The sequence below is a fragment of the Arthrobacter sp. 754 genome (assembly GCF_040548695.1).
Lineage (GTDB): Bacteria > Actinomycetota > Actinomycetes > Actinomycetales > Micrococcaceae > Arthrobacter.
In genome coordinates this window covers 338,491-450,872 of the sequence record NZ_JBEPSC010000004.1, presented here as the reverse complement: position 1 = coordinate 450,872, position 112,382 = coordinate 338,491, and the positions used below count along the sequence as shown (strand labels likewise).

112 protein-coding genes, 1 tRNA gene and 2 pseudogenes (2 of these 115 only partly in view) are annotated in these 112,382 nt (G+C 65.7%); 65 read left to right on the top strand and 50 right to left on the bottom strand.

The genetic code is table 11. From position 1 onward, the window contains the following. The 12 genes from folP to ABIA70_RS14235 form a co-directional block, all read left to right on the top strand. A protein-coding gene (gene folP / locus ABIA70_RS14290; RefSeq protein ID WP_354148208.1) for a dihydropteroate synthase crosses the window boundary here: on the top strand, positions 1-876 show its 3' portion. The gene continues 45 nt to the left of window position 1, outside the view; the window shows 876 of its 921 coding nt (coding positions 46-921); its start codon lies off the left edge, out of view; it ends in the stop codon at positions 874-876. 13 nt (positions 877-889) lie between these two features. Next, a complete protein-coding gene (folB, locus tag ABIA70_RS14285) occupies positions 890-1,279 on the top strand; it encodes a dihydroneopterin aldolase (protein ID WP_354148207.1) in 390 nt (129 codons plus the stop codon). Then, on the top strand, positions 1,276-1,812 hold the full coding sequence (gene folK / locus ABIA70_RS14280; protein WP_354148206.1) for a 2-amino-4-hydroxy-6-hydroxymethyldihydropteridine diphosphokinase: 537 nt from the start codon (positions 1,276-1,278) through the stop codon (positions 1,810-1,812). The genes folB and folK overlap by 4 nt, the downstream gene beginning before the upstream one ends. A 2-nt stretch (positions 1,813-1,814) precedes the next feature. Beyond that, on the top strand, positions 1,815-2,351 hold the full coding sequence (locus ABIA70_RS14275; protein ID WP_354148205.1) for a DUF3180 domain-containing protein: 537 nt from the start codon (positions 1,815-1,817) through the stop codon (positions 2,349-2,351). Continuing rightward, a complete protein-coding gene (locus tag ABIA70_RS14270) occupies positions 2,332-2,844 on the top strand; it encodes a PH domain-containing protein (protein ID WP_354148204.1) in 513 nt (170 codons plus the stop codon). Before ABIA70_RS14275 ends, ABIA70_RS14270 begins: the two co-directional genes overlap by 20 nt. After that, positions 2,841-4,412 (top strand): PH domain-containing protein, encoded by a 1,572-nt coding sequence (locus ABIA70_RS14265; RefSeq protein WP_354148203.1) that lies wholly within the window; start codon positions 2,841-2,843, stop codon positions 4,410-4,412. Before ABIA70_RS14270 ends, ABIA70_RS14265 begins: the two co-directional genes overlap by 4 nt. Next, positions 4,405-5,295 carry a Rossmann-like and DUF2520 domain-containing protein gene (locus ABIA70_RS14260; protein ID WP_354148202.1) on the top strand — a complete coding sequence of 297 codons (891 nt, stop codon included), beginning with the start codon at positions 4,405-4,407 and terminating at the stop codon, positions 5,293-5,295. The genes ABIA70_RS14265 and ABIA70_RS14260 overlap by 8 nt, the downstream gene beginning before the upstream one ends. A 1-nt stretch (position 5,296) precedes the next feature. Further along, a complete protein-coding gene (locus ABIA70_RS14255) occupies positions 5,297-6,226 on the top strand; it encodes a 4-phosphopantoate--beta-alanine ligase (protein WP_354148201.1) in 930 nt (309 codons plus the stop codon). A gap of 255 nt (positions 6,227-6,481) precedes the next feature. Then, complete coding sequence (locus tag ABIA70_RS14250; RefSeq protein WP_354148200.1) at positions 6,482-6,703, top strand: hypothetical protein; 222 nt, start codon at positions 6,482-6,484, stop codon at positions 6,701-6,703. Between the two features lie 84 nt (positions 6,704-6,787). After that, entirely contained in the window at positions 6,788-7,045 is a 258-nt protein-coding gene (locus ABIA70_RS14245) for a hypothetical protein (RefSeq protein WP_354148199.1), read from the top strand. A 247-nt stretch (positions 7,046-7,292) separates the two neighbouring features. Continuing rightward, the gene (locus tag ABIA70_RS14240) at positions 7,293-7,988 is read left to right on the top strand and encodes a GAF and ANTAR domain-containing protein (protein ID WP_354148198.1); all 696 of its coding nucleotides are present in this window, start codon (positions 7,293-7,295) and stop codon (positions 7,986-7,988) included. A 9-nt stretch (positions 7,989-7,997) separates the two neighbouring features. Next, on the top strand, positions 7,998-8,708 hold the full coding sequence (locus ABIA70_RS14235; protein WP_354148197.1) for a GAF and ANTAR domain-containing protein: 711 nt from the start codon (positions 7,998-8,000) through the stop codon (positions 8,706-8,708). A 47-nt stretch (positions 8,709-8,755) separates the two neighbouring features. On the opposite strand, the gene ABIA70_RS14230 is transcribed toward ABIA70_RS14235, so the two are convergent. Continuing rightward, a complete protein-coding gene (locus tag ABIA70_RS14230) occupies positions 8,756-9,037 on the bottom strand; it encodes a hypothetical protein (protein ID WP_354148196.1) in 282 nt (93 codons plus the stop codon). Positions 9,038-9,163: 126 nt separating this feature from the next. On the opposite strand from ABIA70_RS14230, the gene ABIA70_RS14225 reads away from it, so the two are divergent. Together ABIA70_RS14225 and ABIA70_RS14220 are read left to right on the top strand one after the other, a co-directional pair. Continuing rightward, on the top strand, positions 9,164-9,784 hold the full coding sequence (locus ABIA70_RS14225) for a TetR/AcrR family transcriptional regulator (RefSeq protein ID WP_354148195.1): 621 nt from the start codon (positions 9,164-9,166) through the stop codon (positions 9,782-9,784). 124 nt (positions 9,785-9,908) lie between these two features. Further along, positions 9,909-10,475: a type 1 glutamine amidotransferase domain-containing protein gene (locus ABIA70_RS14220; protein WP_354148194.1), complete on the top strand. Its 567-nt coding sequence runs from the start codon at positions 9,909-9,911 to the stop codon at positions 10,473-10,475. Positions 10,476-10,493: 18 nt separating this feature from the next. Here the strand turns inward: ABIA70_RS14220 and ABIA70_RS14215 are convergent, their stop codons facing one another. The 4 genes from ABIA70_RS14215 to ABIA70_RS14200 form a co-directional block, all read right to left on the bottom strand. After that, positions 10,494-11,666 carry a glycerate kinase gene (locus ABIA70_RS14215; RefSeq protein WP_354148193.1) on the bottom strand — a complete coding sequence of 391 codons (1,173 nt, stop codon included), beginning with the start codon at positions 11,664-11,666 and terminating at the stop codon, positions 10,494-10,496. 1 nt (position 11,667) lies between these two features. After that, complete coding sequence (gene dctA, locus ABIA70_RS14210; RefSeq protein ID WP_354148192.1) at positions 11,668-13,110, bottom strand: C4-dicarboxylate transporter DctA; 1,443 nt, start codon at positions 13,108-13,110, stop codon at positions 11,668-11,670. Between the two features lie 109 nt (positions 13,111-13,219). Beyond that, positions 13,220-14,317, bottom strand: a complete 1,098-nt coding sequence (locus ABIA70_RS14205) for a tartrate dehydrogenase (protein WP_354148191.1) — start codon at positions 14,315-14,317, stop codon at positions 13,220-13,222. A gap of 132 nt (positions 14,318-14,449) precedes the next feature. Continuing rightward, positions 14,450-15,361, bottom strand: a complete 912-nt coding sequence (locus tag ABIA70_RS14200; protein WP_354148190.1) for a LysR family transcriptional regulator — start codon at positions 15,359-15,361, stop codon at positions 14,450-14,452. A gap of 147 nt (positions 15,362-15,508) precedes the next feature. Here ABIA70_RS14200 and ABIA70_RS14195 point away from each other — a divergent pair, with 147 nt between their 5' ends. Beyond that, on the top strand, positions 15,509-17,005 hold the full coding sequence (locus ABIA70_RS14195; RefSeq protein ID WP_354148189.1) for an MDR family MFS transporter: 1,497 nt from the start codon (positions 15,509-15,511) through the stop codon (positions 17,003-17,005). A gap of 41 nt (positions 17,006-17,046) precedes the next feature. Here the strand turns inward: ABIA70_RS14195 and ABIA70_RS14190 are convergent, their stop codons facing one another. Genes ABIA70_RS14190 through ABIA70_RS14175 form a run of 4 tightly spaced genes read right to left on the bottom strand, consistent with a single transcriptional unit; the run spans position 17,047 to position 20,878 of the window. Then, positions 17,047-18,204 carry an alpha/beta hydrolase family protein gene (locus ABIA70_RS14190; protein ID WP_354148188.1) on the bottom strand — a complete coding sequence of 386 codons (1,158 nt, stop codon included), beginning with the start codon at positions 18,202-18,204 and terminating at the stop codon, positions 17,047-17,049. A 27-nt stretch (positions 18,205-18,231) separates the two neighbouring features. Then, on the bottom strand, positions 18,232-19,065 hold the full coding sequence (locus ABIA70_RS14185) for an alpha/beta fold hydrolase (protein ID WP_354148187.1): 834 nt from the start codon (positions 19,063-19,065) through the stop codon (positions 18,232-18,234). Positions 19,066-19,106: 41 nt separating this feature from the next. Next, positions 19,107-19,970, bottom strand: coding sequence for an alpha/beta hydrolase (locus tag ABIA70_RS14180; protein WP_502917206.1), 864 nt, complete (start codon positions 19,968-19,970; stop codon positions 19,107-19,109). Between the two features lie 23 nt (positions 19,971-19,993). Further along, positions 19,994-20,878 carry an alpha/beta fold hydrolase gene (locus ABIA70_RS14175; protein WP_354148185.1) on the bottom strand — a complete coding sequence of 295 codons (885 nt, stop codon included), beginning with the start codon at positions 20,876-20,878 and terminating at the stop codon, positions 19,994-19,996. Positions 20,879-20,946: 68 nt separating this feature from the next. On the opposite strand from ABIA70_RS14175, the gene lysS reads away from it, so the two are divergent. The 8 genes from lysS (at position 20,947) to dhaM (ending at position 29,261) form a co-directional block, all read left to right on the top strand. Beyond that, positions 20,947-22,479, top strand: a complete 1,533-nt coding sequence (lysS, locus tag ABIA70_RS14170) for a lysine--tRNA ligase (protein ID WP_354148184.1) — start codon at positions 20,947-20,949, stop codon at positions 22,477-22,479. A 2-nt stretch (positions 22,480-22,481) separates the two neighbouring features. After that, positions 22,482-22,688, top strand: a complete 207-nt coding sequence (locus ABIA70_RS14165; protein ID WP_354148183.1) for a hypothetical protein — start codon at positions 22,482-22,484, stop codon at positions 22,686-22,688. A 140-nt stretch (positions 22,689-22,828) separates the two neighbouring features. Next, a complete protein-coding gene (locus ABIA70_RS14160; protein ID WP_354148182.1) occupies positions 22,829-23,158 on the top strand; it encodes a histone-like nucleoid-structuring protein Lsr2 in 330 nt (109 codons plus the stop codon). Between the two features lie 454 nt (positions 23,159-23,612). Next, positions 23,613-26,105: an ATP-dependent Clp protease ATP-binding subunit gene (locus ABIA70_RS14155; RefSeq protein WP_354148181.1), complete on the top strand. Its 2,493-nt coding sequence runs from the start codon at positions 23,613-23,615 to the stop codon at positions 26,103-26,105. A 198-nt stretch (positions 26,106-26,303) separates the two neighbouring features. Continuing rightward, positions 26,304-26,813: an amino-acid N-acetyltransferase gene (locus ABIA70_RS14150; RefSeq protein ID WP_354148180.1), complete on the top strand. Its 510-nt coding sequence runs from the start codon at positions 26,304-26,306 to the stop codon at positions 26,811-26,813. A gap of 110 nt (positions 26,814-26,923) precedes the next feature. Next, positions 26,924-27,925 carry a dihydroxyacetone kinase subunit DhaK gene (gene dhaK / locus ABIA70_RS14145; protein ID WP_354148179.1) on the top strand — a complete coding sequence of 334 codons (1,002 nt, stop codon included), beginning with the start codon at positions 26,924-26,926 and terminating at the stop codon, positions 27,923-27,925. Between the two features lie 2 nt (positions 27,926-27,927). Then, the gene (dhaL, locus tag ABIA70_RS14140; RefSeq protein ID WP_354148324.1) at positions 27,928-28,560 is read left to right on the top strand and encodes a dihydroxyacetone kinase subunit DhaL; all 633 of its coding nucleotides are present in this window, start codon (positions 27,928-27,930) and stop codon (positions 28,558-28,560) included. Continuing rightward, positions 28,557-29,261: a dihydroxyacetone kinase phosphoryl donor subunit DhaM gene (gene dhaM / locus ABIA70_RS14135; protein WP_354148178.1), complete on the top strand. Its 705-nt coding sequence runs from the start codon at positions 28,557-28,559 to the stop codon at positions 29,259-29,261. Before dhaL ends, dhaM begins: the two co-directional genes overlap by 4 nt. Positions 29,262-29,290: 29 nt before the next feature. On the opposite strand, the gene ABIA70_RS14130 is transcribed toward dhaM, so the two are convergent. Continuing rightward, positions 29,291-29,584, bottom strand: a complete 294-nt coding sequence (locus ABIA70_RS14130; protein WP_354148177.1) for a DUF3040 domain-containing protein — start codon at positions 29,582-29,584, stop codon at positions 29,291-29,293. 146 nt (positions 29,585-29,730) lie between these two features. Between ABIA70_RS14130 and ABIA70_RS14125 the strand changes: the two are divergent. Next, positions 29,731-29,914: pseudogene (locus ABIA70_RS14125) on the top strand (YnfA family protein). Between the two features lie 22 nt (positions 29,915-29,936). Here ABIA70_RS14125 and ABIA70_RS14120 read toward each other — a convergent pair. Together ABIA70_RS14120 and ABIA70_RS14115 are read right to left on the bottom strand one after the other, a co-directional pair. Beyond that, positions 29,937-30,287, bottom strand: coding sequence for an ArsR/SmtB family transcription factor (locus ABIA70_RS14120; RefSeq protein ID WP_354148176.1), 351 nt, complete (start codon positions 30,285-30,287; stop codon positions 29,937-29,939). 43 nt (positions 30,288-30,330) lie between these two features. Further along, positions 30,331-31,071, bottom strand: coding sequence for an aquaporin (locus ABIA70_RS14115; protein WP_354148175.1), 741 nt, complete (start codon positions 31,069-31,071; stop codon positions 30,331-30,333). 45 nt (positions 31,072-31,116) lie between these two features. Here ABIA70_RS14115 and ABIA70_RS14110 point away from each other — a divergent pair, with 45 nt between their 5' ends. From ABIA70_RS14110 to ABIA70_RS14095, 4 genes are all read left to right on the top strand, one after another. After that, positions 31,117-31,794: an arsenate reductase/protein-tyrosine-phosphatase family protein gene (locus ABIA70_RS14110; RefSeq protein WP_354148174.1), complete on the top strand. Its 678-nt coding sequence runs from the start codon at positions 31,117-31,119 to the stop codon at positions 31,792-31,794. Between the two features lie 79 nt (positions 31,795-31,873). Beyond that, a complete protein-coding gene (locus ABIA70_RS14105; RefSeq protein WP_354148173.1) occupies positions 31,874-32,293 on the top strand; it encodes an arsenate reductase ArsC in 420 nt (139 codons plus the stop codon). Between the two features lie 28 nt (positions 32,294-32,321). Further along, the gene (trxB, locus tag ABIA70_RS14100) at positions 32,322-33,311 is read left to right on the top strand and encodes a thioredoxin-disulfide reductase (RefSeq protein ID WP_354148172.1); all 990 of its coding nucleotides are present in this window, start codon (positions 32,322-32,324) and stop codon (positions 33,309-33,311) included. 191 nt (positions 33,312-33,502) lie between these two features. Then, positions 33,503-34,864: an FAD-dependent oxidoreductase gene (locus tag ABIA70_RS14095; RefSeq protein ID WP_354148171.1), complete on the top strand. Its 1,362-nt coding sequence runs from the start codon at positions 33,503-33,505 to the stop codon at positions 34,862-34,864. 94 nt (positions 34,865-34,958) lie between these two features. On the opposite strand, the gene ABIA70_RS14090 is transcribed toward ABIA70_RS14095, so the two are convergent. From ABIA70_RS14090 to ABIA70_RS14075, 4 genes are all read right to left on the bottom strand, one after another. Continuing rightward, positions 34,959-35,453, bottom strand: coding sequence for a hypothetical protein (locus tag ABIA70_RS14090; protein WP_354148170.1), 495 nt, complete (start codon positions 35,451-35,453; stop codon positions 34,959-34,961). 37 nt (positions 35,454-35,490) lie between these two features. Continuing rightward, positions 35,491-35,913: a DUF3592 domain-containing protein gene (locus ABIA70_RS14085; RefSeq protein WP_354148169.1), complete on the bottom strand. Its 423-nt coding sequence runs from the start codon at positions 35,911-35,913 to the stop codon at positions 35,491-35,493. Between the two features lie 12 nt (positions 35,914-35,925). After that, entirely contained in the window at positions 35,926-36,357 is a 432-nt protein-coding gene (locus ABIA70_RS14080; protein WP_354148168.1) for a DUF3592 domain-containing protein, read from the bottom strand. An 80-nt stretch (positions 36,358-36,437) separates the two neighbouring features. Then, a complete protein-coding gene (locus ABIA70_RS14075; RefSeq protein WP_354148323.1) occupies positions 36,438-37,355 on the bottom strand; it encodes an iron-sulfur binding domain-containing protein in 918 nt (305 codons plus the stop codon). Positions 37,356-37,607: 252 nt separating this feature from the next. Between ABIA70_RS14075 and ABIA70_RS14070 the strand changes: the two genes are divergently transcribed. Together ABIA70_RS14070 and ABIA70_RS14065 are read left to right on the top strand one after the other, a co-directional pair. After that, a complete protein-coding gene (locus ABIA70_RS14070) occupies positions 37,608-38,282 on the top strand; it encodes a hypothetical protein (protein WP_354148167.1) in 675 nt (224 codons plus the stop codon). Between the two features lie 59 nt (positions 38,283-38,341). Continuing rightward, positions 38,342-38,494, top strand: a complete 153-nt coding sequence (locus ABIA70_RS14065; RefSeq protein ID WP_354148166.1) for a hypothetical protein — start codon at positions 38,342-38,344, stop codon at positions 38,492-38,494. Positions 38,495-38,509: 15 nt separating this feature from the next. Here the strand turns inward: ABIA70_RS14065 and ABIA70_RS14060 are convergent, their stop codons facing one another. Both ABIA70_RS14060 and disA read right to left on the bottom strand, forming a co-directional pair. Further along, positions 38,510-39,178 (bottom strand): alpha/beta fold hydrolase, encoded by a 669-nt coding sequence (locus ABIA70_RS14060; RefSeq protein ID WP_354148165.1) that lies wholly within the window; start codon positions 39,176-39,178, stop codon positions 38,510-38,512. Positions 39,179-39,208: 30 nt separating this feature from the next. Then, positions 39,209-40,285 (bottom strand): DNA integrity scanning diadenylate cyclase DisA, encoded by a 1,077-nt coding sequence (disA, locus tag ABIA70_RS14055; protein WP_354148164.1) that lies wholly within the window; start codon positions 40,283-40,285, stop codon positions 39,209-39,211. Between the two features lie 254 nt (positions 40,286-40,539). On the opposite strand from disA, the gene ABIA70_RS14050 reads away from it, so the two are divergent. The 4 genes from ABIA70_RS14050 to ABIA70_RS14035 all read left to right on the top strand — a co-directional run bounded on the left by ABIA70_RS14050 (position 40,540) and on the right by ABIA70_RS14035 (position 45,924). Further along, positions 40,540-42,201, top strand: coding sequence for an alpha-amylase family glycosyl hydrolase (locus tag ABIA70_RS14050; RefSeq protein ID WP_354148163.1), 1,662 nt, complete (start codon positions 40,540-40,542; stop codon positions 42,199-42,201). 224 nt (positions 42,202-42,425) lie between these two features. Beyond that, a complete protein-coding gene (locus ABIA70_RS14045) occupies positions 42,426-44,039 on the top strand; it encodes a peptide chain release factor 3 (protein ID WP_354148162.1) in 1,614 nt (537 codons plus the stop codon). A 6-nt stretch (positions 44,040-44,045) separates the two neighbouring features. Beyond that, positions 44,046-45,290 (top strand): beta-ketoacyl-[acyl-carrier-protein] synthase family protein, encoded by a 1,245-nt coding sequence (locus ABIA70_RS14040; protein ID WP_354148161.1) that lies wholly within the window; start codon positions 44,046-44,048, stop codon positions 45,288-45,290. Between the two features lie 169 nt (positions 45,291-45,459). Beyond that, on the top strand, positions 45,460-45,924 hold the full coding sequence (locus tag ABIA70_RS14035) for a flavin reductase family protein (protein WP_354148160.1): 465 nt from the start codon (positions 45,460-45,462) through the stop codon (positions 45,922-45,924). An 18-nt stretch (positions 45,925-45,942) separates the two neighbouring features. Here ABIA70_RS14035 and radA read toward each other — a convergent pair whose 3' ends face one another. Together radA and ABIA70_RS14025 are read right to left on the bottom strand one after the other, a co-directional pair. Further along, positions 45,943-47,316 carry a DNA repair protein RadA gene (gene radA / locus ABIA70_RS14030; protein ID WP_354148159.1) on the bottom strand — a complete coding sequence of 458 codons (1,374 nt, stop codon included), beginning with the start codon at positions 47,314-47,316 and terminating at the stop codon, positions 45,943-45,945. Positions 47,317-47,383: 67 nt separating this feature from the next. Further along, complete coding sequence (locus ABIA70_RS14025) at positions 47,384-48,511, bottom strand: FUSC family protein (protein ID WP_354148158.1); 1,128 nt, start codon at positions 48,509-48,511, stop codon at positions 47,384-47,386. Between the two features lie 268 nt (positions 48,512-48,779). Between ABIA70_RS14025 and pstS the strand changes: the two genes are divergently transcribed. The 4 genes from pstS (at position 48,780) to pstB (ending at position 52,896) form a co-directional block, all read left to right on the top strand. Continuing rightward, complete coding sequence (gene pstS, locus ABIA70_RS14020; protein WP_354148157.1) at positions 48,780-49,901, top strand: phosphate ABC transporter substrate-binding protein PstS; 1,122 nt, start codon at positions 48,780-48,782, stop codon at positions 49,899-49,901. 106 nt (positions 49,902-50,007) lie between these two features. Further along, complete coding sequence (gene pstC, locus ABIA70_RS14015; protein ID WP_354148156.1) at positions 50,008-50,940, top strand: phosphate ABC transporter permease subunit PstC; 933 nt, start codon at positions 50,008-50,010, stop codon at positions 50,938-50,940. After that, positions 50,941-52,053 (top strand): phosphate ABC transporter permease PstA, encoded by a 1,113-nt coding sequence (gene pstA / locus ABIA70_RS14010; protein ID WP_354148155.1) that lies wholly within the window; start codon positions 50,941-50,943, stop codon positions 52,051-52,053. Between the two features lie 63 nt (positions 52,054-52,116). Then, the gene (gene pstB, locus ABIA70_RS14005; RefSeq protein WP_354148154.1) at positions 52,117-52,896 is read left to right on the top strand and encodes a phosphate ABC transporter ATP-binding protein PstB; all 780 of its coding nucleotides are present in this window, start codon (positions 52,117-52,119) and stop codon (positions 52,894-52,896) included. 29 nt (positions 52,897-52,925) lie between these two features. Here pstB and ABIA70_RS14000 read toward each other — a convergent pair whose 3' ends face one another. The 3 genes from ABIA70_RS14000 to ABIA70_RS13990 form a co-directional block, all read right to left on the bottom strand. After that, complete coding sequence (locus ABIA70_RS14000; RefSeq protein ID WP_354148153.1) at positions 52,926-53,942, bottom strand: inorganic phosphate transporter; 1,017 nt, start codon at positions 53,940-53,942, stop codon at positions 52,926-52,928. A gap of 1 nt (position 53,943) precedes the next feature. Then, positions 53,944-54,561 (bottom strand): DUF47 domain-containing protein, encoded by a 618-nt coding sequence (locus ABIA70_RS13995; RefSeq protein ID WP_354148152.1) that lies wholly within the window; start codon positions 54,559-54,561, stop codon positions 53,944-53,946. Positions 54,562-54,842: 281 nt separating this feature from the next. After that, entirely contained in the window at positions 54,843-55,502 is a 660-nt protein-coding gene (locus ABIA70_RS13990) for a hypothetical protein (RefSeq protein WP_354148151.1), read from the bottom strand. A 216-nt stretch (positions 55,503-55,718) separates the two neighbouring features. Between ABIA70_RS13990 and ABIA70_RS13985 the strand changes: the two genes are divergently transcribed. Next, positions 55,719-55,791, top strand: a tRNA-Lys gene (locus tag ABIA70_RS13985). A gap of 280 nt (positions 55,792-56,071) precedes the next feature. On the opposite strand, the gene ABIA70_RS13980 is transcribed toward ABIA70_RS13985, so the two are convergent. Next, the gene (locus tag ABIA70_RS13980) at positions 56,072-56,929 is read right to left on the bottom strand and encodes an ANTAR domain-containing protein (RefSeq protein WP_354148150.1); all 858 of its coding nucleotides are present in this window, start codon (positions 56,927-56,929) and stop codon (positions 56,072-56,074) included. Between the two features lie 481 nt (positions 56,930-57,410). Between ABIA70_RS13980 and arfA the strand changes: the two genes are divergently transcribed. The 6 genes from arfA to ABIA70_RS13950 all read left to right on the top strand — a co-directional run bounded on the left by arfA (position 57,411) and on the right by ABIA70_RS13950 (position 63,339). Next, positions 57,411-58,907: an arabinosylfuranosidase ArfA gene (arfA, locus tag ABIA70_RS13975; RefSeq protein WP_354148322.1), complete on the top strand. Its 1,497-nt coding sequence runs from the start codon at positions 57,411-57,413 to the stop codon at positions 58,905-58,907. Between the two features lie 58 nt (positions 58,908-58,965). Then, the gene (locus ABIA70_RS13970; RefSeq protein ID WP_354148149.1) at positions 58,966-59,541 is read left to right on the top strand and encodes an HhH-GPD-type base excision DNA repair protein; all 576 of its coding nucleotides are present in this window, start codon (positions 58,966-58,968) and stop codon (positions 59,539-59,541) included. Positions 59,542-59,569: 28 nt separating this feature from the next. Continuing rightward, on the top strand, positions 59,570-60,574 hold the full coding sequence (locus ABIA70_RS13965; protein WP_354148148.1) for a LacI family DNA-binding transcriptional regulator: 1,005 nt from the start codon (positions 59,570-59,572) through the stop codon (positions 60,572-60,574). 32 nt (positions 60,575-60,606) lie between these two features. Beyond that, positions 60,607-61,044 (top strand): SRPBCC family protein, encoded by a 438-nt coding sequence (locus ABIA70_RS13960; RefSeq protein ID WP_354148147.1) that lies wholly within the window; start codon positions 60,607-60,609, stop codon positions 61,042-61,044. Positions 61,045-61,229: 185 nt separating this feature from the next. Next, entirely contained in the window at positions 61,230-62,828 is a 1,599-nt protein-coding gene (locus ABIA70_RS13955) for an AMP-binding protein (RefSeq protein WP_354148146.1), read from the top strand. A 70-nt stretch (positions 62,829-62,898) separates the two neighbouring features. Beyond that, a complete protein-coding gene (locus ABIA70_RS13950; protein ID WP_354148145.1) occupies positions 62,899-63,339 on the top strand; it encodes an SRPBCC family protein in 441 nt (146 codons plus the stop codon). On the opposite strand, the gene ABIA70_RS13945 is transcribed toward ABIA70_RS13950, so the two are convergent. Continuing rightward, positions 63,277-64,872, bottom strand: coding sequence for a carboxylesterase/lipase family protein (locus tag ABIA70_RS13945; RefSeq protein WP_354148144.1), 1,596 nt, complete (start codon positions 64,870-64,872; stop codon positions 63,277-63,279). The genes ABIA70_RS13950 and ABIA70_RS13945 overlap by 63 nt on opposite strands. Positions 64,873-64,981: 109 nt before the next feature. On the opposite strand from ABIA70_RS13945, the gene ABIA70_RS13940 reads away from it, so the two are divergent. Beyond that, positions 64,982-65,176: a hypothetical protein gene (locus tag ABIA70_RS13940; protein WP_354148143.1), complete on the top strand. Its 195-nt coding sequence runs from the start codon at positions 64,982-64,984 to the stop codon at positions 65,174-65,176. Between the two features lie 36 nt (positions 65,177-65,212). Here the strand turns inward: ABIA70_RS13940 and ABIA70_RS13935 are convergent, their stop codons facing one another. Both ABIA70_RS13935 and ABIA70_RS13930 read right to left on the bottom strand, forming a co-directional pair. Next, entirely contained in the window at positions 65,213-65,497 is a 285-nt protein-coding gene (locus tag ABIA70_RS13935) for a DUF427 domain-containing protein (protein WP_354148142.1), read from the bottom strand. Positions 65,498-65,545: 48 nt separating this feature from the next. Further along, a complete protein-coding gene (locus tag ABIA70_RS13930; RefSeq protein ID WP_354148141.1) occupies positions 65,546-66,013 on the bottom strand; it encodes a DapH/DapD/GlmU-related protein in 468 nt (155 codons plus the stop codon). Positions 66,014-66,316: 303 nt separating this feature from the next. Here ABIA70_RS13930 and malQ point away from each other — a divergent pair, with 303 nt between their 5' ends. Then, positions 66,317-68,554: a 4-alpha-glucanotransferase gene (gene malQ / locus ABIA70_RS13925; RefSeq protein WP_354148140.1), complete on the top strand. Its 2,238-nt coding sequence runs from the start codon at positions 66,317-66,319 to the stop codon at positions 68,552-68,554. Between the two features lie 113 nt (positions 68,555-68,667). Then, positions 68,668-69,594, top strand: coding sequence for an SDR family oxidoreductase (locus tag ABIA70_RS13920; protein WP_354148139.1), 927 nt, complete (start codon positions 68,668-68,670; stop codon positions 69,592-69,594). Between the two features lie 10 nt (positions 69,595-69,604). Here ABIA70_RS13920 and ABIA70_RS13915 read toward each other — a convergent pair whose 3' ends face one another. Beyond that, positions 69,605-72,721, bottom strand: coding sequence for an alpha-amylase family glycosyl hydrolase (locus ABIA70_RS13915; RefSeq protein ID WP_502917205.1), 3,117 nt, complete (start codon positions 72,719-72,721; stop codon positions 69,605-69,607). 393 nt (positions 72,722-73,114) lie between these two features. On the opposite strand from ABIA70_RS13915, the gene ABIA70_RS13910 reads away from it, so the two are divergent. Next, entirely contained in the window at positions 73,115-73,966 is an 852-nt protein-coding gene (locus ABIA70_RS13910; protein ID WP_354148138.1) for a putative protein N(5)-glutamine methyltransferase, read from the top strand. A gap of 242 nt (positions 73,967-74,208) precedes the next feature. Here the strand turns inward: ABIA70_RS13910 and ABIA70_RS13905 are convergent. From ABIA70_RS13905 to ABIA70_RS13855, 11 genes and pseudogenes are all read right to left on the bottom strand, one after another. Continuing rightward, positions 74,209-75,447: pseudogene (locus ABIA70_RS13905) on the bottom strand (IS256 family transposase). A 206-nt stretch (positions 75,448-75,653) separates the two neighbouring features. Then, entirely contained in the window at positions 75,654-77,489 is a 1,836-nt protein-coding gene (locus ABIA70_RS13900) for an HNH endonuclease signature motif containing protein (RefSeq protein WP_354148137.1), read from the bottom strand. 679 nt (positions 77,490-78,168) lie between these two features. Beyond that, positions 78,169-78,687, bottom strand: a complete 519-nt coding sequence (locus ABIA70_RS13895; RefSeq protein WP_354148136.1) for a YtxH domain-containing protein — start codon at positions 78,685-78,687, stop codon at positions 78,169-78,171. Between the two features lie 111 nt (positions 78,688-78,798). After that, positions 78,799-79,065 (bottom strand): GlsB/YeaQ/YmgE family stress response membrane protein, encoded by a 267-nt coding sequence (locus ABIA70_RS13890; RefSeq protein WP_108599113.1) that lies wholly within the window; start codon positions 79,063-79,065, stop codon positions 78,799-78,801. 134 nt (positions 79,066-79,199) lie between these two features. Further along, positions 79,200-80,033, bottom strand: coding sequence for an aldo/keto reductase (locus ABIA70_RS13885; protein ID WP_354148135.1), 834 nt, complete (start codon positions 80,031-80,033; stop codon positions 79,200-79,202). 28 nt (positions 80,034-80,061) lie between these two features. After that, positions 80,062-82,617, bottom strand: coding sequence for a rhamnogalacturonan lyase (locus ABIA70_RS13880; protein WP_354148134.1), 2,556 nt, complete (start codon positions 82,615-82,617; stop codon positions 80,062-80,064). 122 nt (positions 82,618-82,739) lie between these two features. Continuing rightward, positions 82,740-82,964, bottom strand: a complete 225-nt coding sequence (locus ABIA70_RS13875; RefSeq protein ID WP_354148133.1) for a helix-turn-helix domain-containing protein — start codon at positions 82,962-82,964, stop codon at positions 82,740-82,742. After that, positions 82,964-83,455 carry a DUF2975 domain-containing protein gene (locus ABIA70_RS13870; protein WP_354148132.1) on the bottom strand — a complete coding sequence of 164 codons (492 nt, stop codon included), beginning with the start codon at positions 83,453-83,455 and terminating at the stop codon, positions 82,964-82,966. Before ABIA70_RS13870 ends, ABIA70_RS13875 begins: the two co-directional genes overlap by 1 nt. Before the next feature lie 95 nt (positions 83,456-83,550). Beyond that, the gene (locus ABIA70_RS13865; RefSeq protein ID WP_502917204.1) at positions 83,551-84,609 is read right to left on the bottom strand and encodes an NAD-dependent epimerase/dehydratase family protein; all 1,059 of its coding nucleotides are present in this window, start codon (positions 84,607-84,609) and stop codon (positions 83,551-83,553) included. 2 nt (positions 84,610-84,611) lie between these two features. Next, complete coding sequence (locus tag ABIA70_RS13860; RefSeq protein WP_354148130.1) at positions 84,612-85,574, bottom strand: aldo/keto reductase; 963 nt, start codon at positions 85,572-85,574, stop codon at positions 84,612-84,614. A gap of 53 nt (positions 85,575-85,627) precedes the next feature. Then, positions 85,628-86,449: an aldo/keto reductase gene (locus ABIA70_RS13855; protein ID WP_354148129.1), complete on the bottom strand. Its 822-nt coding sequence runs from the start codon at positions 86,447-86,449 to the stop codon at positions 85,628-85,630. 193 nt (positions 86,450-86,642) lie between these two features. Between ABIA70_RS13855 and ABIA70_RS13850 the strand changes: the two genes are divergently transcribed. Beyond that, the gene (locus ABIA70_RS13850) at positions 86,643-87,545 is read left to right on the top strand and encodes a helix-turn-helix domain-containing protein (RefSeq protein ID WP_354148128.1); all 903 of its coding nucleotides are present in this window, start codon (positions 86,643-86,645) and stop codon (positions 87,543-87,545) included. 48 nt (positions 87,546-87,593) lie between these two features. Here ABIA70_RS13850 and ABIA70_RS13845 read toward each other — a convergent pair whose 3' ends face one another. After that, positions 87,594-87,806 carry a dodecin gene (locus ABIA70_RS13845; RefSeq protein WP_354148127.1) on the bottom strand — a complete coding sequence of 71 codons (213 nt, stop codon included), beginning with the start codon at positions 87,804-87,806 and terminating at the stop codon, positions 87,594-87,596. A gap of 95 nt (positions 87,807-87,901) precedes the next feature. Beyond that, on the bottom strand, positions 87,902-88,615 hold the full coding sequence (locus tag ABIA70_RS13840; protein ID WP_354148126.1) for a FadR/GntR family transcriptional regulator: 714 nt from the start codon (positions 88,613-88,615) through the stop codon (positions 87,902-87,904). Between the two features lie 157 nt (positions 88,616-88,772). Between ABIA70_RS13840 and ABIA70_RS13835 the strand changes: the two genes are divergently transcribed. The 9 genes from ABIA70_RS13835 to ABIA70_RS13795 all read left to right on the top strand — a co-directional run bounded on the left by ABIA70_RS13835 (position 88,773) and on the right by ABIA70_RS13795 (position 97,431). Then, positions 88,773-90,251: a four-carbon acid sugar kinase family protein gene (locus ABIA70_RS13835; protein ID WP_354148125.1), complete on the top strand. Its 1,479-nt coding sequence runs from the start codon at positions 88,773-88,775 to the stop codon at positions 90,249-90,251. Between the two features lie 52 nt (positions 90,252-90,303). Continuing rightward, on the top strand, positions 90,304-91,206 hold the full coding sequence (locus tag ABIA70_RS13830; protein ID WP_354148124.1) for an NAD(P)-dependent oxidoreductase: 903 nt from the start codon (positions 90,304-90,306) through the stop codon (positions 91,204-91,206). 161 nt (positions 91,207-91,367) lie between these two features. Then, positions 91,368-92,834, top strand: coding sequence for a GntP family transporter (locus ABIA70_RS13825; RefSeq protein WP_354148123.1), 1,467 nt, complete (start codon positions 91,368-91,370; stop codon positions 92,832-92,834). Next, on the top strand, positions 92,834-93,685 hold the full coding sequence (locus ABIA70_RS13820) for a class II fructose-bisphosphate aldolase (RefSeq protein WP_354148122.1): 852 nt from the start codon (positions 92,834-92,836) through the stop codon (positions 93,683-93,685). Before ABIA70_RS13825 ends, ABIA70_RS13820 begins: the two co-directional genes overlap by 1 nt. A 59-nt stretch (positions 93,686-93,744) precedes the next feature. After that, positions 93,745-94,149 (top strand): DUF1304 domain-containing protein, encoded by a 405-nt coding sequence (locus ABIA70_RS13815; protein WP_354148121.1) that lies wholly within the window; start codon positions 93,745-93,747, stop codon positions 94,147-94,149. Positions 94,150-94,274: 125 nt separating this feature from the next. After that, entirely contained in the window at positions 94,275-95,618 is a 1,344-nt protein-coding gene (locus tag ABIA70_RS13810; protein WP_354148120.1) for an acyltransferase family protein, read from the top strand. Beyond that, positions 95,615-95,944 (top strand): GNAT family N-acetyltransferase, encoded by a 330-nt coding sequence (locus ABIA70_RS13805; protein ID WP_354148119.1) that lies wholly within the window; start codon positions 95,615-95,617, stop codon positions 95,942-95,944. Before ABIA70_RS13810 ends, ABIA70_RS13805 begins: the two co-directional genes overlap by 4 nt. Positions 95,945-96,059: 115 nt before the next feature. Continuing rightward, positions 96,060-96,599, top strand: coding sequence for a hypothetical protein (locus tag ABIA70_RS13800; RefSeq protein WP_354148118.1), 540 nt, complete (start codon positions 96,060-96,062; stop codon positions 96,597-96,599). A gap of 43 nt (positions 96,600-96,642) precedes the next feature. Beyond that, positions 96,643-97,431 carry an SDR family NAD(P)-dependent oxidoreductase gene (locus ABIA70_RS13795; protein ID WP_354148117.1) on the top strand — a complete coding sequence of 263 codons (789 nt, stop codon included), beginning with the start codon at positions 96,643-96,645 and terminating at the stop codon, positions 97,429-97,431. On the opposite strand, the gene ABIA70_RS13790 is transcribed toward ABIA70_RS13795, so the two are convergent. Continuing rightward, a complete protein-coding gene (locus ABIA70_RS13790; RefSeq protein ID WP_354148116.1) occupies positions 97,388-98,482 on the bottom strand; it encodes an FUSC family protein in 1,095 nt (364 codons plus the stop codon). The genes ABIA70_RS13795 and ABIA70_RS13790 overlap by 44 nt on opposite strands. Positions 98,483-98,687: 205 nt before the next feature. Then, positions 98,688-100,328 (bottom strand): MFS transporter, encoded by a 1,641-nt coding sequence (locus ABIA70_RS13785; RefSeq protein WP_354148115.1) that lies wholly within the window; start codon positions 100,326-100,328, stop codon positions 98,688-98,690. 490 nt (positions 100,329-100,818) lie between these two features. Between ABIA70_RS13785 and ABIA70_RS13780 the strand changes: the two genes are divergently transcribed. Both ABIA70_RS13780 and ABIA70_RS13775 read left to right on the top strand, forming a co-directional pair. Further along, positions 100,819-101,052: a hypothetical protein gene (locus ABIA70_RS13780; protein WP_354148114.1), complete on the top strand. Its 234-nt coding sequence runs from the start codon at positions 100,819-100,821 to the stop codon at positions 101,050-101,052. Positions 101,053-101,131: 79 nt separating this feature from the next. Then, positions 101,132-101,392 carry a hypothetical protein gene (locus ABIA70_RS13775; RefSeq protein ID WP_354148113.1) on the top strand — a complete coding sequence of 87 codons (261 nt, stop codon included), beginning with the start codon at positions 101,132-101,134 and terminating at the stop codon, positions 101,390-101,392. A gap of 160 nt (positions 101,393-101,552) precedes the next feature. On the opposite strand, the gene ABIA70_RS13770 is transcribed toward ABIA70_RS13775, so the two are convergent. Next, the gene (locus ABIA70_RS13770; protein WP_354148112.1) at positions 101,553-104,099 is read right to left on the bottom strand and encodes an ATP-dependent DNA ligase; all 2,547 of its coding nucleotides are present in this window, start codon (positions 104,097-104,099) and stop codon (positions 101,553-101,555) included. A gap of 40 nt (positions 104,100-104,139) precedes the next feature. On the opposite strand from ABIA70_RS13770, the gene ku reads away from it, so the two are divergent. Then, positions 104,140-105,231, top strand: a complete 1,092-nt coding sequence (ku, locus tag ABIA70_RS13765; RefSeq protein WP_354148111.1) for a non-homologous end joining protein Ku — start codon at positions 104,140-104,142, stop codon at positions 105,229-105,231. Positions 105,232-105,315: 84 nt separating this feature from the next. Here the strand turns inward: ku and ABIA70_RS13760 are convergent, their stop codons facing one another. After that, a complete protein-coding gene (locus ABIA70_RS13760) occupies positions 105,316-105,582 on the bottom strand; it encodes a DUF7218 family protein (protein ID WP_354148110.1) in 267 nt (88 codons plus the stop codon). A gap of 252 nt (positions 105,583-105,834) precedes the next feature. Between ABIA70_RS13760 and ABIA70_RS13755 the strand changes: the two genes are divergently transcribed. Beyond that, entirely contained in the window at positions 105,835-106,680 is an 846-nt protein-coding gene (locus tag ABIA70_RS13755) for a class I SAM-dependent methyltransferase (protein WP_354148109.1), read from the top strand. After that, positions 106,680-107,111: an SRPBCC domain-containing protein gene (locus tag ABIA70_RS13750; RefSeq protein ID WP_354148108.1), complete on the top strand. Its 432-nt coding sequence runs from the start codon at positions 106,680-106,682 to the stop codon at positions 107,109-107,111. The genes ABIA70_RS13755 and ABIA70_RS13750 overlap by 1 nt, the downstream gene beginning before the upstream one ends. A 133-nt stretch (positions 107,112-107,244) precedes the next feature. Here ABIA70_RS13750 and ABIA70_RS13745 read toward each other — a convergent pair whose 3' ends face one another. The 5 genes from ABIA70_RS13745 to ABIA70_RS13725 all read right to left on the bottom strand — a co-directional run bounded on the left by ABIA70_RS13745 (position 107,245) and on the right by ABIA70_RS13725 (position 111,956). Further along, complete coding sequence (locus tag ABIA70_RS13745; RefSeq protein ID WP_354148107.1) at positions 107,245-107,523, bottom strand: HPr family phosphocarrier protein; 279 nt, start codon at positions 107,521-107,523, stop codon at positions 107,245-107,247. A 65-nt stretch (positions 107,524-107,588) separates the two neighbouring features. Beyond that, positions 107,589-109,649 carry a PTS fructose transporter subunit IIABC gene (locus tag ABIA70_RS13740; protein WP_354148106.1) on the bottom strand — a complete coding sequence of 687 codons (2,061 nt, stop codon included), beginning with the start codon at positions 109,647-109,649 and terminating at the stop codon, positions 107,589-107,591. A gap of 2 nt (positions 109,650-109,651) precedes the next feature. After that, complete coding sequence (locus ABIA70_RS13735; protein WP_354148105.1) at positions 109,652-110,647, bottom strand: 1-phosphofructokinase family hexose kinase; 996 nt, start codon at positions 110,645-110,647, stop codon at positions 109,652-109,654. Beyond that, complete coding sequence (locus ABIA70_RS13730; protein WP_354148104.1) at positions 110,644-111,447, bottom strand: DeoR/GlpR family DNA-binding transcription regulator; 804 nt, start codon at positions 111,445-111,447, stop codon at positions 110,644-110,646. The genes ABIA70_RS13735 and ABIA70_RS13730 overlap by 4 nt, the downstream gene beginning before the upstream one ends. Positions 111,448-111,698: 251 nt before the next feature. Next, entirely contained in the window at positions 111,699-111,956 is a 258-nt protein-coding gene (locus ABIA70_RS13725; RefSeq protein WP_354148103.1) for a DUF6458 family protein, read from the bottom strand. Positions 111,957-112,166: 210 nt separating this feature from the next. Here ABIA70_RS13725 and ABIA70_RS13720 point away from each other — a divergent pair, with 210 nt between their 5' ends. Continuing rightward, a protein-coding gene (locus ABIA70_RS13720) for an alpha/beta hydrolase (protein ID WP_354148102.1) crosses the window boundary here: on the top strand, positions 112,167-112,382 show its beginning. The gene runs 402 nt beyond the window's last position; only the first 216 of its 618 coding nucleotides appear in the window; its start codon is at positions 112,167-112,169; the stop codon falls past the right edge of the window.

Sequence of the window (112,382 nt, the reverse complement as noted above, 5' to 3'; positions counted from 1 at the left end):
CCGCTGCCCATCCTGCGCAAACCGCGCCCGGCCGCCAGGTTCGCGGACCTGCCCACGGACCGCACCCTGGTCATGGGTATCCTCAACGTCACCCCGGACTCCTTCAGCGACGGCGGGAAGCACGCCACCGCGGACACCGCCATCGCGGCCGGCTTGCGGATGTTCTACGCCGGGGCGGACATCATCGACGTCGGCGGCGAATCGACCCGCCCCGGCGCCGAAGACGTGAGCCCGCAGGAAGAGCAGCGCCGGGTGGTCCCGGTCATCCAGGCCCTGGTCAAGGCCGGTGCGCTGGTCAGCATCGACACCACCCACGCTTCCACGGCCGCTGCAGCGTTGGCAGCCGGTGCCGCCATCATCAACGACGTCTCCGGCCTGACCATAGAGCCTGAGATGGCGGAGCTGGTGGCTTCCTCCAAGGCTCCCTACGTGCTCACCCACCGCAGGGGCGACGCCCGCACCATGAATTCGCTGGCCGATTACCAGGACGTCGCCGGCGAAGTGGTGGCAGAACTGGCCGGAGTCCGTGACAAGCTCTACGCAGCCGGCGTCAGCCCGGAGCAGATCATTGTGGATCCGGGCCTGGGCTTCGCCAAGAACGACGCCCAGAACTGGGAACTCCTGCGGAACCTTGACCAGCTGAACAGCCTCGGGCACAGGGTCCTGGTGGCCGCGTCCCGTAAGCGCTTCCTCGGGACTCTCCTCACGGTGGCCGGCAAATCCGCCGCCCCGGAGGAACGCGACGCCGCCACTGCAGCGATTACCGCCATCAGCGCCTTCCGCGGCGCCTGGGCTGTCCGCGTGCACGACGTCGGACCAAGCCTTGACGCCGTCAAGGTCGCCTCACGCTTGGCTGCTGCACACACCAACCACTAGGGCCGGGGGACCCATGGACAGGATTACGCTGAGCGGCGTCACCGCCGTCGGTTATCACGGCGTCTTTGATTTTGAACGCCGCGAGGGCCAGCCGTTTGTGGTGGACGCCGTGCTGCACCTGGACTTCGCCAAGGCCGCGGAATCCGACGACGTCCGGGACACCGCGCACTACGGCGAGGTGGCGGAACGGATCAAGGACTGGATCATCGGGGAACCGCTGAACCTGATCGAGGCCCTGGCCGTCCGGATCGCCGATTCCCTGCTCAGCGACTTCAAGGTCCAGGCCGTGGACATCACCGTCCACAAACCCCAGGCCCCCATCGAGGTCCCCTTCGGCGATGTGGCTGTCAGCGTGCACCGGACCCGGCAACAAAGTGTCCCTATAAACGGTGAGCTGCCATGAGCGGCTACACCAAGGCGGTGCTGGCGCTCGGCAGCAACCTGGGTGAACGGAACGACACCCTGTCGGAGGCTGTCGCGGACCTCGTGGACCCGCCGGAGGTCCGGCTGCTCGCCGTTTCCCCCGTCGTCCAGACCAAAGCCGTGGGCGGCCCGGCGGGCCAGCCGGACTTCCTTAACATGGTCATCACCGTTGAAACCACGCTGGACCCCGCAGCTCTGCTGAAGCACTGCCAGGCGGTGGAGAACAAGCACCACCGCGTCAGGGAGGTGCGCTGGGGACCGCGGACGCTCGACGTCGACATCATCACCTACGGCGACGTCACCAGCGATGACCCCACACTTACCCTCCCGCACCCTTTGGCGGACAAGCGCGCCTTCGTCCTGTACCCCTGGTCCCTGATCGAGCCGGCCGCCACGCTGAACGGCGAACGCATCAGCGTCCTCGCTGCCCGCGCATCCGACTTCGACGATCTTGCCCCGTTTGACGGTTTCGGCGACTACGACGGCGTCCCCACAGCCGGGGCGGTGGAGTAGCCGTGAAGCCCATCAATCCGTTCCGCCTGATGCTGATCGGCCTGGTCATGGCCGTCGCAGGCTGGTCCGCCACGGTGGTGACCAGCCGGTACAGCATGGCCACCCCCGTCCTTCCGGCCACCGCGCTGGCTTCCATGGGTGTGATCGTTGCCATCACCCTCATTCTTGGCATTAGGATCCTCCGCTGGCGCAACAGCAACCGCGACAACACCAAGAAGAAGACGCCGCTGAATCCGATCCTCGCTGCCCGGACCCTGGTGCTGGCCCAGGCCTGCGCGTACGCGGGCACCGTCCTGCTCGGCTGGCACGCCGGGATCTTCCTGGACCAGCTGCGGATCTGGAACCTCCGCAGCGACCAAAGCATCACCTGGGTGGCGGTCGCGATGGCCGGCGGCGGCCTGGTGATGATTGTGGTGGGCCTGCTGGTGGAGAAGTTCTGCAAGATCCCGCCTGAGGACACCGAAACGCCCGGCGAGGGCAAACGGAGCCCGCGCGGCGAAGCCGCCGGGGAAGGCGAATATGCGTACCGAGGCGATTGATCCCCCCGGCATCATCTGGCAGCGGGTTTCGCCGAAGTACATCACCGTGCGGCTGGTCCAATGGGCCGTCGCCAACCTCGCAGCCGTGGCGGTCCTGTCCCTGCCCCTGTTGCTTGTCCTGTCGGGCTGGTGGGAATGGCCGCCGCTGTGGCTGGCCATCACCGTCCCGGCCGTGACGCTGGTCCTGGCCCTCTGGCGGCTTGCGCTGATCCCGCGCCAGGTACGCGCCATCGGCTACGCGGAACGGGACGATGACCTGCTGGTCCGCGGCGGCATCTTCTTCCAGCGGACCCTGGCGGTACCGTACGGGCGGATGCAGTACGTCGATATCGCGGTCGGACCCGTGGAGCGCGGGCTGGGGCTTTGCACCCTCAAACTCCACACCGCCGCGCCCGGGACCAACGCGCTGATCCCCGGGCTGCCCGCCGCGGAAGGGGCCCGCCTGCGCGAGCAGCTTGCCGCCCGGGGCGAAGCCAGGCTGGCAGGACTGTGACCGCAGAGGTTCCGCAGCCCGATCCGCCTGCAGCGCTGGCGAAAGCGCCCGACGGCGAGTGGCTGCGGGTCCACCCGGCGTCGCCGTTTGTGCGCGGCTGGCTGGCGCTGGCCGCCATTGGCTTCTTCTTCGGGCGGGACATCTTCGAACGCATGATGCAGGGCCGCCCCGTTTTTGAAGAAGACTTCGCCGGCAGGGCACCATGGCTCCTGGCCGCCGGCGGCGCGGTACTGCTGGCAACCGTGGCAGGTTTCATCCTGGAGTGGTACTTCACCAAGTACCAGGTCGCCGGCGGCTACGTCCGGGTGAACTCCGGCTTCCTCTTCCGCCAGCAGCGGCAGGCCCGGCTGGACCGGGTCCAGGCCATCGACATCGTCCAGCCGCTCCTTGCCAGGATCTTCGGGCTCGCCGAGCTCAAGTTCGAGGTGGCGGACGCCGGCGAATCCGCGGTGCGCCTCGCGTTCCTGCGGATGGATGTTGCCCGGCAGCTCCGGGCCGACATCCTGGCGCGCGCCGCCGGGATTGTCCCGGACCCCGAACGCCCGAAGGAACCCGCGCCCGAGGCGCCGGAACATCAGGTCCTGTCGGTGCCGCCGTCGCGCCTTATCGGTTCGCTGCTCCTGAGCGAGCAAAGCTTCGTTGTGGTGGTGGGCGGCGTCGCCTCCGTCATCCTGTCCGCGTTGACGGAGAACCGCGGGTTCTATTTCTACCTGATTCCCGCGGCACTGGGCCTGGCTGCCAGTTACTGGGGCTCCTTCAACAAGGGCTACAACTTCACCGCCGCGATTTCGCCGGACGGGATCCGGCTGCGTTACGGGCTGCTGGACACCCAGGCCCAGACGGTCCCGCCCGGCAGGATCCAGGCACTGAAAGTGGCCCAGTCGCCGCTGTGGCGGATCTTTGGCTGGTACCGGATCCAGGTCAACGTGGCCGGGTACGGCGTATTGGGCAGCAATGGCGAAGCGTCATCGCGAACCACGCTGCTGCCGGTGGGCAAGCTGCCTGAGGTGATGAGCATGCTCTCGCTGGTGCTCCCGGACCCCGGCACCGCGGAACCCGGAAGGGTTTTTGCGGCCGGTCTCAACGGGTTGGATTCCGACGGCGGTTTCGTCACCACCCCGCGCCGCGGCAGGCTGCTCGCACCCATGGGTTGGCGCCGCAACGGATACGCGGCCACGGCTACTGCCCTGTTGATCCGCTCAGGCCGTTGGTGGCGGCAGCTGGTGGTGGTGCCGCACCAGCGGACCCAGTCCCTGGCGTTGCACCAGGGCCCGCTCGCGCGCCGGTTCAGGCTGGCGGACCTCGTCCTGCACACCACGGCCGGGCCGGTGTCGCCGCGGCTGATCCAGGCCGGCCTCGATGAAGCGCGCACCCTTTTCGATGAGCAGGCAGCCCGGGCCCGGCTTGCCCGCAAGCGCCAGACCACCGAGTATTGGCTTGCGCAGGTGGTTGAGCCGTTCCAAACCGCCGGGCCGGTGGTTGGGCCTGGTGACACGCCTGCTTCACCCGCCGTTGGCTCTGACACCCCGCCCATGACACCCCAACAGGAAGGCCCGCAACGTGGCTAAGCCCGGACGCCTTGGCGTCGGAATCATTGGTGCCGGCAAAGTGGGCGCCGTCCTTGGCGCGGCTTTGCGCGCTGCCGAGCACGCCGTCGTCGGGGTTTCAGCGGTGTCCGACGCCAGCCGTGAACGCGCGGAGGCGTTGCTGCCCGGCGTGCCCGTCCTGGAGATCCAGGACATTGTTGAGCGCTCCCAACTCGTGCTCCTGGCCGTCCCGGACGACGCGCTGGCCGGACTGGTTGACGGGCTGGCGAAACTCGGGGCCTGGCAGCCGGGACAGATCGTGGCCCACACGTCGGGCAGGTTCGGGGTGGGGGTCCTCCGCCCGGTACGGGCGGCCGGGTCGATTCCGTTGGCCCTGCACCCGGCCATGACGTTCACAGGCATGAGCCTGGACCTCGCCCGCCTGCTTGACTGCACTTTCGGAGTCACCGCGGATGCCGCGATGCTGCCGATCGCCCAGGCGCTGGTGGTGGAGATGGGTGCTGAGCCGGTGGCCATCGCCGAAGCCGACCGCACCCTGTACCACGCTGCCCTAGCCCACGGCTCGAACCATCTGGTCACCCTGGTGGCGCAGGCGTCCCAGCTGCTGCGGGACGTGGGTGTGGAGGCGCCCGAGCGGATGCTCGGACCACTGCTGCGCGCCACCCTGGAAAACGCTTTGGCTTCCGGCGAATCGGCGCTGACCGGGCCGGTGGCCCGGGGCGACTCGGGGACCGTGGAGGCGCACGCGGAGGCACTGCGCGAGTACGACGCCGGGGCACACGGTGATGTGCTGGAGGCGTACCTCGCCATGGCCCGCGCCACCGCCCGCCGGGCGGAAAGCCGGGGGCTGCTCAAGACCGGCCAGCTGGAGGCAATCCGGGCTGCCCTGGAAGAAGGAAACTGACATGGCCATACAACTGGTGACAACGGCGGCGGAGCTGCAGGACGCAAGTGCCCGGCTGCTGGTGCAGAAACAGGGGCGGTCACAGGGCCTGGTGCCCACCATGGGCGCACTCCACGCTGGACACGCCAGGCTCGCGCGGACCGCTGTTGAGCAGAACGACGTGGTGGTGGCGTCAATTTTCGTCAATCCGCTGCAGTTCGGAGATGCCGTGGACCTGGACAGGTACCCGCGGACCCTTGACGCCGATCTGGCCCTGCTGGAGGAACAGGGCGTGGACCTGGTATTTGCCCCGTCCGTGGAGGAGGTCTATCCCGGTGGTGAGCCTCTGGTGCGCGTGAGCGCAGGCTCCCTGGGGGAGAAGTGGGAAGGCGCGTCGCGGCCCGGGCATTTCGACGGCGCCCTCACGGTGGTTGCCAAACTGCTGCACTACGGCACACCGGGTGCGGGATTGCCGCCGTCGGGTGCCTTCGTCTCGGGCGGCAGCGGGGGACTGCCGTCCTACCGTGCCTATTTCGGGCAAAAGGACGCGCAGCAGCTGGCACTGGTGCGGCGGATGGTGGCGGACCTGAATTTCCCTGTCGAAATCGTGGGGGTGCCCACCGTGCGTTCTGCCGACGGGCTTGCCCTTTCCAGCCGCAACCGCTTCCTCTCGGCGGAACAGCGTGAAGCAGCCCTGGTGCTCTCGCGGGCTCTCCGGCTCGTGGAGGAGCGGGCGAATGCGCACGAACCCCTGGATCCCGATTCGGTACGGGCACTCGTTGAATCCCAGCCGCAGGTTGAACTGGACTATTTTGAAGTGGTGGATCCGCGCACCTTGGAGCCGCTCGCCGAAAACTGCCGTAAGGTGCCGTTCCGTGGGGAGGGCCTGGCGATTATCGCGGCCAAGGTGGGGCCGGTCCGACTGATCGATAACGTCCCGCTCAGCTCCTGATCCCTGTTCGACATCCTGCTGATCCGGTATGCTGACAGTGTTGCCCCGGACCCTGGCATCGCCCTAATTGGCGTACTCCAGGAGGACCACTTTCACCACGGGCACCCGGTATCCCCCCTTTGAATTCCCCCTCGGTTTCTTGTGCTGCCTGGCTTCAGCGTGTCCAATGCAGCCGCATGCATGGCGGGCGAACGCGCGCCTGCATCCCCAATTCCCTCTGGCCTTCCCGGCCTTGAATACCCAGGAGCGAATCCTATGATCCGCACAGTTGAAAACGGACTGTCCTACCTCGTGAAAGTCACTGATGCGTCCGCCTTGGACGACTATCTTAATTCGGCCGTTGACCTGGCCCGCCAGCACGCAGCAGTCACCGGTCTGTGCGGGATCCTCGTGACCCGCCATGCCTATGACACTTACACGGTGGCGGTCAGTGAGACCGTACCTTTCGGCGAGACCCGTGAACGGCAGGACCTTTAGGCGGAGACCTCGATGGTTTACCTGGAAAGCACATTCCGCGTCCTTCCGCGCCCAGTGGATGACGCTGTATTTGATCATGCTGCAGTGGACGACGCTGCAGGCAGACATGCCGCAGTGGACGGCGCAGCCGTGGCGGAAGGGACCCCGGCCGACGGACTCACGCCGATCGGATGGCAGGCCCGGGAGATCATAGACTCCATCCTCAAAGACAGATCCCCGGGCCTGGACGAGGTCCACTGGCGTCTGCGCCGCAATCTGGCCGCCCACCCGGGCTCTCCGGAGCTCGCCCTCCTGGCCCACCTCATGGAAACCACGGAACTGGTTAACCGCGGAACTGATTAGTAACGGAACTGATTAGTAACGGAACTGATTGGCCAATGAGCCCATCAGCCAGGGAACTGGCAACCGGGGGCGCACGGGCATACGGGCCCTGCCTGATGACCTCGTTTGCGCTGCTCAGCGCCAAGGCCCTTGATTGGTGCCCCCGAAAGGCGGCAATAGGTATCCTTGAAGTGACGACTCCGCCGTTCCGGTTCAGCCTGCAGCCGGGTCCCCTCACAGCGGGATAATTCAGGATCAGAGGCCCACCATGGAAAGTGCACCCGGCTTGGCTGCGGGTGAGGATGACGTGTGTGCCCCCTATCTGGAAAAGCTGCCCATCACAGGTGCCGCGGTCTCCCTTTTCGGCGGTTCGGCGACTGAGACCCTGGTCTCCGCGACGGACGAACTGGCTGCCCGACTGGACGAGCTGCAGTTCAACCTGGGGGAAGGGCCGCGCTGGCGGGCCCTGCAGACCCGGTTGCCCGTGCTGCTTCCCGACGCCCAGTCACCCATTGACCATGAGTGGCCGATGTTCCGCAGGGCGATCCAGGGGACACGGGCGGCCGCCCTGTTTGTCTTTCCGCTGACAGTGGGCGCCGTGGACCTCGGCGTCGTTGAGCTGTACCACATCACCCCCGGAACGCTGAGCCGGTACGACCAGGCAATGGCGGCGGTGCTGGCCGGCGAGACCTCCTGGCACCTCCTGCGCAGGATTCTTAATCTCAGTTCCCCCGAGACTGATCCGGTCCTTGAGCCCGGGCTGATGTCGCGACGGGAGATCCACCAGGCCACCGGGATGGTTCTGGCACAGTCCGGCACCACGGCAGCGGAGTCGTTGCTCCTGTTGCGGGCGCACGCCTTTGCCCATGACCTCACCCTGAAGGAGACAGCCGCGGCTGTGCTCGAGGGCCGGCTCAGCTTTGACCCCGCCAACGGTGGGCCGGGGGGACGCGCACTGCAGTAAAATGGCGGCATGGGATTCAGTACGCGCGCCGAGCGCGTCAGCGTGGCGTTCGTGAAGATCACGGACACACTCGTGGCCGACTACGACGTCGTTGACCTTCTCCACACCCTCGTGGAGGAGTCTGTGGGCCTGCTGGACGTGGCCGCCGCGGGATTGCTCCTGGCTGATCCCAGTGGGGAGCTTCAGGTGGTGGCATCCACCAGCGAGGAAAGCCGGCTCGTGGAGATCCTGCAGCTTCGGGCCGGGGCCGGCCCCTGCGTTGAGTGCTACCTGTCCGGTAAGGCAGTGGAGGTGGCGAGCATCGCCAACCTCACTGGCTGGCAGGAGTTCCGTGAGGCCGCGCTCTCGCAGGGCTTCCGCGCGGTTCATGCAGTGCCCATGCGCGTTCACGGCAGGATCATCGGGGCGATGGGTCTTTTCGGGGACCAGGAAGGTGCCCTGACCGCAGAAGACGCGGCCATCGGGCAGGCGCTCGCGGACGTGGCAACGATCAGCCTCATGCAGGAACGGACCATTCGGGAAGCGGTCCTGGTCAACGAGCAGCTCCAGCGGGCACTGAACACCCGGGTCCTGATCGAACAGGCGAAGGGCGTCATCGCCCACACCGCCGGCGTGGACATGGACGAGGCGTTCAACCGGCTACGGAGCCACGCACGGGCCAACAGCCAGAGCCTGCACGTGACAGCCGGGCGCATCGTGGACCGCAGCCTGACCCTCTAAAGGCAGCCTGACCCTGGAGAGCTGGATTGTCGAGCTGGAACCGGCTCTTACTGCAGTGACTCACCCTGGGGATCGCGGTTGATCATCAGCTGCTGCAGGAGTGCGCGTTCGGGCCGGCCGGGGTTCTGGGCCACGCAGCGGCGCAGCCGGGCCCTGGCCAGCTCCTCGCCCGGTGCGGTTCCTGCCAACACTTCATCGATGATTTCCTGGGCCTGCCACCGGAGGGATTCCCGGGCGAACTGCCGGACTTCTGCGGATGCGGCCGCACCTTCAATCCACGGGTCGGACTCTTCGCAGGGTATGAATTCGAACACTCGCTCTGCTGACATCGGGGCCTCCTTGCACCAGGCCGGTGGATTCCTGATGGGTCCCTCGGCGTCGAAGCACTGCGCTGAAAAACACGATACCGCGAGTAAGACTGGTCTGTCTCCCTTCAGGAGTAAACTGTTCCTACGATGAGTCAAGGTGCAGAGTCCGTACAATCGCCTGCTGAAATCCAGGCAGTGGCGGCCCTTCATCCTGCCGATTCCCGGAGCCGGATTCTTGCCGTGGCCTACGATCTTTTCTCCCGCCGGGGCGTGCGCGACGTCGGCGTCAACGAGCTGATCGAGCGCTCCGGCGTGGCCAAAGCGACCTTTTACCGGCATTTCCCTTCGAAGGATTCACTCGTGCTGGCCTTCCTTGCGCAGCGGGACCAGCTCTGGACCATAGAGACGATCGTCAGCCAGGCAAGGCTGCGCGGCACCACACCCACTGAACAGCTGCTCGCCATCTTCGATGTCTTTGGCGACTGGTTCGTGCGCGATGATTTTGAAGCCTGCTCATTCATTAATGTCCTGCTGGAAATGGGCCCCGCCCATCCCCTCGGCCAGGCCAGCATTGATTATCTGGCAAAGATCCGGGGCCATGTGCAGGCCCTCGCGGAGGAAGCGGGGCTGCAGCGCACCGAGGACTTCTCCCGCTCATGGCACATCCTCATGAAGGGCTCCATCGTCTCGGCCTCCGAAGGTGATACCGGAGCGGCGAAGCGGGCCCAGCAGATGGCCGGCTGGCTCATCGAGCACCACCGCAGCTGAAGCCATATAGTCAGCTTGCTTATCACTTGATGCTTTCCTAGGCTGGATGAGTCAGACACTCAACTCTTGAGGCAGCCTCGTGCCCTGCAAGGCACGCCAGGCCGGCCTCACTGAAGGAGGAAAAATGTCAGAACACAGCATCGCAGGCAAGAAGGTTGCCTTCCTGTTGACCGACGGTGTCGAGCAGGTTGAGCTCACCAGCCCCTGGCAGGAGGTAAAGGAAGCCGGCGGGGAACCCACCCTGGTGGCCCTGTCAAGCGGGCGGCTGCAGGGCTTCAACGGCACTGACAAGGGCGATACGTTCACCGTGGACCTGACGGTGGCGGAGGCCAACGCGTCGGACTTCGATGCCCTGGTACTCCCCGGCGGGGTGGTGAACGCCGATCATCTTCGGGTGGACAAGGCTGCCCAGGCCTTCACGCGCCATTTCTTCGAGCAGCACAAACCGGTGGCTGCCATCTGCCACGGACCGTGGCTGCTGATCGACGCCGGCGTGATCCGGGGCCGCAACGTGACCTCGTACCACACGCTCCAGACCGACCTGAAGAACGCGGGCGCCAACTGGAGCGATGAGGAAGTGGTGGTGGACCAGGGCCTTGTGACCAGCCGCAGCCCCAAGGACCTTCCCGCCTTCAACAGCAAGGTGGTTGAAGAGATCTCCGAAGGCCAGCACGCCGGCCAGACCGCCTAGTTCAACAGACCGCCTAGTTCAACGGGCCGCCTGGTTCAACAGGCCGGTCCCGATGTCCCTGCCGATCCTACGGAGCAATGCCGCTGAAAGTCCGGGGTCTTTCGAAGAGTCCTGATCCGTGTATTCGGCCAGCGTGTACACCTTGGCCAGGGACATCTCCGGCCAGCTCTCCCGGGGCAGGAGCGAGCGGCCTGCCACGGCAATGATCGGGCGGATCCCTGCCCGTCGCGCCACAGCGGCGGGCAGTTTTCCCGCCAGCGTCTGCTCGTCGATGCTTCCCTCGCCGGTGATCACCACGTCGCAGTTGTCCTTGCGCGTGTTGAAGTCCAACAGATCCAGGAAGTAATCGGCACCGGAGACCTGCCTTGCCCCGAGCAAAAGGCAGGCGAAGCCGATGCCTCCGGCGCTGCCGGACCCCTCGTGCTCGGCCAGGTCGGCGGCGTCGGTGAATCCGGCGTCGCCCAGCTTGCTGACAAGGTGCTTCAATCCCTCTTCCAGTGTGGCGACGTCGTGGGGCGTTGCACCTTTCTGGGGTCCGAAGACCGCCGGCGCGCCCTGGGTGCCCAGGAGGGGGTTGTGCACGTCGCTGGCAAGGACCAGTTCGGTGTCGGCCAGTTCCGGGAGGGCGGTGCAGCGGACCGAATGGATCCGGGCGAGCGCACGCCCGCTGCCGTAGAGCTGGCGGCCGCCGGCATCGTGGAAGCTGAATCCGAGTGCCGTGAGCATGCCCATGCCGCCGTCGGTGCTGGCGCTGCCGCCCAGTGCAAGGACAATCCGGGCCGGGTTGAGGCTGAGGGCGAAGAGGATGGCTTCACCGAAACCCCTGCTTGAAGCGTTCAGCGGCTCGGGCTTTCCCTCCGGCAGCAAGCCGAGCCCGCAGGTGTTGGCCACCTCGACGAGGGCTGTGACGCCGTCGAACGCGATGCCCGCCTGGACGTGCTGCCCGGTGGGTCCGGCAACCGTGTACGTGCGCCGGGTGAAGCCGGAGGCGACGGCGGCGTCCACGCTGCCATCACCCCCGTCCGCCAGGGGCAACAGTTCGCAGTGGACCGACCCGGGGCCGCCGGAGGAACCTGCGGCGGAACGCAGTCCGGCTGCCAGCGCATCGGCTACCTCGTTGGCGGTGAGGCTGCCTTTGAACTTGTCGGGTGCGATGAGGGCCCGGACGGTTTTCGGGGCGGTGGTGGCCATGTCAGCTGGATTCCGAGTAGGCGGGGCGTCGCCCAGCGGGCTGCTTGGGCGCGTGGTGGCCGGACTCGGCCAGATCGGCGTCGATGTCGGTGACGTCGTCCGCGCGGATTGGTTCCTCGGTGGGCATGGGCTCCACAACCTCGCCGTTGAAGACCCGGCGGGCGCGGTCCGCGTCCAGCGTGCGGTCCCACCAGGCGATGAAGAGGGTGGCCACGGCGTTGCCGGTGAAGTTCACCAGGGCACGGCATTCGGACATGAACTTGTCGATGCCGAAGATGAGCATGATGCCCGCCGCCGGGATGGTGCCGATGGTGGTCAGCGTGGCGGTCAGGGCGATGAACCCGCCGCCGGCCACTCCGGCAGCCCCCTTGGAAGTCAGCAGCATCACGGCGAGCAGGCCGAGCTGCTGGCCGATGGTGAGGTCCGTGTTCGTGGCCTGTGCGATGTAAAGGGCGGCCAGGGAAAGGTAGATCGCGGCGCCGTCGAGGTTGAAGCTGTAGCCGGTGGGCACAACCAGGCCAACAGTTTCCTTTTTCACGCCGGCGTGCTCGAGCTTGCGCATCAGGCCGGGCAGGGCGGGTTCGGCCGTGGAGGTGCCCAGGATGAGCATGTATTCCTCTTTGAGGTGGCGGATCATCTTGAAGATGTTCAGCTTCAGGAAGGCCATGACGGACCCGAGGACCACCACCACGAACAGGATCGAAGTGATGTAGAAGAGGGCGATCAGGCCACCCATGCTGGTCAGGGAGGAGACGCCGTACTTTCCGACGGCGAAGGCCATGGCCCCGAAGGCACCGATCGGGGCGGCTTTCATGATGAAGCCCAGGATCTTGAACATCACGCCGGTCAGGCGCTGCACCCCGTCCAGGACCGGGGCGCCCACTTTGCCCATGGCGTTCAGTGCGATTCCGAACACGACGGCGATGAAAATGATCTGCAGGATGTCGCCTTCAACGAACGGGCCCACGATGCTGTTGGGGATGATGTGGGTGAGGAACTGCCACCACTCCTGTTTCGCGCCGGCGTCAATGAGCTTGGCCGCTGAGTCCGAGGTCTTGATGGAGCCTGCGTCAGCGTTGACGCCGTCACCCAGGCGGAAGACGTTGATGGCCACCAGACCGAATATCATGGCGAAGATGGTGCCGACCTGGAAGTACGTCAGGGCCTTCAGGCCGGTCATCCCGACCTTCTTCAGGTCCGCGACGCTGGCGATGCCGCCCACGATGGTCAGGAACACGATGGGGCCGATGAGCATCTTCATGGAGTTCACGAAGGTGGTGCCGATCGGTTCCATCGCGATGCCGACGGCGGGCGCGAGCCAGCCGACAAGGATGCCGATGAGGATGGCGGTCAGTACCCAGAAGTACAACTCCCGGTACCACCGTGCCTTGGGGGCCGGTTTCCTGGCCGGCGCTGCTGCGCCGGCGGTGGTGCTGTGATCCATAATTCCTACCTCGTTGTGGAACGTCGCTGGAGAGGGTCTTAAGAGCAAGGAAGCGGACGACGGCGGCCGGCGGGCCGCCGTCGTGCGTTTCAGAAAGCGGGCGGTCCGGTTAGACGGCAGCCAGGGTGTGGGTCAGGGCCTTGATGATGGCGTCGGTGACGTCTTCGGTCTTCGCTTCGCCGCCGACGTCGCGGGTCAGGTGGCCGGCGGCGGTGGTCTGTTCGATGGCTGCTTCAACCAGGCGGGCTTCCTCGTGCAGGCCGAAGTGGTCCAGCATCAGGGCGGCGCTGGCGATGGCGCCGATCGGGTTGCTGATGCCCTTGCCGGCAATGTCGGGGGCGGAGCCGTGGACGGGTTCAAACATGGACGGGAAGCGGCGTTCGGGGTTCAGGTTGGCGCTGGCCGCCAGGCCCAGGCTGCCGGCCAGGGCCGAGCCCAGGTCGGAGAGGATGTCGGCGTTGAGGTTGGATGCGACCACAACGGACAGCTCCTCCGGCTTGAGGATGAACTTCGCGCTCATCGCGTCCACCAGGACGCTTTCCGTCTGTACGTCCGGGTAGTCCAGTGCGACGCGGTTGAAGACCTCGTCCCACAGGACCATGCCGTACTGCTGGGCGTTGGACTTGGTCACGGAGGAAACCTTCTTCACCGTGCGGGTCCGGGCCAGGTCGAAGGCAAAGCGCATGATCCGCTCGCAGCCCTTCTCGGTGAACAGTGCTGTCTGCAGGGCCACCTCGTTGCCGGGGCCGCGGCCGCTCAGGTTGCGGCCGCCGAGCCCTGCGTACTCGCCTTCGCTGTTTTCGCGGACAACCACCCAGTCGAGCTCGGTGTCGTCAGCCTTGCGCAGCGGGGACTGGATGCCGGGGAGGAACTTCACTGGGCGGATGTTGGCCCACTGGTCGAAGTTCTGGGTGATGTTCAGCCGCAGGCCCCACAGGCTGATGTGGTCCGGAACGTTCTCCCAGCCGACTGCGCCGAAGTAGATGGCGTCGAAGTCTTTCAGGGTTTCCAGGCCTCTGGGGTCCATCATCTGGCCGGTCTTTTCGTAGTAGCCGCAGCCCCAGGGGAACTCGGTCCACTCGAAGGCGAACTTGCCGCCGGAGTTTTCTGCCAGCGCGTCCAGGACGCGGCGCCCGGCCGAGACGACTTCCTTGCCGACGCCGTCTGCGGGGATCGATGCGATGCTGAATTTCTGGGTGGCGCTCATATGCCTACCTCCTCGTTGAGTTTGTTAGCAGTGAGCCTGTTATGCGGGTCACACTGTTTCTTCCTCTTCAAGTAGACGGGCTGCCGCCCTGGGCGTCCAAGACCAAGATCCGATCCGGCAGATAGGTTGAGCCTATCGATCGGTGGAGGGATCGGGTTGGCCCTGGGTGTGCAGCTCGGCGACCTTCAGGAAGGCCCTCGCCGCCGGGGTCAGGTCTTCCTTCCGGCTCAGGATGGCAACATCCAGGTGCGAGACCGGTTCGATCAGCAGGGTCCGCAGGCCGGCCTTGTGAGCGGTAGGGGCCCACGAGGACGGCATCACGGCATGGCCGACCCCGGCGAGCACCAGCGGAAGGATGGAGGTCCGGTGGGCCACCTCCACCACAATCTCGGTGTTCACCCCGTGCGCCAGTGCGTCGTCGACGAGCCAGCGCATCAGGGATCCGCGCTGGCTGGCGATCAGCCGGTGCCCGCCCAGGTCCCCGCGCTGGATGGACGTGCCCGTGCTGAAGGTGTCTGCCTGCGGATTGACGATGAGGATGAGAGGCTGGCGTTCCAGTTCCAGGACCTGCACGCCCGGCACCCGGATGGGGGAGGACGAGCCCGCGAGCCCGATCTCCGAGCTGCCGCTGCGGACGGATTCGATGACTTCCTCCGGCGTGAATGCCGCGCCAACATTGAGCCGGACCGAGGGGTGCAGGCCGGTGAACCGCGCGATCATCGAGGTCAACGGCTCGATCCCGGGCGAGGGCATGGTGACGATGTCCAGCCGGCCGCTACGGACACCCGCCAGCGCCTTCACCGCTGACTGCGCAGCGTCCAGGTCCCGCATCACCAGCCGGGCGGGACCTACCAGCTCCCTGCCTGCCTCGCTGAGGACTGCCCGGCGGCCGATCCGGTGGAAGAGCGGCACACCGAGTTCCTTCTCCAGGCCGGCGATGGTTTGGGACAGCGAGGGCTGGGCAATGAGCAGGTGTTCAGCCGCCCGGTTGAAGCCGTCGTGGTCAACAACGGCCAGGAAATACTTCAGTTTCCGGGTGTCCACGCCACATAGCCTACGCCGGGCAGGAAAAAATCCCGTGCGGGGGAATTACTCCGGACGGTAGAGTGTTTGAATCTGCAGCGACGATGCTCGCGCGCCACTTCATTCTTAAGCTTGCGCCACTTCATTCAACTCCCTGAGGGAACACCCATGTCTACAGAAGTCTCACCGCACGCTTCCGGCCAGCCGGGCCAGCCCGGCCAGTCCGCGCAGCCGGCGGCACCGAAGACGGCCGCGCCGGAGAAAATGTCCCGCGAATCGGTGACGATCATTGCCACCTTGCTTGTGGCGACATTTGTGGTGATCCTCAACGAAACCATCATGAACGTTGCGCTGCAGCGGCTGATGGTGGACCTGGGCGTGGATGCGCCCACCGTTCAGTGGCTCTCCACCGGCTTTATGCTCACCATGGCCGTGGTCATCCCCACCACCGGCTTCATCCTCCAAAGCCTCTCCACGCGCGCCGTGTTCATGCTCGCCATGGGACTGTTTGCCAGCGGCACCGCCCTCGCAGCGATCGCCCCCGGCTTCGAAATCCTGCTGCTGGCGCGCATCGTCCAGGCCGGCGGCACGGCCATCATGCTGCCCCTGCTGATGACCACCATCCTCACCCTTGTCCCGTTGGCCAGGCGCGGTGCCGTCATGGGCAACGTCAGCATCGCCATTTCCGTGGCGCCGGCCATGGGGCCCACCGTCTCCGGCCTGATCCTGGAGCATTTCACCTGGCGCTTCATGTTCGTCTTCGTCCTCCCGGTGGCTCTTGCGGCCCTTGCCATTGGTGCCAAATACCTGACCAACATCGGCGAGACGGAGAAGACCAAGCTCGACTTCTTCTCGGTCCTGCTTACCGTTCCGGCCTTCGGCGGCCTGGTGTACGGGCTCAGCCAGATCGGCGGCGGACACGGTGGCCAGGCCGGTCCCGGCATGGTGGCCATCGGTGCGCTGGTTATCGGCGTGGCCAGCCTGGCGGTCTTCGTGCTTCGCCAGGTCAAGCTGCAGAAGGTTGAGGCGCCCCTGCTGGACCTCCGCGCCTTCAAGTTCCGCATGTTCACCGTCTCGGTGCTGCTGATGGTGGTGGCCATGATGGCGCTTTTCGGCGGCGTGATCCTGCTGCCGCTCTACCTGCAGGAAATCCGGGGCCTGGGTTCCCTGGAGACCGGTCTCGTGCTGCTCCCGGGCGGTCTGGCCATGGGCCTGCTCGGTCCGGTCATCGGGCGGCTCTTCGACAGGATCGGCCCCCTGCCGCTGACTGTGACCGGGTCCGTCTTGATGGTGCTCGCCCTGTGGCAGTTCTCCATGCTCGACGCCGGCACAGCAGTGTGGTGGATCGTCACCCTTCATGTTGGGCTCAGTTTCGGGCTGGCGCTGCTGTTCACCCCCGCCTTCACCACGGGCCTGAACCCGCTGCCGCCGCATCTGTACTCGCACGGCTCGGCGATCATGAGCACCACCCAGCAGGTGGCCGGCGCCGCGGGCACTGCACTCCTGGTGTCCATCTTTGCAGTGGTCTCTGCCGCATCGGGCCTCGTGGCGGGGATGAGTGCCGCCTTCCTGACGGCGACCGTCATAGCCCTTGCCGCCGTCGTGCTTTCCGCGATGATGCGCAAGACCGAAGGCGCCGGTCCGGGGCACGGACCGGCCCACTAACCCACACCCTAAGGCCCACTTCCAGACCAACGCGGGGTCACTTAATGCCTCTCCGGCCGCCCGGAACGGGCATTAAGTGACCCCGCGTTGTGGTGATGCCAGCCTTCCACCGCGTTTTCCCAGAGCCCGGGACTGATGTTCCACTCCTGCGTGTGCCGGCAAGCCGGGAGTCGGACCAGGCTCACCAGGTCAGGAAAACGGGCCGCGTAGTCCTCGCTGATGCGGATCGGCGTGCTGGCATCGCCAATGCTGTGGAGAATGATCACCGGCACAGGTGGTGCCAAAGAGCTGAAATCCAAGGTCCTGAGGTCCAGCGGCTGGGCCAGCCCGGCAAGCCGGTGCAGCGGCCCGCCGAGGATCCACAACACTCCGGCGGCCAGGGCGGCCGGTAGGCGGCGCACTGCTGTGTGTGAGGAGAGCGTCCGGTGCCAGTCCAGCACGGGCGCGGTCAGTACCAGGCCGGCGATCAGCTCCCGGTGGCTGGACGTGTGGGCTGCGGCCAAGGCCATGGTTGCCCCCATCGACCAGCCCGAGATGATGATCGAGCCGGCACCGTGCGAAGCCGCGTAATCGAGCGCTGCTTCCATGTCCGCCAGCTCGCTGAGGCCGAGGTGGTGTTTGCCGTCCGGTGTCGGGGGAGCGTCAGGGTCCCCGCGGAATGAGATGAGCAGTTGCGCGTAGCCGAGCCGGTGGAAGAGCGGTGCTGTGCGGAGGCCGGTGGCCCGCCGCCCGCCGAGGCCGTGGACGTGGATGACCCAGGGACCCTGGGCCGAACCGGGGATGAGCCATGCGGGAGCAGGCCCCGGCAGCAGCACGTCCTCGAAGGGCAGGCCGGCCGCTTCAGGGTCCGGGTAGACGTAGCCGGACCAGTAACCCGCGGTGTCCCCCTTGAGTCGGCCGCTGTAGATTTTTTCGACGCGGCGGGTGACCGTGCGGGCCTTTTTGTCGCTGGAGGTGACCTGACCGATGCGGGCGTGCCCGGTGCGGTTGTTCCAGTACAGGCTGTAGACGCCGGGAGCCGTGGTGTCCTGGTCTGCATGGAAGGTGACGGTGCCGTCGTCGGTGGCCAGAATCCTCGTGCGCTCCGGGCGCTGGACTATGGGCGTAACCAGACTCCTGGCGGTCTGCAGGCAAAGCGCGCCCGCAAGGGCGCCCGCAGCAAGCACTGAGGCGCCGCCGACGACAGACCGGGTGCTCACTCCGACACTTCAGCCGTGGGTCCGGGGTCAGCCGGCGAAGAACTCGCTGAGTTCGGTGATGAGCTTCTCCGGGGCGCGGAGTACGCCGTCATGGCCGGCGCCCGGCAGGATGGTGTAGCTGGAACCGGACAGGACATCGTGGATCTGGCCGCACGCCACACCGAAGTAGGCCGGGCTCTTCTCGCCCACCACGATCAGGGTTTCCAGGGGCAGTGCCAGGAACGGTTCAGCCGGCATGTCGGCGGCGATGATGGCCTTGATCTCGCGGACGCCGGTGTTCATCAGCTCGCGCTGCTGCTTGCCCACGTGGGTTGCGGCGGTGAGCTTGTTGGCGATGGTGAGCATGGAGAGCGGCATCCGGGAGAACGCACCGCCCGTTTCCAGGCCCTTGTTCAGCACCGCGAGGGCCCGGCCGTCGTCCCCGGCCGCGGTTGCCCGTTCGTACTCTGCGGTCCAGTCCGCCTTGACGCTGTGGTTCACGGACACCGCCGGATCATAAACAGCGAGCCGCTCCACCGGGAGGGTCCGGGCCGCATGCAGGGCCACGGCACCGCCGAAGCTGTGCCCGAAGACGTCGGTGCTGGACGTGTGTTTCATGACCGCGTCCAGGTCCCTGATGTCCGTATCAAGGGTGTAGTCCTCCGGCTGCGGTGAAGATGATCCCCGGCCACGGCGGTTGAATGTGTGCACCGGCCGGCCCAGGGCTGCGCTGAGTTTCTGCGCGAACCTGGTGTAGTCGGCCGCGGTCACCATGGAAGCCGGCACCACCACCACGCCGGAACCGGCCGAAGCCAGTTCCGCGCCCGTGGAGAAGAGCTCCAGTGTGCCGCCGTCGGGGGTCCTGATGTTCTCGCGCGTCATGGACCGAGCCTATCGGAGGTACCTGAGTGCTGGCAGCAGGCTCAGCCCTTGAAGTACTGCGCGATGTCCGTGACCAGCTCGTTCAGCGCGGCCGGGATGGAGCCGTGGAAGCCCTTGGGGGAGAGCTCGAAGGTGCTGCCCGGGACAGCCGCGTGCAGGCGCTGGGCGGTGACCTTGTAGTAGCCCGGGCTCTTGCCGCCCGCCATGAAATGCGTGTTGGCGGGCAGCACGCCGAAGTCCCGGACGTCGTCGGCTTCGTCATAGGCGGCCCGAAGTTCGCCGACGCCGGTAGGCATGAGATCGCGGAACATCCTGTTGACCTTGGTGCGGGACACCAGGACCATCAGGCCGGCGAGGACGGGTTCAGGGATTTTTGAAAGCGTGGTGGCGGGCTGCATGCCCTTCTTCAGCCGGGCCATGGCCTGGCCCACATTGCCGGCGTTGACGGCTGCCTCAAAGTCGTCCAGCCAGGTGGTGTCGAGGCTGCCGTCGATGTTGACGGCAGCGTCATAGACCGCCAGCTTGTCCGGCTCGTGGGCGGTGCCGGCAAACTCCTGGACTGCGTTCAGGGCCACCGAACCCCCCAGGCTGTGCCCCAGGACATTACGGGCGCCGGTGGCGTCCATGACCGTGCGGACATCAGCGATTTCGGTGGCCATCGAGTAGCCGGCAGGCTGTCCGGTGGAGTTGCCCCGCCCGCGCCGGTCGTAAACGTCAACGGCCCAGCCTTCGCCGAGGCCGTTGGCCAGGGCCAGGGAGAACGGGCGGTAAATCAGGGCCGTGAGGAAGGCGCCGCCGATGACCACCACCCGGCGTTCTCCCGGCGCATCTACGGCGCCGTAGCTGTACAGGGCCAGCCTGCCGCCGTCGTGCGTGGGCACTTCCTGTTCTTTCACGCTCCCCATCCTAGGGGTGCGCGGTCGGCCGCTTACCGACGCCGGCCCAGTGGCCGGACCTGCCCGTCGCTGCCGCTGAGGAAGCGGGCCATCCTCACGGCCAGCCCCTTGCCGGGGCGGATCGGTCCTTCATGCAGCTGGCCCGGGACAATCTGGAATTGGATGGACGGAACAGCGGCTGCCAGCTGGCGGCCTGTCGCGGCGAAGTACGCGGGGCTCCAGCCTCCGCTCAGCATCAGGATGGGCGTGGTGAGGGCCGTGAAGTCGTCGAGTTCGGCGTCGGCATCCAGCACTGCCCGCATTTCCTTGACCGCGGTGGGCAACAGCTGGCGCATTTCCGCGCCCAGGTTGGTGCGGGCGGAGAGGATGCTCAGCATCCGCAGGGCGCCGAGGGGCAGGTAGGAGAGGGGGCCGGCTGTGGCGAGGCCCTGCACCAGGTGCGCCCACGCGTGGTTGAGCTGGCCGGCTGCCACGGCGTCCTCAAGCTCGGGACGCCAGCGGTGGCTGAGGTTTCCGGAGAGCGACACCGCGGCGTCGTAGGTCACCAGCCGGTTGATCGGCAGGGTCCGCGCCGCCTGCAATGCCACGAACCCGCCATAACTGTGCGCCACCACGTCAGTGGACCCCGTCTCGCGCAGGACCGCAGCGAGGTCGCTGATCTCGGTTTTCACCGAGTAGTCGTCGGGTTGAGGCGAGGAGCCCGCGCGGCCGCGGCGGTTGTAACAGTGCACCGGCCGGCCCAGCAGGACGCTCAGCTTCCGGGCGAAAGGCCGGTAGAGGGCGTCGGTGACCAGGGTGCCGTGGATGAGTACGACGCCGGGAGGGCCCGCCGTCGTCGGGTCCAGTTCCGCCGGGGTGAGGAAGGAGTGCCCTTCAAGGTGCCCGCCGTCCTCCGTCTCCACCGTCCATTTCTCCACAGCCCGAGTCTATGCCCGGGACGGCCGCCGGAAGTGGGCCACGCGAACGCCCGGTAAACTTGGGGATTGTGACTTCCCAAAACACCCCCGCCCCCAAAAATGCCCCAGAGCCGGTCGACGCCAGCGAACAGATGCGCATCCGCATGGAAAAGCGCGCCAGGCTGCTCGAGCGCGGCACCGAGGCATATCCGGTGGGTGTTGAGCGCACGCACTCCCTCACCGAGATCCGCGAAAAGTACGCGCACCTCGAGGCGGACGACACCACCGGGGACGTCGTGGGCGTTACCGGCCGCGTGGTTTTTGTGCGGAACACCGGCAAGCTCTGCTTCGCCACCCTGCAGGAGGGCGGCGTTGACGGCAAGGGCACCCGGCTGCAGGCCATGTTGAGCCTGGCCAACGTGGGCGAAGAAGCGCTCGCGGACTGGAAAGCGCTGGTGGACCTCGGGGACCACGTTTTCATCAAGGGCGAAGTGATTTCCTCCCGCCGAGGCGAGCTGTCTGTGATGGCCGAGTCCTGGTCCATGGCGTCCAAGGCCCTGCGCCCGCTGCCCGTCCTGCACGCGGAACTGAACGAGGAAACCCGCGTCCGGCAGCGTTACGTGGACCTGATGGTGCGCGACGAAGCCCGCGAAATGGTCTACACCCGCGCCGCGATCACCCGCTCCATCCGCGAATCGCTCTTCCGCCACAACTACGTGGAAGTCGAGACCCCCATCCTGCAGCTGGTCCACGGCGGCGCCCTGGCCCGCCCGTTCGAAACGCACATGAACGCGTTCGACCAGAAGATGACCCTGCGCATCGCCACCGAGCTCTATCTCAAGCGCGCCGTGGTGGGCGGGATCGACCGCGTCTACGACATGGGCCGGGTTTTCCGCAACGAGGGCGTGGACTCCACCCACAGCCCCGAGTTCACCACGCTCGAATGCTATGAAGCCTGGGCGGACCAGTTCGTCATGGCGCAGCGGATCAAGGAGATCATCCTCGACGCCGCTGACGCTGTTGGTGCCGGCCGCACACTCCAGACCGAGGCCGGGGAGATCAACCTCGACGGCGACTGGGCCTGGCTTTCGGTCTATCCCGGACTGTCCGACGCCGTTGGCCAGGAAGTCACGCCGGACACCCCGGTTGAGGTGCTCCGCGCGATTGCCGCCAAGCATGAGGTCAAGGCCGACCCGAAGTGGGACGCCGAGAAGCTCGCTGTGGAACTGTTCGGCGAAATTGTGGAACCCACACTCCTGAACCCCACATTTGTTTACGATTACCCGCCCTCCGCGCAGCCGCTGGCCCGCCCGCACCGCGAGGACGGCCGCCTGATCGAGGCATGGGACCTTATTATCGGCGGCATGGAACGCGGCACGGCCTTCTCCGAGCTGATCGACCCCGTCATCCAGCGCGAGCGGCTTACCGAGCAGTCCCGGCACGCGGCAGCCGGCGACGTCGAAGCCATGCAGCTGGACGAGGATTTCCTGCGTGCGCTTGAATACGGCGCCCCGCCGATGGGTGGCATTGGCCTGGGCATCGACCGGCTGGTCATGCTCTTCACCGGTGCCGGCATCCGCGAAACCATTCTTTTCCCGCTCCTGAAGCCGGAAGGACACTGACCGTGGAATACGTTGCCGTTCTCCTGCCTTCGGTGGTGGTTGGCCTGATTTTTTGGTTTGCGATGAAATCGATCTTTAATGCCGATAAGGCCGAGCGGCAGGCGGAAGCGCGTGCCCAGGCGGAGGCACAGGCCCGGTCAAATGCCCAGCCAGATACAAAAGCCGAGAATCATGCTTCGCCCCCTGTCCGGCCGGACGCGGAATCCTGATATAAGGCCCGCAAACTTCCTGCGGATATCCACAGGAACCATTTCGTGCTTTGACGCGTTGCCATAATAAGGGTCATACTTTTTAGAGGAACATCCTGCTTTTCTGAAAACCCCGAACCTTTCCCAGAGGAAGACTATTAATGGCACAGAAAGTAAACATCGTCCTCGTAGATGATCTGGATGGGGGATCCGCGGATGAGAATGTCCGCTTTGGCCTCGATGGGGTCAGCTACGAAATTGATCTGTCCTCGGCCAACGCGGCCGAGCTCCGTACGTCATTGGAGCGGTTTATAGCAGCAGCACGCAAGACGTCGGCCGGGCGTGCAGCCCGCACCAAAACGGTCATTGCCGGACGTGGCAATGATTCCGCGCAAATCCGGCAATGGGCCCGCGAAAACGGCTACACGGTTAACAGCCGGGGCCGAATTCAGGCCGAAATCCAGGAAGCCTACCAAAAGGCCAATTCCTAGGGGCCGTCCTCCTGCCTTACCCGAAACCCTGTCTTCGCCAGCCGGCGTTGGCAGGGTTTTTTGGTGCATGAATATGGCCGGAGACGCGGTAATTGGAATTAGCGGATTAGGACGGTTCTTCGCAGCCGGACGGCGGTCAGAGGGAAATGGGAAGTGGAGAACAGCCCGAAAAGACGGGTTCCCAGCCACGGCACCAATCTGCTCGGCACTGCCTACGCGATTCGACTTCGTCGGTGTGGATGACCATGACAGGACTGCGCGCTGGTGCCCTACGCGGTGGGTTTCCTGCTCCGGGAAAACACGATTCCGGACGAAGCCGCGACTGTGGAGCCCTCGCGCTGGCCGCCTGTTCCCGTCACACGGGCACCCATGGTTTCCCCTGTGGCGAACACGCTCCACAAGTCCGGGTCCGCCACGTAGCATCAAAGTACGTCGTAGCTAGGAGTGTGGCGAAATGTTTGAGCGATTTACGGACCGTGCCCGTCGAGTAGTTGTGCTTGCCCAAGAAGAGGCACGCATGCTGAACCACAATTACATTGGTACCGAACACATCCTCTTGGGTCTTATCCATGAAGGTGAAGGCGTTGCCGCCAAGGCTCTGGAGTCCTTGAGCATTTCGCTCGACGGCGTTCGCGAGCAGGTACAGGAGATTATCGGCCAGGGCCAGCAGGCCCCGTCCGGCCATATCCCCTTCACGCCGCGCGCCAAGAAGGTGCTGGAACTCTCGCTGCGCGAAGCCCTGCAGCTTGGCCACAACTACATCGGTACTGAGCACATCCTGCTCGGCCTCATCCGTGAGGGTGAGGGTGTTGCCGCCCAGGTGCTGGTGAAGCTTGGTGCAGACCTGAACCGGGTCCGCCAGCAGGTCATCCAGCTCCTCTCCGGCTACCAGGGCAAGGAGACCACCGGCGCAGGCGTCGGTGCCGGACAGCCCGAAGGCACACCTGCCGGCTCGGTGGTCCTGGACCAGTTCGGCCGCAACCTGACCCAGGCTGCGCGCGAGAACAAGCTGGACCCCGTGATCGGACGCGAATCCGAGATGGAACGCGTCATGCAGGTCCTTTCCCGCCGTACCAAGAACAACCCGGTACTGATCGGTGAACCGGGCGTCGGCAAGACGGCCGTCGTCGAGGGCCTTGCCCAGGCGATTGTCCGCGGCGACGTCCCGGAGACCATCAAGGACAAGCAGCTGTACACCCTGGACCTCGGTTCGCTGGTGGCAGGCTCCCGGTACCGTGGTGATTTCGAAGAGCGCCTGAAGAAGGTCCTCAAGGAAATCCGCACCCGTGGCGACATCATTCTGTTCATCGATGAGATCCACACCCTTGTTGGTGCCGGTGCCGCCGAGGGCGCCATCGATGCCGCGTCCATCCTCAAGCCCATGCTGGCCCGCGGTGAACTGCAGACCATCGGTGCCACCACGCTGGATGAGTACCGTAAGCACATTGAGAAGGACGCCGCCCTCGAGCGCCGCTTCCAGCCCATCCAGGTCAAGGAGCCTTCGGTTGCACATGCGATCGAGATCCTCAAGGGCCTGCGTGACCGCTACGAGGCGCACCACCGGGTGACCATCACCGACGGCGCCCTCGCCTCTGCTGCCAGCCTCGCCGAGCGCTACATCTCGGACCGCTTCCTGCCGGACAAGGCGATCGACCTGATCGACGAAGCCGGCGCCCGGTTGCGCATCCGCCGGATGACCGCCCCGCCGGAGCTGAAGGCCATGGACGAGCGCATCGCCAAGCTGAAGATGGAGAAGGAATCCGCCATCGACGCCCAGGACTTCGAAGGCGCAGCTTCGCTCCGTGACAAGGAGCAGAAGCTCATCACCGAGCGTGCCGAAAAGGAACGCCACTGGAAGTCCGGCGGAATGGATGACATTTCCGAGGTGGATGAGGATCTCATCGCCGAGGTTCTGGCCAACTCCACGGGCATCCCCGTCTTCAAACTGACCGAGGAAGAGTCCTCGCGCCTGCTCAAGATGGAAGATGAGCTGCACAAGCGTGTTGTCGGACAGGACGAAGCCATCAAGGCCCTGTCCCAGGCGATCCGCCGTACCCGTGCAGGCCTGAAGGACCCCAAGCGTCCCGGCGGCTCGTTCATCTTCGCCGGCCCCACCGGCGTCGGCAAGACCGAGCTGGCCAAGGCACTGGCCGAGTTCCTGTTCGGTGAAGAGGATGCCCTCATCACGCTGGACATGTCCGAGTACTCCGAGAAGCACACGGTCTCGCGGCTCTTCGGTGCCCCTCCGGGCTACGTCGGCTACGAAGAAGGCGGGCAGCTGACCGAGAAGGTCCGCCGTCGTCCGTTCTCCGTTGTCCTGTTCGACGAAGTTGAAAAGGCCCACGCAGACCTCTTCAACTCGCTCCTGCAGATCCTGGAAGACGGCCGCCTGACCGACTCCCAGGGCCGCGTGGTGGACTTCAAGAACACCGTGATCATCATGACCACCAACCTGGGCACCCGGGACATCTCCAAGAGCGTTGCCACCGGCTTCCAGTCGGGCACGGATACGCAGACCGGCTACAACCGGATGCGCGCCCGCGTCACGGAGGAGCTCAAGCAGCACTTCCGCCCGGAGTTCCTGAACCGTGTGGATGACGTTGTGGTGTTCCCGCAGCTCACCCAGGACGAGATCATCGAGATCGTGGACATGTTCGTGGGCCGTCTCGAGAAGCGCCTCAAGGACAAGGACATGGGCATCGAGCTCACGCCCGCGGCCAAGGTGCTCCTGGCAACCCGCGGCTACGACCCCGCCATGGGTGCACGGCCGCTGCGCCGCACCATCCAGCGCGAGATCGAGGATCAGCTCTCCGAGAAGATCCTGTTCGGTGAACTCCACGCCGGCGATATCGTCGTAGTGGATGTGGACGGCGAAGGCGACTCCGCCAAGTTCACCTTCGCCGGCAATGCCAAGCCGCGCATCCCGGAGATTGCCCCGAGCGTCTAACCAGCATCAACGAAGGCCCCGCCGCTCCACCAGGAGCGGCGGGGCCTTCGTGCGTTGACGGGAGTCGCGGCGGCACCGCAGCCATTTGCCGCTTGCTGCTCCTTCGTCGCTTTGACGCAAGCTACACAAATGCCTCCGGCGCCGCCGCTGTACCGGAGCGCCCCGACCTGGCAGGGCCGTCACCGTAGGATGGATCCTGTGACTGACGCCTTCCATATCCGCCCTGCCCGCACCACTGACGTTGCCTCGATCAAGAGGCTTGTGGCGCCGTTGGCGGAGCAGCGGATCCTGATGGCGAAGGAGACGGTTGCCTACTACGAGAGCCTCCAGGAGTTTCGGATCGCGGAATCCGACGACGGCGAAGTGATCGGCTGCGGGGCGCTGCACGTGATGTGGGAGGACCTCGCAGAAGTCCGTACGTTGGCCGCATCCGACACTTGGCGCGGCAAGGGCGTGGGCCATGTGCTGGTGGAAAGCCTGCTGGAGGAAGCCCGTGAACTGGGGGTGGCGCGGGTCTTCTGCCTCACCTTCGAGGTGGACTTTTTCAAGCGCCACGGCTTCGAGGTCATGGCGGACCAGACTGCCGTGGACCCGATGGTCTACTCGGAGCTCCTGCGCTCCCATGACGAAGGCGTGGCCGAGTTCCTGGACCTGGCCCGGGTGAAGCCCAACACGCTTGGAAACACCCGCATGATCAAGGTCCTGTAGCGCGGGGGGCCCCGACACTCTTCACCGGACGACGCGGGCTACCGGACTCAATGCGGCAATAGTAGGGTCAAAGGGCATCCTCCGGAAGCACCGTCCCCAGGAGTTCGGCCATGAAAAAGCTCATCAATGACCCCCGCGCCGTGGTTGCCGAGTCCGTCCAGGGCTTCGGGCTTGCCCACGCAGGCCTCGTGACGGTCAACGCCGATCCTCTGTACATCACGCGGAAAGACGCGCCGGCGGCTGGCAAAGTGGGGCTTCTTTCGGGCGGTGGCAGCGGCCATGAACCGCTCCATGCCGGATTTGTCGGACCCGGAATGCTCGACGCCGCCGTGCCCGGGGCGGTGTTCACCTCACCCACGCCGGACCAGATCCTTCCCGCGACGCTGGCCGCGAACTACGGCGCCGGCGTCGTGATTATCGTGAAGAACTACACCGGCGACGTCCTGAACTTCGAAACCGCCGCGGAGCTGGCGGAAGCCGAAGGAGTAGGTATCCGCACAGTGCTGGTGAACGACGACGTCGCGGTGGAGGACTCGCTGTACACCGCGGGACGCCGCGGAGTCGGTGGCACCGTGTTGGTGGAGAAAATCGCCGGCGCAGCCGCGGAACGCGGCGACAACCTGGATGCGGTGGCCGCGATCGGTGGCCGCGTCAACAGCAACGTCCGCAGCATGGGCGTCGCGCTTTCCGCGTGCACCGTTCCGCATGCGGGTACACCAAGCTTTGATCTGGCGGAGAACGAGATCGAGATCGGCGTCGGCATTCACGGCGAGCCCGGCCGGCACCGCATTCCCATGGAGGACGCGGACGGCATCACAGACCGCCTGCTGGACCCCGTGCTCACCGACCTCGGAATCGCCGCGGGTGAGAAGGTCCTGCTGTTCGTCAACGGGATGGGTGGCACCCCGCTGAGCGAGCTGTACATCGTGTACCGCCGCGCTGCACAGGTGATAGCCGGCCGCGGAGCCATCGTGGAGCGCTCACTGGTGGGCAACTACATCACGGCCCTGGACATGCAGGGCTGCTCAATCACCGTGCTGCGCCTTGACGATGAACTGACGCAGCTGTGGGACGCCCCCGTGCACACGGCCGCGCTGCGCTGGGGCGTGTGAGCATGGTGCTGGACGCGAACTGGGCCACAAAGTGGCTGACGCTGTGTGCCCAGGCAATGGCGGCAAATCGGGTCTACCTGATTGAACTGGACCGTGCCATCGGCGATTCGGACCACGGTGAGAACATGGACCGCGGCTTTCAGGCCGTCCTGGAGAAACTGGCCGAAACTCCTCCTGAGACTCCCGGTGCGGCGCTGAAACTGGCGGCCATGGCCCTGATGTCCAAGGTCGGCGGTGCCGCCGGGCCCTTGTACGGCACGGCGTTCCTGCGCGCCTCCACCGCAGTGGGCGATGCTCTTGAGGTTGATCCGGAGGCGTGGGCGAGGGCACTGACGGCCGCCCGTGACGGGATCGTTGCGCGGGGTAAGGCCGAGGCCGGCGACAAGACCATGGTGGATGCCTGGACCCCGGCCGCCGAGGCGGCGCAGGCCGCCGTCGCGCGCGGTACCGGCAACATCCTCGAAGTCCTCGTCGCCGCGGCCGAGGCAGCCGACGCCGGTGCCGTCGCCACCGACCCGCTGGTGGCCCGGAAGGGCCGGGCCAGCTACCTGGGGGAGCGGAGCGCAGGGCACCGCGATCCGGGGGCCGCCTCCAGCGCGCTGATCCTCCGTGCCGCCGTCGAGGCCGCCGCGTGACCGTTCGCCTCGTGGTGGTCTCGCACAGCGAAAAAATCGCCGACGGCGCCGCCGAACTGGCCGCCCAGATGGCGCCCGACGTCGTGATCCTCACCGCCGGGGGAACCGGTGACGGCAGGATCGGAACCAGCCTGGAGAAGGTGATGTCCGCCCTGGACGAGGCTGTCGGGGGTGACGGAGTGCTGGTGGTGACGGATCTGGGGTCGGCCGTGATGACTGCCGAATCCGCCCTCGAGCTTGTTGCGGACCCGTCCGGCGTGCGCCTCGCAGACGCGCCGTTGGTGGAAGGCCTGGTGGCGGCCGCGGTGGCAGCCCAGGGCGGTGCAGACCTTGAAGCGGTAAAGCGGGCCGCCGAGTCGGTGTACGGTGGGCCGTCGGGCCCTGACCCGGCGACCACGTTCGCCGCAGGCACCGTCACCGAGGGGTCCGTTACCGGAGAGGGGCCGGATTTCACCGGGGACTTCGAACTTGTGAACCAGGCCGGCATGCACGCCCGTCCGGCCGCGAAAATCGCAGGTGGCCTTGCAGCCCTCAACGCCGAAGTTACCGTCAACGGGGCGGACGGAACGGCGATGACCTCCCTGATGACCCTGGCCGCAGGCAAAGGCTCCGTGCTCCACGTCGAGGCATGGGGTCCCGATGCCGAGCGTGCCGTGAACTACGTTGGGGGCCTGGTCCAGGCAGGCTTCGGAGAGCCCTAGCACCGGACCCAGACGCCCGAGCGGGGTTGTTACTTGACCTGCGGCCGGCGGTGAAGGTTCGGCTTGTGCCCCTCGAACAGCAGGTAGGTGCCGACGCCCATCAGAAGGAAGCCGGCCACGCCGACGGCGATGATCTGGGTGCTGACGCCCGCGATAAGCAAAACAATCCCGAACATTCCCGCGACCGCTCCGAGATAGGCGCTCCGCCTGAACCTTGATCCCACGGAGCCGGATGAGAGCTCCTGGGCCAGTCGCGGATCCTCGGCTGCCAGGCCCGATTCCAGCTCTTCCAGCTGTTTCCGCTCCCGATCTGAAAGTGGCATCGAAACCCCTTCCCGGCGTGCAGTGTCCTCTAAATCCAACATCTGCAGTGTTAGTAATACTGAAAGTACAGCGTCCCTGAGGGAAGTCAAGAGGGCGGTTCCGGAGGTGTCCAGAGCGGCCCCGTCGACGGGCAGGCGCTGCTGGAATCACGACCATCGCCAAATCTGTTCTGCTTTTCATCCTTGCTGCCGCGGCGGAAATTGGCGGCGCCTGGATGGTGTGGCAGCCCTTCCTGAAGGGAGCTCCCGGACCGCTGGGACGTCGTTGGTTCAGTAGTTTGCCTGGCGGGCGTGGCCGTCATCATGTTCGCACCCCGGGACGCGGGCTAACGGTCTACAGGGCCGGCAACGGTCAGAGCGTGGCGAGCAGGCCGGCGGTCTTTTCCAGGGCGCCCGGAACGAGGGAGTAGTACGCCCAGGTACCGCGCTTTTCCCGGTGCAGCAGGCCTGCGTCGACCAGGATCTTCAGGTGGTGGGACACGGTGGGCTGGCCAAGGTCCAGCGGTCCGGTCAGGTCGCAAACGCAGGATTCGCCGGCGGCTTCGGCTTTGACCATGGAAAGCAGCCGGAGGCGGTTTGGATCGGACAGGGCCTTGAAGACAAGCGCCTTCTGCAGTGCCTCCTCAGCGCCAAGGGCGGGCGCAGCCGCCGGGGCGCAGCAGGCTTCTTCCGTCTCCACGGCCAGCACGGGCAAAGAGTTCATCTCTCCATTATGCCCGCATATTGACAGCCATCAATATAGGAGGCTACTGGCTGGCCCGCTCGGCGCCGTGCGGCACGATGACATCGTCAGCGCTCCGGCCCGCCGCCGGGAAAAGGATCACCAGGATGCCCACGCCGAGCGCCGTTCCGACCAGCTGCGCTGCGACAAAGCCGGGTACCGAGCCCGGTGCGATGCCGGCGAACGTGTCACTGAAGATGCGGCCGACCGTGACGGCCGGGTTTGCGAATGCCGTCGAGGAGGTGAACCAGTAGGCGGCCCCGATGTAGGCGCCCACTGCCGGTGCCGCAAGCACGCCGCGGGAGGTGGCGGCGAGGGCGAAGATCAGGAGGATGAGCCCGGCCGTGGCTACGACCTCGGCCAGCAGATGGCCGGGCGTTGCGCGCTCCTTGGCGGAGACCGAGGTGCCCACTTCGAACATTGCGTTTGCGAGCACGCTGCCCCCGACTGCGCCTGCCGTCTGGGCCGCCACATAGGCGGCCAGTTCCGGCAGGGTCAGCCCGGCGCCGCTGCGGCGGCCCAGGAACCAGTCCGCGAGGGAGACGGCCGGGTTGAAGTGCGCGCCGCTCACGGGGCCAAGCATCAGAATCAGGACCGTCAAACCCAGGACGGTGGCCGTGCTGTTCTGAAGCAGCTGCAGGCCGGTGTCACCGGGGGAGAGCTGCTGGGCGGCGATGCCCGAGCCGACGACGATCGTCACGAGCAGGGCCGTGCCGAGCAGTTCGGCGACGGCGCGGCGCCACAGTGGTGGCTGGGTTGAAGTCATGGCACAAGCTTGACGGAAAGAATTATCTCAGTCAAAATTGACTCAATGACTACTGAGGCAAATGACAGGCTCCGGGCACGGGCGGCCAGGCATGCGGCGCTCGCCGATCCGACCCGGCTTCGGATCGTCGACCTGCTGACCCTGGGGGACTTTTCTCCCACGGAGCTTCAGGATGAGCTGGGAATGTCCTCGAACCTGCTCGCGCACCACCTCCGCGCGCTGGAGGAGGCGGGGCTGGCCACCCGCCACCGGTCGGAGGCGGACAAGCGCCGCAGTTATCTCCGGCTGGCAGCCGGAGCCCTTGAAGGCCTGGTGCCGGGCGTGGAGTACAACGCGGGCAGCGTGTTGTTTGTCTGCACCCGCAACAGCGCCAGGTCGCAGCTCGCAGCCGCCCTCTGGCGCCAGGTCAGTGACATTCCGACGGCGTCCGCGGGAACGCACCCTGCGGACCGGATTGCCCGTGGTGCCATAGAGGCCGCCCGCCGCCACGGCCTGGACCTGCCGGACCATCCACCGAACACGCTGGACCGGCGGGCGCTTGAGGAGGGCCTTGTGGTGACCGTTTGTGACAGTGCCCATGAGGAGCTTGCCGGGCGGGGCGATGTCCACTGGTCCGTGCCGGATCCGCTTCGCCTGGGCACCGATGAGGCCTTCGAGATGGCATTCGAGGACCTGGCCCAACGCATCAGCGGCTTCGTGCCCCGGGTGCTGGCCAAATATTGACATCCATCAATGTATTGCCCGATACTTCCGATATCGATAACTATCAATGTTCTTCCCGGAGAACTGAGAGAAGAGACCCGTGAGCACCGAAACCAAAAAGCCCTCAGTCCTGTTCGTCTGCGTCCATAACGCCGGGCGTTCCCAGATGGCTGCAGCATTCCTGACCACCCTGGGCAAGGGTGCAATCGAGGTCCGCTCTGCGGGATCCCAGCCGGCCGACAAGGTTAATCCCGCCGCAGTCGAGGCCATGGCCGAGCTTGGCATCGACATGTCAGCCGAAATCCCGAAGGTCCTCACCACCGAAGCCGTGAAGGAGTCGGACGTCGTCATCACCATGGGCTGCGGAGACGAATGCCCCTACTTCCCGGGCAAACGCTATGAGGATTGGGTGCTCGAAGACCCCGCCGGCCAGGGCGTGGACTCAGTCCGCCCCATTCGGGACGAGATCAAGGGCCGCATTGAAGGCCTGATCGCATCCCTGGCCCCCGCCGCCAAGTAAGCCACTTCCGAGCACCAGGAGACATCCCGTGAGCGAGACCGCAAACACCGAACAGCTGATCATCATCGGGTCCGGCCCCGCCGGCTACACAGCGGCCATCTACGCCGCCCGCGCAGGCCTGAAACCCCTCGTGCTGGCCGGTTCCGTCACCGCCGGCGGTGCGCTGATGAACACTACCGAAGTGGAGAACTTCCCAGGCTTCCCCGGTGGCATCCAGGGCCCGGAACTGATGGACGGCCTCCAGCAGCAGGCCGAAAGGTTCGGCGCGAACGTAAAGTTCGACGACGTCACTGAAGTGACGCTGAAAGGGCACCTGAAGCGCGTGGTCACGGGCGCCGGTGAGGCATACGAAGCTCCCGCCGTCATCCTCGCCACAGGCTCGGCCTACAAGGAACTGGGCCTTGACGAAGAGAAGAAATTCAGCGGCCACGGGGTCTCCTGGTGCGCCACCTGCGACGGCTTTTTCTTCCGCGAGCAGGACATCATCGTGGTCGGCGGCGGCGACTCCGCCATGGAGGAAGCCACCTTCCTGACCCGCTTCGCCAAGTCTGTGACCGTCGTCGTCCGCAAGGGCGAACTCCGTGCCTCACGCATCATGGCCCAGCGCGCCAAGGACAACCCCAAAATCAGTTTCGCCTGGAACTCTGCTGTCACCGCCATCCACGGTGACGGCAAGGTCGCCGGTGTGACGCTGACTGATACGCGGACCGGTGAAGCACGTGAACAGGCCGCCACGGGGATCTTCGTGGCGATCGGGCATGTCCCGCGCACGGAGCTCCTGCACGGACAGGTCGACCTGGATGACGAGGGTTACATCAAGGTCGATTCGCCCACCACGGTCACCAACCTGACCGGCGTGTTCGCCTGCGGGGATGCCGTTGACCACCGCTACCGCCAGGCCATCACTGCCGCCGGCACCGGCTGCGCGGCAGCACTCGACGCCGAGCGCTACCTTGCGGCCCTGGACGATGCCGACAGCATTGCCACGGCCCTGGTGGAGGAACCCACCCACGCCTAAAACGGACACGGGGGAGGAGGTGAGCTTTATGGACACCGGATGCTGCGGTGACTCCGGCTGCTGCGACGACTCTGCCTGCTGCGAGGACGGGCAGGACTGCTGCTGACACCGCTTCCACCTGCCGGCCCCGTGAGGGACCGGCAGGCTTCTCCCGCACGAACCGCCAGACCGGAAGATCTAAAAGAGGAACCATGGATTCGACGAAGAACATGCCCGTTGCCGTGATCGGCGCCGGTCCGGTTGGCCTGGCCGCCGCGGCCCACCTGCTGGAGCGCGGCCTGGAACCGCTCATCTTCGAAGCGGGGCCCACCGCTGCGTCCGCGATAGCCCAGTGGCGCCACATCCGCCTGTTCTCGCCGTGGCGATTCAATGTCGACGCTGCCGCCGTACGCCTGCTCGAATCCACAGGCTGGAAGATGCCCCGGCCCACTGCCCTGCCGTACGGCGGTGAGCTTATCGACAGCTACCTCGCGCCCCTGGCAGCTGTACCGGCAATCAGTTCCCGCCTTCAGACCGGCGCCCGCGTCGTGGCCGTAACTCGGCTGGGCATGGACAAAACCCACACGGCAAACCGCGACACCACACCTTTTGTGGTCCGGGTCCGGCACCGGGACGGTGAGACCCGCGACCACACGGTCGGAGCGGTGATCGACGCGTCCGGAACGTGGTCCCGGCGCAACCCGCTGGGTACCTCGGGCCTGCCGGCCATGGGCGAGGACGACGCCGCAGCCAGGATTTCCCCGCCTCTTCCGGATGTCCTTGGCCGTGACCGCGCCTCCTTTGCCAACCGCCGGATCCTGGTGGTCGGCGCGGGGCATTCCGCTGCAAATACCCTCATCAGCCTGGCTGATCTAGCGAAAGACGAGCCGGACACCAAAATCCTGTGGGCGGTCCGCGGCGACTCCGCGGAGAAGGTCTACGGCGGTGGCGACGCCGACGGGTTGCCGGCACGGGGCCAGCTCGGTTCGCGCCTGCGCCGCCTGGTCGGCGCCGGATCCATCGACCTGCACACTGGTTTCGGCATCGGCGCGTTGAAGGCCCTGGACTCGCACGTCAGCGTTGAAGCCGTGGACGGGCGCACACTCGACGCCGACGTAGTGGTCCCCTGCACCGGTTTCCGCCCGGACCTGGACATCCTTCGCGAGCTCCGGCTGGACCTGGACCCGGCTGTTGAGGCGCCGGTGGAGCTTGGCCCGCTGATCGACCCCGAATTCCACTCGTGCGGCACCGTTCCGCCGCACGGGGCCAGGCTGCTCACGCACCCGGAGAAGGACTTCTACATTGTTGGCATGAAGTCCTACGGCCGGGCGCCCACCTTCCTCCTGGCCACCGGCTATGAACAAGTGCGTTCCGTCGCCGCAGCCCTAGCCGGGGACGTCGAGGCAGCCGACACCGTCCAGCTCGAACTTCCCGAGACGGGGGTCTGCTCCACCGACGCCGGCTCCAGCTGTGACGTTCCCGCTGCCGCAGACGACTCGTGCTGCTCCGTACCGGAAACAGTGAGTCTCGGCTTCCCCACCGGCCTGTCCCACGGCCGCTCCGGCGTGTCCTGAACCTGTCCTGAACCTGACGGGAATCCTGAACTTCTCCAGGCAACACCGAACTTCTGCACCGCATCAGCGGCCGGGCAAAGTCCGCCCCGATGCGCTATTCCGGGTCGCTTTGGCGCAGGCCGTTGGCATCCAGGCTCACCGAAGCGGTGATGAACCGGCCGCACTCCTCCCCGAACGGGTAGGCGGCGCGTGGCCGGAACTGGAGGGTCCGTTCCGGAAGGGCCGATCCGTCCGGTGCAGTCCCCGTTGCCGTGAGGTCCATCAGCTCCTCGGTGAGGGTGTCAAGCATCAGCATCCCGAGCCGTGTTCCGTTCGGCGAAGCCGTGGCTGAGCAGACACCTTCCGGTGTGCAGCCCTGGTCTACAGGGTCGCTGCCGGGACGCAGCTCGACGTCGGACTCCTTGCAGACGCCGCCCTGGCACGCCTTCAGGTGCAGCGCTGCCACCTGGGCGGCGTACTCCCGCGTCACCGTCACGGAAACGACTGTGGCCTGCGCGATCGCGGGGCATGGCGCCGGGACGGGGAAGTGGTAGCAGCCGGTGAGGACCGTCGTCGCCATCAGTGCCGGAAGCACCCAGGACTTGCGCATAATTCAGCGTAGATCCGGCGGGACCGGCGCTGAACTGCTACCAGAGAAGTGACGCAAACATTGTTATGGCCGCGGCGCCGAAGATCACCAGAATGAGACCTGTGGCCAGACGGCCCTTTGCCACGACGAATCCCGGGCGGGTGGACTCGGCCGGGTTGGCGGGGTTGTAGCGCACCGGAATGGCGGTGCCGATGATTTCCTGGTCGGGGCCGTAGATATCGGACTGCCCCAGCCAGCGCTTACCGGCGGTGTCGTGGAACTCGAAGGACGGTGCGAAGCGGTTACGGCCGTTGCTCCCGTGGCCGTCTTTGCCGTGCAGGTTTCCGGTGACAGTGGCCGATGCCTCCACCCACCCGCGGGTGGAGGCGCGCCGTCGATAAGACTCAGTCAACGACATCGCTGCCAGGATCAGGCCAAGGACCAGAAAGAGGCCGGGCAGGACAATGAAAATCAGTTTCACGGAGTCCATGGTTCAGCCCAGCGGGAAGGCGCCGGCAACCCAGAACAGCAGCAGGGCGAAAAGTGCAAAGGCCGGAATCAGGCATCCGATCGCCGCCTTGGATTCGGACGACATCTCGAAGGACTGGTTGGGATTCGCCGGGTTGTAGGCCACCTCCAGGAGCGATCCCGGTACCTGCTGGTTGCGGTGCCACACCTCGGACTCACCGGCGTACAGTGTCCCGTTCGGGTCCGCGAACTGGTAAGTGGGGTAGAAGACCCGGCTTCGGCTGCCGCCGCCACCGCCGTTCGTCCAGCCCCCCACGTTGCCCGTGACGGTGGCCTGCACTTTTGGCCACCCCGCGATCAGCTGTTCATGCCGACTGGTCTTCCGCAGGTTCCTGACGAGCAGGAAAATGGCGGCCGCCACAAACAGCGCCCAGATAATGTACAGCACGATTCTCATAAACATCCCCCGGTTCGAGTCACCTGAAAGTATGCCACCCGGGCGGTCCCGGTCCGTAACGGGTCTTCAGGGGGCGGGTGTCAGGCGGGCAGCCGGTAGCCGTCCTGGTGCAGCTGGGCCAGGCCGTCGCTGACCAGGCCTGCAAGGGCGCGGTCGAGCTGTTCCGGTGCGGTATTGAGCCGGTGCAGTGCGGCCAGCGGCACGCCGATGCCCTCCGGGGCGAAGCCGAGATCAGCCGGCTCCTGCTGGAACATCTCGGCCGGCACGGGCGCCGCGGCGAGCCGGAGCACTGCCATCACGGCGCCGCGGACCTGGCGGTCAGTGCCGTGCCACGCCTGGCCTTTTGGCGTGTACGACGGCGGCGGCTCGCCCGCGGCGAGCCAGGCGCAGGAGTCGCGGACCGGGCAGGCTGCGCACTTCGGCGCCCGGGCCGTACAGACCAGAGCCCCCAGTTCCATGACCGCGGCGTTCCACCGGACCGAGGTGCCGCCGTCGTCCGGCAGCAGCTCTGCCGCGAGCCGCATTTCCGCGGCCGACAAAGCCGGGGAGGGGAGCGCGACGCCGGAAATCAGACGTGCGTGCACGCGCCGGATGTTGGTGTCCACCACGGTCTCGCGGCGTCCGAAGGCGAAGGCAGCAACGGCGGCGGCGGTATAGCTTCCCACACCGGGCAGGGCAATCAGTTCGGCGTAAGTGCCGGGGACCTTGCCGCCATGATCGGCAACAATGGCGGCAGCGGCCGCATGGAGCCGCAAAGCCCGGCGGGGGTAGCCGAGCCGGCCCCAGGAACGGACCGCTTCACCGGCCGGTTCACCTGCGAGGCCGGCCGGGGTGGGCCAGCGCTCAATCCACTCGCGCCAGACCGGCAGGACGCGCACCACCGGGGTCTGCTGCAGCATGATCTCGCTGACCAGGACACCCCACGGCGAGCAGTGCGGTTCCCGCCAGGGAAGGTCGCGTGCGGTCTCGGCGAACCAGCCCGTGATCCTGCCGTGCAAAGCAGTGAGCTGGGCGGTACTGAGCCGGGCGGTCTTGAGCCCGCTGGTGCTGGGCTCGCTGGTGCTGGGCTCCACGGGCGCGGCTGGGGTGAGGGTTGAAGCGTCGATCCCAACACTGTAGTGGATGCGCACTCTAGCGGATGAGCGTGAACCGACGTGTAGTACAGTCCCGGACAAACTGTGACCTTAGCGTTGGCTGAACGCGCGGCGTGGTGGGACGGCGGAGTCCCGGCTGTTCTCTAGCCTAGAAGGATGGGCAGGCAAGGCAATTCATCACCACGCAAGACGGCATCCGGTTCCCGGGGCGGTTCCGGCGCCAGCGGCAAGACGAGCGCCGCCGTCTACCGCCGCCGTCGGCTGTTTGTCGGCGTAGCACTCCTGGTGGCAGTAGCCCTTGGGCTTGGCGGCTTTGCGGTCGCCGGCGCGTTCAACGGCAAGCAGGCGTCCTCGACTGACGGCGCCACCGAGCCGGCCTCCGCGCCCAATGCGGCGCCGTCGGAGAACCAGGCCGGCACCCCGACGCCGGCCCCCACGCCCTCCTGCAACCAGAACCTCGTGACGGTATCTGCGTCCACGGACAAGGCCGCCTACGGACCCGACGAGAACCCGCTCCTCAGCCTCAAGGTCACCAACGGCGGCCCCATGCCGTGCGAAGTGAACATCGGCACGTCGCAGATGGAGTACCTCATCACCAGCGGCGCTGACCGGATCTTCTCCTCCCGCGACTGCCAGGCCAAGAGCGAAGACCTTGTGAAAACCATCGCCCCGGGCGCCAGCGAGACGGCAAACATGCCATGGCCGCGCAACCGGACCCTCGAAGGCTGCAGCCTCATCGAGGCCAAGCCCGGAGCCGGCGGTGCGTACTACATTTTCACTGCCAAGCTCGGCTCCAAGGCCAGCCCCAAGGCCGTTTTCCAGCTCAACTGACCGGGCCGCCGGGCCGTGCCCTCCGGGTTTGACGGATTCGACGGGCGTAGGATTCCGGTATGGGACTAATAATTGCGCTTCTGGTCATCTGGCTTGTTCTGTCTATCGTTGGCTTTGCCGTGAAGGGCCTGATTTGGCTGGCAGTCATCGCCCTCGTCCTGTTTGTCGCCACAGGCGTCTGGGGCTGGATGAAACGCAAAACCAGCGCCTGATCTGAGGTCCTGCGTTCAGCGGCGCAGCAGGTAGTCCGCTACACCGGCGGGGTCTGCCAGCGCCAGGAGATGGCCGCCGGCCACAACATCCGGCTCAATGCCGATGCGTTCGCGGGCCACCCGTCGCTGGAAATCCAGCGGGAAGAACCGATCCGCCGCGCCGACGAGCACCCGGATGGGGATCTTGGGCCACTGCGTGAAGTTGCATACCGAGTCGAAGACGGCACTTGCCTCGCTCCGTTGATGACGTTCCCCGTCAGCCGCCACTTCCGGTGGAACGTCGTGCAGGAAATAGGTTTCTGCGTCGAACCCGGGGCTGTAGCCGTGCGCCGTCGCCGCGGCTTTCTGTGCTGCAGCCCAGCCGGTGTTCTCCCACCAGGCCCCGGGGGTCTCGCCTGGCAGGGGGATCATCGCATTTACCAGGACGAGCTCCCGGACCGAAGCCCTTTCGCACACAAGCGGGGCCGTGAACGCGCCCAGCGACTGCGCGACGAGGACGGCGTCCTGGCTGTCACCTATCGCTTCGAGCACCAGGCACGTGTACTCCGGCAGGCCGGCGCTTTCGTCGTCACCGGGCAGATCGACTGCGACGGCGTGGTGGCCCGCGCCTTGCAGCAGAGGCACGACCCGGCTCCAGTACCAGGCTGCGCCACCCGCACCCGGTACAAGAACGAACCTGCTCACCGAAGTGTCTCCCACGTGCAGGCGCCGGGTCTAGAGGAACCGGTCCAACAGGCTTGCCTCGGCCATGCGGCTCAACCCTTCGCGGACAGTCCGGGCGCGTTGGTCGCCGATGCCGTCCACGGTCATCAGGTCATCGATGGTGGCCGCCATCAGGAACTGCAGTCCGCCAAAGTGATCGACCAGGCGGTCAGCTACAGCCTTGGGCACTGCCTTCAGGCCTGAGAGCAGACGGTAGCCGCGGGGCTGCACCACGGCGTCGAGGTTGGCCTCGCCGCCCGCAAAACCCACGATTCCGGAGATTTTTCCGAGGTCGATCAGCTCGGTCGGGCCGAGGCTGACCAGGGCGCTCACGGCTTTTTCGATGTCCTCAGGGGAGGCATCAGGCCGGGCGTAGTCACGGATGATGACATCGCTGCCAGGCCCGCGGCCCACGGTGAGCTCATCCAGCTGGAGGGACAGCAGCCGGCCGTCCTCGCCCAGTTCCAGCACGTATTGCGAAATTTCCTCGGAGATCCGGCGGACCATCTCCTGGCGCTGCAGGGTGACCGCCACGTCCCTTACCGTCACCATGGCCTCGATTTCCAGCGCGGACAGGGAGCTGGTGACCTGGTCCAGCCGGGAGCGGTAACGCTCCAGGGTGGCCAGGGCCTGGTTGGCGCGGGCCAGGACCTTCTCGGAGCCTTCCAGGACGTGCCGGAGCCCGTTCACGTAGAGCGCGATGATCTGCATGGACTGGCTCACGGAGATCACAGGCACACCGGTCTGGATGGCCACACGCTCGGCGGTGCGGTGCCGCGTGCCGGATTCCTGCGTCTCGATGCTTGAGTCCGGCACCAGCTGGACTGCGGCCCGGAGGATGTTCCCGGCGTCCTTGTCGCAGATGATGGCGCCGTCCATCTTTGCCAGTTCGCGCAGCCTTGTGGGGGAGAAGTCGATGCCGATGTCGAACCCGCCCGAACAGATGGATTCGATGGTCCGGTCAATGCCCAGCACGATCAGGGCACCCGTACGCCCGCGGAGGATGCGTTCAAGCCCATCACGCAACGGAGTGCCGGGAGCCACTCTGCCCAGAGTCGCCTTGAGCGATTCTTCGGGGCTCCGAGCCATATTGTTCCCTTCATAGGTGCAGACTGCCGCCCACGCGTGCGCCGGATTTGCCCTCCGCCGGCGGGACCAAAAGTACTGAGTTTCCCGCAAGCTCAATACTAGAGGTAAGAAAGGGCAACAACCGCACGGTCAAGCCCTAAAGTGGCCCATACGGGGTGCCCCTAAAATGCGCATTTCGGCTTCGGTGGCGGGCTGCCGGCCGGGGCATTTTAGATCGGCCGAAACGAAGAATCGGACAGGGAGCGTGGACGCGTATGGTACAGCATGACCCGGGCACGGCAGTGGGAACCGCAGTGGGCAGCGAATCATCCACCGGCCATCCGGCACCCCCAGAATGGTTGGCGAACGCCGTCATCTACGAGATCTATCCCCAGTCGTTCGCGGATTCCAACGGCGACGGCATCGGCGACCTGCCGGGCGTCCGGGAACACCTGGACTACCTGGAGTGGCTCGGCGTGGACGTGATCTGGTTCAATCCTTGCTTCGCGTCGCCCTTCCGGGATGCCGGCTACGACGTTTCGGACTTCCTCACCATCGCTCCCCGCTACGGGACCAACGAGGACATGACCGCCCTGATCCAGGAGGCCGGGCAGCGTGGAATCCGGGTCCTGCTGGACCTCGTCGCAGGCCATACCTCTGTTGACCACCCCTGGTTCCGCGCTTCAATGAACGACGGATCCGACCACCGCTACGTCTGGTCGGACCGTCCCGGTGATGCTTTTGTGCCCTCGCCCGGACGTCGTGCGGGCTGGTACCTCAAGAACTTTTTCCCCGAACAGCCGGCGCTGAATTTCGGATACGCACGGTTGGCTGAGGACGAGCCCTGGCGGCAGCTGACGGACGCCGCCGGACCGCAGGAAAACAGGGCGGCACTCCGGGAAATCATCGGTTACTGGCTTGACCGCGGCGTGGCCGGGTTCCGGGTGGACATGGCGTTCTCACTTGTCAAGGATGACCCGGGCCTGGTCGAAACAACGGCTTTGTGGCGGGAACTGGCGGTGTGGATGAAGGACGAATACCCGGACGCGGTCCTCCTTCCGGAAAGTGACGAGTGGAGAACGGTCGACGCCGGTGCCCGGGGCGGCTTCGACGCAGACTTTTCGCTCGTCATCCATGAGGAGCACAGTGCGCTCTTCAACAACGGAGGCGCGGGCCTGCTGCCGTGGCAGGAAACCACCGAGCCCTGCTATTTCGATCCGGACGCTGACCCAGCCGAGGGCACCCTCGCCTTCGGGAAGTTCATCGGCCTGTGGAACCACCATCACGACACCAACGGGCCGGACCGCCTTGTGGTGCTGCCTTCGGCCGATCACGACTTCTCGCGGCTCGCCTGCGGGAACAGGACAACCGAGCAGCTTCCCGCCGCGTTCACGTTCCTGCTGACCTGGGGCTCCATCCCGTCCATCTACTTCGGCGACGAGATTGGCATGCGCTACCTGGCAGGGGTTCCCGAGAAGGAGGGCAGCATCTGGACGCCCAAGTACAACCGGGCAGGGTGCCGCACCCCTATGCAGTGGGATAACGCCCTTGCCAACGCCGGCTTCTCGACAGCACCGTCCGAGGATTTGTATCTGCCCCAGGACCCCGACCCGGACCGGCCCACGGTGGCGGCGCAAAGGGAGGACCCGGACTCGCTCCTGCACTTCGTTCGAAGGCTGGTGCAGCTGCGCAAATCAACCGCGGCCCTTGGAACCAGAACGCCCACGAGGCTGCTCGCCGTCGGCTATCCGCTTGTGTACGCCAGGAACGGCACGCACCTGGTGGTCATCAACCCGCTTCGGCGCGCCACGCAGGTTGACCTCAAGCTTCCCGGTGGTTCAACGGCCCGGCACCTTATCGGCAAAGGCGTCCGGATCGACGCCGGCACCGTCCACGCCGACGGCTTCGGCTGCGGCGTGTTCGAACTCCCGGGATAGGCCCGGGATAGTCCCGGAATAGCCCCGGCGGCCCCTCATTCACGGCCCCCATTTCACAGGCTTCGTCCAGCTGCCTGACCGGTGTTAAGCGCCCCGATGGGCGCCCCTTCGGTGTGGGGCCGTTGCTGCGATAAACTTGGAACTTGGCTGTCAGAGAGCCACGCTTTTCCCCGTCAAGGCCCGCCGAGCGCCTGGGGTAACCCCATCGCAGCGAAAGTAGCACCGTGTCCCAAGATGTCCTTAGCCCCGCCCGAGTCCACGAGATTCACAAACAGGCGGCCCGGCGTCGGACCTTTGCTGTTATTTCGCACCCTGACGCCGGCAAGTCCACGCTGACCGAGGCGCTGGCCCTGCACGCGAAGGTGATCGGCACGGCCGGCGCCTCCAGTGGCAAGGCCAACCGCAAGGAAACCGTCTCCGACTGGATGCAGATGGAGAAGGACCGCGGCATTTCCATCAGCTCGGCGGCGCTCCAGTTCTCCTACCGGGACACCGTCATCAACCTGCTGGACACCCCCGGCCACGCCGACTTCTCCGAGGACACCTACCGCGTGCTGGCCGCCGTGGACTGTGCAGTGATGCTGGTGGACGCCGCCAAGGGCCTGGAAACCCAGACCATGAAGCTGTTCGAGGTCTGCAAGCAGCGCAACCTGCCCATCATCACCGTGATCAACAAGTGGGACCGCCCCGGCCTGGACGCACTGGCACTGATGGACGAGCTCACCGAACGGACCGGCCTGCAGCCCATGCCGCTGACCTGGGCCGTGGGCATCTCCGGTGATTTCCGCGGCGTCTGGGACCTCCGCAACGACAGGTTCGCCAGTTTCAAGCGCAACAACTCCGGCGCCAACATCGCGCTGACCGAGTACTTCACCCCTGAGGAAGCCGCCGAGAGCCAGGGCAGCAACTGGTCCGACGCCGTTGACGAAGCCGGACTGGTGATCGAATCCAACTCCGAGTTCGACGTGGAGGCGTTCCACGCCGGTACCGCCACCCCCATCCTCTTCAGCTCCGCAGCCCTGAACTTCGGTGTGAAGGAACTGCTGGATGCCCTCGTCGACTTCGCCCCGCAGGCGGCTCCGCGTCCCGACATTGAGGGCAGCCCGCGCCCGGTCGAATCGCCCTTCTCAGGGTTCGTTTTCAAGGTCCAGGCCGGCATGAACAAGGCCCACCGCGACCACGTCGCATTCATCCGCGTCTGTTCCGGCGTCTTCGAACGCGGCATGGTGGTCACCCAGACCCGGACCGGAAAATCGTTCGCCACCAAGTACGCCCAGCAGGTCTTCGGCCGCGAACGCGAGGTCATCGACGAGGCCTACCCCGGGGACGTCGTGGGCCTGGTTAACGCTTCTTCCCTGCGCGTCGGTGACAGCCTCTTCATCGAGGACGCCGTGGAATTCCCGGCCATCCCGCTGTTCGCCCCGGAGCACTTCCAGGTGGCACGCTCCAAGGACCCCAGCCGCTTCAAGCAGTTCCGCCGCGGCATCGAGCAGCTCGAACACGAGGGCGTCATCCAGGTGCTCCGCTCCGACGTCCGCGGTGACCAGGCGCCGGTCCTTGCCGCCGTCGGGCCCATGCAGTTCGAAGTGGTGGAGGACCGCATGGCGCACGATTTCAGCGCTCCCATGCGGCTCGAACGCCTGCCATACTCGATCGCCAGGATTTCGACGGCGGACGCCATGCCTGCGCTGGCCAACGTTCCGGGCGCCGAGGTGCTTTTGCGCTCCGACGGCGAATACCTTGCCCTGTTCAACGACGTCTGGGCCCTGCGCCGGATCGAGAAGAACCACCCCGATCTGACCCTGGTGCCGATCGGCACGCACAACCCCGCGAAGTAGGCCACGATGACTGCAGTCCAACCCGGTCCGGTTCAGCCGCGTGCCCTGATCACCGGCGCCGGAACAGTGAATCCGCTCGGCTCCAACGTCGCGGAAACCTGGTCCAAGCTGGTAGCCGGGGAGTCCGGCATCGCAGCGCTGGCCGAGGAATGGGCGGAAAAGCTGCCTGTGCGCATTGCCGGTCAGGTCACCACTGACCTCTCCGAGCACCTCACCACCCGCGAGCTCAAGCGGATGGACAGGTGCGGGCAGCTGGCTCTGGTGGCCGCCCGCGAAGCCTGGCAGCAGGCCGGTGCACCCGAGGTCGATCCCGAACGGTTCGCCGTGGTGATCGGCTCGGCCTACGGCGGACTGGGCTCCACCCTGGAACAGGACCGGACCCTTGCCGAATCGGGCCCCCGCAAGGTTTCCCCCCATACGCTCACCCGCCTGATGGTCAACGGACCGGCCGCCTGGGTGTCCATCGACCTCGGTGCCCGCGGCGGAGCCCGGACCCCCGTCAGCGCCTGCGCGTCCGGCGCCGAAGCAATTGTGCAGGGTGCCGAGATGATCAGGTCCGGAGCTGCCGACGTCGTCATAGCCGGGGGCGTGGACGCATCGGTCAATGACCTGGTGATCACCGGTTTCTCCCAGATCCGTGCCCTCTCCAGCCGCAACGGGGAACCGCAGCGCGCATCGCGCCCGTTCGACGGCGGCCGCGACGGTTTTGTCCTCGCCGAGGGAGCCGGGATCGTGGTGCTTGAGAGCGAAGCGCATGCCCGCGCCCGCGGCGCGGCCGTGCTCGGGGCCGTCGCCGGCGGCTCGGTGACATCCGACGCCAACGACATCGTGGCAGCCGATCCTGCCATGCAGCGAAGGGTGATGCAAAAGGCCCTGGCCTCGGCCGAAATGGAAGCCTCGGACATCGGTTTCGTCCACGCCCACGCCACGTCCACACCGGTCGGTGACAGGCTCGAGGCGCAGGCCATCAGCGCGATTTTAGGTTCCGACGTGCCCGTGACCTCCACCAAGGGCCACACCGGCCACCTCCTGGGCGGCGCCGGCGCGCTGGCCGCCGTCGTGGTGGTCCAGGCCCTGCAGACCGGGCAGCTCCCCGGAACGCTGAACATTGAATCGCTCGATCCGGAGCTGAACCTGAACGTCGTCACGGAAACGGTTCACACCCTGGCGCCCGGTTCTGCGCCTGCCGGCCTGGTAAACGCCTTCGGCTTCGGCGGCCACAGCGTCGCCCTGGTGATCACCAAGGCGTAGTTGAGCCCGGAGTACGCTGGGACCGGAGTCAACAACAAGGAGGCTGCGGTGACCAACGAAGCACTCGGGGCCCCGTTCGACACCCACGAACTCCGGCAGGCATTCGGCACGTTTGCCACCGGTGTCACCGTGGTGACGTGCCGATGACGGGGTGCCGCACGGCGCCACAGTGAACGCCTTCACCGCGGTATCCCTGGATCCGCCGCTTGCCCAGGTGACCTTGACCCGCACCTCGCGGGCAGCCCGCTATCTGGAGGGTGCGCCGTTTGCCATCAACATCCTGTCCCTTGACCAGTTGGACGTGGCCCTCCACTTCGCCGGCAGGGTCATGGAAGAGGAACCGGAATGGACCCTGGACGGCGACGTGCCCATCCTGACCAGGAATGCGGCCACCCTTGAATGCCGGCCGTGGAACATCTACGACGGCGGCGACCACATCATCGTGGTGGGGGAAGTGATCGCCCTTGAGGTCACCGGGCGCGAACCGCTGCTCTACATTGGTGGCAGGTTCCACGAGATCGGACGGCTCGCGGACGGCACGGCAGGGGACCGGACGGCTGAGGTGTCCGAGGCGCCCGACGACGGCTGGTTTGCCGGCGCCAGGTCCTTCAAGCCGCTGAGCCACGAACCCTAGGCTCACTTGAAACCAGCCTTACCCGATCAGCAGGCTCAAGGCCTCCGTCAGGTGCTCCACTTCCCGCACCGAGAACCCGGCGGGCACGGGGCCCGGTCCGTTGTGGCTGGCGGGAACCACTGCGTGGGTGAAACCCAGCCGGTGCGCTTCCTGGATCCGCTGGTTAATGCCGGGCACCGGGCGCACCTCGCCCGCCAGGCCCACCTCCCCGAAAGCGATCAGCCTGATGGGCAGCGGTTTGCGGGCCTTGGCGGAGGCAACGGCCAGGGCAACTGCGAGGTCCGTGGCGGGTTCGCTGAGCTTCACCCCGCCTACCGTGGCCACGTAGGAGTCGTCCTTGTGCAGCAGGCAGCCGGCCCGCTGCTGCAATACCGCCAGCAGCATCGATACCCGTGAGCTGTCCAGGCCGCTGGTGGCGCGGCGCGGCTGCGAGTTGGCGCTTTCGGCCAGCAGCGACTGAACCTCGGCCAGCAACGGCCGCCGCCCTTCCATGGTCACCGTGATGCAGGTACCGGAAACGGGCTCCTTGGTGCGGCTGACAAAGAGTCCGCTGGGGTCCGTGAGTCCTTCGATGCCGTTCTCGTTCAGGTCGAAACAGCCGACGTCGTCCGTAGGGCCGTAGCGGTTCTTGACCGCCCGCAGCATCCGGAGACGGGAATGGCGTTCGCCCTCGAACTGGCAGACCACATCCACCAGGTGTTCGAGAAGCCGGGGGCCGGCGATGGAACCGTCCTTGGTCACGTGCCCCACCAGCAGCGTGGTCATGTTGCGCCGCTTCGCGGCAGCGATGATGGACGCGGCCACTTCCCGGACCTGGGAAACGCCGCCTGCGCTGCCGTCCACATCCGCGCTGCTCAGGGTCTGGACCGAGTCGACGATCAGCAGGCGCGGTTCGATCTTTTCGACCTGGCCCAGTGCCTGGCCCAGGTCAGTCTCCGCCGACAGGTAGAGGGAATCGGCGACGGCGTCGATCCGTTCAGCACGCAGCTTCACCTGCGCGGCGGACTCCTCACCGGTGACGTAAAGGACGTCCTGGGCAGTGCGTGCGAATTTGGCGGCAACGTCCAGCAGCAGCGTTGACTTGCCCACGCCGGGTTCGCCGGCCAGCAGGATGACGGCACCGGGAACAAGGCCGCCGCCCAGCACGCGGTCCAGCTCGTCGACGCCGGTAGGCAGGAAAGCCGCCGTAGTGGCGTCCACTTCGGCAATCCGGCGGGCCGGCTCAAGAACGGTGGTCGCCGCCGTCGTGCGTGCCACGGCAGCGCCGGTCTCCTCAACGGTGCCCCAGGCCTGGCACTCGCCGCAGCGCCCCACCCACTTCACTGCCGTCCAGCCGCACTCGGCACATTTGTACGCGGGCGCCTTGGACGCGCGGGAGGTCTTGGTTGCCATGGGTTCAACCCTACTGGCGGGCACCGACATCAACCGCCAGCAGCTGTCCCGGCCCGCGAAGGGAAGCCTAGAGCCCGGGCAGCACGTCCCGGGCCTCATCGGCATTCATGCCTGCCGCCTCCAGGAGGTCCACCATGAGCGGCCGGAACAGCATCACCACGGTCTCACCCTCCAGCCGCTCCACCTCCAGCAGTTTGGGGTGCAGCCGTAAGGCGATCTCACTGAAATCCTGCCGGGCGGTGCGCAGATGGGCGCGGCGGACGCCGTCGTGCGATTCAGCAAGGCCCAGCGACAGTTCATCGATGGCGGCGGCGGTCTCCCGGAGCACGTCGGCAATGTTTTCCGTGGCCTCGTCGGAGAGTGCCGCATGGTTGATGGCGCTGGTCAGCCGGCGGGCAAAAACGCGGCTGTTCCGCAGCGCGAGGTCAATAAAGTCAAGGGACTGCTCCAGCCGGCCCAGCTCGTCCCGGTGCCGGCGGTAGGCAGGCGCCAGGGTGGCCACCTCACCGGAGGCCCGCAGGGACTGCCGCATGCGGTCCACTAGAGGCTGGCAGTTCCGGCCCCGGACCAGCGCGTGCCAGGCCTTCGTGGAGTCACTTTCGATCAATGCGGAAGAGCATTCGCGCAGCACTTCCGCCAGCTCGTGGAGCAGTTTCCGGACATCGCTGCGCGGCTCACGGCGCGGATCCTTGGGGATGAGGACTGTCACCAACAGTGCAAAAAGACCGCCGACGATCGCATCGATGCTGCGGGTAAAAGGCCCGCCGGCCGGGGCGGGCAGCAGCACCACCAGCAGCGATTGCAGCCCCAGCTGTGTGGTGAAGATGTTGCCGCTGTCCAGGAAGCGCGCCAGCAGGATGGACACCAGGAGCACGACGGCGGCAACCCAGATATCGTCGCCCAGCCAGTGGAGGAGCAGGTCACCCACCGCGATGCCGATGGTGCAGCCCAAACCCACTTCCATCACCCGGCGCAGCCGCGGTTCGCGCGAGAAACCCAAAGCTATCAGCGAGGAGGTGGCCGCGAAGAGCGGGCCGGAGTGCCCCAACACATACTGGGCGAACGCGTAGGCGCCCACGGCACACCCGGTCATCTGGATGGCGGGGAACAGGGAGTTGCGGCTGCGGATCAGCCCGGTTTTCATCCGTCCGCGCAGGAACCGCCTGCTTGCTGAGAGTCCTGCTGCTGCGGCCATGCCTTCCAGTCTATTTGCAGCCGCCGTTCGAATTTGCGGCCCTTGCCGACACGCCCTGGTCCACTACGTCCGGAAGTGTGACCTGCGCAATGGTGACGGTGCACATGTTGGCCAATGTCCAATCTCCGTTAACCTTCTGTTCACTCTCGGCCGCCAATCCCTTTACCTGCTGCGCCTAAGTTCGATAAAGGTACAAAACGTACGCATCGCGCTGCAGGGCGTCTCCGGCCCTGCCCGCTACTGAATAACCCTGGAAGGGGTACATCTAGTGAAGGCACTCCGCTTCGGCCGCCACGCGGCTATCGCTGTTATCGCAGCCGGCGCACTCGCGCTTACCGCCTGTGGTTCAGATAACGCCACGGGCAACACGCCTGCGGGCAACCAGACTGCTGCAGGGCCCAAGGTCACCGGCACGCTGACCGGCATTGGTGCGTCCTCCACCGGCGCAGCCATGGATGCCTGGAAGGCCGGCTTCGCTGCCGCCAACTCCGGCGCCACCGTGCAGTACTCCCCGGACGGCTCCGGCGCAGGCCGCAAGGCCATCATCGACGGTTCGGCCCAGTTCGCCGGTTCCGACGCGTACCTCAAGGATGAAGAGCTTGCCAGCTCCAAGACCCAGTGCGGCCCCGAAGGTGCCATCAACATCCCGGTCTACATCTCCCCGATCGCCGTTGCCTTCAACCTCCCCGGCATCACCGATCTGAAGCTCGACGCCACCACCGTTGCCAAGATCTTCCGTGGCCAGATCGCCACCTGGAACGACCCGGCAATCGCTGCCCTGAACCCGGGCGTCACCCTCCCGGACACCAAGGTCACCCCGGTGAACCGCTCTGATGATTCCGGCACCACCACCAACTTCACCGAGTACCTGGCCTCTGCCGCTGCAGAGGTCTGGACCGACAAGGCTTCCGGCGTCTGGCCCGCAACCCTGCAGGGCGAGAACGCCAAGGGAACCTCCGGTGTGGTCAAGACCGTCACCGACACCCCGGGCGCCGTGACCTACGCCGATGATTCGGCAGTCGGCGGCAAGCTGGGCACCGCTTCGATCAAGGTTGGCGAGGAGTTCGTCAAGATTTCAGCCGACGCTGCCGCCACGGCTGTTGAAGCCGGCAAGCCCGTCGAAGGCCGCTCCGCCACCGACGTCGCCATCAAGCTGGACCGTAAGACCACCGCAAAGGGTGCATACCCGGTCGTCCTGGTTTCCTACCACATCGTCTGCACCACCTACCCCAAGCAGGAAACGGTGGATCTGGTCAAGGCCTTCGAAAGCTATGTAGTCTCGGATGCAGGCCAGAAGGCAGCTGCTGACGCTGCGAAGTCCGCACCGCTTTCCCCGGCGCTGTCCGAAAAGGCAGTCAAGGCCATCGAATCGATCAAGGTCAAGTCCTAGTACCTGTCCCTGAACCAAGTTCCCCGCCACGCCGCTAAGGTGGGGCGGGGAACTTGGTTTTTTGCAAGCAAGCTTTTTTGGCACCACCACAACCGAAGGGTCTTCAATGACCGCCACCTCCCTGAGTTCTTCCCAGGGCGCAGGCCGCGCCGGGGATAAGATCTTTTCCGGCGCCGCCATGGCCGCCGGATGCCTCATCCTCGCCGTACTGTTCGGCGTGGCATTGTTCCTCGTAGTGCAGGCCATTCCGGCGCTGACAGCTCCGGCCGCTGAGATCCAGGGCGGTAAGGGCTTCTTCGCCTACATCTGGCCGATCGTCATCGGCACGCTCATTGCCGCAGTCATCGCACTGGTGATCGCCACCCCCATCGCCATCGGCGTGGCGCTTTTCATCTCGCACTTCGCCCCGCGCGGACTCGCCTCAGCCCTCGGCTACGTGGTGGACCTCCTGGCCGCCATCCCGTCCGTTATCTACGGCGCCTGGGGTGCTGCGTTTCTCGCCAGGGAAATCTCCCCGGCCTACAACTGGCTCGCCGAGAACATGGGCTGGCTGCCCATCTTCCAGGGCCCGGCTTCCGCCACAGGCAAGACCATCCTCACCGCGGGCATCGTGCTCTCGGTGATGGTGCTGCCCATCATCACATCCCTGAGCCGCGAAATCTTCCTGCAGACCCCCAAGCTCCACGAAGAGGCCGCTTTGGCACTTGGCGCCACGCGCTGGGAAATGATCAAGATGGCCGTTCTTCCGTTCGCCCGCCCGGGCATCATCAGCGCCGTCATGCTTGGACTGGGCCGCGCGCTCGGCGAAACCATGGCTGTGGCGCTGGTGCTCTCCTCGGGAGCCCTGACCGCCAGCCTGATCACCTCCGGCAACCAGACCATCGCCGCAGAGATCGCCCTGAACTTCCCCGAAGCCAGCGGACTCAAGGTCAGCACGCTGATTGCTGCGGGCCTGGTGCTGTTCGTCATCACGTTGGCCGTGAACATGATCGCCCGCTGGATCATCAGCCAGCACAAAGAATTCTCGGGAGCAAACTAAATGTCCTCCACCCTTACTCCCGTGCGCAGCAAGCGCTCAGCCCTGACCAAGGGCCAGCTGCCCGCATTCGCGCCGTACCTCGTTCTGGCTCTGGCGCTTATTGTCGGGGCCGCAATCATGGCGCTGATCGGATTCAACGCATTCGGCTGGGGCATTCTCTCCGCCATTCTGTTCGCCGCCGGCCTCGTGGGCTGGAGCGCCATCGTCGAAGGCTCACGCAAGGCCAAGGATAAGCTGGCTACCTGCCTGGTGGTGGGCTCGTTCCTGATCGCGCTGCTGCCCCTGATCTCCGTAATCTGGACCGTGTTGGTCAACGGCATCCCTGGCCTCATCTCGCCGGGTTTCCTCACCAGCTCCATGAACGGCGTCACCGGCGTCTACGACAACAAGGCGGTTGAAGAGGGCGCCCCGGTGATCGGCGGCATTTACCACGCGCTGATCGGCACGGTCCAGATCACGCTCGTAGCCACTGTGATCTCGGTGCCGGTCGGCCTGCTGACGGCCATTTACCTGGTGGAGTACGGCAACGACGGCCGGCTGGCCCGTGCCATCACGTTCTTCGTTGACGTGATGACCGGCATCCCGTCCATCGTGGCCGGCCTGTTCGCGGCAGCCTTCTTCTTTGCTGTTGTGGGGCCGGGCACCAAAACGGGCGCCGTAGCCGCTGTCGCCCTCGCCGTCCTGATGATCCCGGTGGTGGTCCGCTCCAGCGAGGAAATGCTGAAAATCGTCCCCAACGAGCTGCGCGAGGCCGCCTACGCACTCGGCGTGCGTAAGTGGCGCACCATCCTCAAGGTGGTCATCCCGACGGCGATCTCCGGCATCGCTTCCGGCATCACCCTGGCGATCGCACGCGTGATCGGTGAGACGGCCCCCATCCTGGTCACCGCCGGGTTTGCCACCAGCATCAACAGCAACGTGTTCGGCGGCTGGATGGCTTCGCTGCCAACGTTCATCTACACCCAGATCCTCAACCCCACTTCGCCGGCGAATCCGGACCCGTCCTCGCAGCGGGCGTGGGGCGCAGCCCTGGTGCTGATCATCCTGGTGATGGTCCTGAACCTCGGTGCGCGGCTGATTGCCAAGGCGTTCGCACCCAAGACCGGCCGCTGACACTTCCCTCCGGAAGCCGGCCCTGTCAAGCTAATTCATATCCTAAGTAAGTGAAGGAACACCATGTCTAAGCGCATCGACGTCAAGGACCTGAACGTGTACTACGGCGATTTCCTTGCCGTGGAGGACGTCACCATCAATATCGAGCCCAAATCCGTGACGGCCTTCATCGGCCCCTCCGGCTGCGGAAAGTCCACTTTCCTGCGCACCCTGAACCGCATGCACGAGGTCCTGCCCGGCGCCCGCGTCGAAGGTGAAGTCCTGCTGGACGGCGACAACCTCTACGGCCCCGGCGTTGACCCCGTGACCGTACGCGCACAGATCGGGATGGTGTTCCAGCGGCCCAACCCGTTCCCCACCATGTCCATCCGGGACAACGTGCTGGCCGGCGTGAAGCTGAACAACAAGAAGATCTCCAAGGGCGAGGCTGATGCGCTGGTGGAGAGCTCCCTGCGGGGCGCCAACCTGTGGAACGAGGTCAAGGACCGGCTGGAGAAGCCGGGCTCCGGCCTGTCAGGCGGACAGCAGCAGCGGCTCTGCATTGCCCGGGCAATTGCCGTCGAACCCCAGGTCATCCTGATGGACGAGCCGTGTTCGGCGCTGGACCCGATCTCCACCCTGGCCATCGAGGACCTCATCAATGACCTCAAGGACCAGTACACAGTGGTGATTGTGACCCACAACATGCAGCAGGCCGCCCGCGTTTCGGAAAAGACGGCGTTCTTCAACATCGCCGGCACCGGGAAGCCGGGCCGGCTGATCGAGTACGGCCTCACCCAGAACATCTTCAGCAACCCCACGGTGAAGGCCACGGAGGACTACGTCTCCGGCCGCTTCGGATAGGCCCATCACCGGCTTCCAGCCTTTGTGAGCTAGTTGCGGCCCAGGGGTGACAACGCAAGGGCAAACACAAAGGCACCTGCCGCGCACGCAAACGGAGTGAGGATCCAGAGTCCCAGGATCTGCATGACGAGCTTCCGGTTGGTCACCGCGAAGTGCTGGTTCTCGCCTGCGCCCAGCACGGACGATGTCACGGTGTGGGTGGTGGACAACGGCCAGTGAAGGGCAATTGCGCCGATGAACAGCATGCAGGCGCTGTAGATCTGGGCCACGGAGCCACGCAGCGGGTCGACTCGGGTGATCTTGTAACCAATGGTGTGCGAGATGCGCCAACCGCCAAAGAGCGTTCCTACGGTGATCATCACGGCCGAAAACATTGCCACCCACAGGGGCATGCTGTCGCCGTCGGAATATCCGGCCGCGAACATGGCAAGCAGCAGCACGGCGCCCACCCGCTGGCCGTCCTGGAGTCCGTGGCCGAAGGCCACGGCGCCGGCGGCGATGGCCTGGCTGCGGCGGAACCGCTGATTCACCACGTTCGGTTGCGCGTACCGCGCCGCCCAGGTGGCGGGAAAAACCATGAGATAGGCCCCCACGTAGGCGACAACGGGCGACAACAAAAGCGGCAGTCCTACCTGGAGGAAGAGTGATTGGTCCACGCCGCCCACCCCCGGCCCTCCCACGGTCAGGCTGGCGAGCCCGGCCCCTGCCAGCCCGCCCACCAACGCGTGGGTGGACGACGCCGGGATGCCTCGCCACCACATCAGCAGGCCCCAGGCTGAAGCGCTGGCGAGGCCGGCCACAAGAATACTGAGGCCGCTGTCACCGGCGGGCAGGTGGATCCAGGTGTGGCTGACGGCCACAGCCACAGTGGCGCTGAGGAGGGCGCCGAGGAAGTTGAAGAGCGCTGCCAGCAGCACACCTACGGTGGGGGTCAGCGCCCGCGTACGGACCGCAAGCGCCACCGACGTCGAGACGTCCCGGAAGCCGTTCAGGAAGGCAAACGTAGCGGTCAGCAGGACCACGACGCCGAAAATCACGGCTGTCACGTCATGATTCCTTGACGATGATGCTGCCTACCTGCGTCGCTATGCGCCGCATGCCCTTAGTGACTTCCACCAGCTGGTTGGCGACGTCGCGGTTACGGGAGTACTGCGCCCACTTCATGTCCCGGATCATGTCGGCCACCCAGATCCTGTGCGTGCGCTCCGCCCGTTTGGCCAGTCTGAGAATCTCGATCCAGTAGTCCTCAAGATCGTCAAGGTTGTTCAGCCGGCGCATGGCGTCCACGGTCAGTTCGGCCTGCCTGCTGATGATCTCCAGCTGGTCCGCGGCCCGCCTGGGCAGCCGCTCCAGCTTGTAGAGGAACACGAGCTCGGCAGCAGAGTCGAGGTTTTCCAGGGCCTCATTGAGCAGCCGGGACAGGGTGTACATGTCTTCGCGGGGGAGCGGGTTGACGAAGCTCGTGCGCATGTGGGTCAGGAGGGCGAAGTGCAGTTCGTCTGACTTTGCCTCGTGGTTGTGCATGTCGTCCACGAGTTTGGCGTGCTCGGCCGCGGGAACGCCCAGGATCTCTGCCATGGTGGCGCTGGCAAGTACGATTTGTTGGGCCATGCTTGAGAGCAGTGTCAGCCCGGCGGGCTCTTGGGGGAAAAGTCGCAGCTTCACGTTGGGGTACCGGTCTCCGGGCGATGTACTGTGTCGGGGGCCGCCCACTTGTGACTTTACGCAGGCCAGCAGCTGTTGCTGATTCTACCGGGCCGTTCCGGGGAGTCCGCATCTGAGCCTGCAAACACGCAGAAAAATGGTGCCGAACCGGATACGCCTCTCGGCGGTAGGCCGCTCTAGGCGGCTAATTGTTGAAGCCCGGGGGTTTCGCGGCTCGACACCAGTTTCAGTGTTCTACGTTGGTTGGCTCAAGTCAACATTGACAGATTCGCCGTCGTGGTTCAGTCGAGCTCACCAAGGCGCCATGCATTTGCTGCGTGTTCCAGGTCTTCCGCCGTCTTTACCAGCTGGTGCGAGTTGCGCGTGAGCTTGCTCGCGTGCGCCTCGTTGCCGTGTTCGGCGCCATCAGCAAGGGTCGCCTGGCCGAGGGCCACCACGCGGCAGAAAGCGGCCGAACGCTCCAGCGCGACGTCGAACTCGCCGTCGAACGCTCCTGAAAGGATGGCGTCAGCCATGGCCCGCATTTCCTCGGCACCCGGCGGTTCAGCGGCACCGGCGACGACGTGTGAGACCTGCGCCGTGTCTTTTCCCGCGCGGAAGTAGACGGAAATCCGTTCCGGGTCCTGGACCGTCGCCGCGCGGATGGCGTACAGCCGCCACAGCGCGCCCGGGAGGGACCGGGCGGGGCTCTCGGCCCACATTTCGGCGATGGCTTCAAGCCCCTGCTCGTCTGCCAGCTTGACCAGCCGCTCGGTGATCACGGGGTCGTCGCTGTCGCGGCCGTGACGCACCAGCGCCTGGGCGGCAAGGTGCGCGGCCTCCGAGACGCGGGCCGGGTCTGCTCCGCCGGCGAAGGGTTCAAAGTCGATGGGCGCGAACGGCTTCGGCTTGTGATGCCTGTTGGCTCCGCCGTAATGACTGGGTCCTGCTTGCTCGCTCATGCCCCCACGCTACTCCTGTGCCGTGCGGGAAATCGAGCATCGCCCCCTACGGATGGCGGGAGGAGACCGGCGGCCGGCGCCATAGTGCGCCGTCCGGGGAGCGGTGAACGCACGACGCCGTCCCGGGCCCGGGTGCCAGAGCGGCCGCGCGCGTGCGGTAGAGTATTTAACGTTCAGAAATGGACTGGGCTGATGGGTCGTTTTGACCGTCGGCTGGGGCCTTTAGCTCAGTTGGTAGAGCATCGGACTTTTAATCCGTGGGTCGTGGGTTCGAGCCCCACAGGGCCCACCCGCGGAGAAGACCAGAGGCATGTTGCCTCTGGTCTTCTCTTTTGAGGCCACAGTTCTTTTCAAGTGCAAGTCCGCAATGTCCGGCGGCGATTTGGATTGTAAGCATGCTGTCTATTATCTTGGTTTCAGCAGCTTTTCATGTTCCCAATATGTGGAGCTGAGAAGAAGGACCCCGTGTAACCTGACTCGTGCCGCGGGGTCCTTCGCTGAGAAGACCAGGGGCGGACCGCCTCTGGTCTTCTCTGGCTTAAGGAAGTAGAGCGCCGCAGCCTTGCGGGTCAGTGCTCGAAATGGGTGTTGGGTGCGCCGCCTGGAAGATTCTCCAGGATGCCCTCTGCCACTTTGCGCAGCTTGATGTTCCGGTGGCTGGACGCCTTCGCGATGATGGCGATTGCCTCGTTGTAGGAACACCTGTTCTGCGCCATGATCACACCGCAGGCGATATCAATAGAAGTCCGGCTTTCCAGTGCGGATTTCAGATCCGAAGCCCTGGTCCTGGCGGCGTCCATTTCCAGGACCAGCCTGAGTCCGCGCGATGCGGCGTCAGCGAAGCTGCGGGCCTCCGCGATCACCTGAAGCGGGAACGCCTGGTCCTCTGCCGCAAAGAACACGAGGGCTGCCTCCGCGCCCTCATCAAGGCGAAGCCGCAAAGCCAGGACGCTGTTGAATCCGGCGTCCCGCAGGTACGGGCGGAACCGCGCCCAGCGGAAGTCAGTGGCCGCATGGTTCATGGCAACCGTGCCGCCCCCTGCGAGGGCTTCGCTCAGGGGGCCTTCCCTGACCTCGTGCTCCAGCCGGGCCAGCCTCGCGGCCTGGATGCCAGTGCCGGCGGTTGCAAAGCCCCGCTTGATCCTGTGCAGGACAAGGCCGCAATCAATCCGCTCTCCGGTGGTACGGCACAGGACGCCCGCGGCCATCTGGACCAGGATCTCCAGGGAATCAGCCAAAGTCTCCGCGCCCGTGGCCAGGTCGGGAATGTAACCGTCAGCCCCGACCGTACCGGCGGCCTCTTGGACAGGGGCCGGAGCAGAACGCTGGGCCGGGTATTGGGTGGACCGCTGGGCGGCGTGGGCGGTTCCGGGACGCCTGCCGGCCGACGTATGCGCTGCAGACGACTGGGAAGCGGAGATCTTCATCGCGGGCCCGCTGCAGACCTGCCGGGGTGCCTCGTGGGAAGGTTCGTTGGGGCGATCAGAGGGCCGGCGACGGCTGGGGGAGAGGCCTTGGTCTCGAAGACCTCCTCGTCGCCGGCCCCGCTCACTTCCGGGACCCCAAGGTCCCGGAAAACGCGCTGGCCAGGGAAAGCCCGGCTGATAAGTGCTGCATTCATACTTCTCACAACCCCCTAGTGAGACATCCAACCCCAGTAAGATCTGCGAGTCTTAGCTCTTAATCGAAGGTAGTCCGAGGCGGTGCCCCGTAAACGCGTAATCGGTACTCGTTTATGAGATTAGGTAGTACTTGGTTTTGCGCCAGCTGTGCGGTCGCCGAGATCGGCGATTTCGAGCCAACTCCTTGACTCAGGCATGGGTCCCACTACGATGGATTTCTATAACGTTGTAAATTCGATTGAACGAGGATTTCAGATGACCGCCCAGGACAACGCCACAGCCAAAAATCACCATCGACCCGGCCTTCACAGTCGGCCCGGTCCGGCGCAGGACCTTCGGGGCCTTCGTGGAGCACCTGGGCCGCTGTGTCTATACCGGAATCTTCGAGCCGGAGCACCCCAAAGCTGATGAGGACGGGTTCCGCACGGACGTCCTGGAGCTGACCCGCGAGCTTGGCGTCTCCACGGTCCGGTACCCGGGCGGGAACTTCGTCTCCGGCTACCGCTGGGAAGACGGCGTGGGCCCGGTGGACCAGCGTCCGGCGCGGCTCGACCTGGCCTGGCACTCCACGGATCCCAACCTGGTGGGCGTGGACGAGTTCGCCAGATGGTCCGTAAAGGCCGGCGTGGAAACCATGATGGCCGTCAACCTTGGCACCCGCGGCGTCCAGGAGGCCCTGGACCTGCTGGAGTACTGCAACATCGACGGCGGCACGGCCTTCTCGGACCAGCGCAAGGCCAACGGCGCCGGGAACGGCTACGGCATCAGAATGTGGTGCCTGGGCAACGAGATGGACGGGCCCTGGCAGATCGGCCACAAAAATGCCCTGGAATATGGCCGCATCGCCGCGGACACCGCCCGGGGAATGCGCATGATCGATCCGGACCTCGAGCTCGTGGCCTGCGGCAGCTCCGGGCCCTCCATGGACACCTTCGGCGAATGGGAACGGGTTGTCCTGACCGAAACCTACGACCTCGTGGACCTGATTTCCGCGCACCAGTACTTCGAGGACTTCGGCGACCTGCAGGAACACCTCTCAGCAGGACACCGGATGGAATCCTTCATCCGGGACATCGTGGCCCACATCGACCACGTGAAGTCGGTAAGAAAGTCCACCAGGGAGGTCAACATCTCCTTCGACGAATGGAACGTCTGGCACATGAGCCGCGGCGAGTCCAAGGCACCCACCGGCACGGACTGGCCAGTGGCCCCCGTCCTGCTGGAGGACCGCTACACAGTGGCGGACGCCGTCGTCGTCGGCGATCTGTTGATCACCCTGCTGCGCAACACGGACCGCGTGCACTCCGCGAGCCTGGCGCAGCTGGTCAACGTAATTGCCCCCATCATGACCGAGCCGGGCGGCCGGGCATGGAAGCAGACCACCTTCCACCCGTTCGCACTCACGTCCCGCCACGCCGCGGGCACGGTACTGCACCTCGCCGTCGAATCCCCGGTGCTCAGCGGCGGCAAGACGCCGGACTTCAGCGCGCTGTCCGCCGTCGCAACGCTCGACGCCGAGGCCGGCGAGGCAGTGGTGTTCGCCGTCAACCGCTCAGCAACGGATGCCCTGAAACTCGACGCCTCGATCATGGGACTGGGCAACGTCCGGATCCTCGAAGCGCTCACCTTCTCGAACAAGGACCCGTACTGGCAGGCAACCGCCGATGATTCGACGTCGGTCCTGCCCGCCGCGAACGTCAGTGTGAAGGCCGACGGCGGCCGCCTCACCGGCGAACTCCCGGCGGTGTCATGGTCCATGATCCGGCTGGCTCTGGAGGCTTAGCGGGCACCAGGCGCCACTCCCATGACGCGGGCCGCCGGATGATGGAAAGATAAGGGCCATGGAACTGCATATCACCGGGGACCCGGCTGCCGACACTCTGCTGAGCAATGATGCGTTTGCGCTGCTGACAGGCATGTTGCTGGACCAGCAGGTGACCATGGAATCGGCCTTTGCCGGCCCTGAAAAGATCCGCGCCCGCCTCGGTTCGATCGAGCCGTCCGTTGTTGCCGCCCAGGACCCGCAGGCGTTCGTCGAGGTGTTCAAGGAACGGCCCGCGGTACACCGGTTCCCGGGTTCCATGGCCGGCCGCGTCCAGGCCCTTGCCGAGACTGTCCAGCGGGACTGGGAGGGCGACGCAACCCTCATCTGGACCAAGGGTCAGCCGGACGGCAAAGAGGTGCTGCGCCGCCTCCAGGCCCTGCCCGGGTTCGGCGAACAGAAGGCAAAGATCTTCCTCGCGCTCCTGGGGAAGCAGTGCGGCCTCCAGGCTCCGGGTTGGCGTGAAGCCGCCGGCCACTACGGCGAGGCTGACGCGTACCTGTCCGTGGCAGACATCGTGGACCCGGAGTCACTCGTCAAGGTCCGTGCCAGCAAGCAGGCGGCCAAGGCGGCCGCAAAGGCGGCCAAGGGCTGACGGCGGGGCCCGGAAGGAAGTAGCCGCAATGGCAGTGACCATGAACGACGTCGCGCGGGCAGCGGGCGTTTCGCTGAAGACCGTTTCGAACGTCCTCAACGACTATGAGTTCATCCGCCCTGCCACGAAGCAGAAGGTCCATGACGCCATCGCGGAGCTGGGCTACGAAACGAACCTGACCGCGCGCAGCCTGCGTTCGGGAAAGACGCGGATGCTGGGGCTGGTCCTGTCGGACCTCTCGGCACCCTATTACGCCGAGCTCGCCTCGAGACTGATGAGGGTGGCTTCCGCACGGGGCTACCGCGTCCTCGTGGAGCAGTCGGGGGCCGCTGCCGGCAACGAGCTTGGTGCGCTCCAGGGGCCGCTGCGGCAACTGACCGACGGGCTGCTCTTTACCCCGCTGGCCCTGGACGCCGACGCCGTTGCCTCCCACCGCGGCAGCAAGCCTGTGGTGATGCTCGGCGAGCACATCATGGATTCCAGGTTCGATCTGGTCACCATGAAAAACGAGGAGGCGGCGCAGGCCGTCACAACCCACCTGCTGGCGGGAGGGCGCCGTCGTATTGCCGTGGTCGGGGCGCACGCCGAAGAATCAGCCGGCACCGCGGGCTTGCGGCTCAACGGTTACCGAAAGGCGCTGGACAAGGCCGGGATCCCTTTCGATCCGGCACTGGTGGCGCCGTGTGAATGGCGGCGCGACGGCGGGGCTGCCGCCGTCGCGGGCCTGATTCAGGGCGGCGTCGCGTTTGATGCCGTGTTCGGCCTGAACGACGCCCTGGCCCTCGGCGCCATGCACGAACTGCTCATCCGCGGGGTGGACGTTCCCCGGTCCGTGGCCGTAGCGGGCTTTGACGACATTGACGAGGCGCGGTTCGCTTCGCCGTCGCTCACCACGGTCTCACCCGGTATGGACGAGATCGCGGAGAGGTCGATAGGCCTGCTGCTCGACAGGATCGAGGGGCAGGAGCCGGCCGAAGTGGGAGTCCACATCGAAGCAGGATTTGTACTCCGGATACGCGAATCGGCCCCGTGAAAACCAGCGATTGCAGATGAAAGCAGAAACCCGTGGTTGATGTCCAGGCCGAGACCGTGATCAACCGTCCACGGCTGGAGGTGGCGGGGTACGCCGCTGACCCCGGCAACGCGCCGGATTGGTACGGCAATATCGCATCCGTGCGGTGGGAGACGGAGCCGCCGCAGAGGCTTGGCTCCCGTGTGGCTTTTGTCGCGCACTTCCTTGGCCGGACGCTCGAATACACCTATCAGTTCACGGAATTCGTCCCTGGTACATCCCTGACCATGCAGACCGCCCAGGGGCCTTTTCCTATGCAGACCACTTACACGTGGCAGGACGCCGGGGAGGGCCGGACGCGGATGGTGCTGCGCAATACAGGCAGTCCTGCAGGGTTTTCCCGCGTGGCCGGTTTGGTGATGGCGCCGATGATGCGCCGGGCAATGCGGAAAGATCTCGCCAAGCTGAAACACCTGCTGGAATCCCGCTGAGTCCAGGGATATCCGATCGGAAGGTTGTGAATCATCGATCGGGCTTGCCCGCGGCATGGCGCCCGCTGACGCCCGCCTTTGGTGAGGTCCTAGGATGGGGAAGGTAACGCGTACCTTCCCGTCAATGGCGCCGGGCCAGCCCGGACGGCTGGCCTCCCGGCTGTCAACGTCCGTAGGAGTCCTCCATGTCTGCACCAGCCCTCAGTGTCGAGGCCGCCATCAGGATGTACGCGGGGGAAGGTGCCTGCGCCGCCGAGCTGTTGTGCGACGGACATGAACCTGACGCCATCGCGTTTACCCTCATCGAGGCGGACCTTGCGCATGAGGACATCACCTACGGGCAGTTGCGTGAGCGTTCCGAGCGCGGGGCCGCGGCGCTTGCCGGGCTGGGAGTCGGGCCCGGTGACGCCGTCGCCACGCTGATGGGCAAATCGGCTGACCTGGTGGTGATGCTCCTGGCGATCTGGCGGCGCGGGGCAGTCCACGTCCCCCTGTTCACGGCGTTCGCCTGGCCCGCCATCGAACTTCGACTGAACGCCTCCGGCGCCAAAGTGGTCATCTCCGACGAGGACCAGCGGGGGAAGATCCAGGACACCGCCGCTGCTGTGGTGGTCGCCGGGGACCGTGTGGCCGGGAGCGACCTTTCCCTGGGCAGGCTGCTGGCATCCCACGAGCCGGGCATCGCGGCCGAGGCTGTCGGTGGTGACGGCACGTTGGTGCTCATCTTTACGTCCGGGACCACCGGGGCGCCCAAGGGGGTTCCGGTCCCGGTCCGGGCACTGGCGGCCTTCCGCCAGTACATCGAATACGGCCTGGATGTCCGCGAGGACGATGTTTTCTGGAATGCCGCGGACCCTGGCTGGGCCTACGGGCTGTACTACGGAATTCTGGGCCCGCTCGCTGCGGGCCGCCGCAGCCTGCTGCTGCACGCCGGGTTCTCCCCGGAACTGAGCTTCGCCGTCCTGGAACAGTTCAAGGTGACCAACTTCGCTGCCGCTCCCACCGTTTACCGGACCATGCGGTCCAAGCCCGCAGCGGCAAAAAGCGTCCGCCTCCGCCGGGCGTCCTCCGCAGGGGAGCCGCTGACGCCGGAAGTGATCTCCTGGGCCGAGGACACGTTCGGCGTCCCCGTCCGGGACCACTACGGGCAGACCGAGCACGGGATGATGATCATCAACGCCTGGCATGATGACCTGCGAAGGGAGCTACGCCCGGGCTCGATGGGCCATCCCCTGCCGGGCTGGACCTGTGCTGTGCTCAAGGACTCCGCCAACGAACCGGCCGCCCCGGGGGAGATGGGACGCGTGGCGGTGGACACTGCCAACAGCCCGATGATGTGGTTCACCGGCTACCGTGACGCGCCGGAGAAAACGGCTGAGCGTTTCAGCGAGGACGGCCGCTGGTACATCACCGGGGATGCGGGCATGGTGGATGAGGACGGCTACTACTACTTCTCCTCCCGGGACGATGACGTGATCATCATGGCCGGCTACCGGATCGGGCCGTTCGACGTCGAAAGCGTCCTCTCCCAGCACCCCGCCGTGCACGAGTCAGCGGTCATCGGGGCGCCTGACGAGCTCCGGGGCGAAGTCCTGGAAGCCTACGTGGTCCTGACCGGCGGCACCTCGGGTGACGATGCCCTGGTCACGGAGCTGCAAAACCTCGTCAAAACCCAGTACGCTGCCCACGCCTTTCCCCGGCGCATCCACTTTGTCGACGAACTCCCGAAAACACCTTCCGGCAAGGTACAGCGCTTCATCCTGCGCCAGCAGGCCCGGTCCTGAAACTCCCTCGCAAGGTGGGCAGCCTACTCTGCTCGTCGCCAAGATCCGCCCGGGTTCCTACACTGGGTGAATGATCACAGTCGCCGGATCCATCGAAACGAAACTGTCCCCCGAGAAGGCCTTCGCCTTTCTTGCTGAATTTGAGAACACCAGCGAGTGGGACCCCAGCACGCCGGTGATGGACAAGCTCACTCCCGGCCCGGTGGCGGTAGGCCACCGGTACCACGCCGAATCCGAGTTCCGCGGCAAGCGCCAGTCCCTCGAGTACCAGGTGATCGAACTGACCGGCCGCCACATCAAACTCCGCGGTGAGAACAAGACCGTCACAGCCTACGACTCCATCGACGTTGGCCCCTCCGGCCAGGGATCGCTGGTCACCTACACCGCCGAATTCGAGATCAAGGGCCCGGCAAAAATTCTCCAGCCCTTCCTTAAGCCCGCTTTTATGTCACTGCGGGATCCGGCCCTGAACGGGATCCGGGACACCCTGAACTCTCTCGCCGCCCGCTGAGCCCAGCCAGAACTCCCGGAGCGACCCGCGCGGATCGGCTTCGACGCCGGGCCTCTCGTCAAGGATCATGGTGTGCCGGTCCGGCGATGAATATTTCGGCCATTCCGGCAGCCCCTCCGCGTCCGGAGCGCCTGCACGGGCGAATGCTGCCCACGCCGTGCTCATTGCCCGGCTCAGGCCGGTCGGCGCTGTTCCGCCGGTCAGGAACCTGGCTTCGCGGTTGCCGGTCTGCCGGAACACAAACGGAATCTCCAGGGCATGGCAGGCACCCAACCTTCCTCCCAACGCGGGGCTGGGCCAGGTGAACAGGTAACTGAAGGTGGCGCCGGCCGATCCCTCGCGGGCATCCAGCAGCCGGTTGGTGGGTTGGCGGTACTGCACGTCGGCCAGGCAGGCCTCCAGCTGTTCCCGGCCATCAGGATCCCTCCCCAGGCTGTCGGCAAGGGCGGCCGCGAAGCCGGGACGGGCTCTGGCGGGATCCGGAAAGTGTCCGGTGACCACCAGCTCCACCCGGTCCTCAAACAGCGGCGGGTCACTGGGAAAATCCGGGCGCATTTCAACAGCAAACGAACCCTCGTTGAGGTTGGTCCCCACCAACAGGTCCACGGCCGAACTCCGGCCGTGCAGGACGGCGTCCAGCGGCGGTTCCGGCAGGGACGGCGTCCCCACTGTGGGCTGGAACGGCAACGGCACGCCGAAGCTGTGCGGCGCGGCGGCGTCCGTGAGCGCTTTCTGGGCCTCGAGGAGCTGCGCGGCCGGCAGGGTGAGCAGCTCGGCCGCTCGTGCCTCGTCCAGTCCGCACAGCCGGAGGAAGTCCCGCGCCACCTGCGCGGATCCGGTGGCGGTCCTGAACCTCTCGGCCGTGCCGCTTTGCATGATGGCGCGGCGGAACAGCCCGTCCGACGCCGGCATGCCCAGGAGGGTGCCGACGGCCGCTGCCCCCGCAGACTCACCGAACACGGTGATGTTGGCCGGATTCCCGCCGAACGCGGCGATATTCGCCACAACCCACCGCAACGCTTCCAACTGGTCCAGGAGCCCCGCGTTGGACGAGTCCTCGTACCCGGGTCCCAGCAGCTCCGGCACATGAAGGAATCCAAACGCGCCCAGCCGGTAGTTGAGGGCAACCACCACAACGTCCGTCGCGGCAGCCAGCGGCCCGCCGTCGTGCATGCTGCCGTTGTTGGATCCGCTGAGATAGGCGCCGCCGTGGATCCACACCATCACCGGCCGCCCGGCGCCGTCCGGTGCGGGGGTCCACACATTGAGGTTGAGGCAGCGGGCCTCGTCCCACAGGTCGGCAAAACCGGCCGACGGCGGCGTGAAGTCATCAGGATTCTGCGGCGCCATGGCGCCGGGTGCGGTGCAGTCGCGGACACCTTCCCAGGAACGGACCGGGACCGGCGGGAGGAAACGGCCTTCGCCAGCGGGGGATTCTGCGTACGGAATGCCCCGGAAACAGTGAACCGGAAGGCCGTCAGGGGCTTCGAACCTGCCGCGGACGCTGCCCAGAGGAGTGGCTACGAGACTCATGCAAGTTCACCCTACTCATAGTTGAACGGGGGTGGGTTGTTTCTGCTGTTCGACTCCACGGGGGAGTGTCGGCGCCCCGCTGGAGTCGGGCTGGATTATGCTCTCTGGCGTGGAAACTGCGGGAATTGAAGTCGACGGCGCGACAGCCGGGATACTTGCGGCCGAGATACCGGTGCTGGCCGGTCAAGCCAGCATCGAAGAGCTGCTCCCGGGGGTGCCTGGCGTCCCTGCACCCTGGGCATCACCGGTCGCCTCTGCTGTTGACCCAGTAGTGGCCGAGGACAGCCAGCCGGCGCTCTTCTGACAGGACGCGTCTGGCCGCGTGCCTGACGCGCAGCGCCTACTCTTCGATGGTTACACCCCGCCAGAAGGCGACGCGGTCCTTGATGGACGCCGCAGGTTCCTTGGGATCGGGGTAGAACCACGCGGCGTCGCTGTTCATTTGACCGCCGACCTCCAGCGTGTGGTAGCTCGCCTGGCCTTTCCAGAAGCAGACAGTGGTTTTGTCGCTGTCCTTGAGGAAGGTGGCGTTGACGGCATCGCGCGGAAAATAGTGGTTGCCCTCCACCATCACCGTGTCCTCGGATTCGGCAATGACCTGTCCGTTCCAGATTGCCCTGACCATGGAGTGTTCCCTTCGTTGATGAAACCCCCGCCGACAGGCAGGGGGAACTTATGCGGCCAGGCGGCCTTTGGACTTCCGTGCCTGGCGATGCTCGGCAGAGGTTCGCGCCGCCGTCGTCCGCCCGGCAGGGCGTGATCCGGCCACAATTTCGCTGCCATCGGGAACTGTACTGTCCGCGTGGAGATGGATTCCATGCTCAACCAGGACGCCGGAGCCGATGCGCGAATGGCTGCCGATGTGTGCCCGGCTGCCGATTACTGTGCCACGGCCAATGCGTACGCCGTCGCCGATTACCGTCCGGTCACCGATCCTTGCTTCCCGGTCGATCCAGCTCCCGTGCCCTACCCGGCAGCCGGAACCGATGTGGGCGCCATGCTCCACATAGGTCATCGGCCCGATGCGGGCGTTCTCGGCAACCACGGCTCCCGGTGCTACGAGTCCGCCTCCATTGGCATGGCGCATATACCGGGTGACCTTGCCGGCGTCGTCCTCAACTGAGACAAATTTCGCGTTCATTCCATTCCTTGATCAAACCGCGGGTGTATTGCCCGCATTTGGGTTAACGTCCTGCAACACAAACGGATTCCCTCAGGGCAGCGGCCGGTTACCCAGGCGCACCCGTAACAGTCATTCGTGGCCGGGACTCTGCTGGATGGCCCGTCACCCAAGGTGGGGCTGCGCAAGTCCTTTTCACCGGCCTACCGTTGCCCTGCAATAATCGGACCTACGGTTGCCGGGGAGTGAAAACCCAGGTGCACCAGGTAGCAGGCACGCAACAAGGTAAGTTCAGGCCCATCCCACCAGACGAGGCGGACATCCATGAAGGCTCCAGACCAGCAGCACACCCAACTCTCCGGCACGCCAGGATCCCCTGGGCCGGTTGGAACGGCAGGTCATGAGCCCTTGGACCATCAACTGCTTCAGCGCCTTGCCGACGCGCACGGGGTGGGCACATCGTTCCAGGGCTGGGACGGGCTGCCGCACAGCGTAGCGCCCGAAACCCTGGTCAAGGTCCTGGCATCGCTCGGCGTCCAGGCCCAGACAAACAACCTCATTGAAGCCGCCCTGGCCGAGGCCGAACTGGCGCCCTGGCGGCGGATGCTGCCGCCCGCCGTCGTCGTCCAGGAAGGCGAAACGGCGCTGGTTCCCGTCCACGTCCCGGACGGCGCCACGGCACGCCTGAACATCGTGCTTGAGTCCGGGGCGGGGGTGGTGGAAGCCGCCCAGCAGGACATCTGGGTGCAGCCACTGGACGTGGACGGCGTACCCACCGGCCGTGCCACCTTCGCACTTCCGCACCACCTGCCGCTCGGCTGGCACACACTTCAGGCAGAGTCCGACGGCGTCACGTCCGAGGGTGCGCTGGTGGTGGTCCCGTCGCGGCTCACCACTGCCGGGCCGCTGCTGGAGCGCCGTGGCTGGGGACTCGCCACCCAGCTGTATTCCGTGCGGTCCAAGCGTTCCTGGGGCGTGGGCGACTTCGCCGACCTCGCGGACCTGGCCACCTTGAGCGGCCAGCGGGGAGCCGACTACGTCCTGGTCAACCCGTTGCACGCTGCCGAACCTGTCCCGCCGGTCCAGCCCTCGCCCTACTCCCCGTCCACGCGCCGCTTCTTCCATCCGATCTACATCCGGGTGGAGGCCATCCCCGAACTGGCCTACCTCAAACCCCGGAAGCGCGCCGCGGTGGACAGGCTCCAGGAGCAGGTGCAGGGCCTGAACAGGGACGGGGACCGGCTGGACCGCAACGCGGTCTACGCCGCCAAGCTTCAGGCCCTGGAATTGCTGTACCACGCACGGCGCTCGCCGGCGCGGCAGGCGGCGTTCGATGAGTTCTGCCGGATCTCAGGGTCCGGCCTGGAGGACTTCGCACTTTGGTCGGCCATCCGCGAGGACCTGGCACCGGAAGATCCGCTGTGGAAAGACCCGGACTGTGCCCTTGGCTCTGCCGAAGCCGAGTCCCTGCGGTCCAAGCTCGCGGACCGGATAGGGTTCCACCGCTGGCTCCAGTGGATCTGCGACGAACAGCTGGAGGCCGCGCAAGTGGCTGCCCGCCGGGCCGGGATGCGGCTGGGAGTGGTGCACGATCTGGCCGTGGGCGTCGACCTGAGCAGTGCCGATGCCTGGACTCTTCGCGGCGTCCTGGCGCCGGGAGTCAGCGTGGGCGCTCCGCCGGACATGTACAACCAGCTCGGCCAGGACTGGAACCAGCCACCGTGGCACCCGGGCCGGCTGGCCGAGGCAGGCTACGCTCCGTTCCGCAACATGCTCGCCAGCGTCCTGCGGCACGCGGGCGGCATCCGCGTTGACCACATTCTGGGCCTCTTCCGGCTGTGGTGGGTCCCGGCCGGCAACTCCCCGCGGGAAGGCGCCTATGTGCGGTACGACCACGAGGCGCTGATCGGGATCCTGGCGCTTGAAGCCCAGCGGGCCGGTGCAGTGGTGATCGGCGAGGACCTCGGAACCTTCGAGCCGTGGGTGCGGGACTACCTTGCCGCCCGCGGCATCCTGGGAACCTCCATCCTCTGGTTCGAGAACGACGGCGACTCGCCCCTTCCGCCCGAACGGTACCGGACGCAGGCCCTCGCCAGCGTGAACACCCACGACCTGCCGCCCACCGCGGGCTACCTCGCGGGTGACCACGTGGGCCTCCGGAGCCGACTGGGCCTGCTGGAACGGTCCGAGGCCGAGGAACGGGCCGAACATGTGGCCACGCTTGAAAAAATGATGGGCCTGCTGCGGGAACGGGGCCTGCTGCCGGAGGGCGGCGCTGCGGTCAGTGGTGGGGCAGGTCCGGCGGTGACCGAGGAACACACCATAGAAGCGCTGCACCGCCTGCTGGCCCAGTCGCCGTCGGTATTGCTGGGTGTGGCACTGGTTGATGCGGTGGGGGAGCGCCGCGTACAGAACCAGCCGGGAACCACCGAAGCGCTGTATCCGAACTGGCAGGTCCCGCTGGGCGATCCGGACGGCCGGGCCGTGCTCATCGATGACCTGCCCACCAATGCCCGGTTCAACTCGCTGCTGGCCGCGGTGGACGAGGCATTGCGGTCTTAAGGGGCTGGCGGGTCTGTCTGCCTGGGACGACAATGTGAACACGGCGGCGTCGGTGATGGTTGGCCGCCCCACCGGAGATGCTGAGGCGCGCGCGTTCATAGGAGGAACACCCCATGGCAGACGGACCCGTACTGGTGGTGGGCGGCACGGGCATGCTGGGCAGCCAGGTCGCCACCGAGCTGCTCAAACGCGGTAAGCAAGTAAGGGCGCTGGTACGTCCCGGCTCGGACGCTTCCCGGCTTGAGGCCGCGGGCGTGGACATTGCCCGGGGCGACATGCTGGACGCCTGGTCGCTGCTGCGGGCCATGGAGGGCGTTGACGCCGTGATCACGTCGGCCGCGGGCTACACCAGGCACCGCAAAGGCGACACCCCCAAAACCGATTCCGTGGGGAACTCAAACCTGGCCGAAGCAGCGAGCCGCTCAGGCATCCGGAGATTCGTCTTCACCAGCATCCTCACCTGCGATCAGACGCCCCAGGTTCCGCATTTCTGGCACAAGAAACTGACGGAGGACAAGCTGCAGGAACTGGGGGTCCCGTTTGTGGCACTGCGGCCGGGGGCGTTCCTGGACCAGGTCACGCGGTTCGGCGGTGACCCCCTTAGCAAGGGGCGCCTCATGTGGATGGGCTCCCCGCAGATTCCGCTGACGTTTGTGCTTACTTCCGACGTCGCCGCCTACCTTGCAGAGGCGGTCGACCTTCCAGGCTTGGAAGGGCAGCGTATCGACATCGGCTGGGACCGGGCATTGGGGATGCAGGAGGTCGCGGACATCATGGGCAGGCTCTCAGGCCGGCCGGTCCGCGTCCGGTCCATTCCCCTGGGTGTCCTGCGGGTGGCGGGGACCCTGCTGGCTCCGGTCAATCCCATGGCGAAGGACGCGGCCGCCATGATGGAGTGGTTCCAGTCGGGCCGGTACGTCGCCGACACTGCTTTGCAGCGGCAGTTCTTCGGCGAGCCTCCAACTGCCGAGGTTGCCATCAGGCGGGTTGTCGCGGGCCTGGGGCATACGCTTCCGCACCCAGGCCCGCGACGCCGCTAGTCTCCTCGGGCTAGTCCACCGTGAGCAGGTGGGTGAAGTGGTCGTACCGGAAGGTGACCGCTCCGCCGTCGTGCTTGTAGGTGATGTTGCCGCCGTTGGGCACGCCGTCAGCGCCATAGTTCTCTGTCCAGCCGCGGTTCAGCGCCGCCTTGAACTCATACGTGCCGGCCAACAGGTTCGTCACGGCCAGCTTCCAGACCATGGTTGTCGGGTCCAGGGTCAACTGCGCCTGGTCGCAGGTGGGGTCCCAATCGGCCGCACACCCGAGTTCGTCGTCCAGGCTGCCAGCAATGGCCACCGCCTGCGGCTGTTGTGAGGCGTAGACCGCACTGAGGACATGCGTGCTGTTGTCGTAGCGGAAAGTGACTGGCCCGCCAGGGTGGTCCAGGACGATGTTGGCCCCGCCGGGAACTCCGTCCGCGCCATAGTTCACATCCCAGTTGCCGTTGAGCGCCGCCTTGTATTGGTACCGCCCGGCGTTCAGGTTCACCGTCAGCCGCCAGATGTGGTCCGCCGGATCCAGTGTCATGAACGCCGCTTGGCAGGTCGGGTCCCAGTTACCTGGGCAGCCCATCTCCAGGTTCAGGTCGCCGGCAACTGTCACCGAGTCAGGCTGCGGGGCCTCGCCCACAAACACGGTCCGCGGCTCGCTGGCCACGCTGAAGCCGGGCCCGGTCATGGTCGCCCGGTACTGGACCTGCGTGCCATCCGCCAGGTCCAGCGGTGTCAGGTCATCCGTTACGGAGTACACGGGTGAGGAATCATCGGAACCAACAGCAGTCCAGGCGCCGCCTGCCACACTGCGTTCGAAGGACACCACGTGGCTTGCCTTTTCGGGGTCCGCGGTGGCGCTCAGCTCCACGGCACCTTCGACGCTGCTGCCCTCCACGGGCTTCTGCAATGTCAGGATGGGGGCGGGAACTGCTGCTGCGCGGGACTGGCTGGTAGCGGTGTGGCCGCCGTTGTCCAGTACGGTGGCCCGGTATTCGAGGGCGGTGCCGGCATCCAAGGCCGCAACGTCGTGGAACACCTGGTACGGGGCGGTGTCATCGGTGCCGATGGGCGCCCAGCCACCGCCTGCCGTTTTCGCCTCGAAGGTGACCTCATAGAACGAGGCACCGTCGACGTCGGCCGTTACCTTGATCCGGCCGTTGTCCGCGGGTGCCGCGGCAGGTTCCTGGAGGGCGACGGCGGGTGCGGCTTTCGAGTGCGGAATGCGGCCCGAGGACTGGTAGACCACTGCCGACAGCGGCGGAACGGTAACAGTCAGTTTCCCCTCCGCTGAGGTCTTTACCTCGGCGGCGCCATCGCCGTAGATCTTCGTGTAACTGCGCTTGCCGATGTAGGTGGGAACGTCCGCAGTCTGTGGCTGCTCGCTGTTGTTCAGGGCAACAACGTATTCCCGCTGTTCTTCCGCGTCAGTGCGGGAGAACGCGTAGATGCCGGAGCTTCCGGACGCGTACCGGTGCTGGTGGGCGCCGTCGCGCAGGGCAGGGTGTTCCTTGGTCAGGGCAGCGAGCTGGCTGATCTTGGAGTACAGCGGGTGGGTGGCATCGAAGTTGTCTGTGGCATGGGTGGCGTTTGTACCCAGCAGGTCGTCGTCGAGATATTCCGGCACCTGGCTGGCGAAGAGCGTCTGCCGGGCGTCCTGGTCGCCGCCGGGGCCGGTGAAGCCCTGCTCGTCGCCGTAGTAGATCACCGGATTTCCACGCGAGAAGTACATCAGCTCGTGGGCCAACTGGTCGCGGGCCACCTGCTCCGAGTCGTTTGCGCCCGGGTTGTCGGCGGCGATGAAGCTGCCGATCCGGCCCATGTCATGGTTGCCCAGGAACGTGGGCAGCTGGTAGACGTTGGAATCGGCGTCCGTGTACCAGTCGTCGCCGGCGAAGAACGACTCCAGGGAACGGGTGTCCTGGCTCTTGGAGGCGAAGTTGCGGGCGGCGTCCTGGAAGGGGAAGTCCAGTACGGCCTGCATCTGGTTGCGGGTGGTGAACTGCGACGTGAAGCTCTTGGTGGTGTCGAAGACCTCGCCGAACATGAAGAACTCGTCCTTGCCCTGTTCATGGGCGTAGTTGAGGACGTCCGGGCCGAACTCCTGCCAGAACTCGTTGTTGACATGCTTCATGGTGTCGATCCGGAAGCCGTCAACGCCGAATTTGCCGATCCAGGTCTTGTAGATGTCCTCCATCCCTTTCACCACGGTGGGGTGCTCGGTGAAGAGATCGTCCAGGCCGAAGAAGTCGCCGTAGTAGGAGTCCTCGCCCTGGAAGGTGGTGTCGCCGCGGTTATGGTAAAGCGTTACATCGTTCAGCCAGTTGGGAACCTTCAGGTTCTTTTCCTGGGCGTCCAGGACGGGCGTGTAAGGGAAGGATTCTTTGGCGTCGAGCTTCGGAAAACTCTCCGAGCCGGCATAGTCACGGTCGTCGAACTCCACCCTGGCCGCCGTCTTGTACGGTTCGGCGTCCTTGGAGATGTAGGACTTCCGGGCGCCTTCCTCGTAGCCGATAACGTCCGCCGTGTGGTTGGTGATGATGTCGAAGTACACCTTCATGCCGCGCGAGTGCGCCTCGTCGATGAGGGCCTGCAGTTCGTCGTTGGTGCCAAGGTGGGGGTCGATCTGGGTGAAGTCGGTGACCCAGTAGCCGTGGTAGCCAGCCGACTTGTCCTCCGTCTGGACGGCTTTGTTCTTGAAACTGGGGGTCAACCAGATGGATGTGGTCCCAAGGCCTTGGATGTAGTCGATCTTGTCCAGCAGGCCGGCCAGGTCTCCACCGTTGTAGAAGCCCTTCTTGGTGGGGTCGAAGCCGGACACCATTGGATCGGTGCCCAGCCCTCCGGTGTCGTTGGCGGTGTCCCCGTTGCTGAACCGGTCCGCCATGACGAAGTAGAAGTTCTCGTCCGTTACCGGAGCGCGGAGGGAATGGAGGGCCGACGACGTCCCGGAATTCGGGTCTGGCGCCTTGGGGTCGGGTGCCGCCTGGGCGGGGAGCACCGCGGTTGCGGCGGCGACGGCCGCTGCAAGGATGCCGGCTCCGGCGCGAAGGAGTGGTGCGCGTTTGGATGCCGGGCGGCTATGGGCGCCTGGCTGGAGGCTTGGGGTGGAGCCTTTGAGGGTGCGGGTTTTCACGTCAGGAGAGACCTTCCTGGTAGCGGCGTTGCTTTACAGGCTGTGGTTTGTTCGGTGGCCGCTTACATGGTTTTTGGGCCATCCGGCGGTCGGGGATTCGATACGGCTTACAGGGCGATGTGTGATCGCCGTTACTGTGAACCACGTCAGACTGTAAACGCTTGCATCCAATAAATCCAGTCTTTTGATAACGGCCTCCAAGGGTTAGTCTGCCGCCGCCCATGAGTGCACGCCTCCTGGTGGGAGTGTCGGTTAGCATGGAGTTTCCGCTAGATAGGGAGGGACGTTTGGTCCAGATTCGTGTGGTCGCTGCGGATGCTGATTCCCTCCGCTGGTGGGACCGGCAAAGCCAGGGGTGTACCCGAGCGCAGCTGGGACGCTGAAAGGCTTCCCATGCCAGCCAGTGATTTGCGTCCAGCTTCCTTCGCTGACATTTGCGCACGGCTTCGGTCCGCTGGGTGTGTCTTTGCGGAGGAAGAAGCTCAGCTCCTCCTGTCCGCGGCGTCGGGCCCTGCGCAACTTGCTTCATGGGTGGAACGTCGAGTCGCCGGCTACCCGCTGGAGCATGTCCTGGGATGGGCACAATTCTGCGGGCTCCGGATTGAACTGGACGCGGGCGTTTTTGTTCCCCGCAGCCGCACAGAACTCGTAGTCGAGGAGGCCGTCGCCCTGCTGCAGGCGGTCGCTTTACTGCAGGCCAAGCGGCCGCTGGAACACCGCGAACGAGGGTCGACCGCCGTCGTGGTGGATCTTTGCTGCGGGTCCGGTGCCGTTGGTGCGGCAATCGCGGCCCGGATTCCGGGAATTGACTTGCATGCCGCAGATGTGGACCCCGCCGCCGTCGACTGTGCGCGCCGGAACGTTTCCCCGGCGAGTGGCACGGTCCACCTGGGCGATCTTTTTGATGCCCTGCCGGCCGCACTAAAGGGGAAGATCCAGGTCGTGGCGGTCAATGCCCCCTATGTTCCCACCGGCGCGCTCAACACCATGCCCCAGGAAGCCCGTCTGCACGAAAAACGAACCGCGCTCGACGGGGGACCGGACGGACTTGATTTCCACCGTCGCATTGCGGCGGGGGCGCCGGAATGGCTACTCCCGGGCGGGAGCATCATCATCGAAACCAGCCAAGGACAGGCTGCCCAGACGGCCGAGATCATGGCCCGAGCGGGACTGGCTGTCCGTATAGTCCGCTCTGATGAGCTCGACGGCACCGTGGTTGTTGGCACTACTCGTCCGCCTGCCTGATCAGCCCGGGCCGCCTGCTTGATTACCCCACCCGCCGGCTGGTCTGCCTGAGTAACCCGCTGGCGGGCTTGTCGGAGTAGCCCACTGGCTGACCGCTGACTAACCACTGGGCAGGTCCGCCAGCCTTCGTCGATCCATCACAGCGGCCCCGCGGACTCGGCCCCTCGGACTGAGGTCCCGCGGACGCGGCAACGGAGTTTCTCGGGGGACTGTCCGATTTTCGGTGGATCCACGGTTGGCATTTAGTTGATTCTTCCGTCGAAGCTGATGGCGAAGGCGTTGAGCGCCGGCTTCCATCGTGTGGCCCATCGTGCCCTGCCTTTGCCTGTGGGGTCTAGTGCCCTGGTGGCGAGGTAGAGGCATTTCAGGGCGGCCTGCTCGGTGGGGAAATGGCCCCGGGCCCTGACCGCGCGCCGGTAGCGGGCGTTGACGGATTCGATGGCGTTGGTGCTGCAGATGACCCGCCGGATTTCCACGTCGTAGTCCAGAAACGGCACGAACTCACTCCGGGCGTTCTCCCACAGCCGGGTGATCGCCGGATACTGCTTGCCCCACTTGCCCGAGAACTCGACGAAGCGCTCCTTCGCCGCGGCCTCGGACGGTGCCGTGTAGACCGGGCGCAGATCACGGGACATTTCGTCCCAGTACTGCCGGGCGGCATAGCGGAAGGTGTTGCGGATCAGGTGCACTATGCAGGTCTGCACGACAGCGAGCTGCCAGACCGTGGTGATGGCCTCGGGAAGGCCCTTGAGCCCGTCGCAGACCGCGATGCAGACGTCCTCGACGCCGCGGTTTTTGATTTCGGTCAGCACCGAGAGCCAGAACTTTGCCCCTTCGCCGCCGTCCCCTGCCCACAGCCCGAGGATGTCGCGTTCGCCGTTGACGCTGACGCCGATGGCGACGTAGACCGGCCGGTTGGTGACCTGCCCGTCACGGACCTTGACGTGGATCGCGTCGATGAACATCACCGGGTAGACCCGGTCCAGGGGCCGGTTCTGCCATTCGGTCATCTCTCCGATGACCTTCTCGGTGATGCGCGAGATGGTGTCTTTGGAGACCCTGGCGCCGAACACCTCGGCGAAGTGGGCCGCGATTTCCCCGGTTGTGAGCCCCTTCGCGCTCAACGACAACACGATCTCGTCAACACCGGTCAGCCGGCGCTGCCGCTTGCGGACGATCTGCGGATCGAAGGTCGAGCCGGTGTCCCGCGGGGCATCGATCTCCACGGGCCCGATCTCGGTCAGCACGGTTTTCGTGCGGGTGCCGTTGCGGGAGTTCCCGCTCCCGCGCCCGGACACGTCGTGCTTTTCGTACCCGAGGTGTTCATCCATTTCCGCTTCCAGCGCGGTCTCCAGGACATTCTTCGTGAGCCGGTTCAACTACCCGTCAGGGCCGACGAGGTCGATGCCCTGCTCCCTGGCCTGGGCCAGGAGCTGCTGCGCTAACTCTTGCTGATCCACATCAGTCGCCATGGGATCCATGGTTCCGCTCATGATCAGTCCTCCCCGCCAGGCAACGCCCGGCGTGTCAGGCCAACCGTGGATCCACCGTTATTCAGACAGTCCCTTTCTCGGCGCGGAGCGTCCGCGCAGGAGACTCGGCTCCGTCGGGCCCGGCCACGGAGTGCTCGGCTTGGAACGCGCGCCTCGCAGATCTTTACCGTGTTCGTAGTAAGCCTGTTTGAGCTCTATTCGCGTAGGGGTGGGGGTGGTGGTTTGAAGTAGTGGTTTTGTTGGGGTTTTTGGGTGGGGTCGATGTGGGGTGGGGGTGTGAACCATGGGGTGCCGTTGTGGGTGGTGATGGTCCATTGTTCTTTGTGGATGAGGTGGTGGTGGTGTGAGCAGAGGAGTGTGCCGTTGTTGGTGTTGGTGGGGCCGTTGTGTGACCAGTAGGTGATGTGGTGGGCTTCGCACCAGGGGGCGGGGATGGTGCAGTTGGGGAAGGTGCAGCCTTGGTCGCGGGCGGTGAGGGCGAGTCGTTGGGCGGGGGTGAAGAGGCGGGTTTTGCGGCCGAGGTCCAGGATTTCGCTGTGGGTGCCGAGGAGGGCGGGGATGATGTCGGCGTCGCAGGCGAGTTTTCGCAGGGTGGCGGCGGTGACGGGGCCGGTGAAGGCGTAGTTCCCTGTTCCGTTGGTTGGTCCTCCGGTGCCGGTTCCGTTGGCGGGTTCTGTGGTGCCGGGGCGGTGGTGTTGGGGGAGGAGGTCCTGGTAGTGGATGGTGGCGAGGATTTGGGGGCGGTTTCCGCCGGTGGTGGGCAGGGTGTTGGTGGTGAGTGCTGCTTTGATGGCGCCGATGATGCCGTCGAGTTGTTTTTGGGAGCGGGTGCGCCGGTCCAGGTCCGTGTCGGGGCCCGGGTCCGCCCAGTCGTCCTGGCCGGTGCTGCCAGCGGTGCGGCCGGCTGTGCTGTCATCCGTGCCGCTGTCTGTGCTGCTGCCGCCGGTGGTGGGGGTGGTGGTGCGGGGGTTGGTGGCGGCGTTCATGGCGGCGAGGAGTGGTTCGTATTGGTCGGTGGTGGCGAAGATTTCGAGGTGGTGCAGGCCGTGGCGTGGTTTGCGGATGAACGCGCCCTGGGTGTGGCGGAGGGCTTCTTCGCTGGGTTCGGTGCCGTCGGCGTCGAGGGTGTCGGACCAGCGGCGGGCGACGCGGGCGAGGAAGTCCGGGTCGGTGGTGGCGGCGGTGCGGGTGAGGTCGGTCTCGATCAGGGTGAGGGTTTCGGGGGTGGTGCGGTGTTGGAGCCGGTCCAGGGTGAGGCTGATGATGGTCCCGGCCCGGGAGGACACGGCAGGGCAGGCCGGCGCGGGCCCTGAGGCACTGTCTGCACCTTCGGTCTCACCGGCGCCGTCGGCACAGGTGGTGGGGGTGAGTCCTGCGGCGAGGTGTTCGCGTGGTGGTGGGGTGGTGTCGCCGGTGAGGGTGGTGGCGGGCAGCGCGGCGTGGGCGAGGTGGAGCCGGCGGTGGGCTTCGCTCTTGCCGATCCGGAGCCGGAGGCGGAGGAACTCGGCGGTGTTCGCGCACCCGTCGTCCGCCGGGGACGCGGGAACGGTTGCCGCGGGCCGGGCGCCGGCAACTGCAGTCCCCACACATCCAATGGATCCGGCAGGTCCGGGATTCCCAGCGGGCCAGATGGCGTCGGTTTCGTTGAGGGTTTCGGTGCCGTTGTCCCAGCCGGTGATCCATCCCCGGCCTGTGTGGGTGCGTGCGGTTGCGGCGGCGGTGATGGCCTGGTTGCGGGTCCTGTCCACGGTCCCGGCGGCGAGGATCTGGAGGTACTCCACGGTCCGGGAGATGTCCTCCACGGTGCCGGCGAAATCGGCGGCTTCTGCGTAGCTGGCCATCGCGAGCCGGTCGGGCGCTGCGGCGGCGACGGCGTTAGCCGCGGTCAGCAACGCGGCGAGCCGCGCGCCGGGCGCCGTCCCATCGGTGGAAGCGCTCCCAACTGGGGCGTGGGCAGCAGGCGGGGCCGGGCGCGTCAGCACGGCCGTGCTACCGCCGTGCTCCGTAAGCTGATCCCCAAAAGCTTCCATGGGAACAGTCTTCCCGGAGGGTCTGACATTATTGCCGGCGTCGGCGGTGCCGCCGCTGGAAGCGCCCCCAACAGGCGGATCCCCAACAGGGGGATGGGCAACAGGCAGAGCCGGGCGCGTCAGCACGGCGGTAGAAACGCCGAACCCGGCGAGCTGATCCCCAAAAGCTTCCATGGGAACAGTCTGCCGGGAGGGTCTGACATTATTGCCGGCGTCGGCGGTCCCGCCGCTGGAAGCGCCCGCAACAGGCGGATCCCCCAAAGGGGCGTGGGCAGCAGGCGGGGCCGGGCGCGTCAGCACGGCAGTAGAACCGCCGGACCCGGCGAGCTGATCCCCAAAAGCTTCCATGGGAACAGTCTGCCGGGAGGGTCTGACATTATTGCCGGCGTCGGCCGCCCCGCGACTGGAATCGCCGCCAACAGAGGCTTGGGCGCCTGGCGGGACGGCGGGCGTGAGTACGGCGGCAGAACCGCTGAAACCCGCAAGCTGATGGGTGCTGGCACGAAGGAGGACGATTGGTCCTAGGCACAGCTGCGCAAAAAACGCTCAAAACGCTGCCGGCCGCCGCGTCCCCCAAGGATCGCGACGGCCAGCAAGGTCAAACAGTTTTAGCACAGTTCCGTCCTGACCTCAGTGTCAAGTGGCGGGCCTGCGTAACGTTCCGGGCAGGAAGCCGGAATCAGTCCCTTCGCGGGTCCACGTTCGTGGCTGCCCCGGCGGGTGTGGCGCCACCTTCATCGGACCAGTCCTGGCCCTGGGCGTCATTGAGGGCAGGATCGGATTCAACATCCGAAGTCCCCAGATTGACTGTTTCCGGGTGCGTGCTGTGGGCCGGGATGTGGTCCCCTGCACCGGCTGCGCCGGCAACCCCAGCTGTGGCGGCAACGCCCGAGGTGCCCGTGCCGCCGGACGGCGTTCCGGCGTCGGACGTCTTGCCCTTGCCCGAGGTGGTGTCGTGGTGCATGGCAGAACCAATGACAGTTCCGGCGCGCCGTGCGGCCTCACCCAACTGGTCAGCCAAATCCGGGGCCTTTTCCTTGATGGCCTCCGTGGCTGCCGTGACCTTATCCTGGACAGGTTTGCTGTCCCAGATGCCTGCTGCCCTGGTCTTGAGCTTTTCGTACGCTTCGCGGCCGGACCGCGAACCCAGGACGTAGCCTGCCGCAACCCCGATACCCAAAAGAAGTTTGTTTTTCATGATGAACTCCTGCTCCGTGAGAAGGTTTTCAGTCCGGGCCTACTGGCCGGGAGAATAGAAAACCGGCCCGGGGATTTTGTCCCCAGGCCGGTTTCCTGGCGCGCGTCGCAATTAGCTGCGGACGCCGCGCTTGGTGATCATGCCGTAAACGAGAAGCACGATGAGGGCGCCGCCAATGGCGAGCAGCCAGGTCTGCAGGGAGAAGAACTCCTGCAGGCCGGTACCGAAGATCATTCCACCGATCCAGCCGCCGAGCAGTGCTCCAACGACGCCGAGTACGAGGGTGATGATCCAGCCGCCACCCTGCTTGCCCGGGAGGATCGCCTTAGCGATCGCGCCAGCGATAAGGCCGAGAATCAGAAATGCAAGAAATCCCATTTTTACGTTCCTCTTCCTAAGTAAAGGAGGTTCCCGGATCCCGGGAACGCTTAATCCTTCTGCCCTAATAGTAATCATGCTTACTATCGGTTTGCCAACCCCGTCCGTTATAAAAAGGCCACGTCAGTGCCTTTTCAGTGCCCCGTAGAGTCCGAGTCGTTGCCAGCTCCGGAGCCCTCGTCGAGGATGGCAATTTCCGCGAGATCAAGCGGATCCAGGGCAAAGTCGAAGACATCCAGATTCTCCCTCATCCGCTCCGGATTTCCGGACTTGGGAATCGTTACAAGACCCTGCTGAATATGCCACCGCAACACGACCTGGGCAGGCGTTTTGTCGTACTTTTCAGCCAGCTGAACAAGGATGGGAGCGCTCAAAAGGTCCCCTCCTGAGCCTCCCAGCGGACTGTAGGACTCCGTGACAATGCCGAGCTTCGTGTGGAAGTCCCGCTCCGCGATCCTCGTGATGGCAGGGCTGAGCTGGATCTGGTTCACCGCAGGAACCACATCCGTTTCCGCGAGCAGCCGCTCCAGATGCGCAGTTTTGAAGTTGGACACACCGATTGACCGGACTTTTCCCTCCGCCAAAAGCCGCTCGAACGTTTTCCATGTGGAGATGTACTCGTCACGCTGGGGGAGCGGCCAGTGGATCAGCAAAAGGTCCACATAGTCCAGCCCCATCCGCTCAAGGGAACCGTCCAACCCCTCCATGGCGCGGTCGTTTCCCTGGAACTGGCCATCCAGCTTGGTGGTGATGAAAAGTTCGCCACGATTCACCCCGCTGGCCCTGATTCCGTCGCCAACGCCTTTTTCGTTGCCGTATTTCACTGCCGTGTCAATGTGCCGGTACCCGGCTTCCACGGCGCGTACGACGGCGGCAGTCACCTGTTCGTCGTCCAGCGGCCAGGTGCCCAGACCCAGCTGCGGGATGCTGTGACCGTCATTGAGCTTGATCAGCGGTGCGAGTGTCATCTCAACAGTCTCTCCTGCTTTTGCCTTCCTAGCCCTCGAATGCGGCGAGAATATTGGCGGCCTGGTAATCCAGCACGGTCCGCGCAAGGTCGGACACCTCGTCAGGGTTCTTTTGCTGGTCCAGGAACTCCACGAAGCGTGCGATGGCCTGCCCCGCCTTGGAGGCATCGCCGTCGGACACAGCCGTGGCAGCCTGCTGCACACTCGCGGCCAGCTGTTTGGCCACCGGCCCCGACACCCCGCCGGACTCAACCAAATCCTCCAGGGTCTGCTGGAGCGCCTTGACGCTGCCCGGGAGCCACGCAGCGCGCAGGGGAACGTCTGTGAAGTCCATGTCCGAGGCGAAGTAGAAGTCCGTGTACGACGGCTGGTTGTAGGCGGTGTTCTGCCGCGCTACCTCTGCCCGGTACTGCGGATCGTGCATCAGTGTGTAGAGCTTGTGGTTGGTCACTTCGGTGCTCATGAACATGCGAAGGGCGGAGCTGTCGGCCGTCCGGACCAGCATCTCCTCGCGCCAGTCACCCACGACGTCGGCCACGAGGCTCGGCGTGCCCTTGGTGCCGTTGTTGGTGCGGGTGCCCGTCGCGGTCAGCAGCCGGCCGCGCTTGAAGTCATCGATGGTGGGTGTCTGTTCCTGGGCGCCATTGATGATTTGCGTGGTCATGTCCGCAGCCCACTTGATGCTCATGTTGGTGCCGGGTGCGGTGCTGGAGAGCTTGTCACCGTCGGCCGACTGCATCCCGATGGCCCAGTTCTCGATGCCGGGGACAGCAGGGTCCACGTCGCCGATCATGCCGCGGCCGGTGTCCTTGCCGGAGTAGGCACCGAACAGGACCTCACCGGTGGCGGCATCACGCATCGCATAGCCATAAGGGGCGTAGGTGGCGCCTTCGTGCACCGAGAAGATTTCCTTGCCGGGGCGGTTTGGATCGATGTCGGTGACGTGCATGGCGTCGCCGTGGCCCAGCCGGGCCTCCACGCCGGGAGCGGCGCTGGCAGCCGGCAGGGTGTCAAACGAGCTGTAGAGCAGCGAGCCGTCGTCGTCGATTGTGGCGGAACCATAGACAATCTCCTGCTTGCCGTCGCCGTCCACATCGGAGGCGCTCAGCGAGTGGAAGCCCTGGGTGGTGAGCTTGCCGTACACCGGATCCGTGCCGTCGCGGCCGTGCGGAGAGTCGTTGAACGGGTTGGTCATGGGCGCCCATCCGGAGTCCACATTCCAGACGGGGGAGAGGTTGGCGCCGTCCCACGTGTAGCTGGCAAGCGTTGTGCGGGTGTAGTAACCGCGGGCAAACACGGCGGCCGGCTTCTTGCCGTCCAGGTAGGCGACGCCCGCCAGGAACCTGTCCACGCGGTTGCCGGGTTCGATCCGGGCCATGGCGTAGTCGCCCCACATCAGGCCGTCGTCGTGCCTGCCGGGCTCGTACGCGACAGTCTTCAGTTCCTTGCCCGTGGCCCCCTCGAACACCGTGAGGTATTCCGGGCCGGACACGATGAAGCCTTCGAAGGCGCGCAGGTTGTTCCGGGCGCTCCGGGACGGTGCGTAGACGTCCATGAAGTAGCTGGCCACGGCTTCGGCGTCCGTGCGGGACAGCGGGTACTGGTACTTCGGCGCGATGCCAAAGGCTTCTTCCAGGGTGGCGGGCCAGTTGCCGGCCTTCACCTCGGGGTGGTCGCTCCAGCCCTGGAAGGTGTCCACTATGTGCTGGTAGTAGTCGGCTGCGCTCATCCGGTAGTCATCGGCGTTGGAGAAGCCGGCGTCCAGGTCCGACTGGAGCATGGAGATGAAGGACTCGCCTGCCACCGAACCGTCCGGGTTGTAGGAGATGGTCTTGGTGCCCGGTGCCGTCTTGAACATCATCTCGGCACGTCCGTCGCCGTCGAAGTCGTTCACCAGCATCTGGGTGTAGTGGGCACCGGCGCGGATGTTGACACCCAGGTCGATGCGGTGCAGCAGGGTGCCGTCGGCCTTGTAGGTGTCCACGTAAGTGTTGCCCGTGTAGCCCACCTGTGAGACGTCCTTGGAGTTGTTCGGATCCCACTTGACCACGAACTCGTACTGGCCGTCGCCGTCCACGTCGCCCACCGAGGTGTCGTTGGCCGAGTAGGTGTACGGCTGACCCGCGGGGGTGACGCCGTCGGCCGGCTTCTTCAGCGGGATGTCCTTGAAGTTTCCGCCCCAGGAGGTGGCGGCGGCGCTCTCATCCAGTTCAACGCCGCCGACGACGGCGCGCACGTCATACTTCGAGGTCGCAGTTCCAGCGGGGTCAAGGTAGTTGGTGCTGTCCGTGACAGTGGCGAGTCTCTGCCCGTCCCGGTAAACATTGAAATCGGTGCCGGTCAGGCCCGTTGCGGTGGAACCGGTCGCCTCGTGGCCCAGGAGGCGCCAGCTGAGAAAAACACCCTCCGACGTGCCGGCGGCAACCAGCCCGCGGTCCAGGTGGTCCAGCTGAACGCCTGGCGAACTGGGTTTTACGGAAGGCCCGACGGCGATTGCCGGGGTGCTGAGGCAGCCGACGGTCAGTGCCAGGCCGGCTACGGCGGCCACAGACAGGTGGCGCACGGATTTCCTACTCGGATTCATCAGTGAATCCTTTCAATTTTGGATTGGGAAAACGCTTCCCCAGTAACCTAGCGGGGGTGGCGACCACAATCAAGCCTTGCGCCGGGTCGGTAATAAGGGTATTTAGAACGTTGTAGAGAGGGTCAGTCGGTGGTGCCGTCCGTCTCGGGCTCCCAACGCAACAGGTCGCCGGGCTGGCACTCGAGGACGTCGCACAGCGCCTCGAGCGTGGTGAAGCGCACGGCCTTGGCGCGGCCGTTCTTGAGCACCGCCAGGTTGGCAGGGGTGATTCCCACGCGATCCGCGAGCGTGCCCACGGCCATTTTCCGCCTGGCCAGCATCACGTCGATGTCCACGACGATGGGCATCAGATCACCTCGTCGAGCTCGGTCCGGAGGTGCTTCGCCTCTGCATCAAGTGCCACGGCCTGCGCCAACAGCGTCCGGAGCACCCGGACGATCAGCGCCACCCCTGCGATCAGAAACGATGCGCCGCAGATAAGCAGGACCACACCGGGAGCAGCCTCGCCGGGTGCGAGCATCACTGCAAGGGCGAACACCAGCACTGACGCGGCTGCCACTGCCCAGAAGATGATGTCCACGTAGCGGAAGGCGCCGTGCGAGAACACCGCGCTCCTCCGTGCCATCGTCAGGAGGCGCCAGACACACACGAGCGTGACCTGGACGCTGACGATACCCAGCACCACGATCAGGAGGGCCAAGATGCGCGTGCCGGTGTCCGCGCCGGACTCTTCAAGGTCCGTGGACAGCAGCGGAACCATCCGCACCTGGACAAAGAGCGAGCCGGCCAGGGCCGCGGCCAGTACTACGCGCAACGCAACGGTGGTCAGTTTTCCCACGGGGTCTCCTAGAGTATCGATTTACGGTGAAAGTCTATCGATAATCAATAGGTGCGGCAAGGTTTGGCACCTCCGGGAGCGGCCCCTCGTCAGCCCTAGCGCCGTGCCCACCTGACCAGGCGGTCGCTCAGGTCCATGAACTTCGGGTTCACCACCTGCAGGTCAGGATGGGCGTCGTGCCACTGAACGATTTCCCGGGCGCCGTCCGCGAACGGGATGCTGGCTGCGTAGCCAGGCACCAACGACTTGATCTTGGCGTTGTCGAACACCACCGAGTGGGACCTGTCGCCCAGAAGGCCGGGCCCCAGTTCGGGAATCTGCCCGGCATTCTGTGCAGCGATCGTCTCCGACGCCACGTGGACCAGTTCGGGCTCGGGAACGCCGGCCGCCCGGGCAAACAGCCGGTAGATCTGGTTCCAGGGCAGGAACTCATCCGAGGTGATGGTGTAGCTCTCGCCAACTGCCTGGGGCCTGCCGAGGAGCCCAACGAAGGCCTTCGCGAAGTCCCTGCTGTGCGTCACCGTCCACAGGGACGTGCCGTCGCCGTGCACCACCACAGGCTCGCCGGTGCGCATCCGGTGGATGTCAGTCCAGCCGCCCAGCATGGCGATCCTGGTGCGGTCGTAGGTATGGGAGGGCCGCACCACCGTGACCGGAAAGTCCTCCGAACGGTATGCCTCGAACAGCAGGTCCTCGCAGGCAATCTTGTTGCGCGAATACTGCCAGAACGGGTTCTTCAAAGGCGTGGATTCCAGGATCGGCAGCAGGGTGGGCGGCTTCTGGTAAGCCGACGCGGAACTGATGAACACATACTGTCCGGTCCGGCCGCGGAACAGATCCATACTGGCGCGCGCCTGGTCCGGAGTGAAGGCAATAAAGTCCGCGACGGCGTCGAACTCCCGGCCGCCCAGCACCTCCCGCACGGCTGCCGGATCGCGCACATCCGCATGCAGGACCTCGGCACCCTCCTGCACGGGCCGGCCTGAAGACTGTCCCCGGTTGAGGACAGTCAGCCGGTGCCCCAGCGCGACGGCGCGATCTGCCGCCGCCGCGCTGATAACGCCCGTACCGCCGATGAAGAGGATGTTCCGCGGCGCCACCGTGTCCTCAGGAAGGGTGCCAGGACCGGCGCCAGGAACAGGCGGAGTCACCACGCTTAGTCTTCGGGAGCGGGGCGGTACCCCGGGAAGATGTCATCGAGCCGCTTGAGCGCATCGGCATCGAGCGTGACATCCAAAGCCCGGATGGCGGCGTCGAGCTGTGACTGCGTCCTCGGTCCCACGATCGGTGCGGTAACCGCAGGTTGGTGGAGCAGCCAGGCGAGTGCGACGTCGCCGGGTGCGTGGCCCAGTTCGTCCGCGAAATCCTCGTACTGCTGGATCTGGTCCTGGTGCTTCTTCAGGGTTTCAAGGGCCCGGCCCTCAGTGCGGCGGACGCCCTGTTCCTGCTTCTTCAGCACGCCGCCCAGAAGGCCGCCCTGCAGTGGTGACCAGGGGATGAGTCCCAGGCCGTACTGCTGTGCCGACGGGATGACCTCAAGTTCCACCTCGCGGCGGAAGAGGTTGTAGATGGATTGCTCGCTGACCAGGCCCGTGTAGTTCCGCCGCCGGGCGGCTTCCTGTGCCTGTGCGATGTGCCAGCCGGCGAAGTTGCTGCTGCCGGAGTACAGGATCTTGCCCTGCTGGACGGCTACTTCGATGGCCTGCCAGATTTCGTCCCACGGGGTGTCCCGGTCGATGTGGTGGAACTGGTACACGTCGATGTAGTCGGTCTGCAACCGCTTCAGGCTGGCGTCCAGCGCGCGGCGGATGTTCAGGGCGGAAAGCTTGGATTCATTGGGGCGCTCAGTCATGGTGCCGTACAGCTTGGTGGCCAGGACTGTCCGTTCGCGCCGCTCGCCGCCCTGGGCGAACCAGCGGCCAATGATCTCTTCGGTCCAGCCGCGGTGCCCGGTGCCGCCGTACACATTGGCTGTATCGAAGAAGTTGATGCCGGAGTCCAGGGCGGAGTCCATGATCGAGTGGGCGTCTGCTTCCTCGGTCTGGGGCCCGAAGTTCATGGTGCCGAGGCACAGGCGGGAGACCTTGAGGCCGGAGCGGCCAAGGTGGGTGTACTGCATGGGTGGATCCTTAGTGTCGGTGAGGAGTGTCGGTGGGGATTGGGTGCGCGGGGCTAGAGCTGTGTAAAGGACGCGACGGCGGGATCGGAACCGATGCGCGCGCCCGACTCGAGTTCGGTGATGGACGCGAGTTCGTCGTCGCTGAGCGTCAGGGACGAGGCAGCCAGGTTCTCCCGCATCCGGGATGAATCGGCTGATTTGGGGATGACGATGTTGCCGGCGGCAAGATGCCAGGCGAGGACCACCTGCGCGGTGGTGGCGTTGTGGGCCTGGGCAATCGCGGTGACGGCGCGCCCGTTGAGGTCCCCGCCCTGGCCCAGCGGACTGTATGCCTCCACCTCAATGCCCAGGGCCCGGCACTTCGCCGCTAACTCCGCCTGCTGGTAGCTGGGGTGCAGTTCGATCTGGTTGACGGCAGGAACAACTTCCGCGGAGGCCAGGAGTGTATCCACGTGATCGGACAGGAAGTTCGATACGCCGATGGCACGGATCTCGTTGTTGGCATACAAACGTTCCATCTCCTTCCAGGCCTGGACGTACAGGTCCTGGGACGGCACCGGCCAGTGGATGAGGTACAGGTCCACGAAGTCCAGGCCCAGTGCTTTGCGGCTGTTCTGGAATGCCTCCTGGGCCCGGCCCTGCTCGCCGTTGCGGAGTTTTGTGGTGATGAAAAGTTCTTCGCGCGGAATCCCGGCGGCGGCAATAGCGGCGCCCACGCCGGCTTCATTGCGGTAGGCGGCGGCTGTGTCGATGTGGCGGTAGCCGGCCTCCAGGGCATCTTCGATGATCCGCTGGGTGTCTTCCGGCGGAACCTGGAAGACTCCGAAACCCAGTTGGGGGATGGTAACGCCGTTGTTCAGGGTCAGCTCTGACATGATGTGGCTCCTTTGCTGCGGGTATTGCCTACGCTGCGGGTTTGCTGGGAAAACGCTTTCGGGAAGGCCCACAATGAGCCTATGCAGTTTTGTGCCGATAGTCAGCCCTTGACCCTGTGCCTGTTTGTCCTAGGACTGCCAGTCCTACCTTCGTTGTAGAAAGCGGTCATTGGACCGGGGCACAATGGGGTGCATGGGTCAGAGTGCCGAATTCGGGAAGTTCCTCAAAGCCATGCGGTCGCGGTTAGCCCCCGAGGATGCAGGAGCGGATGCGGGCTCCGGCGCGCGCAGGGTGCCCGGGCTTCGCCGCGAGGAAGTGGCCCGGCTCGCCGGTGTGAGCACCGACTACTACGTCCGTCTGGAACAGGGGCGGAACATCCATCCCTCCCGTGCGGTGCTGGACTCCGTGTCCCGTGCACTCCGTCTGGACAGCGGCGAGCATGCGCACATGATGGACCTGCTCGAAAACTGTGCCGCCACCACCCGAACCCCCGGACCCGCGCAGGGTGTGCGCCCGGCCTTGCGTCAGTTCCTGGAGGCCGTCGGCGACGTTCCCGCGCTGCTGCTGGGCCGCCGGACCGACGTCCTTGCCGGAAACCGGATGGCTTTCCTGCTTTTCGCAGATTTCCCGCAACTGCCTGCCCCCGAGCGCAACCTGACCCGCTGGCTGATCCTGGATCCGCAGGCACGGGAACTCTTCCGCGACTGGAAGACAGTGGCCGCGGAAGCCGCGGGCGCGCTGCGTGTGGACGTGGGCCGGCACCCGAACGACGCACAGGCAAACCAGCTGGTGGGGGAGCTGGCCGTCCACAGCGAGCACTTCCGCCAATGGTGGGCAGGGCACAGGGTGGCCACGAGGTCCTCCGGCATTGTCCGGCTCCACCACCCCGCCGTCGGCGATCTTGAACTGAGCTTTGAAAACCTCGTCCTCCCCGACGATCCGGACCAGCAACTCAGGGTGTTTTCCGCAAAGCCCGGTTCGCCGTCGGCCGATGCCCTGCTCCTGCTGGGCAGCCTGGGCGCCCCGGCATTACCGGAACTGACCGAAGTGGTCACCGCTGAAGCTCTTCGGCCCGCTGACCCCGGGAAACAGTGATGGCCGCACCCCGAGGGGTGCAGCCATCACCTGCGGATCGAGTGGTGGTCAGTGTTCTTCCAGGCGGAAGCCGAGCTTGATGGTGACCTGCCAGTCTGCGATCTTGCCGTCCTCGAGGTGACCGCGGACTTCCTTGACCTCAAACCAGTCGAGGTGGCGCAGGGTCTGGGATGCCTTGGCAATGCCATTACGGACGGCGTCGTCCACGCCCTGGGTTGATGTGCCGACAATTTCAGAAATGCTGTACGTGTGGTTGGACAACTTCGCTCCTCGTGATCGCCTTCGAGTCCCGGTTTGCGGACCGTCCTTGCAGACTAGTAGGACTTCCGGGCCGGGGGAAGTGTCACATCCCGTGGTCAGGCGCCCCGGGGTGCCTCGAGGACAAGGTTCTTCAGGTCATCGAGGGTCTGTTGCATGTGCGCGTCCATGGCTTCACGGGAGCGCGATGCGTCGCGTGACTCCAGTGCCTCCGCGATGTTCTGGTGATGCCCGATCGCGTGCTCCTGGATCTCCGGGACGACGGATGTTTCAGCCCTGCGCTTTTCCAGCACCCGGTGCAAAGGCTCAAAAAGGACGGCCACAAACACGTTCTCGGACGCGCGCAGGATCACGTCGTGGAAGGCGAGATCGGCCTCCACGAACGCGGCGACGTCGTTGACGTCATGAGCAGCACGCATCGCAGCCACATGGCCGAATAGTGCCTGCACATCCGCATCACCGATCCGGGCCGAGGCAAGTTCGCACGCACCGGTTTCGAGCATCCGGCGCAGTTCGATGAGCTGAACCGATGCGTCCGCCTCGTTCTTGCCCTCCGAAGCCGCGCGGAGCACAGCTTCCAGGGACGCCCAGCGGTTCAGCGGGTTCACGAAGGTGCCGCGGCCACGTTCGACACTGAGGATCCGTTGCGCCTCAAGGGTCTTCATGGCCTCGCGGACGGTCATGCGGCTTACGTCGTGCCGGGCGCTGAGTTCAAGCTCGCCGGGCACGCTGGATCCGGGCGGGAAGTCCCCGGCGATGATCCGGTCGAGGAGTTCGTCGGCAACGACGCCCACCAGTGATTTCCGTGCCATGTTCCCCCTGCCGCCCTCGCCGTATATGTCTGACAAGTCTACTTGCGCAGCTTCCCTGTGGTGTGCCACACTATTTCAAATGTTAGATGTCAGACATCTTACAGCTACGCAAAATTACGAGACTCACCACCATAGATTTCACACAACGGAGTGCATAGTGACGCTTGAAGCAGACATCCTGGCGGCCTTCCCGGCCGAGGTCCAGATTCCCGCCCGCCTCGTTGCCGACGCGGTCGCCGCCTCCAGTGCGGTAACTCCCAAGATGCTGGTAGTGCTCGACGATGACCCCACCGGAACGCAGTCCGTTTCAGATCTGCCTGTGCTCACCAGCTGGGACGTGGAAGATTTCATCTGGGCCTTCGCCCAAGCCAAACCCGCTGTGTACGTGTTGACCAACACCCGCAGCCTGGATCCCGCCGAAGCTGCCGCACGGAACGAGGAAGTGGTCCGCAACGCGCTGGCCGCCGCCAGCTCCAGCAAAGCCGGTTCCAACCTGCGGCTGGGGTTCGTCAGCCGCAGCGACTCAACCCTCCGCGGGCACTACCCGCTGGAACCCGACGTTATCGCCGCCACCGTCGCTGAGGTCACCGGCGAACAGACCGACGGCGTGGTGCTGGTTCCAGCCTTCCCCGACGCCGGCCGCGTGACCATCGGCGGCGTGCACTACATGCGCGGCACCGGTGAGGCTGCAGGACAGCTCACGCCCGTGGCCGAGACCGAATTCGCCAAGGACGCCAGCTTCGGCTTCGCCAACTCGGACATGGCCAAATACGTGGAGGAGAAGTCGCACGGCCGCTTCGCCGCAGAGTCGGTGATCGTGCTGGACCTGAACATCATCCGCGCCTCCACCGACCCGCAGGTCACCGCCAATGCGATCGCTGACGCCATCGCGCCGGCCACCAATTCCACCCCGGTCGTGGCGGACATCGTTACCGAGAACGACCTCCGCGCCCTGTCCCTGGGCCTGGAAGAAGCCGAACGCCGCGGCAAGAAGCTGCTGTACCGGGTTGGGCCGCCGTTCGGACGTGCCCGGATCGGCCAGGAAATCCGCGCCGAACTCAGCGGCGCCGAAGCCTATGCGGGCAACACCCCGTCCACCGCCGGCGGCCTGATCGTGGTCGGCTCCCACGTGGGCGTCACCACCCGCCAGCTCAAGGCACTGACGGAACAGCACAGCGCGGCCCGCATCGTTGAGATCGACGTCGAGAAGCTGCTGGGCGACTCCGCTGACGCCTACCTGGACCAGACAGTCAGCACTGTGGTGGACGCCCTCCACGGGGGAGACGTGATCGTCCACACCAGCCGCCTGCTCATCAAGACCGACGACGCTGCCGAAAGCCTGCGGATTGCGCGCACCGTCTCAGCCGCCGTCGTCGCGGTGGTGAACCGGACCCTCAAGACCTTCCCGCCCCGGTTCGTCATTGCCAAGGGCGGCATCACTTCCTCGGACGTCGCCGCCCACGGGCTGGAAATCCGCCACGCCATTGTCCGCGGGCCCATGCTCCCGGGCATCGTAAGCCTCTGGGAGCCGGTGGACGGCCCCGCCAAGGGCATCCCATACATCGTCTTCGCCGGCAACGTGGGCGACGACCAGTCCCTCGCCGACGTCACCCGCAAGCTCAGCAACACTTTCTAGCCAGCTTCATCACGGGCATTCAGCCCGATCACCAGTTTCAAAGGAGAACACCATGACCAGCAACTACACCGTCACCGTCCTGGGCCTGGGTGCCATGGGCCTGCCGATGGCCACCCGCCTTGCCAGCGAGCTCACCGTGCACGGCTTCGACATCGCCGAGCCGCGCCTGAAGCTCGCCGAAGAAGCCGGCATCCGCACCTTTGCCTCAGCCCGGGAAGCAGCCCGGGGCGCCGATGCCCTGCTGCTGGCGGTCCGCAACGGCGAGCAGCTCAACGATGTTCTCTTCGGCGAAAACGGCGTGGCCTCCGTGCTTGAGCCCGGCGCCGTCGTGATCCTGGGCAGCACAGTCGGCACCGAAGCCATCCCGGCCACCGTGGCCCGCCTGGCCGAATACGGCGTCGAGCTCGTTGACGCCCCGCTGTCCGGCGGTCCCAAGCGCGCCGGCGAAGGCGACCTGCTGATCGTCGTCGGGGCTTCCCCCGAGGCCCGCGAAAAGGCTGCGCCGGCGCTTGAACTCCTCGCCTCCACCCTGACCGTCGTGGGTGACAAGCCCGGCGACGGCCAGGCCCTCAAGACCGTCAACCAGCTCCTGTGCGGCATCCACATTGCGGCCGCCGCCGAGGCCATGGCCCTCGCCGATGCCCTCGGCCTGGACCAGGCCAAGACCCTCGCCGCCCTCGAGGCAGGCGCCGCAGGGTCGTTCATGCTCTCCAACCGCGGCCCGCGCATCCTCGAGGCCTACACCGAGGAAGGCGCCGAGGTCCTGTCCCGGCTGGACATCTTCGTCAAGGACATGGGCATCGTGGGCAAGGCCACCCGCGCCGCCGGCCTGGCCGCCCCCGTGGCCGCCGCCGCCGAGCAGCTCTACCTCCTGGGCCAGGCCCAGGGCCTCGCCGCCGCCGACGACTCAGCCGTCATCAAGGTCATCGCCCCCACGAAGCGCACCACCGCTTAAGCACCTCCACTTAACCACCTCGGAAAAGGTACGACGACGGCGGTCCCCCCTCCGCCGTCGTCGTACCCTCTCCGAGGTCCCCAGCGTCCAAGTCCGCCACCGCAACATCCAGCGCCCCATACAGCCCGTCTTCCGGAGACCGGCTTGTCAAAGGAGCCGCAATGAACGCCCTGATTAACCCCCTGATGGTGGGGGCAGCCGATGCCCCTGCCATCAAACCCGCCGTGGAGCTGGGTACTCCGCTGCTGCTCACCATCGCGGCCATTGGCATCGCCGTGCTGCTGGTGATGATCATCCGCTTCAAGATCCAGGCCTTCGTGGCCCTGCTGAGCGTGAGCATCGCCGTGGCCGTCGCCTCGCAGATCCCGCTCAAGGACGTCTTCACCGTTGTGGCCAACGGCGTGGGCGGCACCATGGGCAAAGTGGCGCTGCTCATTGCGCTCGGCGCCGTGCTGGGCCGCATGATCGAGGTTTCCGGCGGCGTGCAGTCCCTGGCCTCGCACTTCACCGCGAAGCTTGGCGCCAAGCGCGTGGCGGTGGCACTCACCGCTGTCGGCTTCCTGGTGGCCATCCCCGTGTTCTTCGAGGTCGGCATCATCGTGCTGGTCCCCATCGTCTACGCCTTCGCCAAGATCGCCAACGTCCACCCGGTCAAATTCGGGCTGCCGATGGCCGGCATCATGCTCGCCATCCACGTTGCCGTGCCGCCGCATCCCGGCATCGTGGCAGGCGCCGGCGTGTTCGGTGCCGACATTGGCCTGATCACCCTGATCTCACTGATCATCTGCATCCCTCTGGGCTTCCTGTCCTACTTTGTTGCCGGCATCATGAACCGGAAGGACTACGAGCTGCTCCCCGGCGTCAAGGCCCAGGTGGAAGAGTTCGGCTCGGATTCCCTGGTGAAGGTGGGCCACGACGGCCCCGGCGCAGCAGCGATTGCCCCTCCCCGCCCGGCCCTGATCATGTTCCTCATCGCCGCGCCGATCGTCCAGATCCTGATCGGCACCCTGGGCACGCTCACCATTCCCAAGGACAACTCCTGGTACGGGCTGGCGGCTTTCATCGGAAACCCGTTCTTCGCCCTCCTGGTGGCCGTTGCCCTGTCCTTCTTCCTGCTGGCTGTGCGCCGCAACTGGTCGCTCCGGGAAACCGGCGAGATCTTCGAAGGCGCACTGCCTCCCATCGCCTCCATCCTGATGGTGGTTGCCGCCGGCGGCGTGTTCGGTGAAGTCCTGCGCACCTCCGGGATCGGCGCCGCGCTGTCCCAGACCCTTGACCACCTGGGCCTGCCGGTCATAGTGCTCGGCTTCGTCATCTCCCTGGCGCTCCGCGCAGCCCAGGGTTCGGCCACGGTTGCCATCGTCACCACCACAGGCCTGCTGACCTCGGCCGTGATGGAAGGCGGCTATTCACCGGCCCAGATCGCCGTCATCGTGATCGCCATCGGCTTCGGCGCGCTGGGCCTGTCGCACGTGACCGACGCCGGCTTCTGGACCGTGGTGCGCTACTACGGCCTCACCGTGTCCGACGGACTCCGCACCTGGACCGTGCTCACCACCATCCTCGGCCTGGCCGGCTTCGCCCTGACCTTCGGTGCCTGGATCCTGGTGGGAGGGCTGGGCGTCTGATGCGCACCCGACTCGACCACCTGGTCACCTCCGCCCTGCAGCAGGGCTCGGCCGTTCCGGCGTTCACCTGCTACGACTTCACCACCGCGCTGGCCGTTGTGGGGGCCGCTGAAGACTCGGGCCACGGCATCATCCTGCTGGTGGCCCCTAAAACAGCCGCGACCCCCCACGGCCTGCGCCTGATCGCAGCCCTCCGCGGGCTGGCAGATGCCGCGTCCGTTCCGGTGGCGGTCCAGTTGGACCACGCAACTGACCTGCGCGTGATGGCCGACGCCGTCGCTGCGGGGGCGGATTCGGTCCTCGCCGACGGCTCGTCCCTTCCGTATGAGGAGAACATCGCGCTGGTCCGTGAGGCGCGCGCCCTGCTCGGTGCCGGCGTCGTGCTTGAAGCGGAACTCGGCGGCCTCGCCGGCGACGAGGACCGGGCTTTCGGCGCGGACGAGGCGGGCGTTGACGTCGCCGGCCTGACGGACTCCGCCCTGGTGGAGGACTTCGTGGCCCGGACCGGCGCAGAGCTTCTGGCTGTGGCCGTGGGCAACGTGCACGGCAAGTACAAGGGCGAGCCGCAGCTCCGCTGGGACGTCCTCCAGGACATCGCCGTGCGGACGCACATCCCGCTGGTGCTCCACGGTGCCTCCGGCATTCCGGCGGACGAGCTGGTCAAGGCCGCCGCCATGAACGTGGGCAAGGTGAACTTCAATACCGAGCTCCGCACCGGGGTGCTGGCCACGCTCCAGGAGCAGCTGCCGGCGCACCGGGCCGACGGCGAAAACCTCCAGGGACTGCTGGGACACTGGAACGCCTCGGCCCGGGAATTCGCAACTGCGGCGCTGGGCATGCTTACCCGCTGACGCTCCGGCTCCTGGAGGCACACGCCAGGACCAAATTGCAGGGAGGCTAGGATCGAGCCATGATCCTGGCCTCCCTTGTTTTCGCGTTCCTCGCAGCCGCGCTCCACGTGTACATCTTCACCATGGAGTCCCTCACCTGGACGAGGCCCGCAACCTGGAAGAGGTTCGGCCTGGCATCGCAGGCTGACGCGGAAACCACCAGGCCCCTCGCTTACAACCAGGGCTTCTACAACCTGTTCCTGGCCATCGGCGCGTTCGTTGGAGTCGGCTGCGTGGCGTTCGCACCGCCGGGATCCGTCCAGCCGGTGGTGGGCTGGACCCTCATGTTCACATGCTGCGGTTCAATGCTGCTCGCCGCCGTAGTGCTTGCCCTCAGCGGGCGGAAGTACCTCCGCGCCGCGGTGCTGCAAGGCACGACGCCGTTACTCGCCGTCGTACTCGGTCTCATCGCGCTGCCCGGCTAGGCCCCGGAGGTGCCTTGATGGTGGCACCGGGCGCTGGCCACAGGTGCCACCCGGGCGGACAATGTACGTAACAACATGCAGGCATCGGCAGCATCTGGCGCAGGCAGGGACCGTAGGTGAGTGGCATGAAGGAACAATGGCCAACACCGCCGGGCGAAGCGGAGATTAACCGTGACCTCGGCATCGACGTTATCCGTTTCGTGTGCCTGGCCCTGGTGGTGGTGAGCCATTGCATGATGGTCAGCCCTGTCCTCCACCCCGACGGAACGGTGACCAGCCAGAACACGCTGGGGGACCAGCCCTGGTTCGAGCCCGTCATCTGGATCTTTATGGTGATGCCGCTGTTCTTCGTCACCGGCGGAATCACCGGCCTGCAATCCTGGCTGCGGCTCAAGGACCGCGGTGGAACCGGCTTCGATTTCGCCCAGGCCCGGCTACTCCGGCTCGTCCGGCCCGCGGCAGCTCTCCTGGCACTGATGTTTGTGGGCCTGTGGGCGGCACGGCTGCTGGGTGTGGACCCCCAGGTGACGCAGCTGATCGCCACCGGGGCGGGCATGCCGCTCTGGTTCCTCGCGGCCTATCTCGCGGCCCAGCTGAATATCCCGCTGCTCGCGCGGTTCCATCGGCGCGCACCCTGGCTGACCCTTGCCGCCCTGGTGGCGCTCGTGGTGGCCGTGGACTGCTTGCGCGGAACGCTGCCCCAGCTCGCCTACGCAAATCTCGTCTTCGTGTGGTGTTCCGTGCAGCAACTGGGTTTCCTGATGGCCGACGGTCATCTTGCCAGGCTCACGCGGTCCGGCCTGGTGGGACTGATCGTCGCCGCCAACCTGTTGCTGGGCCTGATCACAGGGCTGGGCCTCTACTCGGGAAACATGCTGGTCAACCTCAACCCGCCCAACCTGTGCCTCTTCATCCTGGGTGTCTCGCAGGCCGCCGCTCTCCAGCTTTTCCGGCCGGAGATGAACTGGATCTCCGGCATACATTGGGTCCGGGCGGTGGTATCCATGGCCGGGCGACGTGCCATGACGGTGTACCTGTGGCATTTGCCGTTGCTGGCTGCGATGTCCGGGCTGCTGCTCCTGACCGATTTCCCCAAACCCGCGGCCGGAACAGCGGCATGGTGGTGGGCGCGGCCCCTGGTGCTTACCGGCGTCGTCGCCCTTTTGCTGCCCGTGATTGTTGTTTTCGGGCGCCTTGAGGAACGTCCGACGGCGGCGGTCCACGCCCGCGGCAGGCCCGCCGCCGCGGTGGTGACGGCCGCCGTCGTCGTCTTCATTCCGGTGGCGGATGCCGCCTTCAATGGCCTCACCCTCGCACTGCTCGGCGGCGGGGCAGCTTGCTTCGCCCTGGCTGTCCTGCTGCTGGGAAGGGTCCCGGAGCGGGTACCCGTCCACGTTGTTTCCGAATCCGGGAACGGGGAGGGCGGGGCATTGCCAGCGGGGCCAAGTAGTGCCAGTGTCGAACCATGACTGAGAACATGGTTTCCACTGAGGACAAATTCAGCCCGGACGTGTCGCTGGCACGGGATGACGAGCATCACTTCTACGAGCTGAGGGTGGGCGGCAAGATCGCCGTCCAGTCCTTTTTCCGGGACCGGCCCGGACACGTGGATTTCACCCACACGGAGACCGCGGAGGAATTTGCGGGCCAGGGGCTGGGCAAGGTGCTGGCCCACTTCGCCCTCGACGACGTCGTCGCTTCAGGAAAGCGGATCATTCCGCATTGCCCGTTCATCAGCAGCTACCTCCGCAAGCACGAGGGCTACGAACAGCACATCGACTGGCCCGAAGAATAGCCGCCCGGCGGACCAGGCCTCCCAGGGGGATTCGAACCTTGTGAGCCGGGCAGCAACTTCGTAAAGTCGTAGGTGGGCCATGCAGCCGGCCTACGGTACTTCCGCGGAGATTCCCGTGAGCCACAGACTTTCCCACCACAAGCTTCGGGTCGTTGTCCATTGCGATGTGGATCCCGGGCAGGTAAGGGTGGACGTCGGTGGGTGCCTGACGCAGTCCACCTTTCCGGCTCTCCTGCACCTGCTGCTCCGGGCTCACCGGCTGGTGTCCAGCCCGGCAATAGCGCTGGACCTGCGGCGCGCAATCCATCTGGACGCAGGGGTCCTGGCGCACCTTCGCCTCCTGGCCGGTCCCGGCCGCCCACAGCCCGGGCAGCGCGATGTCCTGCGCCAGGGGCTGGCCTGGGCAGTGGCCGCGGCCCTTGAGGAGGCCGAACATCTTCGGCTGACCCTCATCGAACCGGTTTACCTGCCGGTGTGCCCCGTCCATTCCGGCACGCACTTCGAGGCTGCGCGCCGGGACGCGGCCGAAGCCTCGATGGTGGAACACCCGAGCCAGCCGACCGATCCGGCCAGCCCGGTGCGCCCGTCACGCGCCGCGTCGGCCAAGCGGGCACAGCGCGAACGGTCAAACAAGGCCGCCCATATCCATCTCTGAGGGCAAGCAGCAGTGGAGCGGGCCTCCGGTTAGGCTTGGGGCCATGACGCCACAGGACAGCGGGACCACAGCCGTGATTACAGGGGCCAGCGCGGGCATTGGCGCCGAGTTCGCCCGGCAACTCGCCAGCCAGGGCCATGACCTGGTACTGGTGGCCCGCGACCGTGCCCGCCTCGAAAAAGCAGCGGCGGACCTGGAACAGCAGTACGGAATCACCGCTGAGGTGCTGCCCGCGGACCTGACGGACGACGCCGGGATGGCCGCCGTCGTCGGACGTCTCACCGACAGTGCGAGGCCCGTGGAAATCCTGGTGAACAATGCGGGCCGCGGACTGTTGGGGGAGTTCGAGGAGAACAGCATCGGGGACGAGAAACAGGGGCTGGTGCTGCACTGCCAGGTGCCGCTTGAACTCACCCATGCCGTCCTGCCGGGCATGCTGGCCCGTGGTTCCGGCAGGATCATCAACGTGGCCAGCATTGCAGCTTTTCTGCCGCGGGGGACTTACTCTGCGGCGAAGGCCTGGCTGCTGAGCTTCAGCCGCTGGGCAAACGCGGCGTACGGGAAGCGGGGCGTGAAGGTCACTGCGGTGTGCCCCGGCCTTACCCGTACGGAATTCCACGAGCGGATGGGGCAGGACAAATCGGTGACGCCGCCCTGGCTGTGGCTGACCGCCGAGCGCGTGGTCCGCGAAGGACTGGCGGACAGCCTCCGTGGCAGGGCATTGTCCATCCCGTCCATGCGCTACAAGGCGCTGGCTGTGGTGGGGCCGCTGTTGCATGGGCGCCTGGTTAACGGGCCTGCGCGCCGCCTGAAGCAGCTCCGCGGCCAATAAGGGTGGTCCCGCTGCGGCGCCGCACGGTCACCACCACCAGGATCCCCACCACGGCACCCACAAAGGTCTCCAATGCGCGCTCCGTGATCAGGACCCCTGGCGAGGCGGGTGCGGCCAGTTGGGTCATCAGGAGGATGACCGGCGTGAAGGAGACCATCGCCAGTCCGTAGTGCCGTGTCATAAACAGCTCGGTGGTGAACTGGAAAACGATGACCAGGATGGCCAGCATCGCCACATGGTGCACGCCGTAAAACTCCGCGGGAAGCCACGGGCCGGGAACCAGGACGACGGCGGTAACGGCCAGGCCGAGCAAGGTCCCTACGATGCGGTGGATTCCGCGGCGGACGCTGCTGGGCAGATCGGCGCCGGCGAGCGGAACGGCGGCTGCTGCCATTGCCCAATGGGGATGGCCGCTGCCGCTGAGCACTCCGATGGACCCGGCGACGCCTGTTGCCAGGACGTACCGCGCTGCGTGCACAGCTGCCAGCCGGCGGGCATTTCCGCGCAGGGGCCGTGCATCGCGGGCCGCTCCGGGCTGCCACACCCGGGCCCGGACCCACCCGCCGAAACCCACTGCCAGCGAGAATGCGGCAGCTGCTGCGGCGATGAGCAGGGCAACGAACCACGGGACGGCTGTTGGTACGGAGGCGCAGGCACCCAGGGCGAGTATGCCGAAGAACGGGCCATTGGGCCTTAGCCGAACCCTGTCCGCAAACACCGAGCCGGCTCCGGCAAGCAAGGCCTCCACGCCCACGAGCCACCAGGACTGGAGGTGGCTGACGGACAGGAAGACCCCTGTTGCGACGCCGCCGAGGAGCACCAGCGCTGCCTGGGACTGGTGCCTCAGCCGCAGCTGGTGGGATTCTGCCCGACCGTACATTCCGGTGAGGGCCCCGAAGACGGCGTAGATGATGAGGTCCGGGCGCCCCAAACCCAGGAGGACAAGGGAGGGCACGGCTACACTCAGGGCGACCCGGAGGGCGGCGAGGTGATCGTTGTTTGCCGGCTCCAGCCTGTGGAAGGCACGTAACTGGCGCAGGACAGGCTTCACGGATCACACCAACCTTCGGTTGTGGCTCCTTTGGTGAAGCCTTCCGGAAATTATCACGGCCCGTTCCCGCTGGGCATCATGCCGTACACGGGACGTAACCTGCTGCGGCCAGACACGGCTGAGGCCCGCCCTGCGTGATTCCCCCAAGGAAATCACGCAGCACGGGCCACCTGAGCGTGGACTACAAGACGCAGTCAGCCTTGCCTCAGTTCGCTCCTGCGGGCACCTTGTCGGCTGCCGCGCTCGCCGTCGTGATGTCCTGGGTCTCGAACGGCATTTCGGCCAGGTCAATCAGCGGATTGTCATCCTGGCCGGCAACGAGTTCACGCGCCTCTGCCTGGGTGTCCACGCTGGGCATGGAGCCCGGCAGCGGACGCTGGGCCGATTCCTTCAGGAAGTAGATGGCCACTGCGCCGATCGCAGAGGTGCCCATCAGGTAGTAGGCCGGCATCATGTCATCGCCCGTGGCAGTGATGAGGGCGGCCACGATGAACGGCGTGGTTCCGCCGAAGATCGCCACGGAGAAGTTGTACGCAATTCCCATGGCGCCGTAACGGCTGGACGTAGGGAACTGGGCCGGCAGTGCCGAGGCAAGGTTGGCCACGTAGAACGTCACCGGGAAGGCGATCAGGGCCAGGCCGGCCAGGGTGGACCAGATGTCCCCGATACCGATCAGCAGGAATGCAGGCGTCGCCAGGACTACAGTGCTCAACGCGCCGATCCAGAGGACCGGGCGGCGGCCAATGCGGTCGGACAGCTTGCCGGTCAGCGGGATGCAGAGGCTCATGATGACCAGCACGGGGATGGTCAGCAAGGTGCCGTGGACCGGATCGTACCCCTTGGATTCGGTGAGGTACGTGGGCATGTAAGACGTGAGGGCATAGCCTGCAGTGTTGGCGGCGGCCACCAGGATCATGGCCACGATGATGGAGCGCCAGTAGGCCTTGACGATGCCAACCGGTCCCTTGACCACGGCTTCGTCGCCGGCTGCGGCGTGCTTGGCGAGGTCCTCCTGGGCATCCAGTGTTGCCTGGAACTGCGGGGATTCCTCGATCTTGCTACGGAAGTACACGGCGATCAGGCCAAGCGGGCCGGCGATGAGGAACGGAATCCTCCAGCCCCACTCTTCCATGGCAGCCTGACCCATAGTCAGCTGCAGGACGGAGACGAGGGCGGCGCCGAGCGCGAACCCCATGTAGCTGCCCATATCCAGGAAGCTGGCAAAGAATCCGCGGCGTTTATCCGGCGCGTACTCGCTCACGAAGGTGGTGGCACCGGCATATTCGCCGCCTGTGGAGAACCCTTGGACAACCTTGAGCAGCACCAGGAGGGCCGCGGCCCACATGCCGATCTGGGCATAGCCGGGCAGCAGGCCGATGGCGAAGGTGCTGGCGGCCATGATCATCAGGGTGGTGGCCAGAATCTTCTGGCGGCCTATCTTGTCGCCGAGCCAGCCGAAGATCACTCCGCCAAGGGGACGGGCAATGAAGGTGGCGGCGAAGGTTCCCAAGAGGAACAGGGTTTGGGTGCTCGGATCGGATTCCGGCAGGAACACCGGTCCCATCGTGGTGATGAGGTAGCCGAACACGCCGACGTCGTACCACTCCATGGTGTTACCCACGATGGTTCCGCCCAGCGCTTTTTTCAGCATTGGCTGGTTTACGACGTTCACGTCGGATTCTTTGAGCCGACGGCGGCCGAGGAGCTTGGGTTTCCTCGCGCTCCTGGGCGCTGCGCTGTCGTGTATTGCGCTGTCATGTACTGCGTTTTCCGGTACTGCGTTGCTGGTTCTGCGGGCGTTGTTCGCGCCTGCTGAAGAGTCGGTCGTGCTTCGGTCTGTGGGCATTTGGGCGACTCCTATGGAGGTCATTTGCTTGCGACTTGTAGCTGCCCCGCTCTGGGCAGGCCTTCAATTTTACGCGAATTCTCTGGTAACTGAGAGCTGGATGGCGTAGGGTGGCCTGTTTCGGTGCCTTTACGGGCATGTTTTGCGGAACTTTCTTTCGGCGATCCTGCGGCTCCATTACTGGCATCCGATGGGTTGGCGGGTTCCCCAGCTAATCTTTTTTCGCTCCTGCTTGGTTTGCCGGCTTTTGGCGCGCGCGGGAGGCCCGAAAAGTGACGGCCGCCACCAGCGTGGCGCGGCCTGGCAGCCTGTTCGGGCTGGTACGGGCACCCTCGCTGCAAGGGGTTCACAAGCTGCTCCGACCCTGCCTATTGTTGTGCCATGGGAACACTGATTTTTGAGTAGGCGGATGCCCGTGGCCTGGTTTCGCAGGCCTCGTCCCGGCCGAGCTCGTCAGATACGCTGATTCCCCTCAGAAAGGTTCCAAAGAATGACTAAAGATTCTGCTTCAAGCAACCCCGAAACCACTGCCGAAAGCGCCCACGAAACCTCCGGGCAGCCCGAACCGAAGGGGGTCCGCTCCCGGCTGACTGACGCCCAGAAGGCGATGCTCGCCAGCAAGTCCAGGGGCGGGGACGCCGGGCTGCAAAGCGTAGGCAAGAGCCACAAACCAACACATGTCAGTGGCAAACAGGGGCCGGCGGAGAAGAAAGTCCGCTGGTAATTCGCGGGTAATCCAACTTCAGGAATTATTTTGCCCCCATTTCAGGGAGCGCTTCATTTCGTCGTAGAAAGGAAGAACAATGGCTAAAAAAATGACTGATGCAAAGATCCAACCAGAGGTCGCGGGCCATCTCGCGGCAGCCATGGACCAGCCGGCATTCCCCGGCCCGGCCGCCATTGCCGTGGGCAGGGCCATGGCGGGAGAGCAGCACTGGCCGGATGGCAATGGGAAGAACCGCCACCCCAAGGAAAACAATACGATGCACGGCCGGCCCGGACATGAAGCAGCCGTGACTGCTGTTCACCGGACCGGCCGGCCCCAGATGCCGCACTCCTCCTAGGGAGCGAAGGGCGTCTTAGGAAGCCCAGGGCGTCTGGGGACAGGCAGAAGGCCTGGGGACACGCAAAAGGCCTGGGGACACCGGTATTCCGGTGTCCCCAGGCCTTACCCGTATCGGGAGGCCTTTCCGCGTCGCACGACACAGACCCACTGCAGTGCCGCTACGCTTCCGGAACCACTTCCTCCGGGCCCTTGTCCACCCGCCAGCCGCGCCACACCGGATGACGGAGCCTCCCGCTTCCGGTCCACTCACCGAACGTCACTTCACCTACCAGCTTTGGCGTGACCCAGTGGGCGTCGGATGCATCCTCGCGGGGGACGTCGTCGAACGGCGAGGTCTTGCGTGCCAGATCATTCATTTTCTGCCGCAGCTCGGTCAGCTCCCGTGCACTGAAACCGCTGCCCACCCGGCCCACGTACCGCAGGCTCTTACCTTCCGGGATGCCCACCAGCAGCGAACCGACCGAGCTTTCCCGCCCGCCCCTGCCGGGACGCCAGCCGCCCACCACTACCTCCTGTGTTTTCGCGAGCTTGATCTTGATCCAGGTCCTGGTCCGCTGGCCGCTGACGTAACGGCTGTCCGGACGCTTCGCCATCACTCCCTCCAGTCCCAGTTCCTGCGCGCTTTCCAGGATGTGGTCCAGCCGTTCGTCCAACACGGGAGACAGTTCCACGGGAAGGTCGGACGGGGAGAAGAACTCCTCCAACTGTTGCCGCCGCGTCTGAAGATGCTTTCTGCGGAGGTCCTCACCACCGACGGACAGCAGGTCGAACAGCATGAGCCGGACGGGGATGGCGCGGCGGGCCTTTTCGACGTCGGCCGCTTTGGTCAGTTTCATCCGTCCCTGGAGCAGCCCGAAATCGGGCCTGCCGGAAGGCCCGACGGCGATGATCTCGCCGTCGGCGACGAACGACCCCGCCGGCCAGCCGTTCCGGTCCGTCAGCTCGGGATACGTTGCGGTGACATCGTTGCCGTTCCGGCTGAAGATGCGGACCCTCTTTTCGTCCGCAACGATCACCCCGCGGACGCCGTCCCATTTCAACTCAAACTGCCACTCGCTGCCTTGCAGGTCCGCGGGGGTTCCGGCGGTCGCCATCATGGGCCGGAGGTCGTCCAGGGGTGTGGCGGCAGCTTCCCTGGCGGGTCCGGCAACGGGCTGTGGCTCCCGCAGCTTGGTCCTTTCCGGCTTGTCTGGTTCAGCGGGGACTCGTTCGTCCTCACCGGCTCCGTTTCCGTCGTCCCCCGTTCCATTGTCTGAAGAGTGCCGGTGCCTGCCGCCGTGGTGCTCCTTGTCCATCAGGTGGATAAGCCATTGCCCCTCCTCGCCGCGCCCGCGCCCGGTATGGATCAGGGCGAACTTCCTGGTTCCACCCAGGCCGCCGCCTTCGGAACCGGTGAGGGTGGCGATGACTTCCTTGCCGTTGATCCATTTTTCGAGCTCGTACGTCCCGTGGTCCCAGATGGTGACTTCCCCCGCGCCGTACTGGCCCTTCGGGATGGTCCCTTCGAACGTGGCGTAGTCCATCGGGTGGTCCTCGGTCTGGACCGCCAGGTGGTTCTGTCCGCCCGATTCGGGGACGCCCTTGGGCAGGGCCCAGGACACCAGGACTCCTTCATGCTCCAGCCTGAAATCGAAATGGAGCCGGCTGGCGTGGTGTTCCTGGATCACAAAGGTGTCGCCCGTGCCCTCCGCGCCGGAGAACGGCTCGGGCGTCGCGTTCGGATCGCGCATGGAACGGTACCGCTCAAGGCGCGGATGCGCGCCGCCGTCGTCCGCATTGTCAGCCGTTTTGCCCTTGGGGCTGCCCGGGTGGCCGGAACCGTGTTCGACGGCGGCGAACGGGTCCTTGCCCGCCTCGACCCGTCGCATCACTTCTTTGTAGTCCAGATGGTGCAGGGTGGGGGAGCTGAGCTCCTGCCAGGTCCGCGGGGTGGCCACCATTGGCGTAGGCCTGCCGCGCAGTGAATACGGCACGATAGTGGTCTTGGCCGCGCTGTTCTGGCTCCAGTCCACCAGGACCTTGCCGGTGCGGAGCGTTTTCTTCATGTCGCTGACCGCGAGATCAGGGTGGTCCGCTTCCAATGCCCGCGCCAGTTCGTGAGCGAACGCGGAGATCTGGTCCGATGTCTGGGTCCCGTCCAGGCCGGCATAGAGATGGATGCCCTTGCTGCCGCTGGTCACCGGGACCGGGTCCAGCCCCACATCCTGCAGGATGGTGCGCGCCAGGAAAGCTACCTCCACGCATTCCGTGAGCCCTGCGCCTTCGCCGGGGTCGAGGTCCAGCACCAGGCGGTCCGGATTGAGCTGCCTGCCGTGGGAGTCCACCTGCCACTGGGGGACATGGATTTCGAGCGAATTGATCTGGCCGAACCAGGTGAGCGTGGCGGGATCGTTGACCATGGGGTAGTAGATGGTCCGGTCCTTGTGCGTTATGGCGGCGCGGGGGAGCCAGCCCGGAGCCGAGTCCTCCAGGTTCTTCTGGAAGAACACCTCTCCGGGGTCTCCGGCGGTGCCCACACCGTTGACCCAGCGCTTCCTGGTCGCCGGCCTGTTGGCTGCCGCCGGGATCAGGACATGGGCCACCGCGGCGTAGTAGGCCAGGACGTCGGCCTTGGTGGTGCCTGTCTCCGGGTAGATGATTTTGTCCAGGTTGGTCAGGGTCAGTTCCCGTCCCGCCACCCGGACACGTTCCTTAGGAGGGGCCAAAGGTCTTCACCTCCGGCGCTGTGTGGGGTTCACTTGAGGAATGAGAGCCATCTGGAAAGGTGCCATCGCGTTTGGCCTGGTCAACGTGCCCGTGAAGGTCTACAGCGCCACCGAGGATCATGACATCAGTCTGCACCAGGTCCACAATGCGGACGGCGGCCGGATCCGGTACCAGCGCCGCTGCGAGGTGTGCAGCAAGATCATCGACTATTCGGACATCGAGAAGGCTTTCGAGGACGACGGCCGGACTGTTGTCCTGACCAAGGACGAGCTCAAGGCCATTCCGGCGGAGAACAGCCACGAGATCGAAGTGGTGCAGTTTGTCCCATCGGAGCAGCTTGAACCGATGATGTTTGAGAAGAGCTACTACCTGGAGCCGGACTCCAGGTCGCCCAAAGCCTACGTCCTGCTGCGCAGGGCGCTGGAGGACACGGACCGTGTGGCCATCGTGCAGTTTGCCCTGCGCGAGAAGACCCGGCTGGGGGCATTGCGGATTAAGGATGACGTGCTGGTGCTGCAGTCTCTCCTGTGGCCCGATGAGGTCCGCGAGGCCAAGTTCCCGGCACTGGACGAGTCCGTCCGGATCTCCGCCCAGGAACGGGAGATGTCGGCGGCGCTGGTGGAGTCCATGGCCGCGGACTTCGATCCGGACCACTTCACCGACGAGTACCAGGTCCAGCTCCGCACGCTCATCGACGCCAAGCTTGAAAAGGGCGACTCCCTGGACACCGGGGAGACGTTCGGCGTGGAAGCGGGCGAAGGCGGCAAGGGTGAAGTCATTGACCTGATGGAGGCCCTCAAGCGCAGCCTGGACCGGAAGCGCGGTGGTGGCGCAGCGGCTTCGGAGGGCTCCGGTTCCGGGAAGGATACGGCCGGCGAAGACGAGGACGAAGCGGAGGAGCCCGGCACGGGATCCAAGAGGGCTGCAGGAAAGACCAGCACCGCCAAGACCAGTGCCGCAAAGAGCAGTACTACCAAATCCACCGCCTCGAAGACCGCCGCGACCAAGTCCACCACCGCCAAGACCGCCGCCGCCAAGTCCACCTCCCGCAAACCGGCAGCCAAGGCGGACCCGTCGGCTGCCAAGCCTGCAGACAAGGCGACTGCTACCCGTGCGCGGAAGGGCGCATGACGCTGCCGGACCAGGCGCGGGCCGGGCGGGGCCTGTGAAGGCGGGGCCTATGAAGGCGCAGGGTTTTCGGGAGATGGCCGCCGCCTAGGAATTCCGGAGCGCGGAGATAAGTTCGCTCTTCTTCTTCGCGGAGTAGCCCGTCAGTCCTATTTCCTTTGCTTTGGCCTTGAGTTGCCGGACGGTCCAGTCCTCGTAGTCACCTGATTTTCCGCCCTTGCGGCCCACGGCGGAGCGGCCCTTGCTGGCCGCGGCGTTGGAAATGCGCGCCGCCTTCTGCTTTGACGCGCCATCTTCGCGCAGTTCCTCATAAAGTTCAGGATCCTTCAGGCTGGGGTTCTTCTTGCCTGGCATGTCATCCTCCCTAAACGTTGGCGGGGAACGTCCTGGACGCTGGCGTCCTGTCTTTGCTGGTCAGGCTTCCACGCTAATTCGGTGCCTGTGGAAAAACAACAAAACACTAAGGCTGCTTGCTGTGGATCCGCCGAGGCACCCTCGAATGCTTTACAGCCTTCTGCGATGCGGCCACAATGGGTCGCATCGCAGCCTCCACTGTGCCAACAGCGTGCTGTCACTCAAAACCTGTCAAAGAAGAGGGGTCCCGAGATGAATGGCGAAGCGAAAGCAGACGAGGCAGACCCGGCACTGAAGCAAAAGCAGCGGGCTATGTGGGCCTCGGGGGATTACCCGGCGCTGGCTGCCGAACTTGTCAACGACCTCGGAGCCATCCTGGTCGATGCCTGCGGAATCAAGCAGAAGCAGCGCGTGCTGGACGTGGGTGCCGGTGCCGGCAACGCAGCCATTCCCGCGGCCATGATGGGCGGCAAAGTCGTAGCCAGCGACCTCACTCCGGAACTGTTCGACGCCGGCCGCCGGCAGGCAGCCGATCGCGGCGTCGAGCTGGAATGGGTGGAAGCCGACGCCGAGGCTCTGCCGTTCGAGGACAACGAATTTGATGTGGTGACATCCTGCCTCGGCGTGATGTTTGCTCCGCACCATCAGGCAAGTGCCGATGAGATCGTGCGCGTGTGCAAGCCCGGCGGCACCATAGGACTGCTCAACTGGACGCCCGAAGGATTCCTCGGGAAAATGGATGCCACGCTGAAGCCCTTTGCGCCGCCTCCGCCGCCCGGGGCATCGCCGGGGCCGCTTTGGGGCAGCGAGGACCACGTGCGGGAACTCTTCGGCGACCGGATTACGGACATCAAGGCGGAAAAGCGCACGCTGGCCATCCACAGCTTCCATCAGCCGCAGGACTTCCTGCGGTACTTCAAGTCCCACTACGGTCCCACCATCTCCGTCTACAAATTCATCGGCGACGACGCAGACAAGGCCAAGGCCCTGGACAGTGCCCTCATCGAGCTGGCCGATTCCTTTGGCGAGGCCCATGGTGACGCGGCGTGGCAGATGCAGTGGGAATGTCTCCTGCTGACTGCCCGGAAGGCCCGCTGATGCCCGGGGGATTTGTGGCCCGGTCCTCGGTCACCATCGATGCTCCGCCGGACCGCGTCTGGGAGGTCATAACGGATCCGGACGCCGTCAAGGAATTCATGTTCGGCGCAGACCTGGAAACCGACTGGACCGTGGGCGGGCCCATTCTTTGGCGCGGTGAGTGGGAAGGCAAACCCTACGAGGACAAGGGACAAGTCCTTGAGGTGGTGCCGGGACAAAAGCTGGTCCATACCCACTTCAGCCCGCTCGGCGGCGAGGACGACAAACCCGAAAACTACCACACGCTGACGTGGACCCTTGAGGACCAGGGCGGCCGGACTGAACTCACGCTCTCGCAGGACAATAATGCCAGCGAGGAAGCGGCAGAACACTCCCAGGGGATGTGGGACATGCTCGTGGCGGACGTCAAGAAGATCGCTGAGCGGGGATGAACCGGAGCGGGGCTGCAGCGGCGACGGGCACCCGCGGCACTGACCCTTTACACTGACCCCTTAAACGCAACAGCCGCCGTCGCGCCCTCCCACTTAGGGAAAAAGCGCGACGGCGGCCGTCGGCGTGAAACCGCTACTCGGCGTCGTGGTCCGTTTCCAGGATCCGGACCAGGCTCTCCAAGGCGTCATCGGCCCCGGTGCCCTCGGCCCGAAGCACCACAACGTCGCCGTGGGAAGCGCCCAGGCTCATCAGGGAAAGGATGCTCGCGGCGTCCATGGCCTCGTCAACGGGCTCACCCTCGCGGGCGATGGTGATGTCGAGGTCGTACTCTCCGGCAGCCTCTGCGAAGATGGCGGCGGGACGGGCGTGCAGGCCTACACGGCTGGCCACGGTTGCGGTGCGTTCTGACATTCTTGCTCCTTTAGTCTTTCGGCCCCTGGGGTTCAGGGCCGTGGATCAGTGATGGGTAAGGCGGGTCAGACCGTTACGGGAACGGTTTCCACCGTAGCAGCGCTCTTCGGGGCTGCCCAGCGCTTGAGTGCCACGACGGCCAGCGCGCTGACAATGGTTCCGGCGATGATGGCCACCACGAACATCAGCAGGTTGCCGATGGCGAAGAACACGAAGATGCCCCCGTGCGGCGCCTGCGACGTGACGTTGAAGGCCATGGTCAGGGCGCCGGTGAGGGCGCCGCCCACCATGCTGGCGGGGATGACGCGCAGCGGGTCGGCAGCGGCGAACGGGATGGCGCCTTCGGAGATGAAGGAGGCACCGAGCAGCCAGGCCGCCTTGCCGTTTTCACGCTCGGCGAGGCTGAAGAGCTTCTTGTCCAGGACGGTGGCCAGTGCCATGGCGAGCGGCGGAACCATGCCCGCAGCCATAACGGTGGCCATGATCTGCCACGGTGCCTGGTTGGTGGCACTGCCGGCGCTCAGGCCGGCCACTGCGAAGGCATAGGCAACCTTGTTGACCGGTCCGCCGAGGTCGAAGCACATCATGAGGCCCAGGATGATTCCGAGGACGACGGCGGAGGCGCCGGTCATGCCCGACAGCCAGCTGTTCAGTGCCGCAGTGAGTCCGGCGATAGGGCCGCCGAGGACCAGGAACATCAGGCCGGAGGCAAAGATTGAAGCGAGCAGCGGGATGATCACCACGGGCATCAGGCCACGCAGCCAGCGCGGTACCTGCCAGGTACCGATCAGGTGCGCCATGTAGCCGGCGAGCAGGCCGCCCACGATGCCGCCCAGGAAGCCCGCGCCCATGAAGCCGGATACAGCACCGGCAACGAACCCGGGGGCAATGCCCGGCCGGTCGGCGATCGCGTAGGCAATGTAGCCTGCCAGCGCCGGGACCAGGAAGCCCATGGACAGGGCGCCGATCTTGAAGAGCACCGCACCAAGGTAGATGGCAAGGCCGCCGTCGGGAAGGTTCCCGAAGTTGTTCTGAACCACCACCTTGTCGGCGATGCTGGTGATGTTGTAGCCGCCCAGCAGGAAGCCCAACGCGATCAGCAGGCCGCCGCCGGCCACAAACGGGATCATGTAGCTGACGCCAGTGAGCAGTGCGCGCTTCAGCTTCTGGCCGATGTGCTCGCCCTTTTCGGAGGCCTCACGCTCGGCCTGCTCTTCAGCACCGAAGTGCGGGACGCGGCGTGCGTTCGGATCCTGGGCTGCAGCGAGTGCTTCCTGCACCATCTTGGTTGGCTCGTCGATGCCGCGCTTGACGGGTGCGTTGATGACGGGCTTGCCGGCGAAGCGCTCCTTGCCGCGGACGTCCACGTCAACGGCGAAAATGACGGCCTCGGCGGCGGCAATGATCGCGGGATCCAGCGGCTTGGCCCCGGAGGAGCCCTGCGTCTCGACCTGCAGGTCCACGCCCATTTCCTGGGCGGCGGCCACCAGCGAATCGGCGGCCATGTAGGTGTGCGCAATGCCGGTGGGGCAGGCGGTGACAGCTACAAGGCGCCTCGGGCCCGATGCGGCGCCGGTGGCGGAGCCTGCCGGAACCGCAGCAGCACCTGCGGCGGAGGCGCCGGAAGCAGCACCCGCAGCCACAGGTACAGCAGCGGCGGCGTGGGCTGCAGGCTTGTCCGCCAGGGCGCCGTCCACGAGCTCCACGATCTCCTCTCGGGAAGAGGCGTTGCGCAGGGCTGCGGTGAAGTCCTTTTTGATCAGGGACCGGGCCAGCTTGGAGAGGAGCTTGAGGTGTTCCTGGTCGGCGCCGTCAGGAGCAGCGATGAAGAAAATCAGGTCCGCCGGGCCGTCCTTGGCGCCGAAGTCCACCTTGGGGTTGAGGCGGGCCATGGCCAGGGTCGGTTCGATGACCGCCGCTGAGCGGCAGTGGGGGATGGCAATGCCGCCGGGGATTCCCGTGGCTGTCTTCTGTTCGCGGGCGAAGGCGTCTGCGAAGAGGCCTTCAACTTCTGAGGCGCGTCCGGTGGCAGCAACTTTGCTGGCCAGGTGCCGGATCACGTCCTCGGGCGAGCTGCCCAGGTTCTGGTCGAGCTCGACCAGTTCGGTGGTGATGAGCTGAGTCACTGTCAATCCTTTCGAAGGGCCGTGATGGTTACGGCATCCGGGGTGGTTTGGTGGACTGCCGGGACAGTGGAACCCGGCAGGGAGGCGGCGGCGGCACCGTGGGCCACCGCCTGGCGGAGGCAATCGGCCGGGGCGGCGCCCAGGCCGTGAGCGAGCAGATAGCCAGCCAGCGACGAATCGCCCGCGCCGACCGTACTGACCGCGGCGACCGGCGGATGCGTGGCCAGCCACGCGCCGTCGGCCGTTACAAGGACAGCTCCCTTTGATCCGAGAGTTGCCAGCACAGCACCCACACCGGAACGCACGACGGCGGCGGCAGCCGCTGCGGCAGCCGCCGGATCCGCTTCGAGTTCCTCGGCGGTTGACGCCGTGGCGAAACCGGCTGCTGCAGCCAGTTCCGCCAGTTCCTCGGCGTTGGGTTTGAGGAGATCCGGCTTCCCGGACACACCGTCCTGTGAAGTACCTGAGACGGCACCGGCGAGCGGGCCGCCGGAGGAATCGACGGCGATCAGCGGCGTGTTGCCGTTGCCCGCGGCACGCAGCCGCCGGGTGACCGTGGCGTAGAACTCGGCCGGGAAGCCAGGCGGCAGGGAACCGGCCAGGATCACCCAACTGGCGCCGCGGGAACGCTCCAGGAGCAGCGCGATCAGGGCCTCCTGCTGGTCTTCGGTGAGCAGCGGGCCGGGTTCGTTGATCTTGGTGGTGACACCGCCGGGTTCCGTGAGGGCAACGTTGGTGCGCAGCGGCTCGTCGATGGCGAGGGCAGCGAACGGCACCTTGTCGTGCCGGAGTCCGGCGAGGACGGGATCACTGTCGGCCCCCGGAAGGACGGCGACCGTCTCAACGCCCGAGGCGCACAGTGCCCGGGACACGTTGACTCCCTTGCCCCCGGACTCCTGGCTGACGGAAACGGCCCGCTGGACTTCGCCGCGTTCCAGCGGCCCCGGGAGGGCCACCGTACGGTCGAGGCTGGGATTGGCCGTGAAGGTGACGATCATGCGATCACCACGTCAACGCCGGCCTCTGTGAGGGCTGCCGTGAGTTCCGGGCTGGGCTCGCTGTCAGTTATCAAGGTGTCCAGATCTTTCAGGGAGGCGAACTGGACCAGGGTTTCCGCGTCCAGCTTGGAGGAATCGGCCAGCACCACAATGCGGCGGGCCGAATGGACGAAGGCTGCCTTGACGGCGGCTTCTTCAGGATCGGGCGTGCTGAGGCCAAAATCGGCGTGGATGCCGTTGGTGCCGATGAACGCAATGTCCGGCCGCATCCGGTTAGCAGCATCCACGGTTGCCTGGCCGACTGCGGCTTGGGTCAGGCCGCGCACCCGGCCACCCAGGAGTTGGAGGGCAATACCGGGCGTGCTCGCCAGCCTCGCGGCAATGGGGACAGCGTTCGTGATGACCACGAGTTCAGGCGCAGCCACTGAGCCGGAAGGGCCGGCGGCGGTGCGCCGGGACAGCAGGTCAGCCAGCGCTTCGGTGGTGGAGCCGCCGTCGAGCAGGATGCTCCCGGATTTCGCCGGCGGTATCAGCGCCAGGGCAGCGTCTGCGATCCGCATCTTCTGCCCCGGGCGCTGGATTGTCCGGTCGGTGATGCTCTCCTCAGTGGTGCTGAAGCGATCGGCGGCGACGGCGCCGCCGTGAACCCGGCGCACCGTGCCGGCCGTTTCAAGGGTGGCCAGATCGCGGCGGACCGTTTCGGTGGTGATGCTGAAGCGCTCCGCGAGCAGGTTGACGGTCACGCGGCCGCTGCCGGCTACAAGCTCGGCAATCTTCTGCTGGCGCTCCTCGGCGAACACGTACCCTCCGTTGCGTAAAGTGCTGGATCCTATGGCTGCGAAGTCCGGTGACTGACATCACATGATGTTGGATTACCTGACTTTATCTGCGTTTATGTTGGTTTGTCAATGGAAACCCACACGAAACAAAGTGCGATATTTTCCCGCTGTGAGAACCTGCCCGGCGACGAAAAAGCCGGGCCGGACCATGTGCAGGTCCGGCCCGGCTTATCGGGATCCATGATGGGGCGCTTTCGCGTCCGGTGCTCCGGTTAGAGTCCGGCGTCGCGGCTTTCATTGCGCGTGATCCGCTCGCCGGTGTTGGGATCAACAACCGAGCGGGATTCGCTGACGCGGCGGCTGCGGGCCGGCGAAGCCAGGATGAGCGATGCGATCAGCCCGATCACACCAACCGCCATGAGGATGTAGCCGATCATCACCTGGTCGATGAACGGGATGAGCCCTGGAGCGACGGCCCATGCCAGGATGGCTCCGAGGGCGATGAGGAAGATGGAAGAACCGATTCTCATGACTTGCTCCTTGTGGTTCGGGTGCGTGGTGGTCCGGGTGGGGGATCGTTCCAAGTGCGCTGTGATTCGAGAGCAGTGCAGGTGCTGAACGGTAAGCATGCTGTCTTATCCTCAAGGTACAGCCCGCAGAGGCACGATTCAATCATTGGCCGGACGGCGCGGCGTGAGAGTAGTGGCTGTTCAGCATCCCGCAATGGCTAGGCTGACCTGATGGAAACAGTAGTCTGGTCCAAGCCGGAGTCTGAGCGGGCGGGAACCCCGCTGTTGGTCATGATGCACGGCTACGGCACCGACGAATCCCGGATGGTGCGTCTGTTCGAGTACCTGCCGGCCGAGTTCACCTGTGCCGCGCTTCGTGCGCCCATGGTGATCGGAGACCACTATGGCTGGTTCCTGCTGGACTATTTCCTGGCGAACGACTTTGCG

Excerpts from the sequence above, each read along its gene's own strand:
- ABIA70_RS14185 (WP_354148187.1), bottom strand. The coding sequence starts at position 19,065 with ATGACGCGCGAGAACATCAGGACCCCCGACGGCGGCACACTGGAGCTC.
- ABIA70_RS13820 (WP_354148122.1), top strand. The coding sequence starts at position 92,834 with ATGCGCACCCGACTCGACCACCTGGTCACCTCCGCCCTGCAGCAGGGC.
- radA (WP_354148159.1), bottom strand. The coding sequence starts at position 47,316 with ATGGCAACCAAGACCTCCCGCGCGTCCAAGGCGCCCGCGTACAAATGT.
- ABIA70_RS13830 (WP_354148124.1), top strand. The coding sequence starts at position 90,304 with ATGACCAGCAACTACACCGTCACCGTCCTGGGCCTGGGTGCCATGGGC.
- ABIA70_RS13750 (WP_354148108.1), top strand. The coding sequence starts at position 106,680 with ATGCCCGGGGGATTTGTGGCCCGGTCCTCGGTCACCATCGATGCTCCG.
- ABIA70_RS13895 (WP_354148136.1), bottom strand. The coding sequence starts at position 78,687 with ATGAAAAACAAACTTCTTTTGGGTATCGGGGTTGCGGCAGGCTACGTC.
- ABIA70_RS13875 (WP_354148133.1), bottom strand. The coding sequence starts at position 82,964 with ATGCCCATCGTCGTGGACATCGACGTGATGCTGGCCAGGCGGAAAATG.
- ABIA70_RS13815 (WP_354148121.1), top strand. The coding sequence starts at position 93,745 with ATGATCCTGGCCTCCCTTGTTTTCGCGTTCCTCGCAGCCGCGCTCCAC.
- ABIA70_RS13850 (WP_354148128.1), top strand. The coding sequence starts at position 86,643 with ATGGGTCAGAGTGCCGAATTCGGGAAGTTCCTCAAAGCCATGCGGTCG.
- ABIA70_RS13775 (WP_354148113.1), top strand. The coding sequence starts at position 101,132 with ATGGCTAAAAAAATGACTGATGCAAAGATCCAACCAGAGGTCGCGGGC.
- ABIA70_RS14250 (WP_354148200.1), top strand. The coding sequence starts at position 6,482 with ATGATCCGCACAGTTGAAAACGGACTGTCCTACCTCGTGAAAGTCACT.
- ABIA70_RS13980 (WP_354148150.1), bottom strand. The coding sequence starts at position 56,929 with ATGAAGATCTCCGCTTCCCAGTCGTCTGCAGCGCATACGTCGGCCGGC.
- ABIA70_RS13825 (WP_354148123.1), top strand. The coding sequence starts at position 91,368 with ATGAACGCCCTGATTAACCCCCTGATGGTGGGGGCAGCCGATGCCCCT.
- ABIA70_RS13965 (WP_354148148.1), top strand. The coding sequence starts at position 59,570 with ATGGCAGTGACCATGAACGACGTCGCGCGGGCAGCGGGCGTTTCGCTG.
- disA (WP_354148164.1), bottom strand. The coding sequence starts at position 40,285 with ATGGCTCGGAGCCCCGAAGAATCGCTCAAGGCGACTCTGGGCAGAGTG.
- ABIA70_RS13840 (WP_354148126.1), bottom strand. The coding sequence starts at position 88,615 with ATGGCACGGAAATCACTGGTGGGCGTCGTTGCCGACGAACTCCTCGAC.
- folB (WP_354148207.1), top strand. The coding sequence starts at position 890 with ATGGACAGGATTACGCTGAGCGGCGTCACCGCCGTCGGTTATCACGGC.
- ABIA70_RS14110 (WP_354148174.1), top strand. The coding sequence starts at position 31,117 with ATGACTACTGAGGCAAATGACAGGCTCCGGGCACGGGCGGCCAGGCAT.
- ABIA70_RS14090 (WP_354148170.1), bottom strand. The coding sequence starts at position 35,453 with ATGCGCAAGTCCTGGGTGCTTCCGGCACTGATGGCGACGACGGTCCTC.
- ABIA70_RS13890 (WP_108599113.1), bottom strand. The coding sequence starts at position 79,065 with ATGGGATTTCTTGCATTTCTGATTCTCGGCCTTATCGCTGGCGCGATC.
- ABIA70_RS13735 (WP_354148105.1), bottom strand. The coding sequence starts at position 110,647 with ATGATCGTCACCTTCACGGCCAATCCCAGCCTCGACCGTACGGTGGCC.
- ABIA70_RS13930 (WP_354148141.1), bottom strand. The coding sequence starts at position 66,013 with ATGAACGCGAAATTTGTCTCAGTTGAGGACGACGCCGGCAAGGTCACC.
- ABIA70_RS14225 (WP_354148195.1), top strand. The coding sequence starts at position 9,164 with ATGAGTCAAGGTGCAGAGTCCGTACAATCGCCTGCTGAAATCCAGGCA.
- ABIA70_RS14070 (WP_354148167.1), top strand. The coding sequence starts at position 37,608 with ATGGGCAGGCAAGGCAATTCATCACCACGCAAGACGGCATCCGGTTCC.
- ABIA70_RS14230 (WP_354148196.1), bottom strand. The coding sequence starts at position 9,037 with ATGTCAGCAGAGCGAGTGTTCGAATTCATACCCTGCGAAGAGTCCGAC.
- pstB (WP_354148154.1), top strand. The coding sequence starts at position 52,117 with ATGTCTAAGCGCATCGACGTCAAGGACCTGAACGTGTACTACGGCGAT.
- ABIA70_RS14120 (WP_354148176.1), bottom strand. The coding sequence starts at position 30,287 with ATGAACTCTTTGCCCGTGCTGGCCGTGGAGACGGAAGAAGCCTGCTGC.
- ABIA70_RS13900 (WP_354148137.1), bottom strand. The coding sequence starts at position 77,489 with ATGGAAGCTTTTGGGGATCAGCTTACGGAGCACGGCGGTAGCACGGCC.
- ABIA70_RS14215 (WP_354148193.1), bottom strand. The coding sequence starts at position 11,666 with ATGGCCACCACCGCCCCGAAAACCGTCCGGGCCCTCATCGCACCCGAC.
- ABIA70_RS14025 (WP_354148158.1), bottom strand. The coding sequence starts at position 48,511 with ATGGCCGCAGCAGCAGGACTCTCAGCAAGCAGGCGGTTCCTGCGCGGA.
- dctA (WP_354148192.1), bottom strand. The coding sequence starts at position 13,110 with ATGGATCACAGCACCACCGCCGGCGCAGCAGCGCCGGCCAGGAAACCG.
- ABIA70_RS13855 (WP_354148129.1), bottom strand. The coding sequence starts at position 86,449 with ATGTCAGAGCTGACCCTGAACAACGGCGTTACCATCCCCCAACTGGGT.
- pstC (WP_354148156.1), top strand. The coding sequence starts at position 50,008 with ATGACCGCCACCTCCCTGAGTTCTTCCCAGGGCGCAGGCCGCGCCGGG.
- ABIA70_RS14160 (WP_354148182.1), top strand. The coding sequence starts at position 22,829 with ATGGCACAGAAAGTAAACATCGTCCTCGTAGATGATCTGGATGGGGGA.
- ABIA70_RS13950 (WP_354148145.1), top strand. The coding sequence starts at position 62,899 with ATGATCACAGTCGCCGGATCCATCGAAACGAAACTGTCCCCCGAGAAG.
- ABIA70_RS14235 (WP_354148197.1), top strand. The coding sequence starts at position 7,998 with ATGGGATTCAGTACGCGCGCCGAGCGCGTCAGCGTGGCGTTCGTGAAG.
- ABIA70_RS14240 (WP_354148198.1), top strand. The coding sequence starts at position 7,293 with ATGGAAAGTGCACCCGGCTTGGCTGCGGGTGAGGATGACGTGTGTGCC.
- ABIA70_RS14195 (WP_354148189.1), top strand. The coding sequence starts at position 15,509 with ATGTCTACAGAAGTCTCACCGCACGCTTCCGGCCAGCCGGGCCAGCCC.
- ABIA70_RS13885 (WP_354148135.1), bottom strand. The coding sequence starts at position 80,033 with ATGACACTCGCACCGCTGATCAAGCTCAATGACGGTCACAGCATCCCG.
- ABIA70_RS14180 (WP_502917206.1), bottom strand. The coding sequence starts at position 19,970 with ATGGGGAGCGTGAAAGAACAGGAAGTGCCCACGCACGACGGCGGCAGG.
- pstA (WP_354148155.1), top strand. The coding sequence starts at position 50,941 with ATGTCCTCCACCCTTACTCCCGTGCGCAGCAAGCGCTCAGCCCTGACC.
- ABIA70_RS14040 (WP_354148161.1), top strand. The coding sequence starts at position 44,046 with ATGACTGCAGTCCAACCCGGTCCGGTTCAGCCGCGTGCCCTGATCACC.
- ABIA70_RS13920 (WP_354148139.1), top strand. The coding sequence starts at position 68,668 with ATGGCAGACGGACCCGTACTGGTGGTGGGCGGCACGGGCATGCTGGGC.
- ABIA70_RS13955 (WP_354148146.1), top strand. The coding sequence starts at position 61,230 with ATGTCTGCACCAGCCCTCAGTGTCGAGGCCGCCATCAGGATGTACGCG.
- ABIA70_RS14065 (WP_354148166.1), top strand. The coding sequence starts at position 38,342 with ATGGGACTAATAATTGCGCTTCTGGTCATCTGGCTTGTTCTGTCTATC.
- dhaK (WP_354148179.1), top strand. The coding sequence starts at position 26,924 with ATGAAAAAGCTCATCAATGACCCCCGCGCCGTGGTTGCCGAGTCCGTC.
- ABIA70_RS13760 (WP_354148110.1), bottom strand. The coding sequence starts at position 105,582 with ATGCCAGGCAAGAAGAACCCCAGCCTGAAGGATCCTGAACTTTATGAG.
- ABIA70_RS13970 (WP_354148149.1), top strand. The coding sequence starts at position 58,966 with ATGGAACTGCATATCACCGGGGACCCGGCTGCCGACACTCTGCTGAGC.
- ABIA70_RS13990 (WP_354148151.1), bottom strand. The coding sequence starts at position 55,502 with ATGAGCGAGCAAGCAGGACCCAGTCATTACGGCGGAGCCAACAGGCAT.
- dhaL (WP_354148324.1), top strand. The coding sequence starts at position 27,928 with ATGGTGCTGGACGCGAACTGGGCCACAAAGTGGCTGACGCTGTGTGCC.
- ABIA70_RS14205 (WP_354148191.1), bottom strand. The coding sequence starts at position 14,317 with ATGAGCGCCACCCAGAAATTCAGCATCGCATCGATCCCCGCAGACGGC.
- ABIA70_RS13860 (WP_354148130.1), bottom strand. The coding sequence starts at position 85,574 with ATGCAGTACACCCACCTTGGCCGCTCCGGCCTCAAGGTCTCCCGCCTG.
- ABIA70_RS13745 (WP_354148107.1), bottom strand. The coding sequence starts at position 107,523 with ATGTCAGAACGCACCGCAACCGTGGCCAGCCGTGTAGGCCTGCACGCC.
- ku (WP_354148111.1), top strand. The coding sequence starts at position 104,140 with ATGAGAGCCATCTGGAAAGGTGCCATCGCGTTTGGCCTGGTCAACGTG.
- ABIA70_RS13880 (WP_354148134.1), bottom strand. The coding sequence starts at position 82,617 with ATGAATCCGAGTAGGAAATCCGTGCGCCACCTGTCTGTGGCCGCCGTA.
- ABIA70_RS14130 (WP_354148177.1), bottom strand. The coding sequence starts at position 29,584 with ATGCCACTTTCAGATCGGGAGCGGAAACAGCTGGAAGAGCTGGAATCG.
- ABIA70_RS13795 (WP_354148117.1), top strand. The coding sequence starts at position 96,643 with ATGACGCCACAGGACAGCGGGACCACAGCCGTGATTACAGGGGCCAGC.
- ABIA70_RS13945 (WP_354148144.1), bottom strand. The coding sequence starts at position 64,872 with ATGAGTCTCGTAGCCACTCCTCTGGGCAGCGTCCGCGGCAGGTTCGAA.
- ABIA70_RS14115 (WP_354148175.1), bottom strand. The coding sequence starts at position 31,071 with ATGACTTCAACCCAGCCACCACTGTGGCGCCGCGCCGTCGCCGAACTG.
- ABIA70_RS14270 (WP_354148204.1), top strand. The coding sequence starts at position 2,332 with ATGCGTACCGAGGCGATTGATCCCCCCGGCATCATCTGGCAGCGGGTT.
- ABIA70_RS13935 (WP_354148142.1), bottom strand. The coding sequence starts at position 65,497 with ATGGTCAGGGCAATCTGGAACGGACAGGTCATTGCCGAATCCGAGGAC.
- ABIA70_RS14155 (WP_354148181.1), top strand. The coding sequence starts at position 23,613 with ATGTTTGAGCGATTTACGGACCGTGCCCGTCGAGTAGTTGTGCTTGCC.
- ABIA70_RS14095 (WP_354148171.1), top strand. The coding sequence starts at position 33,503 with ATGGATTCGACGAAGAACATGCCCGTTGCCGTGATCGGCGCCGGTCCG.
- ABIA70_RS13725 (WP_354148103.1), bottom strand. The coding sequence starts at position 111,956 with ATGAGAATCGGTTCTTCCATCTTCCTCATCGCCCTCGGAGCCATCCTG.
- ABIA70_RS13810 (WP_354148120.1), top strand. The coding sequence starts at position 94,275 with ATGAAGGAACAATGGCCAACACCGCCGGGCGAAGCGGAGATTAACCGT.
- ABIA70_RS14050 (WP_354148163.1), top strand. The coding sequence starts at position 40,540 with ATGGTACAGCATGACCCGGGCACGGCAGTGGGAACCGCAGTGGGCAGC.
- ABIA70_RS13910 (WP_354148138.1), top strand. The coding sequence starts at position 73,115 with ATGCCAGCCAGTGATTTGCGTCCAGCTTCCTTCGCTGACATTTGCGCA.
- ABIA70_RS14220 (WP_354148194.1), top strand. The coding sequence starts at position 9,909 with ATGTCAGAACACAGCATCGCAGGCAAGAAGGTTGCCTTCCTGTTGACC.
- ABIA70_RS14080 (WP_354148168.1), bottom strand. The coding sequence starts at position 36,357 with ATGAGAATCGTGCTGTACATTATCTGGGCGCTGTTTGTGGCGGCCGCC.
- malQ (WP_354148140.1), top strand. The coding sequence starts at position 66,317 with ATGAAGGCTCCAGACCAGCAGCACACCCAACTCTCCGGCACGCCAGGA.
- ABIA70_RS14255 (WP_354148201.1), top strand. The coding sequence starts at position 5,297 with ATGGCCATACAACTGGTGACAACGGCGGCGGAGCTGCAGGACGCAAGT.
- ABIA70_RS13755 (WP_354148109.1), top strand. The coding sequence starts at position 105,835 with ATGAATGGCGAAGCGAAAGCAGACGAGGCAGACCCGGCACTGAAGCAA.
- folK (WP_354148206.1), top strand. The coding sequence starts at position 1,276 with ATGAGCGGCTACACCAAGGCGGTGCTGGCGCTCGGCAGCAACCTGGGT.
- ABIA70_RS13780 (WP_354148114.1), top strand. The coding sequence starts at position 100,819 with ATGACTAAAGATTCTGCTTCAAGCAACCCCGAAACCACTGCCGAAAGC.
- ABIA70_RS13785 (WP_354148115.1), bottom strand. The coding sequence starts at position 100,328 with ATGCCCACAGACCGAAGCACGACCGACTCTTCAGCAGGCGCGAACAAC.
- ABIA70_RS13805 (WP_354148119.1), top strand. The coding sequence starts at position 95,615 with ATGACTGAGAACATGGTTTCCACTGAGGACAAATTCAGCCCGGACGTG.